Annotated in this window: 53 protein-coding genes, 2 pseudogenes and 1 riboswitch; of the genes and pseudogenes, 7 read left to right on the top strand and 48 right to left on the bottom strand. The window is 69.7% G+C overall.

What is annotated here, in order from left to right:
* Positions 1 to 95: 95 nt before the first annotated feature.
* From ACFZDC_RS36480 to ACFZDC_RS36445, 8 genes and pseudogenes are all read right to left on the bottom strand, one after another.
* Positions 96 to 566: pseudogene (locus ACFZDC_RS36480) on the bottom strand (ISAzo13 family transposase); the annotation flags it as partial.
* A 52-nt stretch (positions 567 to 618) separates the two neighbouring features.
* Positions 619 to 987, bottom strand: a pseudogene (locus ACFZDC_RS36475) (transposase); the annotation flags it as partial.
* Between the two features lie 228 nt (positions 988 to 1,215).
* Positions 1,216 to 2,097, bottom strand: coding sequence for an acyl-CoA dehydrogenase family protein (locus ACFZDC_RS36470; RefSeq protein ID WP_391330663.1), 882 nt, complete (start codon positions 2,095 to 2,097; stop codon positions 1,216 to 1,218).
* Entirely contained in the window at positions 2,094 to 3,206 is a 1,113-nt protein-coding gene (locus ACFZDC_RS36465) for an acyl-CoA dehydrogenase family protein (RefSeq protein WP_391330661.1), read from the bottom strand. The genes ACFZDC_RS36470 and ACFZDC_RS36465 overlap by 4 nt, the downstream gene beginning before the upstream one ends.
* Complete coding sequence (locus tag ACFZDC_RS36460; RefSeq protein ID WP_391330659.1) at positions 3,196 to 3,570, bottom strand: phosphopantetheine-binding protein; 375 nt, start codon at positions 3,568 to 3,570, stop codon at positions 3,196 to 3,198. The genes ACFZDC_RS36465 and ACFZDC_RS36460 overlap by 11 nt, the downstream gene beginning before the upstream one ends.
* Positions 3,571 to 3,647: 77 nt before the next feature.
* Positions 3,648 to 5,210, bottom strand: coding sequence for an amino acid adenylation domain-containing protein (locus tag ACFZDC_RS36455; protein WP_391330657.1), 1,563 nt, complete (start codon positions 5,208 to 5,210; stop codon positions 3,648 to 3,650).
* A gap of 4 nt (positions 5,211 to 5,214) precedes the next feature.
* Positions 5,215 to 5,976 (bottom strand): hypothetical protein, encoded by a 762-nt coding sequence (locus ACFZDC_RS36450; RefSeq protein WP_391330655.1) that lies wholly within the window; start codon positions 5,974 to 5,976, stop codon positions 5,215 to 5,217.
* Between the two features lie 6 nt (positions 5,977 to 5,982).
* The gene (locus ACFZDC_RS36445) at positions 5,983 to 6,129 is read right to left on the bottom strand and encodes a hypothetical protein (protein WP_391330653.1); all 147 of its coding nucleotides are present in this window, start codon (positions 6,127 to 6,129) and stop codon (positions 5,983 to 5,985) included.
* 308 nt (positions 6,130 to 6,437) lie between these two features.
* On the opposite strand from ACFZDC_RS36445, the gene ACFZDC_RS36440 reads away from it, so the two are divergent.
* A complete protein-coding gene (locus ACFZDC_RS36440; protein WP_391330651.1) occupies positions 6,438 to 9,992 on the top strand; it encodes a condensation domain-containing protein in 3,555 nt (1,184 codons plus the stop codon).
* A 113-nt stretch (positions 9,993 to 10,105) separates the two neighbouring features.
* Here ACFZDC_RS36440 and ACFZDC_RS36435 read toward each other — a convergent pair whose 3' ends face one another.
* The 17 genes from ACFZDC_RS36435 to ACFZDC_RS36355 form a co-directional block, all read right to left on the bottom strand.
* The gene (locus ACFZDC_RS36435; RefSeq protein ID WP_391330649.1) at positions 10,106 to 13,879 is read right to left on the bottom strand and encodes an amino acid adenylation domain-containing protein; all 3,774 of its coding nucleotides are present in this window, start codon (positions 13,877 to 13,879) and stop codon (positions 10,106 to 10,108) included.
* A gap of 149 nt (positions 13,880 to 14,028) precedes the next feature.
* Positions 14,029 to 16,920 (bottom strand): amino acid adenylation domain-containing protein, encoded by a 2,892-nt coding sequence (locus ACFZDC_RS36430; protein WP_391330647.1) that lies wholly within the window; start codon positions 16,918 to 16,920, stop codon positions 14,029 to 14,031.
* Entirely contained in the window at positions 16,917 to 17,741 is an 825-nt protein-coding gene (locus ACFZDC_RS36425) for an SDR family oxidoreductase (protein WP_391330645.1), read from the bottom strand. The genes ACFZDC_RS36430 and ACFZDC_RS36425 overlap by 4 nt, the downstream gene beginning before the upstream one ends.
* 1 nt (position 17,742) lies before the next feature.
* On the bottom strand, positions 17,743 to 18,495 hold the full coding sequence (locus ACFZDC_RS36420) for an alpha/beta fold hydrolase (protein WP_391330643.1): 753 nt from the start codon (positions 18,493 to 18,495) through the stop codon (positions 17,743 to 17,745).
* Positions 18,492 to 24,176 carry an amino acid adenylation domain-containing protein gene (locus ACFZDC_RS36415; RefSeq protein WP_391330641.1) on the bottom strand — a complete coding sequence of 1,895 codons (5,685 nt, stop codon included), beginning with the start codon at positions 24,174 to 24,176 and terminating at the stop codon, positions 18,492 to 18,494. The genes ACFZDC_RS36420 and ACFZDC_RS36415 overlap by 4 nt, the downstream gene beginning before the upstream one ends.
* Positions 24,177 to 24,421: 245 nt before the next feature.
* On the bottom strand, positions 24,422 to 25,114 hold the full coding sequence (locus ACFZDC_RS36410) for an alpha/beta fold hydrolase (protein WP_391330640.1): 693 nt from the start codon (positions 25,112 to 25,114) through the stop codon (positions 24,422 to 24,424).
* Positions 25,115 to 25,376: 262 nt separating this feature from the next.
* Entirely contained in the window at positions 25,377 to 26,438 is a 1,062-nt protein-coding gene (locus ACFZDC_RS36405) for a phosphopantetheine-binding protein (protein ID WP_391330638.1), read from the bottom strand.
* Positions 26,439 to 26,479: 41 nt separating this feature from the next.
* A complete protein-coding gene (locus ACFZDC_RS36400) occupies positions 26,480 to 27,787 on the bottom strand; it encodes an MFS transporter (RefSeq protein WP_391330637.1) in 1,308 nt (435 codons plus the stop codon).
* Between the two features lie 193 nt (positions 27,788 to 27,980).
* Positions 27,981 to 28,733, bottom strand: a complete 753-nt coding sequence (locus tag ACFZDC_RS36395) for an alpha/beta fold hydrolase (protein ID WP_391330635.1) — start codon at positions 28,731 to 28,733, stop codon at positions 27,981 to 27,983.
* Positions 28,734 to 28,928: 195 nt separating this feature from the next.
* Complete coding sequence (locus tag ACFZDC_RS36390; RefSeq protein ID WP_391330633.1) at positions 28,929 to 33,227, bottom strand: condensation domain-containing protein; 4,299 nt, start codon at positions 33,225 to 33,227, stop codon at positions 28,929 to 28,931.
* Positions 33,228 to 33,241: 14 nt separating this feature from the next.
* Entirely contained in the window at positions 33,242 to 36,400 is a 3,159-nt protein-coding gene (locus ACFZDC_RS36385; protein WP_391330631.1) for an amino acid adenylation domain-containing protein, read from the bottom strand.
* Positions 36,401 to 36,428: 28 nt separating this feature from the next.
* Positions 36,429 to 38,732 (bottom strand): carbamoyltransferase HypF, encoded by a 2,304-nt coding sequence (gene hypF, locus ACFZDC_RS36380; RefSeq protein WP_391330629.1) that lies wholly within the window; start codon positions 38,730 to 38,732, stop codon positions 36,429 to 36,431.
* A gap of 32 nt (positions 38,733 to 38,764) precedes the next feature.
* Positions 38,765 to 39,778: a hydrogenase expression/formation protein HypE gene (gene hypE / locus ACFZDC_RS36375; protein ID WP_391330628.1), complete on the bottom strand. Its 1,014-nt coding sequence runs from the start codon at positions 39,776 to 39,778 to the stop codon at positions 38,765 to 38,767.
* A gap of 15 nt (positions 39,779 to 39,793) precedes the next feature.
* Positions 39,794 to 40,378, bottom strand: coding sequence for an isochorismatase family protein (locus ACFZDC_RS36370; protein ID WP_391330626.1), 585 nt, complete (start codon positions 40,376 to 40,378; stop codon positions 39,794 to 39,796).
* Positions 40,379 to 40,455: 77 nt separating this feature from the next.
* Complete coding sequence (locus tag ACFZDC_RS36365; RefSeq protein ID WP_391330624.1) at positions 40,456 to 41,136, bottom strand: cyclase family protein; 681 nt, start codon at positions 41,134 to 41,136, stop codon at positions 40,456 to 40,458.
* 42 nt (positions 41,137 to 41,178) lie between these two features.
* Positions 41,179 to 41,553: an ectoine synthase gene (locus ACFZDC_RS36360; protein ID WP_391330623.1), complete on the bottom strand. Its 375-nt coding sequence runs from the start codon at positions 41,551 to 41,553 to the stop codon at positions 41,179 to 41,181.
* 37 nt (positions 41,554 to 41,590) lie between these two features.
* On the bottom strand, positions 41,591 to 41,812 hold the full coding sequence (locus ACFZDC_RS36355) for an MbtH family NRPS accessory protein (protein WP_391330621.1): 222 nt from the start codon (positions 41,810 to 41,812) through the stop codon (positions 41,591 to 41,593).
* Between the two features lie 176 nt (positions 41,813 to 41,988).
* Positions 41,989 to 42,065, top strand: a riboswitch (S-adenosyl-L-homocysteine riboswitch).
* Positions 42,066 to 42,084: 19 nt separating this feature from the next.
* Between ACFZDC_RS36355 and metH the strand changes: the two genes are divergently transcribed.
* On the top strand, positions 42,085 to 45,666 hold the full coding sequence (metH, locus tag ACFZDC_RS36350; RefSeq protein ID WP_391330620.1) for a methionine synthase: 3,582 nt from the start codon (positions 42,085 to 42,087) through the stop codon (positions 45,664 to 45,666).
* Positions 45,667 to 45,789: 123 nt separating this feature from the next.
* Here metH and ACFZDC_RS36345 read toward each other — a convergent pair whose 3' ends face one another.
* From ACFZDC_RS36345 to dpgA, 4 genes are read right to left on the bottom strand one after another with little or no spacing between them, the layout of a single operon-like run.
* Positions 45,790 to 47,097, bottom strand: coding sequence for an aminotransferase class I/II-fold pyridoxal phosphate-dependent enzyme (locus ACFZDC_RS36345; protein WP_391330618.1), 1,308 nt, complete (start codon positions 47,095 to 47,097; stop codon positions 45,790 to 45,792).
* 13 nt (positions 47,098 to 47,110) lie between these two features.
* Positions 47,111 to 48,469 (bottom strand): (3,5-dihydroxyphenyl)acetyl-CoA 1,2-dioxygenase DpgC, encoded by a 1,359-nt coding sequence (gene dpgC, locus ACFZDC_RS36340; protein WP_391330617.1) that lies wholly within the window; start codon positions 48,467 to 48,469, stop codon positions 47,111 to 47,113.
* Positions 48,466 to 49,194, bottom strand: a complete 729-nt coding sequence (gene dpgB, locus ACFZDC_RS36335) for an enoyl-CoA-hydratase DpgB (RefSeq protein ID WP_391330616.1) — start codon at positions 49,192 to 49,194, stop codon at positions 48,466 to 48,468. The genes dpgC and dpgB overlap by 4 nt, the downstream gene beginning before the upstream one ends.
* A gap of 17 nt (positions 49,195 to 49,211) precedes the next feature.
* On the bottom strand, positions 49,212 to 50,318 hold the full coding sequence (gene dpgA / locus ACFZDC_RS36330; RefSeq protein WP_391330614.1) for a 3,5-dihydroxyphenylacetyl-CoA synthase DpgA: 1,107 nt from the start codon (positions 50,316 to 50,318) through the stop codon (positions 49,212 to 49,214).
* Positions 50,319 to 50,408: 90 nt separating this feature from the next.
* Here dpgA and dpgD point away from each other — a divergent pair, with 90 nt between their 5' ends.
* A complete protein-coding gene (dpgD, locus tag ACFZDC_RS36325) occupies positions 50,409 to 51,194 on the top strand; it encodes an enoyl-CoA-hydratase DpgD (protein WP_391330612.1) in 786 nt (261 codons plus the stop codon).
* Here dpgD and ACFZDC_RS36320 read toward each other — a convergent pair.
* From ACFZDC_RS36320 to ACFZDC_RS36280, 9 genes are all read right to left on the bottom strand, one after another.
* Positions 51,191 to 52,633 carry a condensation domain-containing protein gene (locus ACFZDC_RS36320; RefSeq protein ID WP_391330610.1) on the bottom strand — a complete coding sequence of 481 codons (1,443 nt, stop codon included), beginning with the start codon at positions 52,631 to 52,633 and terminating at the stop codon, positions 51,191 to 51,193. The genes dpgD and ACFZDC_RS36320 overlap by 4 nt on opposite strands.
* Before the next feature lie 272 nt (positions 52,634 to 52,905).
* A complete protein-coding gene (locus ACFZDC_RS36315) occupies positions 52,906 to 55,461 on the bottom strand; it encodes an amino acid adenylation domain-containing protein (RefSeq protein ID WP_391330608.1) in 2,556 nt (851 codons plus the stop codon).
* Positions 55,462 to 55,487: 26 nt separating this feature from the next.
* Positions 55,488 to 56,924 (bottom strand): helix-turn-helix domain-containing protein, encoded by a 1,437-nt coding sequence (locus ACFZDC_RS36310; protein WP_391330607.1) that lies wholly within the window; start codon positions 56,922 to 56,924, stop codon positions 55,488 to 55,490.
* A 684-nt stretch (positions 56,925 to 57,608) separates the two neighbouring features.
* Complete coding sequence (locus ACFZDC_RS36305) at positions 57,609 to 61,556, bottom strand: amino acid adenylation domain-containing protein (RefSeq protein WP_391330605.1); 3,948 nt, start codon at positions 61,554 to 61,556, stop codon at positions 57,609 to 57,611.
* A 106-nt stretch (positions 61,557 to 61,662) separates the two neighbouring features.
* Positions 61,663 to 63,519, bottom strand: coding sequence for an FAD/NAD(P)-binding protein (locus tag ACFZDC_RS36300; RefSeq protein ID WP_391330603.1), 1,857 nt, complete (start codon positions 63,517 to 63,519; stop codon positions 61,663 to 61,665).
* Positions 63,520 to 63,723: 204 nt separating this feature from the next.
* The gene (locus ACFZDC_RS36295; protein WP_391330601.1) at positions 63,724 to 64,644 is read right to left on the bottom strand and encodes an MBL fold metallo-hydrolase; all 921 of its coding nucleotides are present in this window, start codon (positions 64,642 to 64,644) and stop codon (positions 63,724 to 63,726) included.
* A complete protein-coding gene (locus ACFZDC_RS36290) occupies positions 64,641 to 65,645 on the bottom strand; it encodes an ornithine cyclodeaminase family protein (RefSeq protein WP_391330599.1) in 1,005 nt (334 codons plus the stop codon). Before ACFZDC_RS36290 ends, ACFZDC_RS36295 begins: the two co-directional genes overlap by 4 nt.
* Positions 65,646 to 65,680: 35 nt before the next feature.
* A complete protein-coding gene (locus tag ACFZDC_RS36285) occupies positions 65,681 to 66,442 on the bottom strand; it encodes an alpha/beta fold hydrolase (RefSeq protein WP_391330597.1) in 762 nt (253 codons plus the stop codon).
* A 1-nt stretch (position 66,443) separates the two neighbouring features.
* Positions 66,444 to 67,241 carry an FkbM family methyltransferase gene (locus tag ACFZDC_RS36280; RefSeq protein WP_391330595.1) on the bottom strand — a complete coding sequence of 266 codons (798 nt, stop codon included), beginning with the start codon at positions 67,239 to 67,241 and terminating at the stop codon, positions 66,444 to 66,446.
* A gap of 319 nt (positions 67,242 to 67,560) precedes the next feature.
* On the opposite strand from ACFZDC_RS36280, the gene ACFZDC_RS36275 reads away from it, so the two are divergent.
* Entirely contained in the window at positions 67,561 to 70,278 is a 2,718-nt protein-coding gene (locus ACFZDC_RS36275; protein ID WP_391330593.1) for an amino acid adenylation domain-containing protein, read from the top strand.
* A gap of 98 nt (positions 70,279 to 70,376) precedes the next feature.
* Here ACFZDC_RS36275 and ACFZDC_RS36270 read toward each other — a convergent pair whose 3' ends face one another.
* The 9 genes from ACFZDC_RS36270 to ACFZDC_RS36230 all read right to left on the bottom strand — a co-directional run bounded on the left by ACFZDC_RS36270 (position 70,377) and on the right by ACFZDC_RS36230 (position 78,697).
* Positions 70,377 to 70,748, bottom strand: coding sequence for a nuclear transport factor 2 family protein (locus tag ACFZDC_RS36270; RefSeq protein WP_391330591.1), 372 nt, complete (start codon positions 70,746 to 70,748; stop codon positions 70,377 to 70,379).
* Positions 70,745 to 71,551 carry a hypothetical protein gene (locus ACFZDC_RS36265; protein WP_391330589.1) on the bottom strand — a complete coding sequence of 269 codons (807 nt, stop codon included), beginning with the start codon at positions 71,549 to 71,551 and terminating at the stop codon, positions 70,745 to 70,747. Before ACFZDC_RS36265 ends, ACFZDC_RS36270 begins: the two co-directional genes overlap by 4 nt.
* A 39-nt stretch (positions 71,552 to 71,590) precedes the next feature.
* Positions 71,591 to 72,811 (bottom strand): ATP-grasp domain-containing protein, encoded by a 1,221-nt coding sequence (locus tag ACFZDC_RS36260; RefSeq protein ID WP_391330588.1) that lies wholly within the window; start codon positions 72,809 to 72,811, stop codon positions 71,591 to 71,593.
* Positions 72,808 to 73,905 carry a homoserine O-acetyltransferase gene (locus ACFZDC_RS36255; protein ID WP_391330586.1) on the bottom strand — a complete coding sequence of 366 codons (1,098 nt, stop codon included), beginning with the start codon at positions 73,903 to 73,905 and terminating at the stop codon, positions 72,808 to 72,810. The genes ACFZDC_RS36260 and ACFZDC_RS36255 overlap by 4 nt, the downstream gene beginning before the upstream one ends.
* Positions 73,906 to 73,935: 30 nt before the next feature.
* Positions 73,936 to 75,201, bottom strand: a complete 1,266-nt coding sequence (locus tag ACFZDC_RS36250; protein ID WP_391330584.1) for an ATP-grasp domain-containing protein — start codon at positions 75,199 to 75,201, stop codon at positions 73,936 to 73,938.
* 31 nt (positions 75,202 to 75,232) lie between these two features.
* Entirely contained in the window at positions 75,233 to 76,117 is an 885-nt protein-coding gene (locus ACFZDC_RS36245) for an LLM class flavin-dependent oxidoreductase (RefSeq protein WP_391330582.1), read from the bottom strand.
* Positions 76,118 to 76,130: 13 nt separating this feature from the next.
* Entirely contained in the window at positions 76,131 to 77,108 is a 978-nt protein-coding gene (locus ACFZDC_RS36240) for a hypothetical protein (RefSeq protein ID WP_391330580.1), read from the bottom strand.
* Positions 77,105 to 77,554, bottom strand: coding sequence for a VOC family protein (locus tag ACFZDC_RS36235; RefSeq protein ID WP_391330578.1), 450 nt, complete (start codon positions 77,552 to 77,554; stop codon positions 77,105 to 77,107). The genes ACFZDC_RS36240 and ACFZDC_RS36235 overlap by 4 nt, the downstream gene beginning before the upstream one ends.
* Positions 77,555 to 77,833: 279 nt before the next feature.
* Positions 77,834 to 78,697, bottom strand: coding sequence for an aspartyl/asparaginyl beta-hydroxylase domain-containing protein (locus tag ACFZDC_RS36230; RefSeq protein ID WP_391330577.1), 864 nt, complete (start codon positions 78,695 to 78,697; stop codon positions 77,834 to 77,836).
* 556 nt (positions 78,698 to 79,253) lie between these two features.
* Here ACFZDC_RS36230 and ACFZDC_RS36225 point away from each other — a divergent pair.
* The 3 genes from ACFZDC_RS36225 to ACFZDC_RS36215 are packed head-to-tail and all read left to right on the top strand — an operon-like array spanning position 79,254 to position 80,850.
* Positions 79,254 to 79,901 (top strand): hypothetical protein, encoded by a 648-nt coding sequence (locus ACFZDC_RS36225; protein WP_391330575.1) that lies wholly within the window; start codon positions 79,254 to 79,256, stop codon positions 79,899 to 79,901.
* Positions 79,898 to 80,251 (top strand): hypothetical protein, encoded by a 354-nt coding sequence (locus ACFZDC_RS36220; protein WP_391330573.1) that lies wholly within the window; start codon positions 79,898 to 79,900, stop codon positions 80,249 to 80,251. Before ACFZDC_RS36225 ends, ACFZDC_RS36220 begins: the two co-directional genes overlap by 4 nt.
* 53 nt (positions 80,252 to 80,304) lie before the next feature.
* Positions 80,305 to 80,850 carry a hypothetical protein gene (locus ACFZDC_RS36215; RefSeq protein ID WP_391330571.1) on the top strand — a complete coding sequence of 182 codons (546 nt, stop codon included), beginning with the start codon at positions 80,305 to 80,307 and terminating at the stop codon, positions 80,848 to 80,850.
* A gap of 5 nt (positions 80,851 to 80,855) precedes the next feature.
* Here the strand turns inward: ACFZDC_RS36215 and ACFZDC_RS36210 are convergent.
* Positions 80,856 to 81,459 (bottom strand): IS3 family transposase (locus ACFZDC_RS36210; protein WP_391330569.1); only part of this gene is annotated, 604 nt, incomplete at its 5' end.

The raw sequence follows: 81,459 nt of genomic DNA, 5'->3' as shown, positions 1-81,459 counted from the left end.
GGGTATTTACGGGGTGCTGGCATGGTGCTGGTGAATCTCCTTCGCCAGGATCGTAACCCTGGCATCAGGGACTCCACCAAACTCAGAGCAGCTCAGTCCGTGGTCTTGGCTGTGCCTTGCAGGCTGTATCCCAGGGAGTGCAGCAGGCATCCAACGGTGGCCGCGCTGACGGGGTGGCCCTGACCGGTCAGCGCAGAGGCCAGGGACCGAAGCGAAAGGGTGGTCCAGCGCAGGGGTGAGACCGGATCGCCCCGGGTGTGCGGCTCGATCAGAGCTTCAAGCGCGGGCAGCAGACCGGGGTCCGTGACCGTCACCGCCTTACGGCCGGCTCCTGGAGCCCGGATCCGCCCGGCTGGCAAGGGGCACCCCGACAGCTCGGCTATCCCGCGTGCGATGGTGGCTGCACTGGCGCCAGAAGCGGCCGCCACCAGCGTGATCCCGCCGTGGCCAATCGTGGCGGCCTCGCTGGCCAGGTAGAGGCGACGCTCATCCAGATGAGGAAGGAACTGATCGAACTTCGCCCTCAAAGCCACAACCGAAGCCCGAGCGGCCGTACGCGCAGTCACATCTCATTGTCCCGCCAACACCCGCACACCGAGCAGTAATTGAAATACAGGCCCCGGCCGTTCCAGAGTACTGACGCTGCACCCCTGCGGAGGTGGTGCCCTTCTTCACGAAGCCGGTGTCATCGAGGATCAACACACCGTCCGGCATGCCGAGTTGTTCGGTCACGTAGGCCTGCAGGTCGTCGCGCAGGCCGTGGGTATCCCACCGGCTGTGGGAGAGCAGGTGCTGCAGGCCCTGTGGGGTGGCATGACCGGCGTACTCGGCGAGTTGCCAGCTGTTCTTTCGTCCCACGGGGCCGAGCAGTCCGCGAACGTAGTCCCGCATCCGCCGCCGGGCCTCCACACGGCAAAAGCGGGCTCCGGTTCGTAGGAAGAGTTCTTCGAGTTCCAGGTCCCAGGCGTTCGTCGGTACGTCGTGCATCACGACAAGGAACTGCTCGTCACTCCGTCACTGCATGCGGCGCGGGCACACGTTGGTGGGACAGCCGGCCCAAGACCGCCCCACCCATGCCAAACCCTCGCTACACTCCCCACCTCCAAGCCGTTGACCAGGAGAAATACAGAAGTCCGGCTGGAGTACTAGGGGGGTGTCCGGCACGGCGACGGCCGGTGCGACGAGAAACTCTCGTCGCACCGGCCGTCGCCGTTGTCAGGCGAGGTTGTTCACCCTGCGCGCACCGGCCTCAGCCCACAAGGCGCGCGGTGAGCCGCTCACCGCCGGCAGTGCGCAGGCCGTGCGGAACATCGCGACGACCTGCGGGGCGCTCGTGCCGGCCGCGCCGAAGACCTGGACGACCGTATGGGCGCAGTCCAGTGCGGCCGACACAGAGGCCGCTGCGGCCGCCGGAGCCCGATGTCCGGCGCGCTCCCCCTCGTCCTCGGCCTGCGCCGCGCGCCACAACCCGGCGCGAGCGAGCGTCAGATCGACGGCGCCCCGCGCGATGCGATGTGCGGTGCCCTGGTGTTCGAGCAGGCGCCGGCCCGCGACCACCCGGCCACCGGCACGCTTCTGTGCCGACGCGAGGCAGCGTCGAGCCACTCCGCACGCGTACGCGGCGACCAGCAGCAGCCCACGGTCGTGGACGGCCTGCGCGGTGGAGGCGTCCAGGGTGATCTCGTCCGGCAGCGCGGTGAGCGCCGGCGGGCGCGGATCGACGAACCGCCACACGCCGTCGGCCTGCTGTAGCAGCAGCGGCTCATCGGCACGCGGCGCCGCGCCCTGCGCACCGGCCCAGGTCCGGAACGCCTCGGCGGCGGCGCCGTCTCGCGCCTGTGCCACGTACACGTCGAGAAAGGCGTGCACCGACCGCACCAGCATGTGGGAGCGGAGGCCGGCCCCCAGCTCCTCCAGGACGAGGCACCATTCGAGGGTGCCGAGCAGCGGCCTGGCGCCGGGTTCCGGCGCCAGCAGCGCGGACAGGCCGATGGCGTCGAACACGTCCCAGCCCGAGGCCTGCGGGGGCTCCGCCGCGTCGCTCTTGGCGATGGCCTCGATCAACTGGTGCTGTGCGGGATCCAGTTCGAGATTCACCGGATGGACCTGCCGATCATGAGTTCGCCCGCGATGAGGTCGAGTTGGAGTTCCTGCGCGCCGCCGGAGACCGTCAGCTCCGGGGCCTCGGCCGCCGCCGCGCGCAGCACGGCACGATGCCGGCCGTCCTCGCCGGCAGCCGGGCGGGAGAGCAACTCCTCGGTGGCCCAGCGCGTGAGGGCCTGCGCGGCCAGGCCGCTGGAGAGCTTGGCGTAGGCGGTCACGATCTCGTCGGTCACCAGGCCGTCGGCGGTGCCGGCCGCGTGGTAGGCGAGGGCGCGGGCGCCCTCGACCAGGAACTCGCATCGTGCGAAATCGGCCGCCTGTGCCTCCTGTTCACCGGCCGACAGGGCGGCGAGCTCCGCGCCCGCTGCGGTCAGCCAGAACTGGGCGCGGGTGAGGTAGTCGAAACCGCCGCGTTCGAAGCCGATCACGGTGGGCAGCAGCGCCCACCCCTTGTGCAGCTCGCCGACGAGGGCGTCACGTGTGACGCGTACGTCGTTCAGGGTCACCGTGTAGTAGGGCTCACCGACGGCGCGCGGGGTCGGCGCGATGTCGATGCCCGGGTCGGCCAGGTCGACCAGGAACAGCGAGATTCCGTCGTAGCGGCTGCTTTCCCTGCGGGTCCGCACCGAGCACAGCGCGATCCGCGACCACGGTGTGAGCAGGCTCCAGGTCTTGCGGCCGTTGATCAGCCAGCCGTCGCCGTCGGGCCGGCTACTGGTGGTGATGCGGGTCAGATCGCTGCCGGCGTCGCGCTCGGAGAGCAGCAGGCTGGCGAGCAGACGCCCGGAGGCGATCTCGGGAAGCCAGCGCCCGCGCTGTGCGTCGGTGCCGAACACGAGGATGGGGCAGCCGACGCCCTGGACCGTGATCAGGTGGGCCACGTCCGGCAGGCCGCGCAGTCCGATGCGTTCCGACACCGCCGCGTGGTGGGCGAACGACAGATCACGGCCGCCGTACGCGGCGGGGTAGTGCACGGCGAGCAGGCGTGCCTCGCCAAGGGCCGCGAACGCTTCGTGGACGTCCGCGTCCGGGCCGATGGCGTCGAGCACCTCGTCGACCTCGGCGACCAGTGCCGCCTGTCCCGCTTCGAGTTCACGACGCACCGGCGGCGCTCCGGGCGTTCAGGGCGGCGGCCAGCGACCCGGCCGGCGCGGCACCGGCGGCCGCGGACGCGTCGCTGTCGGCGCGCAGCTGCTCGACCTGCTCGACGAAGTCCCGCAGCACCGGGTGGTTGAAGAGGAGCGACACCCGCACCCTGACGCCGGTCTGCCGGGCCAGGTGGCCGACGAGATGCATCGCGAGGACGCTGTCGCCCCCGGCGGAGAAGAAATCCTCGTCCAGGGCGACATCGGCGCGCTCGAGGAGTTCGCCCGCGAGGGACAGCACAAGGTCGGACACATCGTCCGCGTCGCTCGTCCGCGCGCCGTCCTGCCGGGCCTGGTTCACTTCATCGGCACGGTCGATCATGGTGCCGGACCTCCGCTTCTCGCAGCTGTGTCCCGGCGGGGCCGGTGCGCCCCACGCGGGTCTGGTCGGGTGGTGGGTCAGGCGGGCAGCGCCGAGCCCACGGTGGTCGCCTCGGCCCGCAGTCGCAGCCGGTCGACCTTGCCGCCCGCCGCCAGCGGCAGCGCGTCGGTCCTGCGCCACAGGACAGGCAGCATGTAGGAGGGCAGTCGGCGCGCCGCGAAGGCCGTGAGTTCCCGTGCGCCCACGGTCGCGTCGGCGGCGAGCACGGTCACGGCGACCAGTCGGACGCCGGTGACGCCGGTGTGCGGGACCACGACGACATCGAGTACGCCCGGGTGCTCCAGGAGTCGGGCCTCGATCTCGCCGAGTTCGACCCGGTGGCCCCGCACCTTGACCAGGTGATCGGAGCGGCCGTGGTACACGATCTCCCCCGCCTCGTCGACATGCCCCAAGTCGCCGGTGCGGTACATGCGTTCACCTTCTCGGCTCGGGTCGACACGGGCGGTGAAGCGCTCAGCTGTCAGGGCCGCCCGGGCAAGATAGCCCCGCGCGAGCCCAGGTCCCGACAGCCAGATCTCGCCGACCTCACCGGGCGCGGCGGGCCGCAGCTCGTCGTCGAGGACCTCGGCGCGCAACCCCGCAACCGCCCTGCCGATCGGGACGTGCGGGCCGGTGTCGGCGTCCGTGCACCGGTGCGTGGTGGCCCACACCGTGCTTTCGGTCGGGCCGTACTCGTTGTGCAGCTCCACGCCCGGCAGGTCGGTCACATGCTGGCGCGCCAGCGGAAACGGCAGGGCCTCGCCGCCGACGATCACACAGCGCAGGCCCGCCGCGGCTTCCGGGTGGAAGCTCAGCAACGCGGCGTACTGCGAGGGGAGCCCGTCCAGGTGGCTGACCCGCTCGCCGACGAGGAGGTCGGCGAGGAGTTGCGGATCGCGGATCGACTCCTCGTCCGGTATCACCACCCGGCCGCCCGCCACGAGGGTGAAGTAGAGCCCCGCGGCGGCGGCGTCGATGGTCAGCGGTGCGAGCACCGCGTACGCCACCGGCTCGGGGTAGACCCCGAAGCGGGCCAGGGTCGAACCCACCACGGAGCGATGGGAGATAACCACACCCTTGGGGCGCCCGGTCGAGCCCGAGGTGAAGATCGCGTAAGCCACATGGTCAGGGTGGACCTCGGGCGGCACGGACCCGGCGGTGTCGAGCCCCGCCGGGGCATCGACAGGCACGAAACGCGCGCCGACGGCCCGGGCGATCGCCGCGTCGACACCGGTGACGAGCCGCAGAGAGGCATCGGACGCGATGAGCCGGACGCGGTCCTCGGGCAGGTCCACGGCGATGGGGATGTACGCGGCCCCGGCGAACAGTGTGCCCAGGAGAGCGACGACGCTGTCGACCGAGCGGTCGACGGCGACTCCGACGAACCCATCCGGCTCGGCGCCGGCACGCACCAGCTCGCGCCCCAACCTGCGTGCCCTTGCGACGAGTTGGGCATACGAAACCGACTCCCCTGCGGCCACGACGGCGACCGCGTCCGGGACACGTTCGGCGGTCGCCTCGATCAGGGCGTGCAAGGTGCCCGCGTGCGCGCCCGGCTCATCGGGGACGGCCTGTTCGAGGGTGGCCGGTACACGCTGCATGAACTCAACTTCCTTCACGGGAATCGACGGCTGCCGGCTCGCCTGGGGCGTCGCTCGCGGGGCGGTGCCGTTCGACGGCGGCCGCCAGCAGGCCACGGACCTCCGGCGAGTCGAGAATTCCGGTTCCGCCCTCCACCCGGTGCACCTGTGCGACGCCGCTGTCGACGAGGAGCAGGCCGAGCCGCGGATCGGGCCGGGCCGTGACCGCGGTGACCGCACCACCGGGCGCGGCGGGCGCGGCGGACCTGCTCGCCTGCAGAAAACGCAGCCAGGCGCGATAGCGGTCGAGCATGTCGTCGACCAGCTCATAGGCCACGTCGTCGCCGCCGTGCGGCGCGGCCATGGCGTCGCGGGCCCGGTCCAGCTCCTTGGCCCAGCGCGCCGGATCGGGGTCGGCCGCGGGGTCCACGAGGCCGGTCGGATCGATGCCCGTCGACTCGCACAGACCGACGAAGTCGCGGCGCATGTCGTCGGCCGTGACGGGATACGGGTCCACGAGCAGCGAGGGCGCGCCGGTCAGCTCGGCGACATGCAGCGCGAGAGCGGCCGTGCCGCAGTACGCCAGGATCAGTGCGGGCGCGTTCGGCAGAGCCGCGGCCAGCAGCGAGGCCTGCGCGGCGAGTTCGAGCGACCGCTCGACATGGTGGACGAGCGGGTCGACACGGGTGAGTTCGACCCCGTCGACCTCACGGGCCAGGAAGCCGAAGTCGGCCCTGTCGCCGACGCCTCGGAACTCCAGGGCGAGGACCGTGTACGTGCCAGTCACGACGGACTACCTCCCGGCCGGAGCCGGCACGTCGGCCACCGGTGCGGCACCACTCGCGTCCCGCTCCATGGCGGCGATCAGCGACGCGGTGCGCATGTCCGCCCCCTCCAGGACGAGGAACTCACCGTCCGCGTCATCGAACAGAAAGCCCACTGGATCCCCACCTTGCATGTGTCGAGCTGCGACGGCCGCATACGATGCGTCACGACCGTAGGAGACCGGGCGCTTGGGGATCGGCAGCGTCGGCGGCGGCCGGGCGGCAGTTCGCTCCGCTTCTCCTCGTACGTCACCTCATGCGTCGGCCGTTGCGGCGGCTCGTGCGTCACCGCGCTCGCGCCCCGTGCCCGCTGCCCACATACCCCGTTCACGACCTGCGCGAGTGCCTCGGTAGTGCCGCACGGAGTGCCCGTGCCGGGCGCGTGCTGCCTGTAACGTCGCCGGGAGACGCCTGAGGGAGAGCCGTGATTCCAGTTTCATTCGGCCAGCACCGGCTGTGGCTCCTGAACCGCTTCGAGCGAACCAAGTGGACCTACAACGTCGTGGTCCAGGCAGCGATCGAGGGGCCTTTGGACGTCGAGGCACTGGACGCGGCGGTCTCGGATGTGCTCGCGCGGCACGAGGCGCTGCGCACGAGCTTCCCCGAGGTGGACGGCGCACCACGGCAGCTGATCGGGCCCGCCGACGTCGAAGCGGGCCGGCTCGAGGTCGTGGACCTGCCCGGCGGCGATGTCGCCGTCCTCGACGAGTACGCCCGGCATGTCTTCGACCTGACGCGGGAGGCACCGGTCAGGGCGGTGCTCTTCACCGTGGCCGAAGGGCGGTTCGTCCTGCAGTTGGTGTTCCACCACATCGTGGTCGACGGGTGGTCGGTACGTCCGCTGATGCGCGATCTGGCACAGGCGTACGCGGCCCGCAGCACCGGCGCCCGGCCCTCGTGGGAGCCGCTGCCGGTGCAGTTCGCCGACTTCGCCGTGTGGCAGCGCGATGTGCTCGGCTCCGCCGACGACCCGTCGTCGCTGGTGTCCGCGCAACTGGACTTCTGGCGGTCAGCGCTCGCGGGTCTGCCGGCCGAACTGCCGCTGCCCGTGGACCGGGAGCGGCCGTCGGTACCCGGAGACCGGGGCGGCGCCGTTCCCTTCGCCACGGACGCGGGCCTTCACCACAGGCTGCGCGCGCTCGGTCAGGAGTGCGGCGGCACCCTGTTCATGGTGGTCCACGCGGCCCTGGCCGCGCTGTTGCACCGCTTGGGAGCGGGGGACGACATCGCCGTCGGCACGGTCACCGCGGGGCGTGCGGACGAGTCCCTCAACGACCTGGTCGGGTTCTTCGTCAACACCCTCGCGCTGCGCACGGACGTGTCGGGCGATCCGCCGTTCCGTGAACTCATCGCACGGGTCAGGGACTTCGACCTGGACGCGTTCGACCACCAGGACGCCCCGTTCGAGGACGTCGTACACGCCGTGGCGCCCCCGCGTCTGCCCGGTCGTCACCCGCTGTTCCAGACCATTCTCGCCATCCAGAGTCACGAGCCCGCCGAGCCTGAGTTTCCCGGCCTCTCGGTGACGATGCAGAAGTCGGAGGCCGTCGAACTGCACTCCGCCAAGTTCGATCTGTACTTCGACCTGTCCGAGACCTGGGACGCGGACGGCGAACCGGCCGGCATCCGGGGGCATCTGGTCTACGCCGCCGACTTGTGGGACGAGCGATCGGCCGCCGCGATCTCGCAGCGGCTCACCCTTCTCCTTCGGGCCCTCGCGGACGACCCGGACACGTGCCTGTCCGGCCCCGATCTCCTGCTCGACTGGGAACGCCCGTTCCTGACCGGAGAGTCGGCCACCGAGCGGCCGCACGACGACGGCATCGGCGACAGTGACATCCTGCTCCTGGACCCGTCCGGGACCGGCGAAGAGGCGGACCGCCCCTGGTGGATCACACGGTCACACGACGGCATCGCCGTAGTCGCGGGCGCCGGTGTCGACCCCACACGCGCCGCGGACCTCGTCAGGGAGCACAACGCCGGCGCGTTGGGACTGCCCACGCCGGCGCTCGCCACGATGCTCGCCAAGCACCCCTCGCTCTTCGACGGCCTGCGCCTTGTCACGGTCGCCGGTGAACTCCCCTCGCCCGACATCTTGTCGACGCTCCTGGAGGACCACCCGCGCCTGCGCCTGCGCTACGCCCCGGGCGGCGCGCACGACCGCGCCGTCCGCGTCCTCGACGCCACCGGCAGGCTCGCCCCGCTCGGTGTCCTCGGTGAACTGCACACCCTCGTCGACGGCTCGCACCGTCCCACCGGGCACAGGGCGCGGCGCAGGACCGACGGCCTGATCGAGTTCCCGCCGCGCGCCGGGTACGACGCCGTCGCCGACGCGACCGCCTCGCACGGTGGGCTCCGCAAGCCGCGCACGGCCGCCGAGGAGGTCGTCTGTGGCATCTTCGCCGACGTACTGGACGTCGCGTCCGTCGACGTACACGACAATTTCTTCGACATCGGCGGTCAGTCGCTCCTGGCGGTGCGGGTGGTCGGTCGGATCCGCGCGCTGTTCGGCATCGATCTCGAACTCGGCTCCGTTTTCCGGGCCCCCACACCGGCCCGGCTCAGCGCCCTGATCCGGCAGTCGACCCGGGGCGCCCGGGTCGCCCCACGACGGGTCACACCGCGCCCCGAGCACGTTCCGCTCTCGCCGGCCCAGCTGCGGCTGTGGATGCTCGACCAGATCCAGGGACCGAGCGCCTCCTACAACGTCCCCATCACCCTGCGGTTGCGGGGCGACCTGGACGCGACCGCGCTCGGCCACGCGATCGACGACGTCGTCACCCGGCACGAGGCGTTGCGCACGGTCTTCCCTGCCGACGAAGGCGAACCCTTCCAGTACCTGCTGGTGCCGGGCGAGGCACATGTCGAGTTGCGGCACGCCGAGAGCTCCGAGACGGCCCTGCCCGAACTCCTGACGGCCTGTTACGCCCATGTCTTCGATCTGGCCGACGGCCCCCTGATCCGAGCGCACCTCATCGAGATCGGGGCGGGCGACCATGTGCTGCTCCTCGTGATGCACCACATCGTGTTCGACGGCGGGTCCCATGAGCCGTTCCTGCGGGACCTCGGGGCCGCCTATGCCGCCCGACGCGCCGGTCGCGCCCCCGACTGGCCGGTCAGCGAGCCGCTGCAGTACGCGGATTACACCCTCTGGCAACTCGCCACGCTGGGCGACGCGGCCGACGAGGACTCCGTGGCGGCTCGGCAACTGCGGCACTGGCGGGACACGCTGGCGGGGCTGCCGCACGAGGCGACGCTCCCGCCGGACCGCCCGAGACCGGGCGCGTACGACTCGTCGAGCGACACCGTCGCGGTCTCGGTGCCGCCGGACCTGCATCGGGGCCTCGCGGACCTGGCGCGGGAGACGGGGACGACCCTGTTCATGGTGTTGCACGCGGGGTTCGCAGCGCTGCTCGCCCGCCTCGGCGCGGGAAGCGACATTCCCATCGGCACCCCGGTCGCGGGGCGGGTGGACGAGGCTCTCGACGATCTGGTCGGGTTCCTCACGAACACCGTCGTTCTGCGCACCGACCTGTCGCGGGACGTCCCCTTCCGCGAGTTCCTCCGGCACGTACGCGACGCGGACCTCGCCGCGTTCGGGCATCAGGACGTCCCGTTCGACCATGTCGTCCAAGAGCTGAATCCGCCGCGTATCGTCTCCCGTAACCCGCTGTTCCAGGTGGGTTTCGCCCTCGAGCACCACGCACCGCTCGCGTTCGCCGCGGACGGCCTTGCGGTCGAGCCGGTGCCCATGCGCGGTGTCACCGCCAAGCTCGATATGGACGTGACGCTGACCGAGCGGCTCGACGACGGCGGTGCGCCCGCCGGCATCACCGGAACCGTGGAGTTCCCCGTCGCCCTCTATGAGCGGGCCACGATCGCGCGTGCCGTCGACGACTACGAGGTCGTCCTCAGGGCGGTCCTCGACGATCCGGACGTTCGCCTGTCGGCCATGGGCGTCGTCGACAAGGACGGCTGAACGACCCGTCGCCATCGGCAAGCGAGGCGCCCGAAGCTCCCGAAGAAAAGCGTCGGCGCTCCCGGCCTGTGCCAAGAGCGCCGACGCTTCGGTTTGCGTACGCCCGCCGTGAATCAGGTGGTCTCGCGCGGACGTGGCCGCAGCGCGGGTCGGGTCCGCAGCACGGGGCGGGCTGCGCGACCGGCGTCGAGGACCCCCGCCAACCCCGCCGGTGTGGGGTGGTCGAACAGGGCCTTCAGCGGGACCTCGACCCCGAAGTCGTCCTTGACGCGGTTGAGCAGACGGGTGGCGAGCAGCGAATGGCCGCCCAGGGCGAAGAAGTTGTCGTCCTCGGACACCGTGTCGCTTTCCAGGACCTCGGCGAACAGTTCGCGCAGCAGGCCCGTGCGCGCTTCGGGGCCGGGCAGGCTCGGGCGCTTGCCCGGGATGGCACCGGGCAGGCCCTGGCGCTTGTCCTCCGTGGCGGCCGCACGACTCTTGTCCGCGGACCCGGTCGGCGACGCGGTGGACCCCGCATCCCGCACGCTGCCCGGCTCCTGGGGGCGAGGCTCCGCCTTGCGGGCCTCGATGAGCCGGCCCAGCGCTGCCGGGGTGGGCTGCTCGAAGACCGTCTTGAGCGGTGGTTCGACCCCCAGGGCGGTGCCGATGCGCGCGGTCAGCTCAAGCGCGGTCAGCGAACTGCCGCCCAGATCGAAGAAGTTGTCGTCGATGCCGACCTCGGACGCGGAGAGCACTTCGGCGTAGATCCCGCACAGCGCCTTCTCGATGGCGGTGCGCGGGGCACGCCCCGCGGTGTGGCCCTGGTGTGCGGGCAGGGCCTTGCGGTCCAGCTTGCGGTTGGGGTTGAGCGGCATCTCGTCGAGTTGGACGAACGCCCACGGCACCATGTAGTCGGGCAGCGTCTCGGCGACGTGTGCACGCAGCGCGGCGGGGTCCACCGGGCCGGTTTCGGATACCACATAGGCGACCAGGCGCTTGGTGCCGGGACGGTCCTCGACGGCGAGCACCGCGGCCTGCGCCACGGTGGGATGGCGGCGCAACGCTTCCTCGATCTCGCCGAGTTCGATGCGGAAGCCGCGGATCTTCACCTGGTGGTCGACCCGGCCGAGGAAGACCAGGTGGCCGTCCTTGCGCCACCGCACCAGGTCGCCGGTGCGGTACATCCGGCTGCCCGGCCGGTCGAAGGGGTTGGCGACGAAGCGGGACGCCGTCGCGCCCGGCCGGTTGAGGTAGCCGCGAGAGAGCTGTTCGCCCGCCAGGTACAGCTCGCCCACGACACCGGCCGGCACGGGCTGCATCCGGCCGTCGAGCACGTACCCGCGCATATTGCCGATCGGCCTGCCGAGCAGCGGCTCGTCGGGCCAGTCGGCCGGCGCCGCCGGGAAGGAGTGGGCGATCGCCAGATGGGTCTCGGTGGGCCCGTAGTAGTTGTCGAGTCGGCGCCGGGGCGGCTCGAAGAAGCGCATGAGGCGCGGCGAGAGGGTCAGCGCCTCGCCGCCCTGGGCGATCATCCGCAGCTCGGGAAGCTCGATGCCGGTGCGCTCCGCGACCTCGCAGAGGGCGTCGAGCACGAGGTTGGGCAGGTTCATGTCGTGGACATCGTTGTTCACCAGCCAGCGCGCGAACAGATCGATGTCGCGCCGCACTTCCTCGGGCGGCACCACGAGGCAGCCGCCGCTGAGGGTGGCGAAGAGGACCTCGAAGGCGGAGGTGTCGAAGCTCAGCGAGGAGAACTGCGCCATCCGGCCCGGGGTGAGGGTGGTCTCGTACCACGTGAGCAGACTGACGAGGGAGTGGCCCGGCATGACGACGGCCTTGGGGCGGCCGGTGGAGCCGGAGGTGTAGATGACGTAGACGGGGTGTTCGGGGCGCAGCGGCGCGAGGCGGTCGGCATCCGTGATGCCGGTCGCCGGCAGGTGGTCGACGTCCACGGGTTCGGTCAGGGTGAGGACGGGCTTGGCGTCCTCACGCATGAACTCGATGCGGTCGGTGGGGTAGCTCGGATCGATGGGCAGATAGGCGCCGCCGGCCTTGAGCGTCGCCCACAGGGCCACGATCACGTCGACGGAGCGGGGCATCGCGAGCGCCACCACGGTCTCCGGGCCGACACCGTGGGCGACCAGGTGCCGGGCCAGGCGGTTGGACCGGGCGTCGAGTTCGGTGTACGTGAGAACGGTGTCGTCCATCTGTACGGCGGGCAGATCGGGGGTGCGGGCGGCCTGGGCCGCGAGCATGTCGGGCAGGGTGACGCGGGGGACCTCGAACGTCGCCCTGTCGTTCCACTCGACCAGCAGCCGATGCCGTTCGGCCGGATCGAGTACGTCGATCTCGCCGAGCCTGCGCAGTGGGTCGCCGGCTGCGGCGGTGAGCACCCTAAGCAGCCGTTCGCCCAGGGCCTGCGCGGTGTCCCGGTCGAAGAGGTCCGTGCTGTAGCCGACCGCGACGTCGAGGCCGTCGGGGGTGCCGTCCGCGGTGTGCCGCGCCTCGAAGTGGACCGTGAGGTCGTGCCGGACCGGAGCGCGCCACCGGTCGTGCCGCTGTGCTTCGAGGCCGGCCAGACGGATCGCCGGTGCGCTCGGCCCGGTGGTGACGAGGACCTGGAAGAGGGGGTGCCGGGATTGCGAGCGGGGCGGATTGACCGCGTGCACCAGCTGCTCGAACGCGATGTCCTGGTCGGCGTAGGCGTCGAGGTCCGCCTCCCGGACCCGGGACACCAGGTCGGCGAAGCTCGGGTCGCCGGAGACGTCGGTGCGCAGGACGAGCAGGTTCTCGAACCGGCCGACGACCTCGTCGAGGGCGGCGTCGACGCGGCCTGTGACCCGGGTGCCGAGGGGGATGTCGTCGCCGGCGCCGAGCTTGCCGAGCACGGTCGCCACCGCGGCCTGGACCACCATGAAGAGGGTGGCGTGCCGTTCCCGGGCCAACTCGGCAAGCTTTCCGTGGGCCTCGGCCCCGAGGTGGAACCGCGTCTCCTCGCCGCGGTGCGACAGGACGGCCGGCCGGGGGCGGTCGTAGGGCAGGGCCAGTTCGTCCGGCATGCCGGTGAGGGCCTTGACTCGCTCCGTGAGCCGGGACGTGTCGAGCGGGTCCGTACTGGCCCGGTTCCGCTGCCGAAACGCGAAGTCCAGGTGCTGCGCGGCCCGTTGTGGCCATTCGGGGGCGGCGCCGGCGAGGCGAGCCGAGTAGGCCGTGTGGAGGTCCACGGTCAGGAGTCCGAGGGATGTCTCGTCCACGGCGATGCGGTGCGCGAGGCACAGCAGGACGTGATCCTCGGGGCCCGTCTGCAGGAGCCAGGTCCGCAGCGGGATCTCGGTGGTGAGGTCGAAGGTGTACGCGGCGAGGCCGGCGAGGCGCGCGTCGAGTGCCTCCTGCGCGACCCGCTCGAACTGGAACCCGGCGCGTGCCTCGACCACATGCTGCGTCGGCACGCCGTCGACGGCGCGGTGCACGGTTCTCAGCGCCGCGTGTCGGGCGACCACGTCGTCCAGGGCGACGCGCAGCGCGTCACGGTCGAGGGTTCCCTTGAGCCGCAGCGCGAGCGGCACGTTGAAGTCGCCGCCGGGTCCCTCGAGTCGCTCGCGGAACCACACGCCGTGTTGGGCGAAGCTCAGCGGGGCGCTGTCCCGGTGCGCGTCGGGCGGCGGGTCCTGGGGCCGCCCGGCTCGCGCCCCGGCGAGCAGGGCGGCCAAGGCGGCAGGGGTCTCAGCGTCGAAGACGTCCCGTACATTCAGGTCCACGTCGAACCGGGCGCGTATCCGCTTGCTCAGCTGGAGTGCCGTCAGCGAGTCGCCGCCCAGGGCGAGGAACGAGTCCTGCGCCTCCACGCCAGCCACGCCCAGGATGTCCGCGAACACCTCGCGGAGCCCCTGCTGGAATTCGTTGTTCACGCTCACCATCACTACTTGTCGACAGTTCTGCCGTCGTCAGGGCACGGGCACCGTTCAGTACGGTCCAAGCTAGAACCACGCACCGGCGCCACCGGCGTCATCGGCGGCAGCCGGGCGGCAGTTGGCCCGACCGGCCGTCGCCCCTCGGGTCACGGCGCGGACTGGGAACGGACCGCCTCGACGAGCCCGCGAATGGTCGGATGGCGGTACAGCTCCCGCAAGGACAGCTCCGGCATTCCGCGTTCGCGCGAGGCGGCGGCGAGGCGTACGGCGAGCAGCGAGTTTCCGCCGAGGTCGAAGAAGTCGTCGTCGGGCCCGACCTCCAGGCCCAGTACGGCGCTCCACACCTCTTGCAGGCCCCCGATGAGGGCGTCGTCCCGCCCCAACTCGCCCGGACTGCCCGGCTGTTCGGGTTTCTGGACCTGGGCGGACTGCCCCGTCCCGCTCACAGGGCGGCGGTCGGCGACCGCGCCGTTCGGCATAGTGGAAGCGGGCAGTCGGCTCGTGTCGACCTTGCCGCTCGGCGTCAACGGAAGGTACGGCACGGCGGTGACGGAGGTGGGCACCATGTAGTCGGGAAGGATGCGGCCCACGCGCCTGCGCACCTCGGCGGTGGACGACTCGTCGAGGACCACATAGGCGTCGATGCCGGCCGTGGCCGCGTCGCCGGGCCGCACCACGACGGCCGCCGCGGTCACCGCCGGGTCCTCGGTCAGGACCGAACGGATCTCGTCCAACTCGATGCGGAATCCGCGGATCTTCACCTGGTTGTCGATCCGGCCCACGTGCTCCAGGGTGCCGTCCTGCAGGAGCCGTCCGCGATCACCGCTTCGATAGAGCCGACGGTCGTCGCACGGGCCGCCACCGGACGCGTCGTCACCGGAGCGCTCGTCACGGAACGGGTCGGTGATGAACCGTTCGGCATTGAGCTCGGGGCGGTTGAGGTAGCCCAGTGCGACGCCGGCCCCGCCGACGTGGATCTCCCCGGCGACCCCCGGCGGCACCAGCCGCCCCGCGGTGTCGACGACGCGCACCTGCCAGCCGGGCAGCGCCTTGCCCACCGACCGGGACGCCTCGAGGGCGAGTCGGCGGGTGACGGTCTGGGCCGTGACGTGCACCGTGGTTTCGGTGATCCCGAACATGTTGACGACGCGGCAGTGGGTCTCGGGGTGCCTGTCGAACCACGGCAGGAGCAGCCCGGTGTCCAACGGCTCCCCGCCGAAGATCATCAGTCGCACCGCGAGTTCCCGCGGACGTGTCCGGTCCACGTCGGACAGCTGGATGAACGCGGACGGGGTTTGGTTGAGGACCGTGACCCGCTCGTCGGCGAGGAGGTCGTGGAATTCCTCCGGCGAGCGTGACGCCCAGAACGGCACCACAACCAGCCGTGCCCCGGTCAGGAGGCACCCCCAGATCTCCCAGACCGAGAAGTCGAAGGAGCTGGAGTGGAACAGGGTCCAGACGTCCGCCGCCGCGAGCTCGAACTCGTCGCGCGTCGCGTCGAGGAGCGCGATCACGTTCTGGTGCGGGACGACGACTCCCTTCGGGCGGCCGGTGGAGCCCGAGGTGTAGATCACGTACGCAGGATCCGTCGCCGTCGCGGCCACGGCCGGCGGTCCGTCCGCAGCGACGCCTGCACCCAGCTCCTCCAGCCTCTGGGGGCTGACCAGGCGCGCGTCGGCGGGGAACTCGTCCCGTGTGGTGACAACGACGCCGATCCCGGCGTCCGTCGCGGTGTAGGCGAGCCGCTCCACGGGATAGGACGGGTCCATGGGGACGTAGATCGCGCCGGCCTTCAAGACCCCGAGCATCGCCGCGACGAGCCCGCCGGAGCGCTCCAGGGAGATGCCGACCCGGTCTCGCTCGCGCACACCGATCTGCCGCAGACCGTGGGCGAGGCGGTCGGAGAGCTCGTCCAACTCCCGGTAGGTGACATGGTGTTGCCCGTACGACAGGGCGACCGCGTCCGGCCGCTCGGCGGCCCGCGCGGTGAACACGTCGTGGATGCACCCGGCCGTGCCGGGCGCGAGTGGCGCGGAGTCTCCCAGGGCGAGGATGCGCCGCCTCTCCGGCTCGTCGAACAACTCCGCCTCATCGGCCGGCAGATCCGGAGAGGTGAGCACCTGCCGGTGCACGGCGGCGAGATGGCGGACGAACTGGGCGGCCATCCCCGGTGCGATGGTCTCGTCGTGGGCGTACCGCAAGCGGGTCGGCCCGACCTCGATGGTGAGCGGGAACGGTGGCCTCAGCCAGGCGCGGTACGCGCCGTGCCCCGCCTCGGGCTCGATGCCGGCCGACTCGTGCTCGGTGTCGAAGCTGCCGAAGGCGTCGCAGACGAGCCCGACCGGGGCAGGGGCGGACGCCGGCTCGGCGGACGACCTGAAGTGGGCCGCCACCTCGGCGAGGCTGCCCCGGGATGCCGGGATGTCGTAGTGCGCAACGGAATCGAATCCGCCGAGGGCGAGCTCCGGGCGGTCCACTGCGGGCAGCACGGCGGCCATCGATCCTTCACCGTCTTGGTAGCGCGCCAAGACCGTGGCGAGCGCCGCCAGCCAGGTGCCCGGGTCGCCGCCCGCCGCCCCTGATCCGCTCAGCTCGTGCACGCCCCCGCCGGCGTGCGAGCCCCTGCCCGCCCACGCGGGCGTGCCGGTCGGGACCGGATTCCGCTCGGCCGGCGCGTCGGCCGACCAGCAGAGCTCTCGCTTCTCACCGGCGACCAGGTCGGCGAGGAGCCGCAGCGAACGCCGGTCGGCGGCGGTCCGGTGTGCGACCAGGACGAGGTCGGCCCGTCCGTCGTACCGGCACAGCAGCACCGCTCTCAGTCCCTGTTCCGGGGTCACCGGGAAGGCGTGCTCGGCGTCGAGTCGGCGTCGTATCGCCTCGTCGTCCTGAGGCGCCCGCTCGATCCACAGCGCGGGCGAGATGTGACCTTCCACGGCCGGACGAGCACGGATGATCGAGGCGAGTCGCTCGGCGAGCGCGTTCGGATCGACTTTCCCGGGCAGCCGCACCAGAAGGCTGTGGCAGAACTCCGCGCTCATCGACTCGTGAACCCTCCGTCAACGGTGATCACAGCTCCGGTCACCTGGCGGGATTCGTCCGAGGCGAGCCACACCGCGGTCTCGGCGACGTCCTCGGGCTCGATCAGCGCATTCATCGGCTGGGCCTGGACAAACGTGGCCTCGTGTTCGCCGACCGGCACGTCGAGCGCCCGGGCGATCTCGGTGAGCATCCGGCCCTCGACCCATTCCGCGTCGCGCACCGACCCGGGACACAGCGCGTTGACCCTGACCTTCATCGGCGCGTAGTCGAGTGCGGCGGCCTTGGTCAGGCCTATCAGGCCGTGCTTGGCCGCCACATAGCCGGCGAAGTTGCGGTAGCCGACGAGCCCGGCGGTGGACGCCACGTTGATGATGCTGCCGCTGCGACGAGCGGTCATCGCCTCGGCGACCGCTCTGGTCATGCGCCACGCCCCGGACAGGTCCACATCCAGCATCAGCTGCCACTCCTCCTCGGATATCCGATGGACGGACTTTCCCGAAGGAGCGGCGATGCCCGCGTTGTTCACGAGCACGTCGATCCGGCCGAAGCGATCCAGGGCGGTGCGGGCGACGTCGTCCACCGCCGCCGTGTCCCGTACGTCGGCCTCCGCCGTCACAACGACCGCGCCCTGGGCGCGGCACAACTGTGCAGTGTGCGCCAACTGGCTTGCGGAGCCCAGCGGATACGGCACCCCGGGCAGGTCCTTGGCGATGTCGACGAGCAGCACACCGGCTCCCTCGCGGGCGAACGCGACCGCGCACGCCCGTCCGAGGCCGCGGGCCGCGCCCGTGATGACGGCCGCCTTTCCTGCGAGGCGCATGTCAGTGAGCACCCTTGCGCGCGCCGCGGGACGTCACGAGACCGAGCCCGGCGGCCTGCCGCAGCACGTGCTCGGGGGTCTCGGTCAAGTACATGTGCCCGCCGGACACCTCGGCGAGGGTGAACTCCGCCGTGGTCGCCGCCGCCCACTCGCCGGCCAGGTCCGTACCGACGAGATGGTCGTCGTGCCCGCGCATCGCGGTGATGGGCACATCGAGGATCGTGTCGTGGTCCGCGCGGTAGTTCTCGTCCATCTCCACGTCCGCGCGGAACGAGGGCAGGAGGAGTTCGCGCATCTCCGGATCCGCCAGCGCGCCGTGCGAGTAGCCGGAGTACTCCTCGACGCGTCGGATGAACTCGTCGTCGGGCTGCCCCGTGGCCCGGCCCCGGAAGTCGCGGGCCGTCCATGGGCCGGGTGACCCGCTCACCACGATACCGGCCACCGGCCGGCCGCTGTCGGTGAGCCGGCAGGCGAGTTCATAGGCCAGTACGGCTCCGAGACAGTGGCCGAACAGGACGGTCGAGCAGGGCGCGTCGGCCCGGTCGAGCCGCTCGGTGATGCCGGGCCAGAGCCACTCGACCGCCTTCGGCACCGTGCGCAGCGGTTCCTCGTCGATGAGGCGTTCTCTGCCGGGCAGTTGCACCGCGACGACCTCGGTGTGGTCGTCGGCCAGTGCCTGCCACGGCCGGAAGAAGGAAGCGCCCGCGCCTGCGAAGGGCAGGCAGATCAGCGTGACAGCGCGTGGGTTGCTCATGCGGTGGCTCTCTCCTGGTCGTCACCGACCGGCAAACCGTCGGTCGTGGGCACGCTCGACTCGGACAGGGCCCGCCTGATGACGGCGCCGATCTCGACGGCGCGGCCGGGCTCGCTCATCTCCTGGTGTCCGCAGTCCAGTTGGTGGTCGATCACCCGACCCTCCACGTATGCCTCCCACACCTGCGGGGCGGGGGGCGCTCCGTGGATGTCGGACATCGCGCGGAAGAGCAACAGGTCTCCCCTGTGGCGGCGGGGGGTGAACTCGTAGGCGAGAGCGACATGGTGGGTGGTCGACACCAGTGCCGTGTGGATCGTCCGGTCGTCGAACGAGCCGAGGATGAGGTCCTTGTCGCGCAGGAACCTCACGGCCTCCGCGGTGTCGCGGATCTCGTGCTCGTCGGTGAGGACGGCCGGATCGTGCAGCAGCGACGCGACGGCCTTGCGCAGGTCCGGGGCCACCTGGCCGGCCGTCGGGTCGGCCGGGTAGGCGTCGAGGACGCCGAGCAGCGCCACGTCCTCGCCGTCCTGCTGCAGTCGGGTCGCCATGGCGTGGGCGACCAGCCCGCCGAAGGACCAGCCGAGCAGATGGTAAGGGCCATGCGGCTGCACTTCGCGGATCGAGTCCAGGTAGGCGTCGGCCATCTCCTCGACCGTGGCCGGCCGCGTCGTCTCTCCCCCGGCCTGGAGTCCGTACACCGGACGGTCCGCCGGTACGTGCGGCAGGAAGTGGCTGTAGCACCAGCTCAGGCCCATCGCAGGATGGACGAAGAACAGCGGCGGGCGATCACCGGACGTCCGCAGGGGCAACAACGTGGTGTTCCGTGACTGTTCGCCCATGCGCGTCTGCTCGATGAGCCCCGCCACGGTCGGCGCGCGGAAGAGGTCTCGGATGGAGACGTCAACGCCGAGCGCGGACCGCAGCTCTTCGACGAGTTCGGCGGCGAGCAGCGAATAGCCGCCGAGGTTGAAGAAGTTCTCCTCGGGACCCACGGACGGCACCCCGAGGACCTTCGCGAAGATCTCCGCGACCACCTGCGTGTACGCGTTGGGCGCCGCCGTTGTCCGTGTCTGCGAGCCGGGTCCGCCGCCGGGCGGGGCCGCCGGTTGCCGGGGGGCCTTGGTGGTGACGGACGCCTTCCCCGAAGGGGCGGCCTGCCCGCTGATCGGCCTCGACGGGTCGGCCTCGAACTCGGCCACGAGCGAGGTGAACTCCTCGACCATGGCCTGGGCGGTGGTGTGGTCGAACAGAGCCGTGTCGTACTGCAGCTCTCCGGTGATGCCGCCGGGCTTCCCGGTGGCCGTCCGGTGCTGCGTCAGGTTCAGGGTGAGGTCGAACTTGGGGGCCGTGGTCTCCAGAGCGGTCACCTCCGTGTGCAGCCCCGCCAGCCGGGTGTCGAGGGCCGCCTGTTTGGTGCCGACGCTGAACATCACCTGGAAGAGCGGGTTGGGGGCGGCCGTGCGCGGCGGGTTCACCGCCCGGACGACCTGCTCGAAGGGCACGTCCTGGTGGACGGTGGCGTCGAGGTCGGTCTCGCGCACGCGTTCAAGGAGCTCCTGGAACGTCGGCTCGCCGCCCGCATCGACGCGCAGGACCAGGGTGTTGACGAACATGCCGATGAGGTGGCGCAGGGCATCGTCGTCGCGGCCGGAGGCGTTGATGCCGATGGGGATGTCGGTGCCGGCGCCATTGCGGTGAAGGAGGCCGACGAAGGCGGCGTGCAGCACCATGAACAGGGTGGCGCGATGGTTCTGCGCCAGTTCGATCAGCCTGGCGTGGAGGTCGGCGTCGATGGCGATGTCCACGTGGGCGCCGTGCTGCCCCGCCGTGTCCGGCCGCGGCCGGTCGGTGTTGACCGGCAGCTGACGCGGCAGGTCGCGCAGGGTCCGCACCCAGTAGTCGAGGTGGCGGTCCCGCACGTCCGGCGCGAACAGGGCCCGCTGCCACAGCGCGTAGTCGGCGTACTGGACGGGCAGTGGACGCCACTCCGGGGCCTTCCCGCCGACGCGGGCGGCGAAGGCCGTGGCGAGGTCGGAGAAGAGCGGATCGACCGACCAACCGTCCGCGGCGATGTGGTGAAAGACCAGCAGGAGCACGTGCTCCTCGGGTCCCGTGCGCAGCAGCAGTGCGCGCAGCGGCAGTTCGGCGGACAGGTCGAAGGGCCGGTTCCCCTCCGCCCGGAGCAGCTCGTCGAGCCCGTCGGGGTCGCACTCCCGCTCCTGCCAGAAGTCCGGTGCCTGGGTGCGGTGGTCGAGAAGGACCTGGTGGGGTTCGCCGTCGGTGGTCCGGTACACCGTACGCAGGATCTCGTGCCGGTCGATGACGTCCTGCAGGGCCAGCCGCAGGGTCTCGGGGTTCAGTTCACCGGTGAGCCGCAGGGCGTAGGGGTTGTTGTAGGCACTGGTGAGGCCGTTGAACCGCTGCAGGAACCCGAGGCCCTGCTGCTGGAACGCGAGCGGAACGCGTTCCGGCCGCTCCATCGGGACGAGCGCCGGGCGGTCCGCGGTGGCCTCCCGGGCCACCCGGGCCAGATCGGCGGGGGTCGGATGCTCGAACACCTCCCGCACGTGCAGCTCGACACCCAGGACCGCCCGCGCGCGGTTGACCAGCTGGGTGGCGAGCAGCGAATGACCGCCGAGCTCGAAGAAGCCGTCCTCGGGGTTGACCAGGGGCAGGCCGAGCACTTCGGCGAACAGCTCACAGAGGATCTGCTCGCGGGTCGTGATCGGGGAGCGGTCGCCGGCCCGGCCCGCGGCACCCGGCGCGGGAAGCGCCCTGCGGTCGAGCTTGCCGTTCACCGTGAGCGGCAGGTCGTCGACCGGCACGATCGTCGGCACCATGTAGTGGGGCAGCCGGCGCTGCAACCGGCCGCGGACATCGCTGGGTGACACCCCGGCCTCGCCGGCCACGACGTAGGCGACGAGGCGCTTGTCGCCCGGTGTGTCCTCGCGCACGATCACGGCGCTGCGTACGACGTCGGGCTGTTCGGCGAGCGCGGCCTGGATCTCGCCCAGTTCGATGCGGAAGCCGCGGATCTTGACCTGGTGATCGGCGCGGCCCACATACTCCAGCTGCCCCTGCGGGGTCCAGCGAGCCAGGTCGCCGCTGCGGTACATGCGCTCGCCGGTGTTCTCGAACGGGCAGGCCACGAACCGCTCGGCCGTCAGGGCCGGCCGGTTCAGGTAGCCGCGCGCCAACTGCGGTCCCGCCACGTACAGTTCGCCCACCACGCCGACCGGTACCGGCTGGAGCCGGCCGTCCAGGACGAAGGTGCGCAGGCCCGCGACCGGCAGTCCCACCAGGCTGCGTCCCGGCGACTGGGCCGCCGTGCGCGCGTCGAGGGCCAGATAGGTGGTGTGGATGGTCGTCTCGGTGATGCCGTACATGTTGACCAGGGTCACGCCGTCGTCCGGGTGCCGGTCGTACCAGGGGCCGAGCTGTGCGAGGTCGAGTGCCTCACCGCCGAAAATGACGGTGCGCAGGGCGAGTTGGGGCGTGCTCCTGGCCTCCTCCACGATGAGCGGGTAGAAGGCCGACGGGGTCTGACACGCGACGGTGACCTTCTCCTCGGCGAGGAGGGCCAGGTAGTCCCGCGGTGAGCGCGACACCTCGTACGGGACGGTGACCAGGGAGCCGCCGTACGCGAAGGCGCCCCACATCTCCCACACCGCCATGTCGAAGGCGTACGAGTGGAACCACGACCATACGTCGTCGCCGTCGAAGGCGAACTGCTCACGCGTGGCGTCCAGGAGCGCGACCACGCCCGCGTGCGGGACGGCGACGCCCTTGGGGCGGCCGGTGGAACCGGAGGTGTAGATCACGTAGGCGGGGTGCCGGGAGTCGAGCGGTGCGATCCGGTCGGCGTCGGTGAGGTCGGCGGGGTTCTGGGCGACGAGATCGGATTCGACGCCTTCGTCACCGAGCTGGATCGGCGCCGCCGCCGTCGGCGGCAGCAGATCCGCCGCGGACTCCGACGTGACGACCAGGGCGGGCCGCGCGTCCTCGAAGATGACCGAGACGCGCTCCGCCGGATAGGCCGGGTCCACCGGCAGGTAGGCCGCACCCGTCTTGAGGACGGCCAGGAGGGCGACGGCCAGGTCGGCGGAGCGGTGCAGCAGCACCGCGACCCGCTCCTCGGGGCCCGCCCCACGCGCCCTGAGCAGCCGCGCGAGGCGGTTGGCGCGCGCGTTCAGCTCGCGGTAGGTGATGCGTTCGGCTCCGTCCACGACGGCCACGGCGTCAGGCCTGTCCGCCGCCCGGGCCTCGAACAGCTCGGTGAGCGTGACGGCGGGGTGGGCGCCGAGGGTGCCACTCCACTCGGTGAGCACGTGCCGGCGCTCTCGCGCGTCCAACAGGTCGATGTCCTGGATCGGTCGGTCGAGGTCGGCTGCCGCCGCCTCCAGGACCCGGGCCAGACGCTCGGCGGCGGCGCGTACCGTCGCCTCCTCGTAGAGGTCGGTGGCGCCTTCGACCTCGACCACCAGGCGGTCCGGGATGCCGTGCGCGGTGCGCTCCGGGGTGAAGCCGATGGAGAGGTCGAACTTGGCGGTGCCGAGGTCGACCGGGCGGATACGGGCGCTCAGCCCGGCGGCCATCTCCACCGCCCCCGGGTCGGAGTCCTTCACGGTCATGAGGACCTGGAAGAGCGGGTTGCGCTGGCGGGATCGCTCGGGGTTGAGGTCCTCGACGACCCAGTCGAACGGCACGTCCTGGTGGGACCAGGAGGCGATGTCGGTGTCGCGGACCCGCTGGAGCAGCTCGCGGAAGGACGGGTTGCCCGCGGTGTTCGTCCGCAGCACGACGCTGTTGACGAAGAAGCCGACCAGGTCCTCGAGGTCCTCGTCGTCCCGGCCCTCGACGGGCACACCGATCGGGACGTCCTCGCCCGCGCCGGTCCGGGACAGCAGGACGGCGGTCGCCGCCTGGAGCACCATGAACAGCGTGGTGCCGGTCTCCTTGGCGATCTCCAGGAGCCGGGCGTGGAGCTGCGGGGAGCAGCCGACGGTATGGGTCGTGCTCCGGTGCGATGCGACGGCGGGACGCGGGCGGTCCGGCCGGATCAGGGCTTCCTCGGGCAGACCGGCGAGCGCCTGACGCCAGTACGACAGCTGCCGGGCGGCCTCGCTCTCCGGGTCCGACGGGCTGCCGAGGTCCTCACGCTGCCACTCGGCGTATTCACCGTACGTCACGGCGAGCGTCTCCCAGTCCGGCGCGTTCCCCTGGGTGCGCGCGCGGTAGGCCTCGCTGAGGTCCTTCACGAGCGGACGCACCGAAGCGCCGTCGGTGGCTGTGTGGTGCATCACCAGGAGGAGTACGTGTCCGCGCTCGCCCATGGCCAGCAGGTGGGCGCGCAGCGGGCGGTCCTTTCCGAGATCGAAGGGTATCCGGCTGAGCCTGACCAAGGCCGCGTCGAGCTCCGTCTCGGCGACCTCGGTCACGGGGAGTGCGACGCCGTCGTCCTCGTGATCGAGGACGCGCAGGCGGGGGTTGCCGTCGACGTCCTCGAAGACCGTGCGCAGCGTGTCGTGGCGTACGACCACATCACCCAGTGCGAGCCGGAGGGCTTCCCGGTCCAGATCCCCTTCAAGGCACAGGGCGAGTGGCACGTTGTACGTCGGGGACGGCCCTTCCTGCCGACTCAGAAACCACAGACCCTGCTGTCTGACGGAGGGTGAGAACAATCTGGAGCTCCAATTCCTCGCCCGAGCCTGTGGCGTAATGGCCTGATATCGCTCGGTTCCATTCAAGACGTCAGGTTTGCCTCACGCTAGTGCGCTCGACCCGCGGCCTGAGGCACCTTGGGCGGCAGAACGCCGGTGGCTGCCCCGAGCCATGAAGGGGCGCCTCGGCACGAGGGCAGGCACGTCGGGACCGTGGGCGGCCCCGCGAGCGGGCAGGCAGCGGTGCCGCGGCCCCGAGCAGAGCGTCAGGGACGCAGCAGGGCGCCGATCAGTTCGGCGGACTCTTCCAGCACGAAGTGGTCGGTCGCATACATGTGCATCGAGAACGACCGGGTGGTCTCCCAGCGCCAGGCCGCCATCGACTCGTAGCTCACGAGTGTGTCGTGCATGCCTCCGGCAACGACGATCGGGATGTCGAGCGGAGGTTCCGGGGCGTACGAGATGCGCTCGACAAGCCGGCAGTCGGCCCGCAGCATGGGCTCGAAGATGTCCATCATCTCGGGGTCGGCGAGGATGCCGGCCTCCATCCCGCCGAACGACATCACCCGCTCGAAGAGTTCGTCGCGGGGCATCTGATGCAGCGGCGACTCGATGACTCGTACCGAGGGGGCCTCGATCGACGACACCGCGAGGAGTTCCGGCTGCTCCCGGCCGTGCGCGCGCAGCCACCGCGCGAAATGGAAGGCCAGCATGCTGCCGGAACAGTGTCCGAACAGCACGAACCGGCCCTTCGTCACCGGAGCGAGGACGCTGCCAAGCGTGTCGAGGAGGTCCGGCAGGTCCTCGATGGGCTGCTCGTCGAGCCGGTTCTCCCGCGCGGGGAGCCGAACGGCACACAGTTCGGCGCCATGCGGAAGCCGCTCGGCCCACTCGTTGTACAGGGAGGCACCGGCGCCGATGTGCGGGAAGCAGATCACACGCACATCCGGCTTGGTCACCAGGCGAGGCCTGTGGACCCATTTCCGGTTGACCGGTGTTCCTATCATGCGGCTCTCCGGGTGAACAGGGTGAAGAGACCTCGGTGTCGCGGCACTCGTCGCGTTGCTCGACCGCGGGCCTCGTTCCGTGGATGGTGAACAGTTCCAAAGCGGTGGTTGGCTCGTCGATGCCCTCGGGACTCGAGGCGGCCGACCCGATGGAACTCCGCGGTCTTCGGGACTTCCGCGGCGTTCAGGCCGTACGGCAGTCGCTGTACGCGCCTCACGTGAGCAGCTCCGCCTTCATGACTTCGGCCACTCGCGGGTCGCGGAGCAGTGGTCCGAACCATTCGAGTCCGTACTCGAACCAGTGCGTCCGGCAGTCGGAGAGCACCGTGCCCCAGGTCTCCTTGACCTGCTGCGCCTCCCGCTCGTCCTGCAGCAGGACGACGGGAGCGTCGTAGGGCTGCGGCCGGTAGCGGCTCAGGGCACAGGCGACACCGGCCGCGATCCGCTGGAGCCGACCCAGGTCCGCCGGCCCGGTGTCGGCTTCGTACCAACCCTCCTGGCGCAGCAGAGCGAGGACCCGCTCCGCGCTCTCCGCACCGGTCAGGCCGAAGCGCTTGGCGACCACGGCCAGGCGGTGGTGCAGCGCGGAGTCGAAGTCGATCGGTTCCTCCGGCAGCGCGGCGGGCTTGATCATTACGAGGCGGGCCACTTCCCGCCCCCGCTCGCGCAGTTGACGGGCGAGCTCGAAGGCGAGGACCGCGCCGCTGCCGACGCCCGCCAGGTGGCAGGGGCCCTCGGCCTGGATCTCGCAGAGCTCATCGAGGAAGCACTGGGCAAGGCCGGCAACGGTCGCCGACTCGGCTTGGACGCCCGGAAGGACTTGGAGGGACAGCGCGTACACCGGGCGTCCGGTCTCCCAGGCGCACGCGGCCTCGCGTTCGATGTCGCAGAACTGCTCGGACGGAACGAGGAAGAGCGGGTCGCCCGCGTCGTCCCCTCCGAGCGGACTCAGGGTCCGTCCGGCGGCCTGTGCCCCGGAGCCGGGCGCCTTGAGCACGTCGGGCACCGGGACGTCGAGCGTCGGGTCCGCGGCAGTGAGCGTGCCCACCGTGAGCCGCTCGGCCAGCTGCGCGGGCGTGGGATTCCGGAACACCGCGAGGCTGCTCAGGGCGATACCCCGCTCGCGTGCGGAGGCGACGGCACCGATCGCCTTCAGGGAAGTCCCGCCCAGATCGAAGAAGTCGTCGTGCGGCTGAACCGAAACACCGAGGACGTCCGCCCAGATGTCACACAGTTCCCGCTCGATCTCGCGACAAGCTTTTGCCGGTTCGGTCACCTCGTGGACATTAGGAGAACGCCGCCGGCGTCGTCGGCAGGCTAACGGGCAACTGAGCGGCAGTCGGCTTCCGTCTGTTCGGGGGGCGCGGTGGGCAGGTTTCGATGCCGGCGAATGGGACTGAACAGCAGCATCGAAGTGGTCAGTACGAAGGCGCTCGTCATCGCCCAGACCGTGGCGCGCAACCCGAGCGCACTGCTCAGGACGCCACCGAGCAGTGCGCCGACCGGGATGGCCCCGTAGTTGAGGAACTGCATGCTGACAACCACGCGGCCCAATATCGGCCGGGGGCAGTACTCCTGCACGAAGCTGCGCTTCACCACGTTCACGATCATCACGCCGAGCGAGATGATGAGCCCGCCCACCACCACGAGCGTCAGTCCCGCGCCCGGTCCTGCCAACGGGATGAGCAACGCGAAGGGGACCGTCACCTGACCGAGCAGCACGCCGCGCGCGCTGCCGAAACGGCGGGTGACCCAGGGGGCGATCGTCGCCCCGATCACTCCCCCCACGCTGGTCCCGGCCATCGCGAGGCCGGCCGCACCGGCGCTGACGTCCAGTTCCCTGACCATGAAAACCACAAGGACGGCCGTGAAACCCTGCAGCGACAGGTTCGCCGCCGCCCCGTTCAGCGTGAAGATACGCAGGTAGGGATCGCCGAACACAAAGCGCAGGCCCTCCCTGATGTCCCGCAGGAGACCCGCGCTCCTGCGGGCGGGCGGCCGTTTGCTCCCACCGTCGTGCCGGATGGACAGCAGACAGGCCGACGACACGAGGAAGGACAGCGCGTCCGCGGCCATTCCCCACACCGCGCCGACGGCCTGGGCGAGCAGACCGCCGATCCCCGGCCCGGCGATATGTGCCGCGGCGGCGCTGCCCTGCAGTTTGGCGTTGCCCTCGACCAGTTCTTCCGAGCGCAGAAGGGACGGCACATAGACCTGGAACGCGGTCTCGAAGAAGACCGCCGCGGTGCCGGCCACAAACGCCGCGATCATCATCTGCCAGATGGTCAGCACACCCGTCCAAGCGGCGATGGGCACACTCGCGAGGCTGACCAGGGAGACCGCGTTGCAGACCAACATGACCCGGCGACTGGGCAGTCGGTCGACCCACGCACCGGCCGGCAGGCCCACCACGAGCCACGGCAGCCAGGTCAACGCGGCGAGCGCGCTCACCAGGAAGGTGCTGGCGTCCAGCGTCATCACCGCCACCAACGGCATCGCGACGATCGACATGCTGCTGCCGACCTTGCTCGTGGTCTCGCCGATCCACAGCGACCGGAAGTCGCGGTGTCGCAGCACCCCCCTGCGGCGCTTGCGCTCTCCGACACCGGCACCCGTGTCGGTCATGCTGTCTCCTGTCACCTGGCGCGCCTTTCAGGGGGCTTCCTACCTCGTGCGGCGCTACCGTACGCGAGTTCGTCCGCGTGGACGGGCAGCTGGGGAGGCAGGACGGAGGCAGCCCGCGCACGACGGCCCGGCGCTCCTGGGGCGGGAACGGTTGTGCGGAGAGACGGCAGCCACAGACACCGCCGCCGTGGCATCAGGCCGCGGACGCGATGTGCTCGGTTATCTCCTGCCGGACAGCCTCGGCATGGTCGTCGAGGTAGAAGTGCCCACCCGGGAAGACCCGCATCCGGAAGTCGCCCGAGGTGTGCCGGATCCAGTCCTTCACGCCGTCGGCATCCACCACGGGGTCGTCCTCGCCCGTCAGGGCGATGATCGGGCAGTGCAGCCGCGCGGACGACGGGCTTTGGTGGAGCTCGGAGGCACGGTAGTCACTGCGGATGGTCGGCAGCACGAGGGGCAACAGCGATTCGTCGGCGAGCAGTTCGGCGTTGGCGGCGTTCAGCCTTACCAGTTCCTCCACCAGCTCCTCGTCGGAGGCCAGGTGGTGGCGCTGGTCACCGGCGACCGAGGGAGCGCGCCGCGCGGATGCGAACAGCCCGAGCGGCTTGACCCCTCGCTGCTCGAGCCGGAGCGCGATCTCGAAGCCCACGGCGGCACCCATGCTGTGGCCGAAGAGCGCGAGCGGGCGGTCGGTCCACGGGATCAGCTCGTCGGTGATCCGGTCGGCGAGGGTCGCTATGTCCTCGATGCAGGCTTCGTTGAACCGGTCCTGCCGGCCCGGGTACTGGACCGCCAGCACCTCCGTCGTGGGCGACAGCGCCTTCGAAAGGGGGAAGTAGTACGGTGCGGCCCCACCGGCGTACGGCAGGCAGACGAGGCGGGCAGTGGCCTGAGGGGAGGGATGAAACCGCCGGATCCAGGCGCCGACGCTCGATGCTCCTGCCACGGTCTGCTCCTCTTCGTCCACGCCGAAGTCACCGTCCCCGTGGGCGCCTTCGCCCGCCGCCGAACGATGACCTCCCTCACCGTAACTCCCCGATCCTGACCGAGCGGCAGCCGCGGGCGGCACCCTGGCGGCAGCACGAGTGCCCCAAGACGCTCCGCCTCCGCAGTGGCTTCGGCGGGCCCGCGAACCGGCCCGTCAGCTCGGTGTCGTACTCCTGCGACGGGGCCTGACCTTGGGAGCCTGCTCCAGTCGTTCGGCCAAACCCGCCACCGTGGGGGCCGCCATGACATCGCCGACGGATGCCTTGATGCCCAGTTGGCTCCTGATCCGCACCACCAGGCGGGACGCGATCAGCGAATGGCCGCCCAGGTCGAAGAAGTTGTCATGGACGCCGACGCCGACGGCTTCGAGGACCTCCTCGAACAGCGCGCACAGCAGTTCCTCGCGCTCCGTTCGCGGCTTGTCCTCCGCCCCGGCGGACGCAACGGGGACTCCCCCGTCCGGCAGCGCCCCGGGGTCCGGTGGCCCTTCCCGCTCGCCCACCGGACCGACAAGCTCCAGGACACCGTCGGCCCTTCGGCGCGCGAGCCGCCCCGTACGGTGCATGCGCTCGCCGGGCGAGCCGTACGGATTCGCGATGAACCGTTCGCCCGTCAAGGCCGGCCGATTCGCATAGCCCAGGGCCAGCCCCACTCCGGCCACGTACAGGTCACCGACGCCTCCGACCGGGACGAGCTCCAGGCCGGGACCGAGCACGTAGGCGCGCTGGTTCGTCACCGGCACGCCGATCGGTACGGGCGACGTCTCCAGTCCCTCGGCCACGACCTCGTGGCAGGTGGTGAGGCCGGTGTTCTCGGCCGGGCCGTAACCGCTGAGCACACGCAGGTCCGGGAAGTCCCGCAGCGCCTTGGCGGGATGGGCGGCCGAGGCGTCCCGTGCGCCGATCAGGGCGTACCGCACTCCTCGCAGCGCCGCCGGACGCTCGTCGAGCAGCCGGTTGAACAGGCCCTCCGGCAGCCGCAGGACCGTGACCCCGTGCCTGGCCACGAGGAGTTCGACGGCTGCGGGATCGGGGGCCTGTCCGGGGTGCAGCACGCACTGCGCGCCGTGCAGCAGTGCGCCGAACAGCTCCGTGACGGACGTCTGCTCCGACAGGGGCGAGCACGGCAGGTACACGTCGTCCGGACCGAACTCGTGGTGGTCCGGCGCGGCACATGTGCCCACCACGGCCTGGTGCGAGGTCACGACGACCTCCGGCCTGCCCGCCGCCACCGCGGTGACCGTCGCACACGCCGGATCGCCGGCGTGACCGCCGACGTCGAGGTTCGCTGCGGAGCGCGCGTCGATGGCCGCGGCGTCCTGGTCCAGGCTCACGGTCGTCTCGGCTCGTGCGCACGTCGCGTCACCGGCTCGGGTGACGAGGACCCGCGCGGCCGTCACGTCGAGCACCCGAGCGATGTCCTCATGGGGCAGCGTCGGATCGAGGAGGACGCAGGCGGCGCCGGTCTTGAGGACCGCGAGGGCTGCCACGGCCAGGTCAGGACCGCGCCCGAGGCAAACGCCGACGAACGTCCCTCGTGTCACGCCGGCCTCGAGCAGGTGGCGCCCCAACCGGTTGGCGCGAGCGTTCAGTTCACCGTAGCGAAGCTGTCGGTCACCGTGTGCTGTCGCGATCGCGTCGGGGTGCAGCCGTGCCCGGGCCTCGAACAGCTCGTGAATCCGCCCGGTCGCCGGTACGTCCGCCGAGGCGCCGCTCAGCGCGAGCACGGCCTGCCGCTCGTCCGCGGACAGCAGATCGACCTGCGCGAGACGGGTGTCCGGGGCCGTGGCCATCGCTTCCAGAACGCGTACGAAGCGGGAGGCGAGATCCTCGACCGTCGTGCGGTCGAAGAGGTCGACGGAGTACTCGAACGAGCCGTCCAGCCCTGCGGGGGCATCGTCGACGTAGTCCTCGTGGAGCCACAGCGAGAGGTCGAACTTGGCTGTCCCGTTGCCGACTTCGACCGGCTCGACCTGTACGTCCGGCCAGTTCGGCTGGGATTGCCTGCGGCCCTGCAGCACGAGCATCGTCTGGAACAGCGGGTGCCGTGCCGCGGCCCGCTCCGGGTTGAGGAGTTCCACAAGGCGCTCGAAGGGCGCGTTCTGGTTTGCGAAGGCGGCCAGGTCCGTCGCCCGTACCCGGTCCAGGAGTTCGGTGATCGTCGTGTTGCCCGAGAGGTCCGTACGCAGCACCAGCGTGTTCGTGAAGAACCCGATCAGCCTGTCGAGTGCCTCGTCCGTCCGGCCGCTGACCACCGTGCCGATGGGGACGTCCGTCCCGGCGCCGAGCCGGGACAGCAGCGCCGCGAGGCCCGTCTGGAGCACCATGAGCATCGTCACGCCCTGCTGGCGGGCGAGGGCTACGAGCCCGCGATGCAGGTCGGCTCCGACGGTCACGGGGACCAGGTCGCCCCTGAAGGAGGGGGTGTCGGGCCTGGGCCGTGCGGCGGGCAGGTCGAGTTCCGTGGGGATGCCGGCAAGTGTGCTCTTCCAGTACTCGAGTTGGCGCGACAGCACACTGTCGCGGTCTTCCTCGGAGCCGAGCAGCTCGCGCTGCCACAACGCGTAGTCGACGTACTGGACGTGCAGCCGGTCCCAGCGCGGAGCCTCACCCTCGCGTCGCGCCGCATAGGCGGTCGACAGGTCCCGCAGGAGCGGATCCAGGGACGCGCCGTCGGAGACGATGTGATGGATGAGCAGCAGCAGCACATGCTCATCGGAGTCCAGCGAGACGAGGAACGCCCGGATCAGCGGTCCGTCGCCCAGGTCGAAGGCCCGGCCGGCCAACGCCGCCAGGACGTCCGGGAGCTCGGAGCGCCGGCACGAGGAACGCTCCAGGTGGACACGGGCCCCGTCCTCGGGGATGACGTGCTGATGGGGTGCGCCGTCGTGGTTGCGGAACGTCGTGCGCAGTGCTTCGTGCCGCACGACGAGGTCGTTCACGGCCGCCTCGAGCGCGCCGGCGTCCAGCGCCCCCTGGAGCCGCAGCGCGATGGGGATGTTGTACGACGCGTTCGGGCCCTGGATCTGGTCCACCATCCACAGGCCCTGCTGGCCCGGTGACGCCGGGAGCAGGGCGGGTCGCGGATCCACGGGACGCAGCACGGCCCGCACATGCTCGGACTGGCTGATCCTGGCGTCCAGTTGTGCGACGGTCGGGCCCCGGAACACGGCGCTCAGGTCCAGCTCGACGCCGAAGAGGGTGCGAACGCGGCTTGCGATGCGGGCCGCGAGGATCGAGTGGCCGCCCAGGGCGAAGAAGTCGTCATGGACGCCCACCGTTTCCAGTCCGAGCATGTCGGCGAAGATGCCGCAGAGGATCTCCTGCCGCGAGGTACGCGGCGCGGCAGGAGCAGCGACGGCACCCCCCGCCTTGGCAGGCAGCAGCAGTTCGGGCTGGGGCTCGGCGTCCTGCGGCACGAGCTCGACGGAGCCGTCATACCGCCAGCGAGCCCGTTCGCCGGTGCGGTACATCCGTTCGCCGGAGTTGCCCAGGGGATGGGCAACGAAGCACTCCGCGCTGAACGAGGGCTTGTCACCGTATCCGTAACCGAGTCCCTCGCCGGCCAGGTACAGATCTCCCACCACACCAGGGGGCAGCAGCCTCAGGCGGCTGTCCAGAACGAAGGCACCGCCCACCCCGGCCGGGCGGTGGAGGGGCCACAGATCCTCGTGCGGTGGCTCGGCGGCCTGATCGGCGTCCTCCGCGACCGTGCACGTCCCGCCGTGCAGCAGCGCCGCCCACCAGCGGTCCACCCCGGAACCTTCCGGCCGCGGCGTCCCGCTCCACGATCGGTCGGCGTCGGGGCCCGTGTACGGCGGACCGGAGAACCGGTGAGCCACGGCACGGTGCGGGACCAGCTCCCACAGGACCTGACCGTCGCGGGTTCGACGGGGCACCAGGCAGGCCACGTCGCGGCCGCTCACGCATGACGAGGGCCGGGTATCGGGTTCGGCGGCGATCAGGGCCGCGTCGTCGTCGAGCGCGACAAGGCGTACTCCCGCGGGCAGTCGCCCCCGAAGGCGCGCCAGATCGGCTCCGCGGCCGAGCACCACGCCGACGGTCACCGGGAATTGCGGTGGTACGAGAGGCTGTGCCGTATCGTCGGCATTCACGGCGACGTACGCGGCTCCCGCCTTCACCACGGCCAGTCGTGCCGCGATCGCATCCAGGCCCGGACCGTGACAGATCCCGACGGCGGTGCCGCGGGCGGCCCCCTGCCGCCGCAGATGGTGGGCAAGCCGGTTGGCCCGCGCGTCCAGTGCGGCGTACGGAATCCGCTCGTCGCCCAAGTCGACCGCGATCGCGTCCGGCCGCACATCCACCTGCCGCTCGAACAGGACACCGAGCGAGGGGCCGTGGTCCTGGGCGCCCTCCGGCTCCGCGAGGGTCTCGGCCCGGCCTGTCGGCAGCTCCGACCGGGTGACCTGTCGGCCGTACGACGGGGGGATCATGTCTCTCCTTTGCTTCAAGCCCCGGCCACCGCTCTGGTCGCCAGCGAGCCGGCCAACTCCGGCTTGGACAGGGCCTGTCGGTTCACCTTGCCATTCGGCGCCAGCGGCAAGGCGTCGAGGAGCACGAACGCCGCCGGGACCATGTACTCGGGCAGCCTGCCGCGCATGTGCCGCCGCAGCTCCGGCACATCGATCGAGGAGGAGTCGGTGACGACGTAGGCGACGAGACGCTTGTCGCCCGGCCTGTCCTCGCGGAGCATCACGACGCAACTGCGTACGTGGGGGTGGTTCAAGGCCGTGGCCTCGACCTCGCCCAGTTCGACCCGGAAGCCTCGGATCTTGACCTGCCCGTCGTTTCTGCCGCAGAACTCGATGACGCCGTCGCGGCGCCTGCGCACCCGGTCTCCGGAGCGGTACATCCGGGTCCCGTCGGCGCCGAAGGGGTCCGCCACGAACCGCTCGGCGGTGAGGTCCGGGCGCGCCATGTACCCGCGCGCCACTCCGGGCCCCGCGATGTACAGCTCGCCGATCACCCCGGGCGGCACCAGGCGCAGCCGCTCGTCGAGGACGTGGAGTGCGGTGTTGTGGATCGGGCCGCCAATGGGCACTGTCGTGCCGACGCTGTCTTCCGTGCCGCTCCACAGGGTGGAGACCACCGTCGTCTCCGTCGGACCGTACGAGTTGTGCACGGTCGCGACCTTCGACCAGCGCCGGAAGTCCTCGACCGACAGCGCCTCGCCACCGGTGATCAGCACCAGGTCGGGCGGAAACTCCCAGTCCTCTGGAATGGACGCCAGCGCGGCGGGCGGCAGCGTCACATGGGTGATCTCGCATTCCGTGATGAGGTCCACGAGGTCCGGGCCCACACGGCGGTCGTCCTCGACGAGCACCATCGTGCAGCCGTTGAACAGGCTCATGCACTGGTCCCACACCGACATGTCGAACATGAAGGACGCGAACTGCAGCACCCGGCAGTGGGGACCGAGCGCGAACCTCTCCCGGACGGTCGACGCGAGGCTGCTCACGCCCGTGTGCGAGACGGCGACGCCCTTCGGTCGGCCCGTCGAGCCGGACGTGTAGAACACGTATGCCAGGTTCTCCCTGGCAAGGGGGCCGTTGCGGTCCGTGTCGACCGGATTGTGCGCGCGCTGTGAGCGCAGCTCCTCCTGGACGTGTGCGTCGTCGAGTACCAGGCTCCGCACCTGTTGGCCCGCGAAGACTCCCGAGTGCCATGCGTCGACCGTGACGAGAAGGGCGGGATCCGCCTCCTCCAGCATCAGCCGGACTCGCTCGCCGGGCAGGGACGGGTCGACTGTGACGTAGGCGGCACCCGCCTTCAGAACCGCCAGAATCGACGTCACCAGGTCGATGGACCTGCTCATGCCGAGGGCGACGAGCCGCTCCGGACCCGCGCCTCGTGCGATCAAGGCGTGCGCGAGGCGGTTGGCCCTCGCGTTGAGTTCGGCATAGCTCAACCACTCGTCGCCGTGCATCAGGGCGACGTGATCGGGCAACAACGCCGCTTGCGCTTCGAAGAGTTCGTGAATGAGGGAGTCTGCCGCGCCCGTGGTGCCCGTGTCGTTCCACTCCACGAGCAGCCGCCGCACCTCCTGCCGGTCCAGGACTTCCAGATCCGCGGGCCTCACGTCCGGCCGGTCCACACATTGTTCGAGCACCGACACCCACCGGCGGACCAGCCACAGCGCCGTCTCGCGATCGAAGAGATCGGCCGAGTACGTGAGAGTGCCCGACATGCCGTCCGGGGCGTGGCCCGGCCCGGTGCTCTCGTGGATGTCGAAGGCCAGGTCGTATCGGGCGCCCTCGGTGTCCACGGCCTCGGGACGTACGTCAGGGCCGGCTGTGCGCCCCTGGGCGGTGCTGTGGCGATGGACGTCCAACAGCACCTGGAGCAGCGGGTGCCGGGCGGGCGACCGCGCGGCGCCCATCTCGTCGACCAGTCGGCCGAAGGGGACGCCCCGGTGCGCGAAAGCGTCGAGGTCCCAGTCCCGCACCCTTGCGAGCAGCTCCGTGAAGGTGGGGTTTCCCGTCGTGTCCGTGCGCAGCACCATCGTGTCGGCCAGGGCGCCGACGGCATCCTCTGTCGCCTCGTCCGTACGGTCGCAGACATGGGTGCCGATCGGGACGTCCTCCCCGCACCCCAGCCTCGTCAGCAAGGCGGCCAGAGAGGCCTGGAGCAGCATGAACAGCGTCACGCCCTGCGACCTGGCGAGTCGCACCAACCGGGCGTGCAGGGCGGCGTCCAGCGTGATCGGCGCCTTCTCGCCGCGCCATGCGGCGGTGGTCCGCCGGGGGTGGTCCGCGGGCAGTTCGAGCGACTGCGGCATCCCCTCCAACGCGCGGCGCCAGAAGGCGAGTCCCTCGTCGAGCGGGCTGTCCACAGCCTCGTACCGGACCGGCAGCGGCGGCAGTCCCGGCGCACGGCCGGCGTACGCCTCCCCGAGATCCCTGATCACCCCCTCTGTCGACCGGCTGTCACGGACGATCGGATGAAGCACGAGCAGAAGCACATGCGCGTCGTCTGCCGTCCTGAACAACCGGGCCCGCCCCGGCTGCTGTCCGAGGCGTACGCCACGGTCGACCTCGGACCTGAGGAGACCATCGAGCTCGGCTTCCGCGGAGTCGACCACCGGGATGCGCGGATCGATCGCGCCGACGGGGAGCACTCTTCGGCGCGGCACTCCTTCATCGGTGTCGGACACGGTGCGCAGGGATGCGTGCCGTTCCAGTACCTCTGTCCACGCCCCGCCCAGGGCGTCGTGATCCAGCGGCCCGCTGAGTCGAACCCACACGGCCACGTGGGCCGCGTCGCCCTGGTCGGCCCCGCCCGGCGCCCACAGGGATTCCTGCGCCGTGGACAAGGACGTCCACTCCCCCGCCGCCGTCTTCCCCGGCACCCGAGGACGAGGCGGGGCGAGGCGGGCGGCGACGGCTGCCAGGGACGGCGCCTGAAGGAGCTCCTCCAGGCTCACGTCACGCCGCAGCACCGCACGCACGGCGTCGAGCAGCCGCCTCCCGGCCTCCGCGTCGCCGCCGAGCGCGACGAAGTTCTCGTGCCCGAACACCACGTCCAGGCTCAGGACCTCAGCGCACAGACCGCACAGGATCTCCTCCTGCGGAGTCCGGAGAGTTCCCGCGATGCGGGCAAGTGTCATGGCAAGGACCATCCTTGAGTCGAACGGATCAGCCGGCGACGAGCCGCGCCGCGTCGGCCCGCTCTCGCAGCAACGCCCCGGCGACCATGGCCTGCCCGGCCGAGATACCGCCGTCGGTCATGGGGATCTGCTGGTGCGTGTAGACACGGAAGCCGGCCTGGGACAGCAGGTGCGCGACCCGCACGGACAGATACCGATTGAGGAAGACGCCCCCGCTCAGGACCACGGCGTCAAGGCCGGACTCGCGCCGCAGCCGCGCGCACACCTCGACAACGGCGTGGGACAGACTCTCGTGGAAGCGCCGGCTCACCTCGGCCGCCCCGTGCGACCCCGCGGATTCGACGACGGCCCGCACCCAGGGGCGCACATCGACAACTTGCCGGTCCTCGGCGACGTACAGCGTGGTCGGCCATGGGTCCGTGGCGGAGTGGTCGCCGTCCAGCAACTCCTCCAGTCTGATGGCCGCCTCGGCTTCGTAGCCGATCCGTGAACAGACACCCAGCAGCGCGGACATGCCGTCGAAGAGCCTGCCCGCACTCGACGTCAGGGGTGAGTTCACCCCGCGGGCCGCCATCTTGAGCAGGATCTCGCGCTCGTCTCGGTCCCTGCCCCGGAGCCCTGCGATGTCGAGGTGTTCGACGGCGTCTGCGCCGAAGGCGGCCTCCAGGAGCGCCACCGCCACCCGGTCCGGCTCCGTCACCGCCTTGTCGCCGCCGGGCAGGCGGAACTGCCCGAGGTGTCCCCTTCGCTCGAACCCCCGGTAGTCGCCCACGAGGAACTCGCCACCCCAGACGGTGCCGTCGGTGCCGAGCCCCGTGCCGTCGAAGATGACCCCGATGACCGGCTCGTCCAAGCCGTTGTCGAGCATGCAGGCGGCCATGTGGGCGTGGTGGTGCTGTACGCCGATCATGGGCAGCCCCTGGCAGGCGGCCAGCTTGGTGCTGCGGAAGTCGGGGTGCAGATCGTGCGCGACCGCCCCCGGTTCGATCCCGGTGAGCGCGCGCAGATGTGTCACCGCCTCGCTCAGGAACTGAAGGTTCCCTTCGGACTTGAGATCACCGATGTGCTGGGAGAGGACGAGTTGGCGCTCGGCGGCCAGGCATGCGGTGTTCTTCAGCTCGGCGCCGAGCGCGAGCACGGCGGGCACCGGGACCGGCGTGGTGATCGACGCCGGGACATGGCCCCTCGCGCGCCGGATGACCTGCCGCCGCGGGCCGTCGGGCAGGTCGACGACGCGCACGATGGAATCGTCGACGCGTGACTGGATCGGCCGGTCGTGTTCCAGGTAGGCGTCACACACCTGCGCCAGGTCGCGCCGCGCCGCCGCAGCGGTGGTCGCCATCGGCTCTCCCGGGGCGTTGCCGCTGGTCGCCACGAGCACGGACAGCCCCGAGGCGAGCAGCAGGTGCTGCACAGGCGTGGAAGGCAGCATGGCGCCCAGGGTGCTGAGCCCCGGCGCCACATGCCGGGATATCGCCGAGTCGGGCCTGGCGCGCAACAACACGATGGGCCGCGCCGGGGATTCGAGGGCGGCTGCTTCGGCGTCGGACACTAACGCGTACTCCTTGAGTACGGACGTGTCCTTGGCGAGCACCGCGAATGCCTTGCCGCCCCGCTCCTTGCGCCGGCGCAGCCGGTCGACCGCCTCGTCGTTGAGGGCGTCGACCATCAACTGGTAGCCGCCATGGGCCTTCACGGCGACGACGGCCCCGTCAGCCAACAGCTTCGCCGCCGCCTCGACGGCGTCGTCCTCGTCCCGGCTGACCCCGTCGTGCCCGGACAGGGTGACCCGTGGGCCGCACGTGGCGCAGGCGTTGGGCTGCGCGTGGAACCGCCGGTCGGTCACCGAGTCGTACTCGGCCTGGCAGACCGGGCACATGGTGAAGTCCGCCATGGTGGTCAGCGGGCGGTCGTAGGGGGTGTCCCTGATGATGCTGAAGCGCGGGCCGCAGTCGGTGCAGTTGATGAGCGGATAGCGAAAGCGCCGGTCGTCGGGGTCCATGAGCTCGGCCAGACACGCGTCGCACACGTGCGTGTCGGCGGGTACGGAGGCCCGCTGCTGCCCTGTGGCCACGCTCCGCTCGATACGGAACTCCCGTTCTGCGCAGGTGATGGGCTCGTCGATGAAGTCGCAGCCCTCCACGACCGCCAACGGCGGAGCCTCGGTGCGCATGGCCTCCGTGAACGCCGCGACCGCCTCGGCGGTCCCCTCCACACAGAGGGTGACCCCGCCGTTCTCGTTGCGGATCCAGCCGCCCAGACCTCGTGCGGTCGCGATGCGGTGGACGAAGGGCCGAAACCCCACGCCCTGAACCACACCGCGGACGCTCATCCGTCGGCGAAGCCGTTGCTGGCCGGACATGATCAACACAGACGGGGCAGCTGGGCGCCGTACAGCAGGTCGACCGAGGTGCGTGTCCCCTGCTCGTCCTGCTGCCACACCCGCCCGTTGCCGGCGATTGCCTCTCCGACCAGCTGTGACTTGGCCGTCGCTTCGTGGCCGCGCAGGACCTCCAGGACGTCGGGCACCGCGGAGGGATCGGCGACGACGCAGAGCACGCCCTCGTTGGCGAGGTACATCACGTCCACGCCGAGCATGTCGGCCGCCATGCGCGTTTCGTGCCGGACGGGAAGGGCGGAGCTCTCGAGCCGGATGTCCACGGCGGAGTCCGAGGCGAACTCGTTGAGCACCGTTCCCAGCCCACCGCGCGTGACGTCACGGACGCATCGGATGCCGGCTCCGCACCTGTCGAACAGATCGGCGAGCACCCCGTTCAACGGGGCGCAGTCGCTGAGCACCCTGGTCTCGAAGCCGAGGCCTTCGCGCAACGACAGCAGATGCACGCTGTGGTCGCCGAGGTTTCCGGTGACGATGACGCCGTCGCCCGGGCGGATGCCGCGCGAGCTGAGCTTCAACTCCGGGCGGTCGTGCAGACCGACACCAGCGGTGTTGACGTAGAGCCCGTCCGCCTCACCTCGGTGGACCACCTTGGTGTCCCCCGCGACGATCAGCACGCCGGCCTCCAGCGCCGTGGCCCGCACGCTTTCCAGCACACGGACCAGGTCGGAGATGGCGAACCCCTCCTCGATGATGAGGGCGAGGGTGAGATAGCGGGGCCTCGCCCCGGACACCGCCAGGTCGTTGACCGTTCCGGCGACGGCTATCTTGCCGATGTCACCATTGCCGAAGAACAGCGGGTTGACCACGAACGAGTCCGTCGTGATCGCGATACGGGCGGTGTCGAGGGGGACATCCGCGCTGTCTTCCATGAGCCCGATGTAGACGTCGCCGAGAGTCTTCGCGATGACGTCGTTGATGAGCTCTTGGCTCATCCCTCCACCGGCCCCGTGGTCGAGCTTGATTGTTTCGTCGGACATCGGCTCGACCTCCTTTCAAGAAGCCGGGGTCGGCATGAGTTCGTGAAGTCGACCTGCGCGCACCCGGTCGACGACATCTTCCATATCGGTGACACCACCGCAGAAGGAGGCGATCCAGTCGAGCGCCCGCTGCGCATCCTCCTGCCGCATGGAAATCACTCCCTCCCGGGGTACGACAACGTTGTAGCCCCGGAAGAAGCCGTCCGCCGCCGTGGTCTGGACGCAGATCTGCGTGTGCATGCCGACCACGATCAGGTCGGAGACCCCGGCCTTGCGAAGCTGCTCGTCCAGATCGGTTCCGAAGAAACCGCTCGCCTGGTGTTTGCGCACCATGAGGTCGCCATCGGCCACGATCTCGGCGAGCACCGCGTTGCCGGGAGAGTCCTCGGTCGCCGGCAGCCATCCGTTGTAACGCTCCGCCCGCGGGTCATCGGGGCGGTTGATCAGCTGGAGATGGACGACGAGGACGTCAAGTGAACGCAACGTGTCCAGGAACTCGGCCAGTTTCGGGATGACCGCGCCAACCACGGCCTTGCGTTCCTCGTCCTTGTTGACCAGATCGTACTGAAGATCGTTCGTCAGCACCGCCACTTTGGGCATTACAGGCTCCCTAGTCCCTCATCTTCCGGCCACCCTGGGGAGGCTGGCATTCCCGACTTCGCCCAGCAGGGCACGATTCACTCCGCCGCAGGCACAAGGGCGTACGCGCGTACCGGCATCGTCGCGAAACCGGCGACGGGAGCCGGCACTGCCGAGAAGCGACTTCCGTCTTCAGGAACCAGTTCCAGCCTCGTCAGGTGCTCGGCGATGGGAACTCCGCCGTCGAGAAGCGTGGTGTGGGCGGGGCGCTCCGAGTCGTCGGTGTCGTCGATGTTGAGGCTGTCGATTCCGACCAGGCTGCTGCCCTGCTCGACCAGCCAGACGGCTGCCGCTTTGGTGACATACGGATGACCGTGGAAGTACTCTTCCTGACCCCAGTGCCGGTCCCAACCGGTGTGCAGCAGGACCGCGCGGCCGGAGACCTCGTACTTCTCGAGGTCGGAAACCTCGATGGCGCGCTTCGCCGGGTCGACGCTGATACGCAGGGCGGGCAGGTGCGCCAATCGCTCGAGCGGCAGGTCCGCCAGGTCGGTGCCGTTCTCGAAACGGTGGAAGGGACTGTCCACATAGGTGCCGGTGTTTCCGACCATGGAGATCCGACCGATGTGGAATTCCGTACCCGGCGCATAGTGACCGCGAGATTCCTGACGGCTCAGATGTGTGGATATCTCAGGCCCGGGCAGCCCTCGATAGGTCTCCATCCCAGCGAAGATCTTGTGGCTCAGATCCACCAATGTACAGTCGTCGCGTGCGGTCATGGATCAGATTTCTCCTTCTTGTCGAGAACGGCCCGTGCCAGCTCAGTAGCTCGAATAGGCACCGGACCGGACATCGTGCCGCTCCGGCCCACGCAGGGCGGGAAAGAACACGGACACGAGATGCAGGTCCTGCTCCGCATGCGCGGTGATCGAATGCGCATCGTGTTCGTTCAGCGCATACATGGTTCCGGGCCCGATGGGATGGACCACGCCGCTCTGCTCCGTGATCTCGCCGGTTCCAGAAATACAGTAGACCGCTTCAAGGTGGTCGAGGTACTGAAGTCGTGAACTGGTGCCCGCATTCACAATGGTGTCGGCCACGGTGAAGCCCATGCCGTCGGACTCGAGCAGAAGACGGCGACTCACGCCGTTGCCCCAGTCGACCGACAGCGCTTCGTCAAGTCGACGAACAATCACATGTTTCTCCCGGCCCATACGCCCTACGCACACGAATTCAGCTGTGTGCTTCCTGTTCCATGGCGGCGACAAGGGACGCCGGCCTCATGTCCGTCCAGTGCTTCTCGATGTAATCGAGGCAGTTCTGCCGGGTGTCACGACCGTGCACGGTCTCCCAGCCCGCCGGCACGTCGACAAGCGCGGGCCACAGCGAGTACTGCTTCTCCGCGTTCACCAGGACGAGAAACTCGCCGTCCGCATCATCGAATAGAGCGCTCACCGATCTTCACCTCGCGCATGACCGTCGACACAACCAATGAGCAAGGACGGTAGGAGACCCGGCGGCCCCGAATCGGCAACGTGAGCGGCGCCCTGGCGGCAGTTCGCGCCCAGGGGCCGGTACTGCGCCGGACGAGTCTGGTCTTCTGGCGCATCAGGTGATTCGATAAGGTCACGAGAGCCGAGAGGCGCTGCAACGGGCACGGCCCGCCACGCTCGGCTCATCCTCAATCCGACAAGGGCGCCTCCGGGAACGTGACGGAGGTGTCGGCAGTGGATGTGTACAGCGACCAAGGCGACGGGGGTACCGCCCTGCGGCGGCTGCTGAGCGAGCGCATTCTGGTCCTGGACGGAGCCTCGGGCACCCTGCTCCAAGGCCTCGACCTTCGACCCGCGGACTTCCGCGGGGACGTCATCGACGAGTCGCACACTCGCGATGTGACGGGTGACCCGGACCTGCTCAATCTGACCCGGCCGGACCTGATCCTCGATGTGCACCGGAAGTACCTGGCGGCCGGTGCCGACATCATCACCACGAACACGTTCACGGCGACGAGCATCGGCCAGGCCGACTACGCCCTGGAACACCTGGTCCGCGACATCAACCTTCAGGGCGCGCGACTCGCCCGGCAGGCGGCGAACGAGGTGGGCGGCCGGTTCGTGGCGGGCAACGTCGGTCCGCTGAACGTCACCCTGTCGCTGTCGCCGCGGGTGGACGACCCGGCGTATCGGGCCGTCACCTTCGATCAGGTCAAGTCGGCGTACGCGGAACAGATCTCTGCCCTGGCCGAGGGCGGCGTCGATCTGCTCATGATCGAGACGATCTTCGACACGCTCAACGCGAAGGCCGCGCTCGCTGCCGCCCGCGAGGTCGCTCCCGAGCTGCCGCTATGGCTGTCCGCCACCATCGTGGACCTCAGTGGGCGCACCCTGTCGGGCCAGACCATGGAGGCGTTCTGGCGGTCGATCGAGCGGGCCGAGCCGCTTGTGGTCGGGGTGAACTGCTCGCTCGGCGCGGCCGAAATGCGCCCGTACGTGGCCGAGTTGGCGCGGATCGCGGACGCCTATGTGGCCTGCCACCCCAATGCCGGTCTGCCGAACGCGTTCGGCGGGTACGACCAGACACCGGCGCAGACCGGCCGGCTGATCGGCGAGTTCGCCGACCTGGTCAACATCGTGGGCGGCTGTTGCGGCACCACGCCGGAACACATCGAGCAGGTGGCCGCCACCGTGCGGGGCCGCACCCCGCGGCCCTTGCCCGAGCGGCCCGCCACGACCCGGTTCAGCGGCCTGGAGCCGTTCGAGATCGGTGCGGACACCGGTTTCGTGATGATCGGCGAGCGCACCAACGTCACCGGGTCGGCGAAGTTCCGCCGACTGATCGAGGCGGACGACCACCAGGCCGCCGTCGACGTCGCTCTGGACCAGGTCCGTGGCGGCGCCAATCTGCTCGACGTCAACATGGACGCCGATCTGCTCGACAGCGAGCAGGCGATGACCACCTTCTTGAATCTGATCGCGACCGAGCCCGAGGTGGCCCGTATCCCGATCATGATCGACAGTTCGAAGTGGAGCGTGATCGAGGCCGGTCTCCGGTGCGTGCAGGGCAAGGGCGTCGTCAACTCGATCAGCCTCAAGGAGGGTGAGGAGGCCTTCCTCGCCCAGGCCCGGCAGATCCGTGACTTCGGCTTCGGCGTCGTGGTGATGGCCTTCGACGAACAGGGCCAGGCGGACACCGCCGAACGCAAGGTGGAGATCTGCGCCCGGGCCTACGACCTGCTCGTAGACCGCCTGGGGATGCGGCCGGAGGACATCATCTTCGACCCCAACGTGCTGGCCGTGGCCACCGGCATCGCCGAACACAACGGGTACGCGAAGGCGTTCATCGACGCACTGCCGCTGATCAAGCAGCGGTGCCCGGGCGCACGGACCAGTGGCGGCATCTCCAACCTGTCCTTCTCCTTCCGGGGCAACGACGTGGTACGCGAGGCCATGCACTCGGCGTTCCTCTTCCACGCGGTCCGCGCGGGCCTCGACATGGGGATCGTGAACGCGGGCCAGCTCGCCGTCTACGAGGACATCCCGGCCGATCTCCTGGAACTCGTCGAAGACGTGCTGTTCGACCGCCGCGCGGACGCCACCGACCGCCTTGTGTCCTTCGCTTCCACGGTCACCGGAACGGCCACCAAGCGGGCCATCGACCTGTCGTGGCGCGAGGGCTCGGTCCAGGAGCGTCTGTCACACGCGCTGGTTCACGGCATCGTCGACTTCGTGGAGGAGGACACCGAAGAGGCCAGGCAGCTGTTCGACCGGTCGCTCGATGTCATCGAGGGGCCGTTGATGGACGGCATGAAGGTCGTCGGGGACCTGTTCGGCTCCGGGAAGATGTTCCTGCCGCAGGTGGTCAAGAGCGCCCGGGTGATGAAGCGCTCGGTCGCCTACCTCGAGCCGTTCATGGAGAAGGAGAATGCCTCCGGACGCGGCCAGGGCAAGGTGGTGCTCGCCACCGTCAAGGGCGACGTCCACGACATCGGCAAGAACATCGTCGGCGTGGTCCTCGGCTGCAACAACTACGAGGTCGTCGATCTCGGGGTGATGGTGCCCGCGGCGAAGATCCTGGAGACCGCCATCGCCGAGAACGCCGACGTGATCGGCCTGTCCGGCCTGATCACGCCGTCCCTCGACGAGATGGTCGCGGTGGCCGGCGAGATGCGCCGGCGCGGGCTCACCCTGCCCCTCCTCATCGGCGGCGCGACCACGTCGAAGCAGCACACGGCGGTGCGCATCGCGCCGGAGTACGACGGTTCGACCGTGCACGTCCTCGACGCGTCGCGCGTGGTGGGAGTCGTGTCGAACCTGTTGGACGCCGACCGGGCGGCCGAGTTGGACATCGCCAACCGCGCCGAGCAGGAACGGCTGCGTGAGCAGCACGAGAACCGGCAGCGCGCGGCGCAGCTGAGCCTCGCCGAGGCCCGTGCCAACCGCGAGCCGGTGGACTTCTCCGAGCTGCCGACGCCCGAATTCACCGGGGCGCGCAGTGTGTCGCCGTCGATCGACGCGCTGCGTGAGCTGATCGACTGGCAGTTCCTCTTTCTCGCCTGGGGGATCAAGGGCAAGTTCCCGGCGGTCCTCGAGGAGCCCCCGGCCCGTGAGCTGTACGACGACGCCCAGGTCATGCTCGACAAGATCGTGGCCAGTGACGCCTTCCGGGCGCGCGGCCGATACGGCTTCTGGCCCGCACACTCCGCGGGCGACGACATCGTGGTCGGCGACGTCACGTTTCCGATGCTGCGCCAGCAGACGGTCAAGCCGATGGGCCGGCCGAACCGTTGCCTGGCCGACTACGTGGCGCCGTCAGGCGACCATCTCGGTGGCTTCGCGGTCTCGATCCACGGCGCCGAGACGCTGGCCGCCCGGTACGAGGCCGAGCACGACGACTACCGCGCGATCATGGTCAAGGCCCTCGCCGACCGGCTCGCCGAGGCGTTCGCCGAGTACGTCCACCTCAAGGCGCGCCGGGAGTGGTTCGAGCCCGACGCCGACCCGCTCCTCGAGGACCTGCACGCGGAACGCTTCCGCGGCATCCGGCCCGCGCTCGGCTACCCGGCAAGCCCAGACCACTCCCAGAAGCGAGAGCTGTTCCGGTTGCTCGACGCCGAATCCGAGCAGATCGGCCTGACCGAGTCGTACGCGATGACCCCGGCCGCCAGCGTCAGCGGACTGATCTTCGCGCACCCGGCGTCGCGCTACTTCAGCGTCGGCCGCATCGGGCAGGACCAGCTCGCCGACTACGCCGCCCGCCGCGGCTGCGAGCCGGCCGAGGTGGAGAAGTGGCTGCGGCCCAACTTGAGCTGAGCCCCGGCCGATCGAGGTGAGCCCGGCCGGCTTGAGCCGAGGTCCGGCCGGGCCTCGGCCGAGAGCCGGCCGGACTTTGGGCTGGAGTCCGGCCGGTTCGCCCGATGTCGCTGCGCGCGCACCTCACATCGTGCGGCCCCGGTGCGGCGACACGATCTCGTCCGCGAAGAACGCGGCCAGGCGCCGCACCCCTTCTTCGATGTCCTTGACATCCAGGTAGCTGCACGACAGCCGCAGTTGGTGATCGCCGGCCTTGTCGAGGTAGAACTGCTCCATCGGAGTCCAGAGCACTCCGTATTTCCCGGCCGAGATCTGGAGCAGGGCGCTGTCCGCGGGGACCGGAAGATGCACCCGGACGAAGAATCCTCCCTGTGGGCGGTTCCACCGGATGTCGGGACGCAGCGCGTCACCGACGTACCGGTCGAGGGCGTCGACCAGACAGGTCAGATTCCGTTGGTAGATCTCGGACTTGCGGCGGCTCAGTTCGACCAGGGAGCCGCCGTGTTCGAGCAGCATCCCTCCGATCACCGCCTGGCACAGCGGGGATGTGTTCACGGTGACCATGCTCTTCAGCGCCGCCACCTCGTCCGCGAGCAGCTTGGTGCCGCTCGACGATGTGACCTGCTGGTCTGCGATCACATAGCCGACCCGGGCCCCCGGGAAGGCGACCTTGGCGAAGGTGCCGATGTGCACCACCCGCTGTCGGGTGTCCAGCGCCTTGAGCGACGGCAGCTCGGACCCGGTCGTCGCCGTGAAGCCGTACGCGTTGTCCTCGACGACCAGGAAGTCCTCGCGGTTCGCGAGGTCCAGAAGCCGCCTGCGGCAGTGCAGCGACATGCGGGCACCGCCCGGATTGGAGAAGTCCGGCGCCACGTACAGCGCGCGCAGGGGCCGGCCCTTCTCGCGGGCCGTACGGCATGTCTCCTCAAGACCGTCGAGGTCGATCCCGTGCGCGCTCTCGTGTACCGGCGTCACGTCGATGTCCAGGAGCCGGGCGGCGCCGATGATGCCCACGAAGCATGGATTGGCCACCGCGAGCACGCCCTGCGCCGGCCGGAAGAGCGCGCGCAGCACCAGCAACATCGCCTCCTGCGCGCCCACGGTGATGACCAGCGCGCCGGGCGCGGCATCGATGCCGTGGTCCCGGCGCAGGGCGTCACTGACTATGCCGTTGACGATTCCCCGGCTGGGGCCGTATTCGAGAAGCAGTCGGCGTGCCTGCTCGGGGGTCCTCCCCTCGCGGACGAGATGGTCGAGGAAGCCCTCCACGTACCGCTGGACGTCGACGTCCTCGAGCGTGTCCGGGTGGGGCGCGCCGGGCGCGAAGGATATGGCTTCCGGAAAGCGGCTCATCACCTCGTTGAGGAACCCGATGGACCCCAGAACGGGATCCTTAAGTGAGCCGTGCAGTGAGGAAGGATGCAGTCGCATGAGGATGAGCCTTCTACGCCCGGGACTGTGAACGCTGCCAGCGCTTCTCCACCTTGGACAGGACGTCGGCGCTGTAGGCCCTGGCGGCCTGGGTGACCGCGAACTCGGCCAGGTACTCGCGGAAGTGGTCCAGCGGCTCCTCGGCCAGGTTGAGCATCCGCCGGTTCGCCGCCACCGCGGGTGCGCCCAACTCGCGGGCGGCACGTTCGACGGTCTCGTCCAGGTCCTTCGCGGGCACGATGTCGTCGCACACCAAGGCGGCTTCCGGATCGGTCATCCGAATGCGGCGACCGCCGAGGATCACCTGTCGGGCGAACCTCGCGCCGGTCAGCCGCGTCAGGCGCAGATTTCCCAGCCCGGGCACGATGCCCTCTTCCGCGGCCGGCAGGCTGAAGAACGCCTCCTCCTCGGCGATCACCCGGTCAAGGACCAGAAGCAGTTGCATCCCGCCGCCGATGGCGAAGGAATCGACCGCACCGATCCAGGACTTCTGGGTAAACCGGTCGGACGCCATGACACCCGCCGGTTCCGTCAGGAGGCCGCGCGACATCTTGTGGATGTAGCCCAGTTCGCGCCCCATCAGGAAGTCCACGAACGAAATGGCGCCGCTGCGCAGATCCTTGAGGTTGATGCCGGCACTGAACACCCGTCGGCCCTGGTAACGGGGGTGCTCGACCTCCCCGCCGCGGAGGACTCCGACGCTGACCCGGTCCTCCAGCAGGACCAGGTCCACCGCCGTCTCCATGTCGGCGATCAGCTGGTTGTCCTCGGCGTTGAGGCAGTGCGCGTTGCGGAACGTCACGTGGGCCACGTGTCCCCGCCGCTCGATGTGCACCGACTTCAACTCCACGCGTCCTGTCGCGCGGAAGTCACCGAGCAGCTGCTCGGCGCGCGGCGTGGGCATCAGCATCGCGTCGATGAGGTGGGTGCCCACCACCCGGGAGCGCAGGACGGCGCCGCAGAAGATGGCCTGGTCGATCTCCCGCCCGTCCCTCTCGGCCTGGATGAACACGCGCTCCGATGCCATCTGGGCCGGGGTGGGAACCAGCCCCGGGAAACGTTCCGCCGCCGCCTGGACCAGGTTCGGCAGACGCACGTACCGAGAACGGCCCTCGGTCAGAACGTCGTACACGGCATCCGTGTGCAGGGCCAGGAATCCGCGGCGCGCCGACCTGGACGCGGCGAAGGCCGCTTCGGCGAGGCGCTGCTGGGAGGTGTCACGACCGGGTCGGGGCGGCAGCGTGTCGAGGACCGCCTCGCACGTGGCCACATGCTCGGCCAGGGTCTGCGCGTCGCTGTCGAGAACATCGATGAACTTCGGCTCGGGAATCGACCACACCGACGCCGCGTCGGAGGCATCCACAACGTTCATGCCCGAGACCTCCCCGCCGGCACCGACGCGGCGGGCCGCTCCTTTCGCAGCCTGCGCAACTCGCGTTCGCAGGCGGCGAGATGGGCTCCCAGCGCATCGTCGTACTCCACGGACGCGGCTTCGAGCAGCAACTGCCGGCGCACCGCCGTTTCCCGGTCCGCCATGCGTTCCGTGAGTGCCGTCGCGGCGTGCACGGCGCCCTGCACGTCGTCGGCGACCTGGTCGATCAGGCCGAGATCGAGGGCTTGGCCGAGCGACAGGTCGGCGCCGCGCATGACGATCCGTCGAGCCGCCGCCAGTCCGAGGTGCCGCACCAGGCGGTAGAGCAGCATGCCGGGCCAGATGTGGCCGTCGTTGACGGGCAGCTGCAGCTGGAGGCCGGGGACGCCCATACGGAAGTCGACGGCGAGGAGCAGGTCCAGGGCGTGCCCGCCGCACGTCCCCTGTGCCACTGCGATGGTGATGCCGTCGAGGCTCTCCACGCGCCGTACGGCCCGCTCCCAGCGATTCACCGTCTGGATGGTCACATCGCCGGGCCACTGTTCGTGCTCTACCGGCGCTTCGCCGAGATCGAGGATCACCGCGGTTCCGTCAGGCTGTTTCTCCGCCTGATCGCAGGCCGAGTTGATCAAGGCCGTCAGTTCCGCCGGTGTACGTGCCCCGTCCACCTTCGCGAAGAGGCCGATTCCCTCCGGTGCTTCTACGCCGGGAAGTTCTGTGGTCATGAATTCAGAATCACCTTTCATCGCCAGCCAACCAAAGCCATCTCGATGGTCGACCCGGGCCCCATGGTCATGAGGACGCCGAACTCGCCCGGTTTGACGCAGTTGTCGGCAACCAGTCGCTCGTAGGAGAAGAGGAACGATCCGCTCGACACGTTGCCGTGATCCCGGAGTACGCCGATCGTATGGCGTACGTCATGACGGGTCAGGCCGAGGTTCACACGCACCGAGTCGATGACCTTCTTCCCCCCGGAATGCACGACCCAGTGGGATATGTCCGAGCGTCGCAAACCGGTCCCCTCGAGCAGCCGGTCGAGGGCGAGCTCGGCGTGCGCTCCCACCACATAGGGAACTTCGGGATCAAGGTAGAAGCTGTATTTTCCATGGGTGTCATCCCAGTCGTAACGCATGGCGTCTATTGCTTCCGGAATGATGAAACTCGAAAAGCGCAGCAACGCCGGGGCCGGCGTGTCGCCGACCAGCTCCACTTCCCCTCGGTCGGTCGCCTGCGGGTTCCCCGGCGAGCGCACCGCAACGGCGGCCGAGCCATCGCCGAAAAGACTGTTGACCACGGCGGTCCGCATGGTCCCGTCAAATACATATGCCGCCGAACATGCCTCGATACACACCATCAGTGCCAGTTCACCGGGATGTGACTCCGCCCATCCGGCCACGGCCGTCAACGCGTTCAGGCCAGCATTGCATCCCATTCCCACGACATCCAGACGCGAGCAATGCCGGTCCATTTCCAGCTCCTTCATGAGGAGCGCGGAGAAGCCCGGGGTCAGCATTCCGGTGGTCGTGACGCAGCACAAGTAGCGAACATCCGCCAATGTCGCGTTCGCGTTCTTCAGGCACGCTTCCAACGCCTCCCGTCCCATGGACAGACCGTTGGTGAGATGCTTGCGCAGCAGTTCGCCCTGGGTCTCCGTGGCGCGCGAACCATCCGGCAGCAACGGCGGCAGCGTCAGACCTCGACGCTCGATCGCGCTGTTCAGGAAGATGGATCGCACCCGCGGATCGGTGATGTCGAACTCATCCAGCATTTCCTGCTGCGTATACGAAGTCGCTGGCACGGCAGTACCCACACCCACGATTTCGGGTGCCGACACCTCAACCAAATTCACGCTAGACTCTCCAGACCTACATGGCTGCACTCCCGCTTCACCGCCACCGGAGCCGGGGCTATAATCACGTCCATGCGGCAACTTTCACGAGTGCAATACGAGAAGAAGGACAACGTTGCGCGGATAACGCTCAACAGGCCCGAGGTCCTCAACGCGATGGATCTGGGGATGCATGAGGAGCTCGCCGAGATATGGGATGATTTCGAGGCGGACGATGACATGTGGGTTGCCGTCCTTTCCGGCTCCGGTTCCCGAGCATTCTCGGTGGGTCAGGATCTGAAGGAGCTGGCTGGCCGAGACCGCGCGGGGACCGCGACTCCGTCCACATTCGGAAGTCGCGGAAAGCCCGGCTGGCCCCGTTTGACAGAACGGTTCGACCTGGCCAAACCGATCGTTGCCAAGGTCCAGGGATATGCCATGGGGGGAGGATTTGAGCTTGCCCTTTCATGCGACATCGTCATCGCCTCCGAGGAGGCGGTGTTCGCGCTTCCCGAGGCCAAACTGGGCCTCATGGCAGGGGCGGGCGGTGTGTTCCGACTGACCCGGCAGATACCGTGGAAGATCGCGATGGGGCACCTTCTGACCGGACGGCCGATGGACGCGCGGCGCGCTTTTGAACTCGGCCTCGTCAACGAGGTGGTGCCGGCCGAGCAGCTCGACGAGTGTGTCGAGAGCTGGGTCGCCGACATTCGGCGTTGCGCCCCCCTCTCCGTCCGCGCGATCAAGGAAGCCGCCACCAAGTCGGCGGCCATGTCGTTGGAATCAGCATTTGCGACCCGCTATCCGTGGGAAGAACGACGTATGCACAGTGAGGATGCGATCGAAGGTCCCCGTGCCTTCAGCGAGAAGCGCGCTCCCCGCTGGAAAGCGCGTTAGGCGTCGAACGACGTGTGAAGCGGCTGGGAAGTTGCGAAGCGCTCGTGGCTTCCCAGGCTTGGATCGTCCCCTTCGCCGGTGAGCATGGCGCGCTCCCACGGCAGCAGGATGTCGGGCTCGGAGACACGGGTTCCGGTGTCGGCGGCCAGTGCCCCGAGTACGACGTTCAGGCGCTCGGAGAGGGCGGCGACCGAGCGCTCCTCCCACAGGTCGGCCGCGTAGACGATGTGTCCCGCGATGCCCGCGGGTTCGCCGTCCGCCGTCCAGGTTTCGGCGAGGTCGAAGTACAGGTCGAATTTGGCCGAGTGGAGCTCGATGGACTCCGCCTTCTCCATCGTGACGGACAGGCCCGGGAAGTCCGGTTCGGCCGGTTCGTGGCTCTGGATGGCCAGCATGGTCTGGAAGAGGGGATGCCGGCCGGGCCGACGCCGGGGAGCCATGGCCTGGACGACTGCCTCGAAGGGAACGTCCTGGTGGTCGAATGCCTGGAGATCGAAATCCCGGACCCGAGCGATCAGGTCACGGAAGGTGGGATCGCCCGACACATCCGTCCGCAGGGTCAGGGTGTTCACGAAGAATCCGACCAGATCGTTGAGGGATTCGTCCGAGCGGCCGGCGGTGACCGTGCCCAGCGGGATGTCGTCGCCCGCTCCGAGGCGGCTGAAGAGGGCGGCCAGCGCCGCGTGGAACACCATGAACGGCGTGGCTCCGCACGCGTGGCCGACCTCGCGCACCCGGCGGTGCAGGCGGGCGCCCGTCGTGAACGGCACCGAACCGCCGCGATAGGTGGTGGTCTGCGGACGATCCCGGTCCACGGGCAGCGCAAGCTCGGCAGGCATGCCCTCCAGGACCGAACGCCAGAAGTCCAGCTGCTCGGCCAGCAGCGACTGCGGGTCGTCGGCCGATCCGAGCACCTCCCGCTGCCACAGGGCGAAGTCGGCGAACTGCACGGGCAGTGGCTCCCAGTCCGGCGCCTCGCCCTGGCACCGCGCCCGATACGCCTGCCCCAGGTCGCGCATCAACGGCCGCACCGACCACCCGTCGACCACGATGTGGTGGAGCACCAGCTGGAGCACCCACTCCTCGTCGGCCACCTCGAACAGCACAGCCCTGAACGGCACTTCGCGTGTCAGGTCGAACACGTGCCGACCGCTGTCCTCCAACGCGGAGAGGCCGCCGTCCCGCACCTCCACCACGTGCAGCCGCCGATGTCCGGACTCGGCGGGGGCTATCCGCTGGTGCGGCGTGCCGTCCACCTCGGGGAAGCTCGTCCGCAGCGCCTCGTGCCGGGCCATGACGTCCGAGACCGCGGCGTCCAGCGCGGCGATGTCCAACCGGCCCGCCATCCTGGCCTGGACGACGATGTTGTAGGTCCAGCCTGTGTGCTCGAACCGGTCGAGCAGCCACAGCCTGTGCTGCCCCGGCGACACGGGAATCACTGTTCTCCTCCAGACTGTTCATGCTGGCGCGCGCCTTGACACTCGTGCCGAGGAAGACCGCGACGGCATGTCTCGAACGCCGCGCCCGCCCGCAGGGCTGTTCCTTCGGAGACTAGAAGTCGGGCGAGGTCGGCGGCGGCAGCTACTGCGGCAGTACCGAGGCGTCACGTGGCTGCCGCGGTAGCCGCCACCGTGAGGAGGCCGCGCCGCCCCCGCCCTCCGGCCGGGAGCACGCCCGCCCCGAGGCCGCGCGCCCGCGACCGCGCCCGGGCTCAGGCCCCCACGGGAGCCGGCGGTACGTCCCCGGCGCGGGCGGTGGCCGCCACCGTGCCCTCCTCGGCCGCGACGGCCACGGCGGCCAGACCCGCCGGGCTCTGCCGCTCGAAGACCTGACGGGCGGTGATAACGAGCCCGGCCTTGCGTGCGCAGGACACCAACAGCATCGCCAGGATCGACGAGCCGCCGATCTCGAAGAACGAGTCGTCGGCACCGACGTGTTGAATGCCGAGCACCTCGGCGAACAACGCGCACAGCACTTCTTCGGTGGCGGTTCGCGCGGCCCTGCCCGTGCCGGCCCCCGGATCGGGGGCCGGCAGGGCGGCCTTGTCCGTCTTGCCGTTCACCGTGAGCGGCAGAGCGTCCAAGACCATGACCGTCGGCACCATGTAGTCCGGCAGACGGGCGCCCGCGAACTCCCGGACCTCTGTGATGTCCACCTCGTGGCCGGCGGCGGGCACGACGTAGGCGACCAGACGCTTGTTTCCGGGCTGGTCCTCACGGACGACGACCACTGCCTGGCCCACGCTGTCGCAGGCCGCGACCACGGCCTCGACCTCACCCGGCTCCACCCGGAAGCCACGGATCTTGACCTGCTCGTCCGCCCGGCCCACGAACTGCAGCTGCTCGTCCTCGGTCCAGCGGGCGAGGTCGCCCGAGCGGTACATGCGGGCGCCTTCGCCGAAGGGGCAGGCCATGAACCGTTCGGCGGTCAGGCCGGGCCGTCCGACATAGCCACGGGCCAGACCGGGTCCCGCGATGTACAGCTCCCCCGTTGCACCGACGGGGACCGGCCGCAGGGCGTCGTCGAGGACGAAGACCGATGCATTGTCGATCGGACGGCCGATCGCCGGCGGCGGGTCCGCCGACGTGATCGCATGAGGGACCGGGTCGGCCGTGGTGATCACTGTCGCCTCGGTGGGGCCGTAGGTATTCCACACCCGGGAGTGAGCGGTCCAGCGACTCGCCAGGGCCGCGTTCAGGCGTTCCGCGCCCAGCACCCAGTTCTCCACCCCCGAGACCGCGGCCGGTTCAAGGACACCGAGGAGCGACGGGACCACGCTGGCCACGCTCACCCCGGTCGAGCGGATCATGTCCGCCAGGGCCACGGGTTCGGTGCGCTCCTCGCGCGAGGCGATCGCCAAGGTGCCCCCGCCCCCGAGCGTGACCGCCAGGTCCAGCACCGAGCCGTCGAAGCTGAACGACGCGAACTGCAACGCGACGACTCCTTCGGAGACGCCGAGGACGGGGCGCATCGCCACGGCCAGGTTCACCAGGCCGCGGTGGTCGACGGCCACGCCCTTCGGCCGACCCGTCGACCCCGATGTGTAGATCACGTAGGCGAGTTGACGCGGATTGAGCACGGTGTCCAGTGGCTCGGCGGACTCGGCGGCGATGGCACCGGCGGCCTCGTCCAGGAGGACGACACGCGCCGCGCCCACCGGCACGCCCTCGACCGCCCGCCTTGTGCCCAACACGACCGCGGCGCCACTGTCCTGGAGCATGTAGGCCAGCCGGTCCTCGGGGTGCTCTGGATCCAGCGGCACATAGGCGCCACCCGCCTTCCACACCGCCAGGATCGACACCACCATGTCGTTGCCGCGGGGCTGGCACAGGCCGACCCTGCTCTCCCGGCCCACGCCCATGCTCCTCAAATGGCGGGCCAGCCGGTTGGCGCGCTCGTCCAGTTCCGCGTACGACAACGCGTCCCCGTCGCTGCGCACCGCGACGGTGTCCGGTGACCGCTCGACCCACGTCCCGTACAGATCGAGGAGCGTCCCCTCCGGAATCGGCCGGGCCGTGTCGTTCCGGTGGAGCGCCGGCTGTGACGAGGGTGGCTCGGCCTGGGAACCACCGTCGACCAGACCGGCGATCCTCTCCAGCAGCTCGGCCGGCCGCTCGGTCAGATACATGTGCCCGCCGGGGACCTCCGCCATGGCGAACTGCGCCGTGGTAGTCGCGCTCCACTGCTCCAGGCTGTCGGGGGCGACGAGGACGTCGTCGGTACCGCGCAGCGCAGTGACCGGTATCGACAGAGCCGACGCGCCGGAAGTCGGCCGGTAACGCTCGTGCATCACGGTGTCGGCGCGGAGCAACGGCAGTAGCAGCTCGCGCAGTTCGGGGTTGTCGAACGCGGGGTGGCGGTATCCCGTGATCTCCTCGACGTGGGCGGCCAACGCGTCGTCGTCGAGGCCGCTGGTCCGCGGCCGGGTTTCCCACGGCCCCGCCGACCCACTGACGAACAGGTGGCTCAGCCTGTCGAATTCCCGGGCCTGCAGCTCCCTCGCGGTCTCATACGCCAGGACGGCGCCGAGGCTGTGCCCGAAGAGGGCAACTGGCCCGGTGCCGCCGGCGGTCGCCCGGATCGTCTCCTCGGCCACGAAATGTGCAGCTTGCCGTACGTCCGTGTACGGGTCTTCGTTGAAGAGCTCCTCGCGTCCTGGGAGCTGTGGCGCAACCACGCGTACGCCCGGCACGGCCAGTTGGGCCCACTGCCGGTAGAACCCCGCACCGCTCCCCGCGAAGGGCAGGCACACCAAAGAGAAGGACATTTCCACACCTTTTTTCAGTCGTGCCCTCACAGCACCGGGTCGGCCTCGGTGCAGTGGACGGATCCGGCCGCCGCACGATGCACCGGGCTGCGGGCGGCGGCGCCCTCCGCGCCCAGGAGGTGGTGCACGAGATTCAGGACCGTGAAGCGGGGACGTTCGCCGTTGCCGGAGTTGACCCGTCGCACCAGACCGCAGGCACGCAGCAGATGGATGGTGCGCAGCGCTTCGGCGGGCGCGCGGCGCAGGACATGGATGGCCTCCTCGGCGGTCCAGGGGGCGGCGCCTACGAGGCGGCGGAGCCCAACGGCGTCATCCGGCGCCAAGGACGCCACGGTCCGCCTGAGCCACGACGTCAGCGCATCGTCGGCGTTGACCGGCGACGTGAGGAGCATCAGCGGGGAACGCGCGGCGGTGTCCAGGAGTTGCGCCGGTTCGTGGACGAGCAGCCAGGAGGCGGCCGATTCGAGCGCCGAGGGAATGCCGTCGAGCAGCCAACAGATGCCGGCGAGCGCAGCCAGGACGTCCGGATCGGACACGGCCTGCGGATACAGCTGCGTACAGCGTGACAGCATGAGCTGCACCGTCGGGTACGCGGCGAAGTCCGCGTCGATCGGCTTGCCCTGATGCCATTCGGGCACGGCAAGCGGAAAGACCGAGAAGGCACAGGTCTCGGGGGTCGACGAGGTCTCGCAGGTTTCGTACAGCACGCGAAGCCCGGGGCAGCGGTGCAGGAGCAGCCTCAGTTCGAGTTCGCCGTCCTCGTCCAAATCCCGTCCGTCGACGGTGAGCAGGACTTCGTTGGTCGTGAGCGCGCCGGTCACGTCGTCGACCGTGGGTTCACAGCCGATACGGTCGGCGATCCGGTCGATCAGAACGCTCGGCGTGACCCCTTTGCCGCCTTGGGTCGCCGACTCCCGGTCCAGGTAGATGACCGACATCCGGCCGCTTTGGTGCAGGTCGTTCGCGACCTTCTGAATGAGCCGGCTCTTGCCGATGCCAGGCATGCCGACGACCTTGAGCAGTCGATGCCCGGAGGACTCCAGCAGGTTGGTCAGGGAGGCTGTTTCGTGCTCACGGCCGACGATCGGGCCGAGCAGCGCCGGCGGTGCCGCCAGGTCCTCGATGAGAGAATGGCCCGAGGTCAGTCCCGCCGCGGCCTCCAGCTCCGCCCGGCGCGCCTTGCTGAGGCGCAGCGCGTCCGCGAGAAGGCTGATCGTCTGGGCGCGTGGGGTCTTGGTGCAGTCCAGTTCGAGATCCCGTATGGCCCGGACGCTGATGGTGGAAAGCTCGGCGAGTTGCCTCTGGGTCATACCGACACGCTTCCGCGCGTTTCGCAACAGGATACCGAATCGTATGTTCGATCCGAGGTTCACGATGTTTGCCGCCTCCCGAAGATCCTTCGACTCGCCGCAAGACGTGCCGAATCGATGAGCCCAATACGCCGGGAAGTCCGTTCTCGGCACAGCCGAGAAGTCATCGCCGTATCAGGGCGCGAGATTTCGACCGCCCCTCGGAGGGACAGCCGCAAGAGATTCAGTGAATGAGCGTCTAGTTACCGGCTCGCCATTGAGTCGGCCGCCGGACCGCCCGTCCATCGAGTTCTCCCGCACGCCGTTGGCGGCGAGGCGTCAGATGCCGGATTCACGCGAAATGTCCCCCGTACAACGTATCTCAAATACCGAGACGACCGTGCGGTCGTGCAGCAATCACATAACAACACACAACAGGTTGGCAACGAAAGGGCATTAACACATGACGCGGTCTTGACCTATGTAAGGACGAAGTAAGCGTCCGCCGCCCCCTCCCCTCCTCACCCCGACCCACCTCCCGGCGCTGCTCAGAACCCCACTGACCTGCAACGATAACCGACAGGCGGTGGGGCGGCCGACCAAGGCCGCCCGCATCGGGCGATCGTTTCGCGCCACCGTGCAAGCTCACTTTCGGCCACGTATTGCCGAGTTCACCGCCCCTGTCGGGGAAATCTGGAGTCATGATGTCCACATGGTGGACATTGCTCAACTTCTTACGGCCGGGCGGCCGCCGGATCGCGAAGTCTTATGGCAACAACCCTTCTTATTGGTGGCATCCGCTGAACATCCGATCGTGGCCGTCGTGGCCCCGTCGTGGCCTCCCTCAGGAGAAATGCCTCACATTGACAAGTGGGCGTCGAGCAGTTTCCCGATGGTGCGCAGCGGCCCACGCCCCGTCATCTCCATGTGCCCGCAGTCGATGTCGTATTCATGGATGTTTCCCCGGACATAAGGACCCCAGGCCTCTTTGCCCGTGCTTAAACTGGTGCGTGCCGCGTTGAAAAAGACGACATCTCCGTGGAACTCGTCCCGGACCTGATGGTCCAGGAACGCATCGCCGTTCCCCATCGTGGTGGCTACGACGACCGCGACTTGCTTCGGCTCGAGCATTCCGAGGAGCGGATCGTGCGCACGCAGGAGTTCCACCAGTTCCTCGTCCGTCGCGGGCGTGGGGAACTGGTGCGCCACCTGGCCGAGCAGCACCTCCAGGACCCAACGCCGATCCGCCGACGCCGGCCGCTCCTCGGGCAGGGGCCGGGCGTCGAGGAGGGCGAGGGTCATCACCCGCTCCCCCAGCGCCTCCAGACGCACCGCGACCGCATGCGCGAGAACGCCGCCGAACGACCAGCCCATCAAGTGGTAGGGACCGTGCGGCCGCAGTTCCCGTATCCGTGCGACGTGAGCGTCGGCCAACGCGCCGAAGTCGCGCGGCCTGACCCCCGGGGCGAGGAGTTGTTCGGACTGGAGCCCGACGACCGGTCTGCGCTCGGAGATGTGCTGCAGGATGCCCGAGAACGCCCAGCTCAATCCGGAGCTCATCGGCAGGCAGAACAATGGCTCGCCGGTCCCCTCCCGCATGGTGATCGCCGGTTCCATGGGGTTGTTGGGGATGTTGGGGGTGCCGGCGGTCAGGAGTTCGGCGAGTCCGGCGACGGTGGGGTTCAGATAGAGGTCGCGGATGGTCAGGGCCCGGTCGGTGTCGGTGAGGTCGTTGACACGGTCGAGGAACAGGACGGCGAGCAGGGAGTGGCCGCCGAGGTTGAAGAAGTTGTCGTCCACGCCCACCTCGGGCACGCCCAAAACCTCGGCGACGAGCGCGCACAACTGCTTCTCCAGAGGCGTCACGGCAGCACGCGACGCATCCTGCCCAGCGGGGGCCCAGGCGGGCAGTGCCCTGCGGTCCAGCTTCCCGTTCGCGGTCAGCGGCAGCTCGTCCACCAACAACACGCTCGGCACCATGTAGCCGGGCAGCCGCTCGCGCAGGTGGGCGTGCAGCTCGTCACTGGTAACCGTGGCGTCCACGGGCACTCCGTAGGCCACCAGACGCTGATCTCCCGGGGTGTCCTCGCGCACGATCACCGCGCCCCGGGCCACCTTCGGGTGGCTGGTGAAGGCGGCCGCGACCTCGCCCAACTCCACTCGGAATCCGCGCAGTTGTACCTGGTCGTCGATCCGGCCGAGATACTCCAACTGTCCCTCACCGGTCCAGCGGGCCAGATCCCCACTGCGATACATCCGCTCACCCGGCTCGAACGGACAGGCCACGAACCGCTGCGCGGTCAGCCCCGGACGCTCCCGGTACCCCCGAGCCAACTGCGGCCCCGCGACGAACAACTCGCCGACCACACCCACCGGCACCGGACGCAACGCCGCATCCAGCACCCATATCCGCAGCCCGGCCAACGGCGATCCCACCAGGCTTCGGCCGGCTGCTTCGGCCGCCATCTCCCGGTCGAGAGCCACATAGGTGGCGTGGATGGTCGTCTCGGTGATCCCGTACATGTTGACCAGCGTCACCACATCGTCCGGATGCCGCTCGTACCACTTCCCCAACTGCCCGAAGTCGAGGGCCTCACCGGCGAAGATGACGGTGCGCAGGGCGAGTCGGGGAGCCGCCTCGGCGTCCTCGCGGATCAACGGGTAGAAGGCGGAAGGCGTCTGGCACAGCACCGTCACCCGCTCCCGCTCCAGCAGCCGCAGAAAGTCCCGCGGAGACCTCGAGACCTCGAACGGCACCGTGACCAACGTCCCGCCGTACGCGAGGCAGCCCCACATCTCCCACACCGACACGTCGAAGGCGTAGGAGTGGAACCATGTCCACACGTCGTCGGCGCCGAACCGGAACTGCTCCCTGGTGGCGTCGAGAATGGCGACGACGCTGCCGTGGGCGATGGTGACGCCCTTGGGACGCCCGGTGGAACCCGAGGTGTAGATCACGTAGGCCGGGTGGGTGGACAGCAGCCGATCCCTGTGGTCGGCATGCGTGAGGTCGGCGGTGTCCTGCGCGGACAGGGTGAGGTGGGTGTCGGGCGCGTCGAGCACCACGCATGACGCGTCGATGCCGCCGGGCAGCGATGACGTGGTCGCCGTGGTGGTGACGACCAACAGCGGCTCGGCCTCCTCGAAGAGCGTCGCGATCCGTTCCGCCGGATACTCCGGATCGACCGGCAAATAGGCGGCGCCCGACTTCAGCACCGCGAGCAGGGCCACCGCCAGGTCCACGGAGCGCCCCAGCAGCACCGCCACCAACGACTCGGGTCCCGCACCACGCGCCACCAACACCCGCGCCAGTTGGTTCGCCCGCGCGTTCAACTCCGCGTACGAGACCCGCTCGTCGTCCGACGCCACCGCCACCGCATCCGGTCGCCGGACCACCTGCGCTTCGAACAACTCGACCAACGTGGAGGAGGGAAACTCCCCCGCCCGGCCCGCCCACCCCGAGGTGACCCGTTCCCGCTCGCCGTCCTCGAACAACTCGATCGCCGACAGCGGCACGTCCATGTCGGCGGCCACCGCCTCCATCAGCCGCACCAGCCGCCCGGCCAGCGAGCGCACGGTCCCCGGCTCGTACAGATCGGCGCTGCCCTCGACGGTCACCGCCAACTCACCCGTCCCGCCCTCGTCGGTGCGATGTGGGGTGAAGCCGAAGGACAGGTCGAACTTGGCGATGCCCGTGTCCACCGGCTCGAAGCGGGTGTTCAGACCGGGCAGATCGACGGACACGGCGTCCCCGTCGTACAAGGTCATCAGCACCTGGAACAACGGGTTGCGGGCCGAGGTCCGCTCCGGGTTCAGTGCCTCCACGACCCAGTCGAACGGAACGTCCTGATGCGCCCACGCCTCGAGGTCGGTGCGCCGCACCCGCTCCAACAACTGCCGGAACGACGGATCCCCTTCCGTACGCGTCCGCAGCACCAGCGTGTTCACGAAGAAGCCGACGAGGTCGTCCAGGGCCTCATCGGCTCGCCCGTCGACCGGGACGCCGATGAGGATGTCCTGGCCCGCGCCCATGCGTGACAACAACGACGCCGTCGCCGCCTGTACCACCATGAACAACGTCGTGCCGGTCTCCCGCGCGATCTCCGCCAACCGCGTATGCACCTGGGGCGAACACACCGCCGAACGCGTCACACCCCGATGCGACGCCACTGCGGGCCTGGCCCGGTCCGGACGCACCACCGCCTCCTGGGGAAGCCCCGCCAACGCTTCCCGCCAAAAGGCCAGCTGACGCCCCGCCTCACTTCCTTCGTCCCCCGGATCCCCCAAGAACTCCCGCTGCCACACCGCGAAGTCCACGTACTGCACCGGCAACGGCTCCCACTCCGGCGCCCGGCCCGCCGACCGCGCCCGATACGCCACCGCCACATCGCGCCACATCGGTCCGTCCGACGCACCGTCCGTCGCAATGTGATGCATCACCAGCAACAACACATGCCGGTGCTCCGCCACTCTCAGCAGGTGAGCTCGAAAGGGCAGATCCACCGCCAGGTCGAACGGCACCCGCGCCAGACGGGCCAACGTCCCTGGCACGTCATCCGGCACCACATCGATCACCGGCACGTCCAGGCTAACCGGCTCCACGACCCGCTGCCACAGCGCCCCGTCCCGCACCTCGAAAACGGTCCGCAGGCTCTCGTGGCGGCCCACCACATCGGCCAACGCGGCACACAACGCCTCCCGATCCAACTCCCCCTCGAGCCATACCGCGCCCGGCACGTTGTACGTCGCCGACAAACCCTCCTGGCGACCCAAGAACCACAAACCCTGCTGCCGGACAGAAGGCATGAACACTGTGGAGCTCCCTTTCTTCACGCCGGGTCGGCGGCTCTTTTCGTTTCAGGCAGAAGGCGAGGTGTCGGCAACAGGGAGGTACGCCTGGAAAGCGCTCGGCCTACGAGGTGGTGGTCTCCGCGAGGGCGTGCTCCGCGATCGCGTCGGCGTCGCGGACGAAGTCCCCCCACGGACCGGGGCGGGCGAAGCCGACCTGGGTGAACCAGCGGGTGTTCTCGGTGGGCACGCCGAGCACGTAGAGCCCCGTGCCCGGCCGGCCGTCGCGGTCCACCGGATGGAACGGGGCCGTGGTGACCGCGACGCCCCCCGTCTCGAATCTGTCGTCGGCGTCCTGGTTGACGAACTCGGTCCACAGACCGCGCGCCCGCAGGTTCGCGGTCAGCGGTGCGGGGTCCCGGCCGAGGTCGGGCACGGGGACGCGGGCGTCGATGACGATGTCGACCGGTGTGCTCGACCCCACGACACGGGGAGAGAAGATCCTGAATCGACCGCTTGCGGAGTCGCCCTCGACACGGGTCTCCGGTCCGGCCACTCGCAGCAGACCGCAGTCCATCAGGGCGAGCAGTTGACGTATGCGCACCGGTGGCGGGCCGGCCACCAGGACCGAGCTCGCCGGGACGAAGGCACCGAGGAAGTCGTCTCGATGCGAGGCGGGGTTGAGCCGGCCGAAGTCGACGCACTCGCGCACCACCCAGCGGGTGTCCCGGATGATGTCGAGAGCGGCCATCAGCGGTGAGTCGACGTTTCCGCGCTCGGCCTCCGCGACGGCGCCGCGGAGCAGCCCAGCGAGCTCGCCGTCGAACTCCTTGGGGTCGTCGAACGTGCGTCCCGCGAAGGGCCTTCCCAGTGCCTCCAGGTCGATCGGGGCCAGGTCCGCGGCGCCGTGCCGGCCGGCGACGGCGCGTATGTCCGGCAGCGTGGCACCGTCAAGGCTCACCACCTCGTCCGTGAAGGCGGCGGCGGCCCTTTCACCATGTGCTCGGCGCAGCGCGGTGGCGTAGTAGACACATTCGATCTCGGCTGTGAGCCGCGGCAGGACGTCGGTGGCGAAGTCCAGAGTCGGCCCGGAGGCGTGACGCCGTACGAGTTCCGAGGTGAACAGCACCGGCCGGTAGGCGAATCCGGACGGTCGGCGATTGTCGCCCTTGGCCATGAGCGGAAGCCCACTGCGGGACCCGGCCACCATGACGGGTTCGGCGCCGCTCGGGTGATACACGAGTTCGCCGTCCGCGCCCTCGGTGAACAGGCCGCCTCGCCCCGTTGTGAAGGCCGCCATGACGTCGAAGAACGACAGCCCCAGGCCGAGCACCCCGACGGCCGCGCCGGCCGGCACGGTGTCCAGTGGCATCTCTGCCGGTGAGTCGCCACTGATGCAGCGCAGTCCGGGATGGCGGGCGGCGAATTCCGCGAGGTCACGCAGGGGTGCGTCGACCGGTGGCCGGCAGTGGCCAGTGGTCAGGACGGCCCGGTCCACATCCAGGGGGGTCCCGCCGGCCAGTGTCAAGCGGTGGCCGTTCGCCGTCGGCTCCAGGTCGAGGACGGAGTCGTGTACGCGAGTCAGCCTGACGTGCGACGGCAGCCCGGACTCGATGGCGTCCAGGGCGAAGCGCAGATATCTGCCGTAGACGGCGCGGGGCGCGTACCCGTCGGGCCCCGGGTGGCCGGGGAGGTGGGCATGCCACCACTGGCCGAGTGACGGACCTGCCCCGGCGCGGGCGGGGCCGCCGTCCGACGCGCCCGAGAAGGCAGTGATCAGTCCCACCGGAGTGTTCATCAGGAACCACTCCGGTTGATCGGTACGGTAGATGCGGCCGCATCCCACCTCGACCTCGTCGATCACGTACAACTCGACCGGGCGGTGTGCCGGCTCCTGCGCCAGCCGGGCGGCCAGCCGCTCCGTCACCATGAGCCCGCGGGGGCCGCTGCCGACGACGGCGATGCGCCAGGGCCGCGTCATGAGGCCACCTCCCTGCCCACAGGCGTGCAGAACAGGGTGCGATGGCCGGAACGACCAGCGAGGAGCCGTCGGCGCGCCGGCGATGGTGCGTCAGGGTGCAACCGGTGCAGCATGCGTGTGCCCGAGTCCTTGTCGTCGTGCGGCGCGGCTCCGAGCGGCCGCGGGCCTGGTGTCGTCGATGGGTCTTGGCTTCGGTGCCCGCCCTCAGGCGTGCGACGTGAGGGGCCGGCCTCCGTTGTAGGCGACCATGTCCCGGTAGGCTGCGGCAGTGTCGATGCGCGCCCCCGCCTCGACCCCGTCCAGTTCGGCGTAGGCGCGGTGCAGGTTGCCGACGATGCGCTCGGCGTCCAGGAGGTCGGCATAGGGGCCGAGGTCGGTCTCCAGAGCCGCCTCCAGGGGCGTGAGTCCGGCGGCCTTCGCCCGGCGGGCGAGGTCCTCCACGAAGCGCAGGTAGGCGAGCATGTCGTCGATCACCTCGGGGCCGCTGACGGGGCCGTGGCCCGAGACGATGGTCCGGGCGCCCAGAGGACGTACGACCTTTTCGAGGACGTCGATGGTGCCGCCGAGCGATCCCATCAGGACGAACGGTGTGCCGCCCTTGAAGAGCAGGTCGCCCGCGAACAGCACGGAGTGGTCGGGGAGATGGACGATCGAGTCGTTCGTCGTGTGCGCCGGCGTGCCGACGTGTTTGACGTCGCAGCGCAGGTCATGCGCCCACAGGGTGACTTCGGTGGCATACGTGACGAACGGCGGGGCCAGTTGGAACTCACCCCACTCCACGTCGTTCCACACACCGCGGTTGACGGGCCGGCCGAAGGCCATGACCTCGGCGCGGGTCTGCTCGTGGCCCACGATCGTGGCGCCGGGCAGGAGGTGGTTGCCGAACGTGTGGTCGGCGTGGTGGTGGGTGTTGACCAGGGTGCGGACCGGCGCGCGCGTGACGTCGGCGATCGCGTCGAGATAGGCCAGGGTCCTGCGTTCGGTGGCGCAGGTGTCGATGCTGATGACGCCCTGCTGGCTGGTGATGAAGCCGGTGTTGTTGAGGAACCAGCTGCCGTCCGGCTGCACGTAGGCGTGCACGCCGTCAGCGATCTCCACTGTCCGCGCGGCGAATTCACGGCTCATGTGCCGCTCCGCTCCGCGCCCGTGACCACGGGAACGCTGCCCTTCACCGACGGGAAGTCCGGCAGCGGGGTGCCGAGTCCCTTCTCCTTCGCGCTCCGATACGCGTACGCGGCCACTGCCACGTCCTGGAGCGGGGAGCCCACGGACTTGAACAGGGTGCGCTTCGGCAGCGGACCGTCCGCGGGCCGCCCGCACAGCTCGGCGAGGGTGATGACCCGTGCGGTGTCCAGGGCGCCGGTCTTGGCGGCGGTGATCGCGTCGCCCGACTCCTCCAGGGCCTGGGCACGGTCCACCACGATGAGTTCGGGGAAGCGCCACACCTCGGAGTCCAGCTCACGCTCCTCGGGGAGGGTCGATCCGGTGGAGCTGATGTGCGCCGTCTCGCGGATCCAGTCGGCGTAGAAGGCCGGTCCCCGTCCTCCCGTGTTCGTCGCCACCATGACGAGGTCGGCGTCGGCGGCCGTCGCCGCGCCGTCCGCGCTCGGCTCGATGTCGATGCCGAGCCGCTCGGACAGCTCCGTGGCGAACAGCTCGCGCCGCTCCTTGCGGGGGCTGTGCACCACCATGCGTTCGACGTCGATGAGCTGGCTGAGCACGGTGGCCTGCATCCGCGCCTCGGCGCCGGAGCCGATGATGCCGACCTTCGAGGCGTTCGGCGCCAGGCGGGCCGCCGCGAGGGCCGCGGTCGACGCCGTGCGCAGGACGGTGAGGTGGTTGCCGTCCAGGGCGGCGAGGAATTCGCCGGTGTGGATATCGAAGAGGTTGATCTGGAACCTCACCGTGCTGCCCACCAGGTGGAATTCCTTGTATCCGACCACGCCGAGGCCGGGCAGGGAGGCGGCCATGAGGCGCAGCCAGCCCGATCCGAAGCGCAGGTTCACCCGCTCGGTGATCGTCGTGCGGCCGACGTACTCCTCCTGATAGGCCCGGTCGAGTGCGTCGAGCACCCCTTGAACGTCCGTGGCCTGTTTGACATCGTCGTTGCTCAGAATCAGCGCCATCTGTCCATCTCCTCCAAGTCGCAGTCGGGCGTCGGTCACACGAGAGTCTTCGCCACGAGATCCATGACCTCGTCCAGGACGAAGTGCCCGGCCTCGAGGTGGTGGAGCGTGAAGTCCCCGCTCGTCTCGCCGCGCCATGCCGCGAGGTCGTCGTAGCTCACGAAGGGGTCGTCGCGCCCGCCCACCGCGACGATCGGTGCGTCCAGCGGCTCGGCCGGGACGTACGGGGCCTCCTCGACCATGCGGAAGTCGGTCCGCATGGTGGTCTCGAACAGCTCCATCATCTCGGGGGACTCGAGCACGGATGCGTCGATGCCGCCGAACTGCGCGACACGCTCGAAGAACTCAGTGCGCGGCAGCAGGTGAATGAATTCCGAGGTGCGCCGGCTCGGCCCCGGGATGGACGAGACGATCAGGGCCTTGGGCCGCGGCCTGCCCTGGTCCCTCAGGCGGCGCGCCAGTTCGAGCCCGACGATGCTGCCGGAACAGTGTCCGATGATGGCGTACGGCCGGTCGGTCAACGGCGTGACCGCCCTTTCCAGTTCGTCGACGAGCCGTTGGAGATCCTCGAAGAGCGGCTCCTCGATGCGGTTCTCCCGCCCGGGGAAGCGGACCGCGCAGAGTTCGACGTCGTGCCCGACCTGCTTGGCCCAGGGAGTGAACGCCGCCGCCCCCGCACCCGCGTGCGGTAGGCAGAACAGCCGAAGCCGGGGCTCCGCGACCCGCTGCGGACGGACGATCCACCTCTTGGCAGCGAGGAGACCGCGCGGGTCCAACGCCGGAGAGAATCGAGCCACGTTACGCCACCTGCCAAGCGAAGACGGTGTGGAGATCGGTCTCCCGGTACTCCGTTGCCTGCCGGACATGGGTGCGCAGGCCATTGCTCTCGAAGAGGGAGACCACCGTGGCGAGCGCGCCGTCGCGGTCGGCGACCTCCACCGCCGCGTTGGCGATCTTCGGCCAGAGTTCGTCACCGATGCCCCGCAGGACAGGGACCTCGAACCCCTCCACGTCCACCTTGAGGAAGTCGATGTGGTCGATGCCGGCGTCAGCCACGAACGTGTCCACGCGTCGTACGTCGCAGTCCACGGACCGTCGCTCGTCGAGGGCGTCGTCGACCAGGTCCTCCACCTCGTCGATGAACGCCTCCCGCAGGTCCTCGTCGAGGGAGTCGGCGACGCTGCCGATGAACGACGAGGCGAGCGCCCTGTCGACCTTCGGGTCGGCGTCGAAGCCGGACATCATCGTGTAGTTCGGGTAGTACGTGAGCCGCCGGCGCTGGTCGGTGTCGCCCAGGGCGATGTTGTGCAGCCGTACGCCGGGCAGATGCCCGGTGTTGCGCCGCAGAACGTCGAAGACATCCGGGACCGGCTCGAAGGAGAACACCCGTGCGTCGGGCCACTTGTGCAGGGCGAAAAGGGTGAAGAGGCCGATGTTGGCACCGATGTCGAGAACGATCGGGCTCTCCTCGAGGCGCACCCCGTGCGGCGGGACATAGGACTCGTCGTGAAAGATCTCCCGGTAGAGGTAGTCCGTCTCGTTGCCGTTGAGGCTGTACACGGAAAGACCGTTGGGGAGTTTTCGCTGCACCGGCACCGTGGGAGCTCCTTCACCTGCTGCCATGGCCCCGAGGCTAGGCACCGGCCGGGGCGCGCACCGGCAGTACCGGAGGCGGCCGGTAGGCGGATTCCCTTGTCGGAGGGCCTGTGACCAGCGGCGCACTGCCGGTCACAGCCGACGACGGGCGACATTCCCGCTGCCGCTCACAGCCGACCGCGGGCGACGTTCGCGCTGCGGCTCACGCCCGCTCGGGCGTTGTGCGCACTGCCGACGAGACGCCGCCGATAATGCCGTTCGCCCCGTGATCGGCCCCGTACCGTACCCGGGTCATCCCTGAACGTGGAGGAGCACGCATATGGCGGCGGCACTGAGCCACGCGGTTCGCGTCCGACTGAGCAACCCGGCGCGAGTGGAGGATGTGACGCATCGGTTGGGCACCGCCGACGTGCCCCGCATACGCGTCGCGCACGCGGCGGCGCCCTCGGATGACTCCCGTACGTCACAGCTCTGGCGCACGGCCGCGGGCGAGGGCGGCGACGGTGTGCACGCCGTACTGCTGCGCTACCCGGACGGACCCGCCGACCTGGTCGTCGCCGCGCCGCGCGGGCAGTGCGGCCGTGCCGAACTGCGCTGGCTGGCCGCCGCGTTGGCCGACGGTGACCTGTCGGCGGTCCGCGCGGAGCTCGAGCGTGCGCCCGTCGGCGACGCCGGGCCGGGGCCGGTCTTCGCCGACGCGCCCGACTGGGGGAACGCCGACGCATCGGGCGGACCTTTCGCCACCACGCGGGTGGCCCTGCCGCTCGACGTGTCCGGCGACGAGGCCCCATGGCGCACCGCGCTCGCCGTGACCCTGTCCCGCTACGCCGACGGCTCGGACGAGGGCGATACGGGAGACGAGGTCGTCATCGGCACCGACGCGGGCGTCGTCGCCCTGCGGGTGCGCGGCACCCTCGACGCCGTACGGGGGCAGGAACCGGTCCCTGTGGACCGCCCGGTCCTGGTGGGGATCCTGCCGGGCCTCGACGAGGAGCCACGCGCGGGCGAGGAGTACGTCCCCTGCCTCGAACCGGCCTTTCCGCTGACGTTCTCGGTCACCCGCGAGGAGACCGGCCGGCCGATGCTGCGCTGCGACCATCTGCCGGGCCATGTGTCGCCGGCGATGGCCGAACAGTTCGCACGCCATCTGGCGCATGTACACGCGCAGTTGACGTCCTCGCCGGACATCTCCGCTGCCGATGTCGCCCTCTTCGACGATGAGGAGCGGGCCAGGGTCGTGCGCCTCGGCACCTCGGCCGAAGCGCCGCCCGCGTCGGCGGGCACGGTGCACGAGGCGTTCGCTCGCGTCGCCGCCGCCGCGCCGGAATCCGTCGCCGTACGCGAGGACGACATCGAGCTCACCTACGCCGAGGTCGATCAACTGGCGGCCTTCTGGGCAGCCGGCCTCAGGGCCCAGGGCGTGCGCCCCGGCGACCGGGTCGGTGTGTGCCTGGAGCGTTCGGCGGAACTGGTCGTCGCGCTGCTCGGCGTGCTCAAGGCGGGAGCCGCGTACGTACCGATGGACCCCGCCTATCCCGCCGAGCGCCTCGCCTACACGACGAACGACGCCGCGGTGGGCCTGGTGATCACCAGGCTCGCACAGTTCCCGCGGCAGGACGGCCTGCGCGTGCTGACGCCCGATGAGTTGGTCGCCGACGAGTCCATGGACACGACCGGGCCGGACGGAGGGACCGAGGCGCGGGACACGGCGTATGTGATCTACACGTCCGGATCCACCGGTCGCCCCAAGGGAGTCGCCGTTCCGCACGGCAATGTCCTGAGCCTCATCGAGGCGACCCGCGAGGACTTCGGGCTCGCGCCGTCGGATGTCTGGACGCTGTTCCACTCGAGCGCGTTCGACTTCTCGGTCTGGGAGATGTGGGGCTGCCTTCTGACCGGCGGCTGCCTGGTGATCGTGCCGTACTTCACCTCGCGCGATCCCGAACAGTTCCGGGATCTGCTGGTGCGCGAGGGCGTCACGGTGCTGAACCAGACGCCGTCGGCGCTCAGCCATCTCCTCGCCGTCGACCATGCGGCCGCGCCCGTGCGCCTGGTCATCCTGGGCGGAGAGCCGTTGGATGCCAGGATGCTGCTTCCCTGGTTCGACGAGCATCCCGAGGACCGGTGCCGGGTGGTGAACATGTTCGGCATCACCGAGACCACCGTCCATGTCACCGCGCAGACTCTGAGCCGGGAACTGGCCCTCAAGGCCACGCGCTCGGTGGGGACACCGCTGCCGGGATGGCATGTGTACGTCATGGACAGCTCGGGCCGCCTTGTGCCGCCGGGCGTCGCCGGCGAGATCCACGTCGGTGGCGCCGGTGTGGCGCAGGCCTACGTCAATCAGCCGGCCCTGACGTCGGAGCGGTTTCTGCCCGACCCGTACAACGGGGGCAGGATGTACCGCAGCGGCGACCGGGGGCGGCTGCGCCCCGACGGTGCCTTGGAACACCTCGGCCGCATCGACAACCAGGTCAAGGTGCGGGGCTTCCGTATCGAACTGGACGAGATCCGCTCGGTGTTGCTCGAGGACCCGTCCGTGCGGGCCGCCGCCGTGGTGGTACGCCGGGCGGACGGCAACCGCACGACGGACGCCCGCATCGACGCGTATGTGGTGCTCGACGGCGGCAGCGGCGAGGATCTGGCCGTGGTGCGCAAGCGGGCCGCGAGCGTCCTGCCCGACTACATGGTCCCCGCGACGGTGACGGAGCTGAGCGCGCTGCCCCTGACCACCAGCGGAAAGGTCGATGTGGCCAGGCTTCCGGCACCCACCCTCACCAGCCGCGCCGCACAGGACGACTCGTCCACGGCCGACGACGGACTGGCCGCCCGGCTGAGGGAGCTGTGGACCGAGCTGCTCGGCGTCCCGATCGGACTGGACGACGACTTCTTCGAGGTCGGTGGCAACTCGGTCCTCGCGGTGCGGAGTTCGGCCATGATGCGCGCGGAGGGTCTGCCCACCCTGAGGCTGCGGCAGTTCTATCGGCACCCCACGATTCGCGCCGTGGTGGCGGCGCTCAAGGCGGCCGACGCCTGAGCGTCCGCCACCCACGCCCCGGCAAGTCCTTCGGCCCCGTGGCCCGCCTCGCGAAGAGGTGGGCCACGGGGCCGAAGGACTTGCCGGGAATCGGCTGTTCAGATCGCTGCGCGATAGAAGTAGGTGCGCCGCTCGCTGATCAGGCCTGCGTCGATGCGGTAGTAGTCGGAGAACTTCTCGTCAAGGCGCTCGCCCGCCCTGCTCAGCCCCTGGAACCTGCCCCAGCACGCCAGCGAGTCGTCCCCGGCCATGACGTCGTCGATGCGGTGCGCACCGGACTCGACGATCCGCTCCTCGCGGTAGAACCGCTCGATGTCGGCGAGCCCGACAAGAGGTGGGTATCCGGGCCGGTGGTACACGCAGTCCGCGGCGAAGACCCGGCCGAGCTCGTGCCAGCGGCGGCCGTCGATGATGGCGAACAGCCGGCGGGGGAAGTCGTGGTGTCGGTGCGGCGCTGTGGCGGTGGTCATGTCCACGAGACCACCGTGCGCTCGTCGATGAAGCCCAGGATTCCCGACAGCGTGGTGCGGCGGGACGTCGGGGAGGTCTCGGGCTCGACGGCGTGCACATAGGCACCGTTGAAGAAGTAGACGTCTCCCGGTGCGATGTTGAGATGCAGGGACTCGATGCCGTCCAGGTGCTCGACCGGATACGGCGACCCGGTGTGCACCAGGCCCAGCCGCTCACGGACGGTGTCGTCGGGCCGCGTGTTCCACACCACGAGACGCCCCGCCGTGCCGTTCTCCAGGCACAGGTTCATCGCCCCCACGGGGCGGCCCTTCACCCGCTGGATCTCGAAGTCCGCCTGCCTCGGTTCGCCGCACTGGGCCTCGTCCTCGTGCGGGGCCAGGGCGAACTGGCCCATGCCGTGCCAGGAGCGCAGCAGGGCGGTGCCGGCCTCGCGGCCGTCGTGGCGCGCCGAGCGGAACAGGATGCCTTCGGCGGCGAGGGCTTCGGCGAGGCCGGAGCGTATGGCGGTCAGCGGGTCGTGGGGTGTGCCGAGAATGTCGTCGAGTTCGGGCTGGGCGGCACTCGCCTCGTCGAGGTAGTCGCGCGTGGTCTTGTGGTAGTGGTACGAACCCACGTAATGCCCCGGCGCGTCGACCCCTCTGGTGCGGCGCGCGGGGCTGTTCCAGAAGCGTTCCGTGATGCGCGCGCACTCCCCGGCAGGAATCATGCCGCGGAACACCACGCCGAGGACGCGGCCGCGCAACACGTCGACCACCGCCCCCGCGTCGAACTCCTTGTACTCGCGAAATGCGAAGTCGGTCATGCCGTTCGCCTCTCTCGGCCCTGTGGCCGGTGCGCTGGGTCAGTCGGAGTCGGGGGCCGCGGTGGTGATCCTGACGGTGTCCAGGACGTCCTGGCAGCGGTGTTCGGCGGCGGTCACGTTCTCGCCGGCCGCCAGGACGTAGCAAGCGACCTTGTCACGGGTGACACCGTCGACGACGGGGGCCACGTCGTCGCCGACCCGAAGGCCGATCCTGAGGCGCAGATCGGGGTCGTCGTCGGGTACCGCCGCCACACCCGAGACGGCGGTGACCCGGCCCGGCCGGGGAAGGATGTGCCGCATCGCGGCTCCTCGGGTGCCGAGGTCCGTCAGGTCCGGCATCGGCTCCAGGCCCAGTGGCACCGCGACGGCCATGCGGGTCACATCGACGCCGAAGGCCATCTCCATGAGTTCGTGGATCCGCTCGCCGCCGATGCGGTTGTGCGACTCGATGACGCGGGGGCCGGACGAGGTGAGGCGCACCTCGGTGTGCGTGGGGCCCTCGGTGAGGCCGACCGACTCGATCAGCCGGTGAACGGTCTCGTGGATGGCCTCGGCCGCTTCCGGCGCGATGGCGGCCGGCATGGAGTGGCCGAGTTCGTAGTACGTCGGGTGCAGCAGGGTGTTGGTGATGGTGATGACCTGGTGGCGTCCCTTGTCGCAGAACCCCTCGACGCTGAACTCCGGGCCCTCCAGATACTCCTCGGCCAGCGCCTCTGCCCGCCCCGTGGCGGTCAACCGCCGCCAGCCCTCCTTGGCGTCCTCGGCGTCGTCCACTCGGAAGACCCCGATGCTTCCCGCCGAGTCCGTCGGCTTGACGAAGACCGGCGCCCCGACCTGCCGGCGGAAGTCGTCGAGCTCGGCCGCGCTGCGCACCGTCCGGTGGCGCACCGTGTCCAGGTCCGTGCCGGCGAGGTGCCGGCGCATGGCGGCCTTGTCCTTCAACAGCCGCACGGACTCGACGGAGTTGCCGCCGAGGCCGAGCAGTTCGTTGACGCGGGCGGCCGGGACGAGTCCGTTCTCGGTCAGCGAGAAGACCCGTTCGAAGGGGCGTCGGCGGTGCCGCTCGACGATGAGCCTTTCCACCGTCTCGTAGTCGTTCTTGAAATCGACCTCGAGGATCTCCGCGCAGTGGCGCTCGGCGCCCGGGGGCACGCCGCCCGGGTTGTGGATCAGCACGACCTCGAGGCCGAGGTCGTCCGCGGCCTCCAGGATCTCGATGAGTCCGCCTATGACGACGATGCGCCCGACGATGCCGTTCACGTTGCGTGTCCTGTCCTGGGCAAGCTCTGGATGGTGTCGAGGTCGAGGAAGTCGGCCACCCGAGCGGCGAGTTCGGGCTGGTCGAGCAGGGCAGCGTCGTGGCCGAGGTCGCTGCCGGTCTCGTGGTGGTGGGCCGCCTCGACTCCGCGCGCGGCGAGCTCGGCGGCGATGTGCTCGCTGTGTGCGCGGCCGAACCGCCGGTCGCCGCTCAGGCTGACGAGCAGCACCCGGGGCGGACAGGGCGTCGTCGTCACCGCGGACCGGCGGGAGAATGCGTCGAAGCGGTCCACTGCGCCGAGCAGCGTGAGATACGCGTTCGCGTCGAACCGTCGGACGAACTTGCCGCCCTGGTGATCCAGATAGGAGGCGAGGGCGCTGGGCCCGCGGTGCGGTCCCGCGGCGGAGGGCCCGAAGCGGCGCTCCAGTTCCGTCTCGGACAGGTACGTCAGATGGCCGATCATGCGAGCCGTGGCAAGACCGGCGAGCGGGCCGGGGCCGGGCGCGTAGGCGCCGCCGCGGTACCCCTCGTCGCTGAGGATGGCGTGGCGGGCCACCGCGTTCCAGGCGCGGTTGTCCGCGGAGGGCCGGGCGGTGCCGGCGATGATGACGAACCGGTCGGCGTCCGCGGGGTGGTCGAGCAGCCACTGGAGTGCCTGACAGCCGCCCATGGACGGGCCGACGACCGCGTGCAGACGGTCGATGCCGAGCGCGGCGAGGAGCCTGCGGTGCACCGCGACCATGTCGGAGATCTCCACGTCCGGAAACCTCGCTCCCCAGGGGGCGTCGTCGGCGGCACGGGTCGCCGCCCCGGTGGTGCCCGAGCAGCCGCCGAGCACGTTGGCGCAAATGACGAAGTGGCGCCGGGTGTCGATGGGCCGGCCCGGGCCGACCATCACGTCCCACCAGCCCGGGTCGTCGTGCGGCCCGCGCGCGGCCACATGGGCGTCGCAGGTCAGCGGGTGACAGATGAAGACGGCGTTGGAGCCGTCGAAGGTGCCGTGGGTCTCGTAGGCGACATCGACGGGAGCGAGGGACGCGCCGCCACTCAGGGTCAGGGCCGTGGCCTGGTTGGCGATTCTCAAAAGCTCGGGCATGGGCGGTTCCAGGTCGTCGGGGCGCGGCGGTCAGGGGGCCTCGACATGTTCGATGTGCAGATCCCGTTCGACGCGCTTGATACGTCGGCGATCGAGCTCCACCCGGTCGCGGTCGCGGTCGACGAGCACGACCCGCCCCAGCACCGAGAACACGTCCGAGGTCATCTGGACCCGGCCGCCCGGGGGCACGGTCACCGTCGAGCGCACCGCCGTGGGCAGCTTCGCGAGGTCGCTCAGCGAATCCGGGTTGCGGATCACGCCCGAGCGGTGTGCCGTCACGAAGACCGACATCACATGGCGCAGCAGGCGATAGCCTGACGTTTTCCGGTGCTGCCGGCCGTGGAAGAAGTCGACGAGGCGGTCGAGCTGGCTGCGGCCGGTCGCGAGACCGGACAGGAAGCCCATCTGGCCGCCGGCGAGCCGGGGGTTGAGCTCGATGAGCACGGGCCCTTCAGGGCGCAGCATGATCTCCGCGTGCATGGGGCCGAACCGCACGCCCAGGGCGTCCAGCACACCGCGCGCGTAGGGGAGGAGCTGCTCGCACACCGGGTCGTCCGGGGCGACGAATTCGACCGAGTCGTAGATGCCGACCACGGAGCCGGAGGAGCGCTTGGTGTAGCGGGTGACGCCGCAGATCTCGTGGACGCCGCCGGTCGTGAACGTGTCGACGCTGTATTCGGTACCCCGTACGCACTCTTGGACCAGGACCGCCTCCTCGACATCGCCGAGGGCGTTGCGGCGCCCGGCCATCATGTCGAAGGCCGCACGCAGTTGCTCGCCGGGGCGCACACGACGGACGGCGTCGGTACCCGCGCTGCGCGCCGGTTTCACGATCACCCAGGGGGCGTCGTCGAGCCCGGTATCCCGTAGCCAGTCCTCCACCTCGGCGAATGTCGCCGTGTGGACCTGGCGCAGGGAGGCGAGTCCGGAGCGGGCGAGGACGCCCTGCATGGCCGACTTGTCCCGGCGTGCCGCGGACAGCTCGGTGCAGTTGGCGTACTCGGGAAACAGGCGCGCGCACAACGCGTCGGTGAGGGCGCTTCCGGTTTCGAGGCCAGTCACCACGCCCACGGTGCCCAGTCGGCCGAGCTGTCGGCCGAGTGCGGCGATGTCTCCGGTGAACGCGAGGTGGTGATCGAAATCCGTGGGCTGCCAGGTGTGGGCCAGCGGGCCCGGCGGTCGGTCCGCCGTGGTGAGGGCGACGCAGGACCAGCCGTGTTCGCGAAACGCCGGGGCGATGAGCGCCCCCGGTCCATAGGGGTCCACCACGGCGAGGACGGGTGCGGACGTGGTCATCGAACTTCCGTGATCGGTCGTCTGCCCCGCATCACGCGCCGGTCCCGAGGTGTGGTGCGATGCGGTCGAGGATCGCTCGGTCTCCCTGGTAGGGGAACTCCTCGCGGGGTTGGTGGATCACCATGTCGGTGAAGCCGATCTCGGCGAAGGCCCCCGAGGCGTCGACGAAGGAGTCCGCCGACTCAAGGACGCCACCGACCATGGCGCCGGTCAGCACGAGGCGGCCGATGGTGGCCGGGTCGCGCCCGATGTCGGCACAGGCCTCGTCCAGGGTTTCCGCCTGCTTCCGAAACAGCGGAAGCAGCTGTTCGTAGGACTTCGGCTCGAAGTTGCCGGGTGTGCCGGCCGTCACCCAGACGTCGGCGTATCGGGCGGCCAGGCGCATGCCACGGGGGCCCGTGGCCGCCACGGCAAAGGGCAGCCGGGGACGCTGCACACAGCCGGGCTGCATGTGCACCTCGCGCGCCGTGAAGTGGGCGCCCTCGTAGGACGTTTCCGGAGAGCGAAGCAGCCGGTCGGTGAGTTCCACGAACTCGGCGAACCGGGCCGCCCGCTCACGGGCCGACAGGGACCGGCCGCCCGTCGCGGCGTCGTCGTATGCGCCCGTGCCCGCGCCCATGCCGCAGATGATCCGGCCGTCGGATATGTCGTCGAGGGCCATCAGCTCCTTGGCGAAGGTCACCGGATGGCGGAACGTCGGGCTGGCCACCATGGTGCCGAGCCGGATGCGCGAGGTGGCCGCCGCGGCCGCCGTGAGGGTGGGCACGGCCCCGAACCAGGGCTTGTCCCGCAGCCACCGCCACATCAGGTGGTCGTAGGTCCAGGCGTGGTCGAATCCCAGTTCCTCGGCCCGCACCCAGTTGGGCCTGGCCTCGGACCAGCGCCTGTCCGGAAGGATCAGCAGTCCGTAACGCATGTCGTCTTCCCTGTCACACGGATTCCAACTGCACACCGAGGGCCTCGGCGTCGAGCCCGGTCGCGTGCCCGGCGAGGCGCAGCAGCACGCCGAGTACGTCGCGTCCGCACTCGACGACGTCGTTCTCGCGCAGCTCCGTCGGCAGGTCCTCGTCGTCGGCCGCGTCGTGGAGACCGTTGGCGCGCAGGTCGACCGCCACCGCCTCCAGCCGGCGCAGGAGTTGCGCGACGATCTCGGGCTGCGACTGGGGCAGGCGCACCGTCAGGAAGTAGTTGTCGTAGAGCGTGCCGAGCATCTGCGGACCGCGGACGTCGGCGGTTCGGGTCGCCTCCTGGAGCAGGGAGCGCCCACCAGGAACCAGTCGAGCCGCGACCCCGGAGTGGATCGTGTGGTGCACTGCGACGGCCTGGCGCAGTTGCGCCCCCACGGGGTTGTCGGCCCATCGGGCGGCGCCTCGGCCGCGAAGCAGCGGTCGGACCGCGCCGAAGTCAGGTGCCCATGTCCCGCTGAATCCCGGGTGCTGCAGAAACATCGACGGCCTGATGAGTCCCTCGTAGACGCCGCGTGGGCAGGAACTCGTGTAGAGCAGCATCGCGCAGTAGCCGCGTACGTACGCCGTCATCGCCGCGAGGGCGTCCGTGCGGCGCTCGCCCACCGAACCCGAGGCCACCCGCATCTGCTGGCCGAGCAGCCGCCACAGCAGAAAGGACACCTGGTGTCCGGTGATCCAGCGGAACCAGTAGACCTGCGCACCCGCGGGTCCCTGCGCCGGGGCCGGGACCACCGCTCCGTCCGTGGCCGCTCCGGCGAGCAGGCTCGGGCACAGCTGCGCCACATCGAGTTCGGACGGTGCGCGGGGCGGGGGCGCGTCGTCTCCGGGGTCGAGGGGCTCGGGCAGCAGCAGGGGTTCCAGGCCGTAGGCGCAGTCGCCGAAATCCCAGCCAGGCGGTGTGCCAAGCTCGGCCGACATCGAGTCGTAGCTGATGTTCATGAACCGTCCGGCACGTAAGTGAACTCGAATTCCAGGCCATTGACGTCGAACGTGTAGAAGCTCTGTACCCCGTCCGCGTCGATCACGATGTCCGTGGGCTGATCCGACCTGGCGAAGCGGTATCGCCCGGAGTCGTACAGCTCCACCCACCGGTCGCGCCATCGGGTGAGTTCCTCGGGTGACGCCGTCGCCACGCACGTGTGCTGGAACTGCGTGGTGTTCCCACCGGGCAGCCGTTCGTCATGCCCCGTGCGCTCGAACAGGTGCAGCCGGAAATCCCCGATCTCCACCTCGGTCAGCCGGGTGATGCCCGGAAGGCGACTGATGGTCAGCTCCGAGAATTTGTCCAGCGTCCATGTCTCCCGAGCGCCGAAATAATCCCGGTACCAGACCAGGCAGTTGTCCAGGTCCGCTGTCTGTATACCGATGTGATGGAAAGCAGGCATCTTTTCCCTGTCAGATCGCCCGGAACGTGATACGGCACCCGAACCCAACGGTCAGGTACACACAAAGTCCACGTCGAATGCGTCCGGCCGCGTTGGTGACTCATCGCCTCTGAATGGCCGCGCTGCCGCTGCGTGGAGTGACGGTGATCGAGGTCGGGGACGCGCGCCGACGCGCAGCCGCCCGTGGGTTCCCGCGGCGGGCGGGCCGGCGATGCTCGGGATCCGGGAGCGGTGGAGAACCGGCCAGCCCGTCAGGTCATCCCCCGAAGTGCGACGTCATCAGCTCGCGAGCGCGGACTCGATGCGCGCGATGTTCGTGTGCCGGTAGAGGTCCTCCACCGTCTTCACAATGGCCTCGTTGCCGCTGCGGCGGGCGATCTCGTTCATCGTGTTCCACACGAAGTTGTGACCGCCGTCCTTGCGGTAGTGCTTCTTCACGACGAGCCCCATGATCTGCATCACGTTCTCCTCGTCGATGATCGACGAGAGGGACAGGAGGCCGTCCCGCTCCGCGTCGCCCAGGGCGGGCCGGTCACAGAGGTTGGCGTCCGGGATACCGCCGGAGAGCTCGCACGGGAACTTGAACAGGTCCTCGATGTCGTCCACGTCGGCGACGTCGATCAGCAGGTGCACCCGGCGCGTGTCACCGACCACACCGGCGCTGTGGGGGCGGGTGACGTCGATGAACCAGACCTCGCCCTCCTTCATCCGGTAGACCGAGTCGGACTCGTTGAACATGGCGTCCTCGGCGGTCGAGAGCACCACGTGCACACGGTGGGCGATACGCTGCTTGGAGGAGTCGTCCAGTTCGACGTAGTCGCAGTGCGGGATCAGCACGCTGTTGCTGAGCGCGATCAGCCGGACGAAGGTGATGTGCTCGAGGTTGAAGTACTTGCTCAGGATCTCCTGGACATACGGCAGTCGCTCGCCGTCCGCGGTGAACGCGGTGGGCTTGGAGTGGTCGTAATCCGACAGAACTCCGCCTTCCCCGCCGCCCGGGGCCATCAGCATGGCGCTCTTCCAGGGGCGGCCGCAGACGAATTCGTCATAAGGCTCCGCAAAGTTGATCTCGAGGCTGCGCTCCAGATCCTCCAGCAGCCGTTCCCGGTCCAATTCGATCTTCTTGATCAACTGCGTACGCATGGCTCACTCCTTGACTGGCTCATTCGCCCGTGCAGCCCCTTGGACTTCCACCCTAGGAACGTTTTCCTCGGCTGATCGGCGGTATCAGGGGCAGAGCGGAGGCAGCCTTTACGGGCCTGCCCCCGCATACGGCGTGGTTCACGGGCGACAGCACCGCGTCAGTCGACGACCGCAACCACAGGCTTACGTCCCTGCTCCTGATGTCCGCCCAGGAGTCGCGGCAGAGCAGCAGGCCGACGTGGCTTCTTTCCACCGCGACCATCGGTGGGCGACCCACGAGGTTGTAGCCCTTGGCCATGACGGACAGCTCCGGGTGCGCGGTGTCGGAAGTACCTGACGTACTGCATCCGACCATCGAAGTCCGGAAGGGGACGGTCGAGGGCGTTGCGATATAGGCCCCTGATAGGAGCTGCCAGCAGGATCGACGCGCGGGAGGGGACCGTGGCCTCCAGCACGGCGGGTCCACTCGCGCAAACCGGCCACCACCCCGGTCGCCGGCCACCGGCACCCGTTGTGGGCCATGCCGTCACACATCCGAGGAAGGACGAATCCCGTCATGCTCATCCTGCGGCACTCCGAGGTCGCGCAGATTCTCGACGGCCGTGAACTGGACAACATCCGGACCGTCGCCGATGCCTATCGCCTGCACGCGCAGGGCGACACCACCGTGCCGCACTCGACGTTCCTGCGGTTCCCCGGGCAGCCCCGCAATCGCATCATCGGCCTGCCCGCCTACCGGGGCGGGGAGCAGCCAGCCGCCGGCATGAAGTGGATCGCGTCCTTCCCGGCCAACATCGAGCGGAGCATCGAGCGGGCCAGCGCGGCGATCACCCTCAACTCCCTGGAGACCGGCCGGCCCGAGGCACTGCTCGAAGGGTCGCTGATCTCCGCCAAGCGCACCGCGGCCAGCGCCGCGCTCGCCGCCGAACTGCTCACCCGTGACCGGCGCCCGGACGGCATCGCGCTGATCGGCTGCGGGATCATCAACCTGGAGATCCTCCGGCATGCCGTGGCGGCCCTGCCGGGGCTGAGGACTGTGTCGCTGTACGACAGTTCGGCCGAACGGGCCGCCGAGTTCGCCGAGCGGGTCGCCGCCGTGCTGCCCGGCGCCGAGGTGGTCGTACTGGACAGCGCCGAGCACGCGCTGGCGGCGCACGGCCTGGTTCCGTCGCGACGTCCGCGATCGAGCCGCACCTGGACGTGAAGGCGGCCGCACCGGGCACCGTGGTGCTGCACATCTCGCTGCGCGACCTGCTGCCCGAGTCGCTGATCGACACGCACAACATCGTCGACGACGTCGAGCACGCGCTGCGCGAGCGCACCTCCCTGGACCTGGCCGTACAGGCGGCGGGCCACCGCGACTTCGTCGACCCGACGATCGGTCGGCTGCTGCTGGAGGAGGGCTCCGACGGGGCGTTCACTCCCGAGCCGGGCCGCACGATCGTCTACGCACCGTTCGGTCTGAGGGTGCTGGACATCGCCCTCGCCGACCAGGTTCTGACCTCCGCCCGGGCCCAGGGGCTCGGCGTGCAGGTGGAGGGCTTCATGCCGTAATGCATCCGGTCGACGCCGCACGCATCCCACGGAAACGACTCAAGGAGCATCACATGATCAAGAACTCATCCCGGAGCCGACGTACCGCCACACTCCTCGGCGCGACCGCCACCCTGGCCGTCAGCCTGGCCGCGTCGCCCGCGAGCGCCGCGCCGACCTGGGAATCGCTGACGGTTCCCACCACGTACGCGAGTGTCTCGCTGCTGCCCTTCGACAGCCAGAACGCCTTCGCCAAGACCACGGCCCTCTGCTACGACGAGTGCACGTCCGGGCCCAAGCTGTGGCAGCGCTCCGGCAACACCTGGAAGCAGCTGACCACGCCCACCGACGCCGCGGTGAACACGCTGGCCGGCACCGGCCACGACGACCTGTGGGTCATCGGCCGCAAGGACTCCAGCACCGGTGTCTTCCGCATCAACCACTACGACGGCACAAAGTGGTCGGGCAACCTCAACCCCGACACCAAGCACCTGGAGATCCTCGACGCCGAGGCGGCCGGCCGGTCCAGCGTGTGGGGCGCCGGCGACACCCGGATCGACAACTCACCCGTGTGGCACCCGACGGTCACCCACACCACTGAACCGCCCCGGGTTCGGTAGAGATCTCAGACTGTGGTTGTGACCTGGGGTTTCGTGAGTTCGGTGTAGTAGTTGGCTTCGTATTCGACGGGCGGGACGTGGCCTATCTCACCGTGGAGTCTTCGGTGGTTGTACCAGTCGACCCACTCGGCGGTGGCCAACTCGACCTGGGAGAGCGTCCTCCAGGGCCGCTGGGGCTTGATCAACTCGGTCTTGAACAGGCCGATCGTGGACTCCATCAGGGCGTTGTCGTACGCGTCACCGACGGATCCGATGCTCGCCGCGATGCCGGCGGCGTCCAGGTGCTCGGCGAGCTTGAACGATGTGTATTGCGACCCGGCGTCCGAGTGATGGATCAACTCTCCTGGCCGGACAGGCTGTTGGTCGCGATCGCGTTGCCAGATGGCCATCTCCAGAGCGTCCAAGACGAAGACGGTCTCCTTCACGGTGGCCGCGGACCAGCCGACGATCCGGCGGGAGAAGGTGTCCACGACGAACGCGACATAGACGGTCGCGGACCAGGTCTTCACGTGGGTGAAGTCCGCTACCCAGCACCGGTTCGGAGCGGCGGCGACGAAGTCGCGGTCGACCAGATCGGGGGCCCGCTCGGCCTGTCCGCCGGGGATCGTG

It is taken from the genome of Streptomyces sp. NPDC007905 (assembly GCF_042959345.1).
In the GTDB taxonomy this organism is placed as follows: Bacteria; Actinomycetota; Actinomycetes; order Streptomycetales; family Streptomycetaceae; genus Streptomyces.
This window is presented reverse-complemented; position numbering and strand designations above follow the sequence as displayed.

Coding starts and splice junctions, on each gene's coding strand:
- ACFZDC_RS36365 (WP_391330624.1), bottom strand. CDS start 41,136: ATGACCGCACGCGACGACTGTACATTGGTGGATCTGAGCCACAAGATC.
- ACFZDC_RS36420 (WP_391330643.1), bottom strand. CDS start 18,495: ATGAGCAACCCACGCGCTGTCACGCTGATCTGCCTGCCCTTCGCAGGC.
- dpgC (WP_391330617.1), bottom strand. CDS start 48,469: ATGAACGTTGTGGATGCCTCCGACGCGGCGTCGGTGTGGTCGATTCCC.
- ACFZDC_RS36460 (WP_391330659.1), bottom strand. CDS start 3,570: ATGATCGACCGTGCCGATGAAGTGAACCAGGCCCGGCAGGACGGCGCG.
- ACFZDC_RS36430 (WP_391330647.1), bottom strand. CDS start 16,920: ATGAGCGCGGAGTTCTGCCACAGCCTTCTGGTGCGGCTGCCCGGGAAA.
- ACFZDC_RS36225 (WP_391330575.1), top strand. CDS start 79,254: ATGCTCATCCTGCGGCACTCCGAGGTCGCGCAGATTCTCGACGGCCGT.
- ACFZDC_RS36300 (WP_391330603.1), bottom strand. CDS start 63,519: ATGACGCGGCCCTGGCGCATCGCCGTCGTCGGCAGCGGCCCCCGCGGG.
- hypE (WP_391330628.1), bottom strand. CDS start 39,778: ATGTCCGACGAAACAATCAAGCTCGACCACGGGGCCGGTGGAGGGATG.
- ACFZDC_RS36250 (WP_391330584.1), bottom strand. CDS start 75,201: ATGACCACGTCCGCACCCGTCCTCGCCGTGGTGGACCCCTATGGACCG.
- ACFZDC_RS36265 (WP_391330589.1), bottom strand. CDS start 71,551: ATGACCGACTTCGCATTTCGCGAGTACAAGGAGTTCGACGCGGGGGCG.
- ACFZDC_RS36400 (WP_391330637.1), bottom strand. CDS start 27,787: ATGACCGACACGGGTGCCGGTGTCGGAGAGCGCAAGCGCCGCAGGGGG.
- ACFZDC_RS36315 (WP_391330608.1), bottom strand. CDS start 55,461: ATGTCCTTCTCTTTGGTGTGCCTGCCCTTCGCGGGGAGCGGTGCGGGG.
- dpgB (WP_391330616.1), bottom strand. CDS start 49,194: ATGACCACAGAACTTCCCGGCGTAGAAGCACCGGAGGGAATCGGCCTC.
- ACFZDC_RS36270 (WP_391330591.1), bottom strand. CDS start 70,748: ATGACCACCGCCACAGCGCCGCACCGACACCACGACTTCCCCCGCCGG.
- ACFZDC_RS36370 (WP_391330626.1), bottom strand. CDS start 40,378: ATGCCCAAAGTGGCGGTGCTGACGAACGATCTTCAGTACGATCTGGTC.
- ACFZDC_RS36215 (WP_391330571.1), top strand. CDS start 80,305: ATGATCAAGAACTCATCCCGGAGCCGACGTACCGCCACACTCCTCGGC.
- ACFZDC_RS36230 (WP_391330577.1), bottom strand. CDS start 78,697: ATGCGTACGCAGTTGATCAAGAAGATCGAATTGGACCGGGAACGGCTG.
- ACFZDC_RS36385 (WP_391330631.1), bottom strand. CDS start 36,400: ATGACACTTGCCCGCATCGCGGGAACTCTCCGGACTCCGCAGGAGGAG.
- ACFZDC_RS36455 (WP_391330657.1), bottom strand. CDS start 5,210: ATGCAGCGTGTACCGGCCACCCTCGAACAGGCCGTCCCCGATGAGCCG.
- ACFZDC_RS36425 (WP_391330645.1), bottom strand. CDS start 17,741: ATGCGCCTCGCAGGAAAGGCGGCCGTCATCACGGGCGCGGCCCGCGGC.
- ACFZDC_RS36275 (WP_391330593.1), top strand. CDS start 67,561: ATGGCGGCGGCACTGAGCCACGCGGTTCGCGTCCGACTGAGCAACCCG.
- ACFZDC_RS36295 (WP_391330601.1), bottom strand. CDS start 64,644: ATGAGCCGTGAATTCGCCGCGCGGACAGTGGAGATCGCTGACGGCGTG.
- ACFZDC_RS36345 (WP_391330618.1), bottom strand. CDS start 47,097: ATGCGACTGCATCCTTCCTCACTGCACGGCTCACTTAAGGATCCCGTT.
- ACFZDC_RS36290 (WP_391330599.1), bottom strand. CDS start 65,645: ATGGCGCTGATTCTGAGCAACGACGATGTCAAACAGGCCACGGACGTT.
- ACFZDC_RS36305 (WP_391330605.1), bottom strand. CDS start 61,556: ATGCCTTCTGTCCGGCAGCAGGGTTTGTGGTTCTTGGGTCGCCAGGAG.
- hypF (WP_391330629.1), bottom strand. CDS start 38,732: ATGAGCGTCCGCGGTGTGGTTCAGGGCGTGGGGTTTCGGCCCTTCGTC.
- ACFZDC_RS36390 (WP_391330633.1), bottom strand. CDS start 33,227: ATGATCCCCCCGTCGTACGGCCGACAGGTCACCCGGTCGGAGCTGCCG.
- ACFZDC_RS36255 (WP_391330586.1), bottom strand. CDS start 73,905: ATGCCCGAGCTTTTGAGAATCGCCAACCAGGCCACGGCCCTGACCCTG.
- ACFZDC_RS36245 (WP_391330582.1), bottom strand. CDS start 76,117: ATGCGTTACGGACTGCTGATCCTTCCGGACAGGCGCTGGTCCGAGGCC.
- ACFZDC_RS36235 (WP_391330578.1), bottom strand. CDS start 77,554: ATGCCTGCTTTCCATCACATCGGTATACAGACAGCGGACCTGGACAAC.
- ACFZDC_RS36240 (WP_391330580.1), bottom strand. CDS start 77,108: ATGAACATCAGCTACGACTCGATGTCGGCCGAGCTTGGCACACCGCCT.